Raw genomic sequence first — 110,753 nt, forward strand, 5'->3', positions numbered from 1 at the left:
CCCGACCTGCGCCTCGCCGTCCTCACCGGCGACCCCACCACGGTCGACCGCGTCACCGGCCGCCACCGGCTGGGCCCGGGCTGGGTCAGCCGCATCATCCAGCGGGCGGTGGTCCGCCTCTGGGCGGACGAGGCCCTGGACACCCGGGCGGCGGCGTCCGCCTACGGGCGGCGCCGCGACCTCCTGATCGACGCCCTCGCGCAACGCGGCATCGAGGCCCACGGCCGCTCCGGCCTCAACGTCTGGATCCCTGTCCCCGACGAAACGGCCGCCGTCTCCCGCCTCCTGCACGCCGGCTGGGCGGTCGCCCCCGGCGCCCGCTTCCGCCTGACATCACCCCCCGGCATCCGCATCACCATCGCCACCCTGACCCCGGAGGAGACAACCCCTCTGGCCGAGGCGACAGCCAGCGCCTTGGGCCCGGCACCGAACAGGACCTATGTGTAGGCGGCGTGGGCAACTCCCCTGGGGGCGCGGGGAACTGCGCGACAAGCCACATCACACCCGCACCCGCCCACGCACCCCGACACCCCACCCCCCGTGGGCGCGCCGCGGAACTCAGGCGCGCCGCCGAACCTGCGTGAGCGCCGCCCCCGCCAGAACGACCACCGCCCCCACGGGAGTCGACCACCGCAACGACTCCCCGAGAACGGCAACCCCCGCCGCCGTGGCGATGACGGGAATGAAGTACGTGACCATCTGCGCGGTGGTGGGCCCGACTTCGGCCACCAGCCCGTACTGAATCAGCACGGCGACCCCCGTCCCCAACGCCCCCAGCGCGGCGACCGCCAGCAACGGCACCAGAGAGATGCGCGTCGGCATGGACGTGAACAGCGGTGTCACAAGGGCCAGTTGCACCGTCGCCAGCAGCAACTGGGCCCCGGTCATGGACAGATGCGAGTTCCCGGAGCCGCCGAGCGTCCGCCGGACATAGATCCACCCCACGGGATAACTCAACGACGCCAGCAGCGCCATCGCCGTCCCCCTGGCGTCCAGCCCGCTGAACCCCTCCCACGCGCCGAGCACCGTCAGCACCCCCAGGAACCCGATTCCCAGCCCCGCGACCCGCACCCGCGTGGGCCGGTCCTCCGACAGCGCGACCACGGACAGCGCCATCCCCCACAGCGGCGACGTCGCATTGCAGATCCCCGCAAGCGTGGACGGAATCGTCAGCTCGGAGTACGCGAACAGCGAGAACGGCAGCGCGTTCAGCAGAAACGCGGCCACGGCCAGATGCCCCCACAGCCGCGGCCCGCGCGGCAGCCGCTCCCGCTTCACCGCCATCGCCCCCGCGAGCACCGCCGTGCCGAACACCAGCCGCCCCAGGGTGACCTGGAAGGGCGCGTACCCATCGGTGCCGACCTTGATGAGCAGGAAGCTGAAGCCCCAGATCAGGGAGAGGGCGCCGAAGCGCAGACGCCAGTCGAGGGCGGGACGGTGAACGGGGGCGCGGACGGGGGTCCGCGGCGCGGCAGCGGTGGTCATGCTCGCAACGATGCAGCACACCATCTCGTAGCACAATCGAGACTTCTCGCGAGGTACCTCGTAGCATCACTTACATGTTGAACCTGGAGCGCCTGCGCACCCTCGACGCCCTCGCCCGGCACGGCTCGGTCAGCGGCGCGGCCGACGCGCTGCACGTCACGACGTCGGCCGTCTCCCAGCAGATGGCCAAGCTGGAGCGGGAGGCCGGCCAGCAGCTCCTCGCCAAGCACGGACGGGGCGTGCGGCTCACGGACGCGGGCCGGCTGCTCGCCGAGCACGCGGCACGCATCCTGTCGCAGGTCGAGCTCGCCCAGTCCGACCTGGAGGCGCACCGGGGGCAGGTGGTGGGCGAGCTCAGGCTCTCGGCGTTCCCGACCGCCGCGCGCGGCCTGTTCCCCACCGCGCTCGCCGCCCTGCGCACCGAGCACCCCGCGCTGCGGGTGCGCTCCAGCGAGCTGGAGCCGGAGGCCGGCATCGCCGGGGTGGTCCGCGGCGACCTCGACCTCGCGGTGGTGCTCGACTGGTACAACAAGCCGATGCCGCTGCCCGACGGCCTGGTGAAGGCGCCTCTCCTGGACGACCCCGCGGACGTCGCGATGCCGGCCCGGCACCGGCTCGCAGGGCGCGACGAGGTGGACCTCGGGGAGTTCGCCGAGGACGAGTGGATCACCTGGGGCGAGGGCGAGTTCTGCCACGAGTGGCTGATGTTCACGCTCCGCTCGCGCGGCGTCGAGCCCATCGTCGGCCACCGGGCCGCCGAGACCCACACCCAGATGGGCCTGGTCGCGGCCGGACTCGGGGTGTGCATCGCCCCGCTGCTCGGCCGTCACCCGATTCCCGCCGGTGTCGTCACCGTCCCGCTCCAGCAGCGCGTACGCCGCCACGTGTACGTCGTCTGGCGCGCGGACGCCGACCGCCGCCCGTCGATCAGGGCGGCGGTGCGGGCGCTGCAGGACGCGGCCCGCAAGGTGGGCTGACTCAAACGCCGCCCAGCTTGCGGAAGTCCCAGGACACGATCTTCTCCGGTGTCAGCCGCGCCCAGGCGTGCCGCCCGTCGTGCGGCATCTCCTCCAGGTTGAAGTTCTTCCGGGCGAACAGGGTCTCCGGGACGTCGAGTTCGGCGCACAGCTCGCCGGTGCGCGGCGCTTCGCCCACGAACTCGACGGCTCCGGACAGCTCGACGCCGCGCAGCTCGTCGTACTCCTCGCCGGTGTCGACCACGATCGCGACCCGCTGGTCGCGGCGCAGGTCCGTCCAGCGCTTGCTGCGCACCACGGAGTACAGCCACAGCGAGGTCCCGTCCCAGGCGAACCACAGCGTGCTCACGTGCGGTGCCCCGCTCGCCGAGATGGTGGCGACGCGGCAGGTGCGCTGGGTGGTCAGGAATTCGTCCAGCTCACCAGGCGTCATCATGATCTTCCGGCCCCGGCGCTGAGTGACGGTCATGCGGCCCCCTCTTCTCTCACGTCGTGTCAGAGGAGAGATCCTCTGACATCACGTCAGAAAAGGATGGGTCGTCTTCCGCCCGTACGCAATGACCGTTACGCTCGCCCGCCCCGGACCGCCGTCGACGAGGGGGAACCGTGCCGTCGTACGAACAGCTCAGCGAACTCCTCGCACCGGACTCCACGGTGCTGCTGACCGTCGAATGCCAGCAGGGCGTCGTGGGACCGGAGAGCGCCCTGCCCGAACTCGCCCGTGCGGCACGCTCGTCCGGCGCCCTCGCCAACGTCGCCCGGCTGGTCGCGGCCGCGCACGGGAGCGGGGTCCAGGTGGTGCACGCGATCGCCGAGCGCCGCCCCGACGGCCGCGGCGCGAACCGCAACGCGCGCCTCTTCCGCGCCGCCGAACGCCTCCCCGTCCAGCAGCTGTCCGGCAGCACGGCGGTGCGCGTCGCCGCCCCGATCGAGGTCACCGAGGAGGACCTCGTCGTACGGCGGCTGCACGGGCTGTCCCCGATCCAGGGCACCGACCTGGACGCGCTGCTGCGCAACCTGGGCTGCCGCACCCTGGTCGTCACCGGTGTCTCGGCCAACGTGGCGATCCCGAACACCGTCTTCGACGCGGTGAACCGCGGCTACACCGCCGTGGTGCCGTCCGACGCCATCGCGGGGGTGCCCGCCGACTACACCCCGGCGATGATCCGCAACACCCTCGCGCTGGTCGCCACGGTCGCGACCACGGACGAGGTGCTCGGCTGCCTCAGGAGGCCGCGCGTCAGGAGAGCGTGATCGAGTCCCCGCTGACGGTGACCTTCTCGGTGCTGAGTCCGGTCGTCGCCGGGCCCTTCTTCACACTGCCGTCCTCGACCGAGAACTCACTTCCGTGGCAGGGGCAGTGGATGATGCCGTTGGCGATGCTGCTCACGGCGCACCCCTGGTGGGGGCACTTGGTCGAGAAGGCCTTGAAGGTCCCCGCGGCGGGCTGGGTGACCACGACGCTCTGTTCCTTGAAGATCTTGCCGCCGCCCTCGGGGATGTCGGAGGTCTTGGCCAGGGCCGTGCCGCCCCCGGAGCCGCTGCCCGAGCCGCCGCCGCTCGACGCGTTCGCGCCGGCCTGGGTGTTCGAGGAGTCGGACGAGCCGTTGTCGGTCCCGCACGCGGTCAGCGCGACGGCGAGTCCCGCCGCGCCTGCCGCCGCCATGACGGCCCGGCGGGCAGGTGCCTGGGCGGGGGCAGTTGATTCGCTGGTCATGCTGACGTTCCCTTCCATTCAAGCGTCGTGGATCTGTACAGGGGTACGGCCGGTCGCGGTGGGTTGTTCAGCCGATGCCGAGCTTGGCAAGGTCGCGTCCCAAGGTGGGTAAAGGGACGCTGTCGCTTTGCTGTCGATGTCGGCCCACCGCTCGCCCGGCGCCCGCCGGTGCCCCAGTAACCTGGGGCGATGCTCAAGGAAGTCATCGCGACCCGCTACATCACGCCTCTGCGGGAGGGCGGATCGCTGCCGGGGCTCGTCGAGGCCGACGACTTCGGGACGTACGTCCTGAAGTTCACCGGCGCCGGACAGGGCCGCAAGACGCTGGTCGCCGAGGTCGTCTGCGGTGAGCTCGCCCGCAGGCTCGGCCTGCGGGTGCCGGGCCTGGTGACGATCGGCCTCGACGCGGTGCTGGGACTGGGCGAACCCGAGCAGCAGGTGCAGGACCTGCTGCGTTCCAGCGGCGGCACCAACCTGGGGATGGACTTCCTCTCCGGCGCCCTCGGCTTCGACCCGCTCGCCTTCGAGGTGAGCCCCGAGGAGGCCGGCCGGATCGTCTGGTTCGACGCGCTGGTGGGCAACGTCGACCGCTCCTGGCGCAACCCCAACCTGCTGATGTGGCGGGGCGACCTGTGGCTCATCGACCACGGCGCCACCATGATCTGGCACCACAACTGGCCCGGCGCCGAGGCATCCGCGGCCCGCTCCTACGACGCCTCCGACCACGCCCTCGCCCGCTTCGGCCCCGATCTCGCGGGCGCCGCCGCAGAGCTCGCGCCCCGCGTCGACGAGGAGCTGCTGGCCGAGGTCACCGCCCAGATCCCGGACGCCTGGCTGGCCGGCGAGCCCGGCTTCGACACGCCGGACGACCTGAGACGGGCGTACGCGCGGCCGCTGCTCGCCCGGGCCGCCTCCGTGCACGAGCGCGTCACCGGAATCGAGGAGGGCAAGTGAGCGAGCGCCACATCCACATGGCCGGTTCCGTGGTCGAGCGGCACATCATCCGCGGCGGCCAGGGCGGCGACCGGGACGTCTTCGAGTACGCGCTGCTGCGGGTCGTCCCGCGCGTGGAGCGCGGCGAGTGCATCAACGCCGGCGTGCTCGTCTACTGCCGGGCCAGGGCCTACGTCGGGGCCCGTACCCATCTCGACGAGGCACGGCTGCTCGCCCTCGACCCGGCCGCGGACGTCGCCGGCGTCCGGGCCGCGCTCGGCGCCGTGGAGCGGGTCTGCGGCGGGGGAGAGGCGGCTGGGCAGGCCGCCGGCGAGGACGCCGGACGGCGCTTCCGCTGGCTGATTGCGCCGCGCTCCACGGTCGTGCAGCCCGGACCGGTGCACACTGGGCTCACCGCCGATCCGGCGGCCGAGACGGAGCGGTTGCTCGACCTGCTGGTGAGGTAATGGATCACACCCGCGCCGCGTGCCGTTGACACCGAGTGCCAGGCCTTCTAGCGTCACGTCTGCCGAAGGTACTAAGCGGTCGCTCACCCAGCGGGCGTGGTTCGTAAGGGACGTACTTTCAAGCGGGCGTACTTTCTCGAGGGCGAGGAGAAGCAGCAATGTCCACCACTGAGCAGCGGGTCGCGGTAGTCACCGGCGGAGCGCGCGGCATCGGCGCAGCCACCGCCGTACGGCTGGCCGCCGAGGGCCGCGCGGTCGCCGTGATCGACCTCGACGAGGCCGCTTGCAAGGACACCGTGGAGAAGATCACCGCGGCAGGCGGCAAGGCCCTCGCGGTCGGCGCCGACGTCTCCGACGAGGCGCAGGTCGAGGCCGCGATCGCGCGCGTGGCCGAGGAGCTCGGCGCGCCCACCATCCTGGTCAACAACGCGGGCGTGCTGCGCGACAACCTGCTGTTCAAGATGAGCGTCTCCGACTGGGACACCGTCATGAACGTCCACCTGCGCGGCGCCTTCCTGATGTCCAAGGCCTGCCAGAAGCACATGGTCGACGCGGGCTTCGGCCGGATCGTCAACCTGTCCTCGTCCTCGGCGCTCGGCAACCGCGGCCAGGTCAACTACTCGGCCGCCAAGGCCGGTCTGCAGGGCTTCACCAAGACCCTCGCCAAGGAGCTCGGCAAGTTCGGCGTCACCGCCAACGCCGTCGCCCCCGGCTTCATCGCCACCGAGATGACGAAGGCCACCGCCGACCGCGTCGGCATGGGCTTCGAGGACTTCAAGGCCGCGGCCGCCACCCAGATCCCGGTGGCCCGGGTCGGCGAGCCGGACGACATCGCCAACGCCATCGCCTTCTTCACCGGCGAGGCCGCCGGCTTCGTCTCCGGCCAGGTGCTGTACGTCGCCGGCGGACCGCTCGACTAGGAGAACTCCCAGCCATGACTGAACTGCCCGCACTCTCCGGCAAGGTCGCCCTCGTCACGGGCGCCAGCCGCGGCATCGGCTACGGCGTCGCCGAGGCGCTCGTCGCCCGCGGTGACCGCGTCGCCATCACCGGCCGTAACGAGGACGCACTGAAGGAGGCCGTCGACAAGCTCGGCGCCGAGCGCGTCATCGGCATCGCCGGCAAGGCGCACGACCTGGACCACCAGGCCGAGGCCGTCGAGCGGACGATGGAGGCCTTCGGCCGCCTCGACCACCTCGTCAACAACGCCGGGACCAACCCGGTGTTCGGCCCGATCGCCGACCTCGACCTGAACGTGGCCCGCAAGGTCTTCGAGACCAACGTGATTTCCGCGCTCGGCTTCGCGCAGAAGACCTGGCACGCCTGGCAGAAGGACAACGGCGGCGCCATCGTCAACATCGCCTCCGTCGCGGGCCTCGCGCCCTCGCCCTTCATCGCCGCCTACGGCGTCAGCAAGGCCGCACTGATCAACCTGACCCAGCAGCTGGCGCACGAGTTCGCGCCCAAGGTCCGGGTCAACGCGATCGCCCCGGCCGTGGTGAAGACCAAGTTCGCGCAGGCCCTGTACGAGGGCCGCGAGGAGGAGGCGGCCGCCGCCTACCCGCTGGCTCGGCTCGGCGTGCCGTCCGACATCGGCGGCGCCGCCGCGTTCCTCACCTCCGAGCAGTCCGACTGGATCACCGGCCAGACGCTCGTCGTCGACGGCGGCATCTTCCTGAACGCCGGCGTCGCCTGAGCGACCCGTTGCGACCGTAACGATCAGGCACCCGAGGGCGCCGTTTCCTTGACGGAAACGGCGCCCTTGTCATGGCACAAGGAGAGCACAGCCCCATGACAACGTCGTCATAAACAGCCTGATCAAGGGCCTCGTGCAAAGCGGGTTCAACCACCGGAGTGCTGCGGTATGGTCTGCCGACCCTTGGTACGGCAGATCGAGGAGCAAGCGCGTGTTCAACCGGAACCGAGGCCTGCGGAACATGGCGGCCATCGCGTCCATGTCGTCGCTGGTGGCCGGATGCGGCATCCTCTCGTCGGACTCCTCCGGCGACAAGGGCCCCATCGTCGTCGGGACGACCAGCGCACCCAGCACGCTGGACCCCGCCGCCTCCTGGGACCAGTCCTGGGAGCTCTTCCGCAACATCTACCAGACGCTCCTCAGCTACCCCTCCGGTGCGACCACGCCGCAGCCGGACGCGGCCGACCACTGCGGCTTCTCCGACAGCTCGAACCGGACCTACGAGTGCGAGCTGCGCGCGGGCCTGAGATTCTCCGACGGGCACACGCTCGACGCCCGGGCGGTCAAGTACTCGATCGACCGAATACGGAAGATCAACGTCAACGGCGGCCCCGCCGGCCTGCTCGGCAGCCTCGACCGGGTGCAGGTGACCAGCGACCTGAAGATCGTCTTCCACCTCAACAAGCCCGACGCCACCTTCCCCTTCGTGCTCGCGACGCCCGCCATGTCGATCGTGGACCCCGAGGAGTACCCGGCGGGCTCGCTGCGCAAGGACGACAAGGTCTACGGCTCCGGGCCGTACACGCTGCAGGCCTACGAGGACGGCAAGAAGGCGCAGCTCGCCAAGAACGGCAACTACAAGGGCTACGCCCAGCGCGAGAACAGCGCGGTGACCATCCGCTACTTCCAGGACTCGGCCACCATGGTCGCCGCGCTGAAGGACAAGGACATCGACGTCGCCTTCCGCGGTCTGAACGCCGACGACATCGTCAACCTCCAGAAGCACAACTCCGACGGCAGCCTGCAGATCAACGAGGGCGCCGGCGTCGAGATCAACTACCTGGTGTTCAACCCGAAGGACCCCTGGGCCGCCAAGACCGCGGTCCGCAAGGCGGTCGCCCAGGTCGTCGACCGCGGGGCGATCGCGCACAAGGTCTACAAGGACACCGTGGAGCCGCTGTACTCCATGGTTCCGAAGGGCCTGACCGCGCACACCACCGACTTCTTCGACGACTTCGGCAGCCCGAGCGTCGCCAAGGCCCGCAAGTTCCTCACCGACGCGGGCATCACCCAGCGCGTCCCGCTCACCCTCTGGTACACCACCGACCGCTACGGCTCCTCCACCAAGCTGGAGTTCGCGGAGATCAAGCGCCAGCTGGAGGCGTCCGGGCTGTTCACGATCACGCTCAAGAGCCGCCCCTGGAAGACGTATGTGACGGGTTACCAGAAGGGCGAGTACCCGGTGTTCGGGCGCGGCTGGTTCCCCGACTTCCCCGACCCCGACAACTTCATCGCGCCGTTCGTCGGCAAGCAGAACGCGCTGGGCACGCCGTATCCCGCGCCCGAGATCACCGGTGTGCTGCTGCCCCGCTCCCGTGGTGAGAGCGACCGCGCCAACGTGGTCTCGGACTTCGAGCAGGCCCAGCAGATCCTGGTGAACGACGCCCGGCTGCTGCCGCTGTGGCAGGGCAAGCAGTACGTGGCCGCGAGCGACGACATCTCCGGGTCGGAGCAGGCGCTGGACCCGTCGACGATCATGCTGATGTGGGAACTGCACCGCAAGACCAGCTGGTAGGCGGAGGAGTTCGGGGAGTCGGCGCCGTTGTCAGTGCTCGCCTGTAGGTTCTGAGACCTGAAACGACCGCACGACATAAGGACGTTGACGTGACCGACATCTCCATGCTGCCCGAGTCCTGGCGCGGGGTTCTGGGCGACGAGCTGCAGCAGCCCTACTTCAAGGAGCTGACGGAGTTCGTCGAGGAGGAGCGGGCGCGGGGTCCCGTGCACCCTCCGCGCGAGGAGGTCTTCGCCGCGCTGGACGCCACTCCGTACGAGCGGGTGAAGGTCCTGATCCTCGGCCAGGACCCGTACCACGGCGAGGGGCAGGGGCACGGGCTGTGCTTCTCGGTCCGTCCCGGTGTGAAGACCCCGCCCTCCCTGCGCAACATCTACAAGGAGATGAAGGAGGAGCTCGGCCTGCCCGTCCCGGACAACGGCTATCTGATGCCGTGGGCCGAGCAGGGTGTGCTGCTGCTCAACGCGGTGCTCACGGTGCGCGGCGGCGAGGCCAACTCGCACAAGGGCCGCGGCTGGGAGAAGTTCACCGACGCGGTGATCCGCGCGGTCGCCGACCGCCCCGACCCGGCGGTCTTCGTGCTGTGGGGCAACTACGCCCAGAAGAAGCTCCCGCTGATCGACGAGACCCGGCATGTGGTGGTCAAGGGCGCGCATCCCTCGCCGCTGTCCGCGAAGAAGTTCTTCGGCTCCCGCCCGTTCACGCAGATCAACGAGGCGGTAGCGAGCCAGGGCCACCAGCCGATCGACTGGACGATCCCGAACCTGGGCTGAGGCGGCGGCACCGAGTCGCCGCGTAGCGCAACCTGAGCGCCGCCGGCCGGTTCTCCCGCGAACCGGCCCGGTGCCGCCTGAGCGGGATTGCCGCAGGCTGCGGTTAGCGTCGGTCAGGACAGCCGACCAGCCGGCGAGTGTACGGAGGACGCGGTGGCCCAGGGACAGGAGCAGACGGAAGCTGATGCCGTGATGACACGGATCGGGCAGGTCGTCATGCTGCACCACGCCGGCGACCGCGAGGAGGCCCGGCACCGCTTCCTCGAACTGTGGGCGGAGATCGGCGAGCACGGCGCCCCGCTGCACCGCTGCACCCTGGCCCACTACATGGCCGACACCCAGGACGACCCGGATGACGAACTGGCCTGGGACCTACGGGCGTTGACGGCGGCCGAGGAGCTCACCGGCGACCGCGCCGTGGCACACGAGGGCGCGCCCGCGGTACGCGCGCTCTACCCCTCGCTGCACCTGAACCTGGCGGCCGACTACCTCAAGCTGGGCCGCAACGGCGCCGCCCGCACCCATGTGCGGCGAGCCCGCGGCGCGGCCGGGTCGCTGGGCGACGACGGTTACGGGCAGGGCGTGCGGGCGGCCATCACCCGGTTGGAACTGCGGCTGGCGGAGGAGGGCCCGGACGGCGCCGCGTTCTGGGGGCCGCCGCGCCGGCGCCCCTAGGGCCTGTCGCCTACCACGGCCTCAACTGCCGTAGGTCTGCTCGCAGATGACGGCCTCCGGGCTGCCCTCCTGCCAGCCTCCGTACTGCCGGCCGAGGGCGCACACGTCCACGCCGCCCCGCAGGTCCGGGAGCTCGACGTGGGGCTGCCGGCGGCCCTCCGCGGGCGGATGCGCCGCACGCGGACGGGACGGCTGCCGAGGCGGGTGAGGGGTCGGCGGCCGCTGGGCCGATGCCGCGGCCGGCGGCTCTTCGTGCCGCGCCGGTGCCGTCGGTGCCGCGGACCGGGACGGGCCGATCATCTCCAGCGCCTCGCGGGCCGGCGCCTGCACGATCCGCGGTCCGGCCGCGCCGTCGGGGTGCGGAGCGGACGGCCGGGGCGGTGCCGGGGGCGGGCCGGGCGCGGGCGCGCGCGGGACGGTCACACAGCCGGTGAGGGCCGAGACGGCCACGGTGACCAGGAGTGTTGCAGTGGTCGTCGATCGATGCACCCGCGCAAGAATGTCGGTTCCGGCGGCCCGGAGGACGCCGGACGGCCGGAGGATGCCCCGCACGGGTGATCTCCGTGCCCGTACGGAGGCCGTGCACGCGGCCCGGGTGACGTCAGTCGCCCGTGGCACCGTCGATGCGCTCGCGGAGCAGGTCGGCATGGCCGTTGTGCCGCGCGTACTCCTCGATCATGTGGGTGTAGATCCAGCGCAGGTTGAACTGCTCGCCGGTGCGCCGGTGCCTGCCGACGGAGAGGTCGTCCAGGCCGAAGCGGGCGGCATGGCGGCGCGCGGCCTCGATCTCGGCCTGCCAGGTGGCGGACGCCTCCGCCCAGGTGTCCGTTTCGGTGAGACGGAACTCGCCGTCCGGATCGGCGTCGCTGTAGTAGATCGGCCCGGCCTTCTCGTCCGGCTCGTCCGCCAGGACGCGGCGGAACCAGCTGCGCTCCACCTCCGCCATGTGCCGCACCAGCCCCATGAGCGACAGCGTGGAGGGCTCCACCGAGGGGGTCCGGAGCTGTTCGTCGGTCAGGTCCTGGCACTTCCAGGCCAGGGTCTGGCGGTGGTACTCCAGCCAGCCCTCCAGCATGGTGCGTTCGTCGGCGGTGGTGGCGGGTTCACGGCGCTCGGTGGTCATGACCGCATCCTTTCCCGGCCGGCCTGCCCGCACCAGCGGATTTCACCGGCCGAGCATCCCGTCCAGCAGTTCCTGAAGGCCCGCCCGGACCTCTTGCAGACCTGGCACCTCGGCGCTGAACGACCCGGCCACGCAGGAGAACATCAGCCCGTCGGCCCAGGCCACCAACGACAGCGCGTGCCGGGCCGGATCGGCCGAGCCCATCGCGGTGACCATGCCGCTGAGCTGATCGCGGAAGCGGGCGCCGGCCGCGTCGAAGTAGGTGCGCAGCCCGGGGCGGCGGGTGGCCTCCAGGGCCAGTTCGTAGCGGGCGAGCGTCAGCTCACGGTTGCGGGTCAGGGCGCGGTGCGTGGCGACGGCCAGCGCGTCCACCAGGCCGGACGGCCCGGCCGCCGGGTCGGGCATCTCGTGCGGCGCCAGCACCCGCGCCTCGCGCTCGGCCAGCCGGCGCACCGCCAGCTCCAGCAGCGCCTGCCGGGTCCGTGCCACGTTCGACGTGGAGCCCTGGGGGAGCGCGGCCGCCTCGTCGACCGCCCGGTGGGTGAGCCCGCGCATCCCGCGCTCGGCGAGCAGGGCGAGCGCGGCGTCGGCGACGAGGTCGGCGCGGGAGGCGCCCGAGGTGCCCACGGAGGTGGAGGTCGGCATGGGGGCCAACCTACCCGCCGCACTACGTCTGTAGTACGGTCGAGCCGACGACACACTACATCTGTAGTAATCCCGGGGACGGGACACGAGGAGGAGCCATGGCACGGTCCGGGCGAGCCGTCGTGATCGGCGGCGGCATCGGCGGCCTGACCGCGGCGGCGGCGCTGCACCGGTGCGGCCTGCAGGTCACCGTGCTGGAGCGGGCGGCCTCCCTGGAACCGGTCGGCGCCGGCATCTCGCTGGCCCCCAACGCCCTGCGCGCCCTGGACGTCATCGGGATCGGCGACGAGATCCGCGACCTCGCGGCCTGGCAGGGCGACGGGGGGCTGCGCACCCCCGGCGGACGCTGGCTCTCCCGCTCCAGCGCCGACGCCGCGGCCGAGCGCTTCGGCGGTCCCCTCGTCCTGCTCCACCGGGCCACGCTCGTCGCCAGTCTCACCGCCCGCATCCCGCAGGACGCCATCCGTACGGCGGCCGGAGCGACCCTCGCCGACCCCGGCGACGCCGACCGGCCCGCCCGCGTGCGCACGCCCGACGGCGAGTGGGAGGCCGACCTCGTGGTGGCGGCGGACGGCATCCGTTCCGCCGTACGCCGCACGCTCTTCCCGGAACACCCCGGACCCGCGTACTCCGGCTTCACCACCTGGCGGGTCGTCGTCCCGGTGCCCGGCGCCGAGTTCACCCCGCACGAGACCTGGGGCAGGGGCAGCATCTGGGGCACGCAACCCCTCAAGGACGGCCGGGTCTACGCCTACGCCGCCGCCGTCGCACCGGCAGGCGAGCGGGCCCCGGACGACGAGAAGTCCGAACTGCTGCGCCGCTTCGGCGACTGGCACGACCCGATCCCCGCCGTCCTCGCCGCCACCCGGTCCGAGGACGTCCTGCGCCACGACGTCCACCACCTCGCCGAGCCGCTGCCCGCCTTCCACCGCGGCCGGGTCGCCCTGGTCGGCGACGCCGCGCACGCCATGCCGCCCATGCTCGGACAGGGCGGCAACCAGGCCGTCGAGGACGCCGTCGTCCTCGCCCACCACCACGAGGACCTCGCCGCCTACACGGCGGCCCGGCTGCCCCGCACGACCGCCGTCACACGGCAGTCCGTCAGGGCCGCTCGCCTGAACCTGATGAACGACCGCGCCGCGATCGCCCTCCGGAACACCGCGATCACCGCACTGTCCAAGGCAGTGCCCGGGCTCCTGCTCCGCGGCTTCGAACCGGTCGCCGGCTGGCGGCCGCCGCAGCAGCCGTATGCTTCCGGCATCACACCGGCAGGCAAGCGCTAGAGGAGACCACCCCGTGAAGGTCGGCTGCATCGGACTCGGCGACATCGCGCAGAAGGCCTACCTGCCGGTGCTCGGCGGCCTGGCCGGCGTCGAGCTGCATCTGCAGACCCGCACGCCGGCCACGCTCGACCGTGTCGGCGACAGCCTCCACCTCCCGGCGGACCACCGGCACTCCACGCTGGACGCGCTGCTCGCCCAGGACCTGGACGCCGCCTTCGTGCACGCCCCGACCGCCGTGCACCCGGAGATCGTGACGCGGCTCCTGGAAGCGGGCGTGCCGACCTACGTCGACAAGCCGCTCGCCTACGAACTCGCCGACTCCGAGCGGCTGGTGAGGCTCGCCGAGGAGCGCGGGGTCTCCCTCGCGGTCGGCTTCAACCGGCGTCACGCGCCCGGGTACGCGCAGTGCGCCGACCACCCGCGCGAGCTGATCCTCATGCAGAAGAACCGGATCGGGCTGCCCGAGGAGCCGCGCGCCATGATCCTCGACGACTTCATCCACGTCGTGGACACGCTGCGCTTCCTGGCGCCCGGGCCGGTCGACGACGTGACCGTGCGCGCCCGCGTCGAGGACGGCCTGCTGCACCACGTCGTACTCCAGCTGTCCGGGGACGGGTTCACCGCGCTGGGCGTGATGAACCGGCTCAGCGGTTCGGCGGAGGAGATCCTGGAGGTGTCCGGGCAGGACACCAAGCGCCAGGTGCTCAACCTCGCCGAGGTCGTCGACCACAAGGGCCAGCCGACGGTGCGGCGGCGCGGCGACTGGGTGCCCGTGGCCCGGCAGCGCGGCATCGAGCAGGCGGCGCTGGCCTTCCTCGACGCCGTGCGTGCGGGCAAGGTGCTCAGCGCCCGGGACGCGCTGGCGACTCACGAACTGTGCGAGCGGGTGGTACGCGCGGTTCAGGACCGGGCCGCCTGAACCGGACGGCCCGAGCGCCCTCGCTCGCGCACCACGCGGCGAGCACGAGCAGGGCGGCGTGCACCGGCCAGTCGCCGTAGCGGACGTACGGTGTGACGCCGTGGGCCAGCGGGACGTCGTACAGCTCCGAGCTGCTCGCGCCCGTGCCCAGCCACGAGCCGATCCGCTGCCCGCCGGGTCCGTACACCGCGGAGACGCCGGTCAGCGTCGCGTGCACCATGGGGCGGCCGGTCTCCGCGGCGCGCAGCGCGGCGATCGAGGCGTGCTGCTCCGGGGCCCAGCTGTGCTGGAACGTCGACGTCGCCGACTGCGCTATCAGCACCTCCGCGCCGTCCTGGGCCAGATGGCGGCTCATGTCGGGGAACGCCGACTCGAAGCAGACCATCGGGCCGACGCGCAGTCCGTGCCCGACGTTCATCACGACCTGTTCGGTGCCGCGCCTGCGGTCCTCGCCCGCCGCCTTGCCGACGGAGGTCGCCCAGCCGAGCGCCGAGCGGAACGGGATGTACTCGCCGAACGGCACCAGGCGCATCTTGTCGTAGCGGTCGCCGGTCGGGCCGTCCGGGCCGACGAGCACCGAGCTCTTGTAGATGCCGGGCTTGTCGGAGCGCCGGGCGTCCACGTTGACCAGGATGTCGGCCCCCGTCCTGCGGGAGAGCGCCGCGATCCGCCGCGCCAGGTCGGGCCGGTCCCCGAGGTCGAAGCCGACGCTGCTCTCGCCCCACACGATCAGGTCGACGTTCCGTCCGGTGAGCTCTCGGGTGAGCTGCTCCTCGCGGTCGAAGCGCTTGTCGCCGCTGGCCGTGCCGTCGATGACACCGGGCTGCACCACGGCGATCCGTACCCGGCCGTCCACGTCGGGGCGCGGGGACCACACCCAGGCCGCCGAGGTGGCCGCGGCCGTCGCGACGAGGCCCGCCACGGCCGGCATCCGCGACTCGCGCACCGAGACCAGCACGGCGGCCGAGACGTTGACGGCCACCACCAGGAAGCTGAGCAGCCACACGCCGCCGACCGAGGCGAGCCGCAGCGCGGGCTCCACCTGCCACTGGCTGGAGCCGAGCATGCCCCAGGGGCCGCCCAGGCCCTGCCAGGAGCGGACGAGTTCGACCGCCAGCCACCCCGAGGGCAGCACGACAAGGGCGGCCAGGCCCCGGCCCGGCCCCGGCGTCCCGCCCAGCAGGCGGCGCACCAGCCAGCCCCACGGGGCCCAGAGTGCGCCCAGCAGCACCGCGATCAGGAAGATGAACACGTGCAGGCTCGGCAGCAGCCAGTGGTGCACCGCCAGCAGATAGCCGAAGCCGCCGCACCAGCCGTCGTAGGCCGCCCGTTTCCCGGTCGGCGCCGAGCGGATCAGGACGATCAGGGGGACCAGGGCGACGTAGGCGAACCACCACAGCGACGGGGCGGGAAAAGCGAACACGGGCAGGGCGCCCGCCAGCGCGGCGACCGCCGAGCGGCGCCACGGGGAGGCGAGCCAGTGACCGAAGGACTTCATAGGGAGCCTCCCTACCCCGCAGGTGGCTCCAGTGTGCGTGGTTTCGCTGATCGTGGACAGAGGACCCGGGGTCAGCCGGCCGCGGGCGCCTCCTTCGGCTCCGGGAGGCGGCGCCATTTCTCCTGGACGACGACCTCGGTCAGCCGCCAGCCGTCGTGGGTGCGCAGCAGGGCGAAGGCGTACCGGCCGCCGCACACGAAGTCGGGGGTGGCGGAGCTCGCGCCGTCCGCCGTGAACCGCATCGGATTGACGTAGTCGGCCCGCACGCGCGCGATGTCGCCGGTGTCCTGGTCCAGGGTCTCGAACCGCACCCGGCGGTTGACGATCAGATGCTGCCGCATCGGGAACAGGCGCATGCTCTCGGCGAGCCAGGAGGCCACCTTCCCGGCGCTTCCCTCGATGCCGCCGGCCGATCGGTAGTCGGCCCGCCCCTCGGGCGTGAACAGCTTCCGGTACGCCTCCCAGTCGCCGTCGTCCACGGCCGCCGCGTAGTCGGTGACGACTTCGTCGACGGCCAGCCGGTCCATCACGGTCGCGAGCTCCACGCGCTGGGTCATCGGCTCAGTGTTGGGCATGGGGCGTGCCGGGCCAAGGGGGTGCGCGGCACCAACACAACTTCCGTGCCCGCGCGCCCGACATGGCGAACTCCTGCGGCAGAACGTCGTCATGCCGCTTCGATGACGTCCCTGCGGATCGCGGCCGCCCACTCGACGACCAACAGCTCGTACTCCGCGCGCTCCTGGGCCGACAACGTACCGCCCGCGCGCATCCACAGCGCGCGGATCTGCTCGTTCACCTCGGCAGCCGACCGTAAGCGTACGGAACCAGGGGTGGTCATGGAGTCGGGGGACATGCCGACAAGCGTAGGGGGAAGGACTGACAGTGCGCTACCGGACGGCTACCGAAGCCGTATGTGATGGGTCACGGATTTTTTCCGAACCCGCGGCCTGGATCTCGAACCGGCCCTTTCCGCAAGGGAGTTGAGCGCTCAGTCCGCCGACTCCGCCGCGTGCGGGCTCAGTACGCCGGCCGTGACCAGGGCGATGATGACGACGCCGAGGGCGACGCGGTACCAGACGAAGGGCATGAAGCTCTTGGTCGAGATCCACTTCATGAACCAGGCGATGACGGCGTAGCCGGACGCGAAGGCGATCACCGTCGCGAACAGGGTCGGGCCCCACGAGACATGGTCGCTCTCCATCGCGTCCTTCAGCTCGAACAGGCCGGACGCCAGCACCGCGGGAATGGCGAGCAGGAAGGAGTAACGGGCCGCGGACTCCCGCTTGTAGCCCATGAACAGGCCGCCGCTGATGGTCGCGCCGGAGCGGGAGACGCCGGGGACGAGGGCGGCCGACTGGCACAGGCCGAAGATCAGGCCGTCCTTCACGCCGAGGTTCTCAAGTGCCTTGCGCTGCTTGGGCGCCCGGTGCCGGCCGCCCGTCTCGTCGCGCGCCGCCAGCCGGTCGGCGACGCCGATGACGAGACCGACCACGATCAGCATCGTCGCGGTGATCCGCAGATCGCGGAACGGACCCTCGATCTGGTCCTTGAACAGCAGCCCGAGCACGCCGATCGGGATCGAGCCGACGATCACCAGCCAGCCCGTCTGCGCGTCGTGGTTCTTGCGCATCTCCTTGCTGGTGAGCGAGCGCGCCCACGCCGAGACGATCCGCCCGATGTCCTTGCGGAAGTAGATCAGCACGGCCGACTCGGTGCCGATCTGCGTGATCGCCGTGAAGGCCGCGCCCGGGTCCTTCCAGCCGGAGAAGGCGGCGGTCAGCCGCAGATGCGCGCTGGAGGAGACGGGGAGGAACTCGGTAAGCCCCTGGACGAGTCCGAGGACGAGGGATTCAAACCAAGACATGAAGTTACGGAGTCCAAGTGCTGATCGCGGAAGGGCGCAGGGCGCACCGCACCACCGGGCGCGGTGATCACGGGCAGCGTAGCCTCCCCAAGTGACGTGCCCGGCACAGGGGTTCGGCGGGGGTCAGGCCGCCGTCGGGCCCGTGACCGTCCACCCCTCGGCCTGCGGATGGGCGGTCAGGTCCTCGTGCCGGACCGCCTCGCCGCAGTCCCGGCAGGTGACGACGGGGACGAGTTCATGGCCGCAGACGTGCTCGATCACCATGGGGCGGCCGTCCTCCGCGCGGAGATGCCTGTCGCCCCACTCCATCAGGGTCATCAGGACCGGCTCCAGGTCGAGCCCCGCCCGGGTCGGCCGGTACTCGAAGCGCTGCGGCCGTTCGCTGTAGACGCGCTTGGTCAGGACGCCGGCGTCGACGAGGCGGCGCAGGCGGGTGGCCAGGATGTCGCGCGGGGCGCCGATGTTGCGCACCAGCTGGTCGAAGCGGCCGTTGCCCAGGCACACCTCCCGCAGCACCAGCAGCGAGTACTTCTCGCCGACGAGCGCCAGGGTGTCGGCGATGGAGCAGGGGCGCGGATCTTTCGGGGCGGCCATGAGGCCCAGTCTAGAGGGAGGGTTTGATTTTCCAACCCACAGGGCTATGGTGAGTTTGGATTTCCTACTCACCGGTAGTCGCCCACTGCTCGTCATGGAGGCCCGCACATGCGTGACGCAGTCATCGTCGAAGCCGTACGCACCCCGATAGGCAAGGGCAAGCCTGGCGGCGCCCTCGCGCACGTCCACCCCGTCGAACTCCTCGCCCACACCCTGCGCACCCTGGTGGACCGCTCCGGCGTCGACCCCGCGCTGATCGACGACGTCATCGGCGGCACCGTCGACCAGGTCGGCGAGCAGGCCATGAACACCACCCGCTACGCCCTGCTGTCGGCGGGCTTCCCGGAGACCGTCCCGGCGACCACCGTGGACCGCCAGTGCGGCTCCTCCCAGCAGGCCGTGCACTTCGCGGCGCAGGGGGTCATGTCGGGTGCGTACGACCTGGTCGTGGCCTGTGGCGTGGAGTCGATGAGCCGGGTGCCGATGTGGTCGAACGTGCCGCCCGGCAAGGACCCCTTCGGCCCCGGTGTCGCCGAGCGCTATCCGGAGGGCCTGGTCCCGCAGGGCATCAGCGCCGAGCTCATCGCCGCGAAGTGGTCGATCTCCCGCGAGCAGATGGACACGTTCGCGGTCTCCTCGCACCAGAAGGCCGCCGCGGCCTGGGAGCAGGGCCTCTTCGACGCCGAGGTCGCGCCCCTGGAGGGCGTCACGCGTGACGAGTGCGTACGGCCGGGCAGCACCACCGAGATCCTCGCCGGCCTCCGGCCCGCCTACCACGACCCTGCGTTCGCCGAGCGGTTCCCGCAGATCGAGTGGAACGTCACCGCGGGCAACGCGAGCCCCGTCAACGACGGCGCCTCCGCGGTGCTCATCACCTCGAGCGAGACCGCGGCCCGCCTCGGCCTGCGCCCGCTCGCGCGGCTGCACAGCTTCGCCGTCACCGGCTCCGACCCGCTGCTGATGCTCACGGGCGTCGTGCCGGCGACCGAGAAGGTGCTCCGCAAGGCCCGGCTGAGCCTCGGCGACATCGACCTGTTCGAGGTCAACGAGGCGTTCGCCAGCGTCGTGCTCACCTGGCAGCAGGAGACGGGAGCCGATCTCGCCAAGGTCAACGTGCACGGCGGCGCCATCGCCCTCGGCCATCCGCTCGGGGCCAGCGGCGCGCGTCTGACGACCACCCTCGTGCACGCCATGCGCGCGCGTGGCGCCCGCTACGCCCTGCAGACGATGTGCGAGGCGGGCGGACTGGCCAACGCGATGATCCTGGAGAGCGTGTAGGCGGAGCTTTCCATCCGCACGCGCCCGCCGTACGTGCTCTCCGCCCTACTGCCCGCGCAGATGGTGACGCTTGCGCCAGGCCACCACGGCGGCGATCAGAGCCGGTACGGCGATGAGTGCCATGGCGATCAGGAAGGCGGGGGACGTCGGCGACGAGGCACGGGCGCCGGCGACGGCGTAGGCGGCGGTGTTCGGGACGGAGCCGAGCGCCGTCGCGAGCAGGAAGGGGACCCAGCCCATGCGGGAGACGGCGGCGCAGTAGTTCGCGGCCCAGAACGGCACTCCGGGGAAGAGCCGGACCGCCATCATCGAGCGGAAGCCGTGCCGGCTCAGCTGCCCGTCCGCGGACTTGAGCAGCCGGCCCCGCAGCAGCGGGCGCAGCGCGTCCTGCCCGAGCAGACGGCCCAGGCCGAAGGCGATCCCGGCGCCGAGCACCGTGCCGGTCAGGGCCGCCCCGGTGCCGAGCTGGGAGCCGAAGAGCGCGCCCGCGCCGAGGTTCAGCAGCGGCCGCGGCACGAACGCCACGCTGCACAGTCCGTACGCCGCGGCGAAGATCACGGCCGCCGCGGCCCCGCCGAACTGCGGCGGCCAGCCGTGCGCCAGCAGCCGCTGCGGCTCGTAGAGCAGCACGGTGCTCGCGGCGGCCGCCAGCAGGACGACGAGCAGGGACAACCGCGACCACGGGGAGCGAAGCACGCGCATGACGCGCGTGCTCGGCCCCGGCGGTGCGGGTACGGCGACGGCGAGCTCCGTGGCGGTGGCCCGGGGAGAGGCCGTGGCGGTGCCCCCAGAGCGGGTGGTGGCATCGAGCATCCAGTGACACTAACCGACGAATATCCGTGACCGCCGTATGGTTCGTCTCATGAGCGTCACAGGGGTGGTCGGCGCGCATGTGCCGTCCAGCACACTCGCCGACACCGTGCTGGAGCGGCTCACCGCCACGTACACCGGCGCGGCCGACCCGGAGCGGGCCGGTCCGATGCGCGCGTACATGAAGGACGTGGCCCCCTTCCTCGGCCTCACCACGCCCGCGCGCCGCGCCCTGTCCCGCGCCGTCGTGGCGGGACTGCCCCGCCCCACCGAGGCCGACTGCACGGCGATCGCCCTGCGCTGCTGGCAGTTGCCCGAGCGCGAGTACCACTACTTCGCCGTCGACTACCTGCGCCGCCACGCGCGCGTGTGCACCTCCGGTTTCCTGCCGGTGGCCCGGCACCTCGTCTCGACCGTCTCCTGGTGGGACACGGTCGATCTCCTCGCCGCGCATGTCGTGGGCGCGCTGGTGGCGGCCGATCCGGCCCTGAAGGCGGACATGGACGCCTGGATCGTGGACGACGACCTGTGGGTGGCCCGCACCGCCCTGCTGCATCAGCTGCGCTACAAGGAACGCACCGACACGGAGCGCCTCTTCACCTACTGCCTGCGGCAGTCCGGCCACTCCGACTTCTTCATCCGCAAGGCCATCGGCTGGTGTCTGCGCGAGTACGCCAAGACCGACCCCGAGGCCGTACGCACGTTCCTGGCGCGGGAGCGGGGGCGGTTCGCGCCGCTGTCGGTGCGGGAGGCGCTGAAGAACATCGGGGCCTGAGCGCCGCGCGCCCGAACCGGCGCGGGGTGAAAGGGCAGCAGGGGAAAACCATTAGACGCCCGACCACCGGTCGGCGATGATCGGCGTCATGTTCCGGTACGCCTTCCACCTCGCAGCATCCGCGGTCGCGGATGCCACGAAGGCTGCCGTCTCCCTTCTCGTCGCCGCAGTCGACGGCGCCCGAAGCTGACCCTCTCCGGATCGTCCGGCGGACCCCGCAGGGGGAGGGTCGGCAAGTCCTTGGGGTCCTGATCTCTCCTACGAAGAGGCTTCGAGGTATCGCCATGCCCAAGACGGCATACGTGCGCACCAAACCGCATCTGAACATCGGCACCATGGGCCACGTCGACCACGGCAAGACCACCCTGACCGCCGCCATCACCAAGGTGCTGGCCGAGCGCGGCACCGGCACGTTCGTGCCGTTCGACCGTATCGACCGCGCCCCGGAGGAGGCCGCTCGCGGCATCACCATCAACATCGCGCACGTCGAGTACGAGACGGACACCCGGCACTACGCGCACGTGGACATGCCGGGCCACGCCGACTACGTCAAGAACATGGTCACCGGAGCCGCGCAGCTCGACGGGGCGATCCTCGTCGTCTCCGCCCTCGACGGGATCATGCCGCAGACGGCCGAACACGTCCTGCTCGCCCGGCAGGTGGGCGTGAACCACATCGTCGTCGCGCTCAACAAGGCGGACGCCGGTGACGAGGAGCTCACCGACCTGGTCGAGCTGGAGGTCCGCGAACTGCTCACCGCGCAGGGCTACGGCGGCGACTCCGTACCCGTCGTACGCGTCTCCGGGCTGAAGGCCCTGGAGGGCGACCCGCGCTGGACGGCGTCCATCGAGGCGCTGCTCGACGCCGTGGACACGTATGTGCCCATGCCCGAGCGGTACTTGGACGCGCCGTTCCTGCTGCCGGTGGAGAACGTGCTCACCATCACCGGCCGGGGGACCGTGGTGACGGGCGCCGTCGAGCGGGGTGTCGTCCGCGTGGGCGACCGGGTCGAAGTGCTCGGCGCCGGGCTGGAGAGCGTCGTCACCGGCCTGGAGACCTTCGGCAAGCCCATGGAGGAGGCGCAGGCCGGGGACAACGTGGCGCTGCTGCTGCGCGGCGTGCCGCGGGACGCGGTGCGGCGCGGGCACGTCGTGGCCGCGCCGGGGAGTGTCGTGCCCGGCCGGCGGTTCTCGGCGCAGGTGTACGTCCTGTCCGCGCGCGAAGGCGGTCGTACGACGCCGGTGTCCACCGGCTATCGACCGCAGTTCTACATCCGTACCGCGGACGTGGTCGGCGACGTCGACCTCGGTGCGGCGGCGGTCGTGCGGCCCGGGGAGACGGTCACCATGGCCGTCGAGCTGGGGCGGGCGGTTCCGTTGGAGCCCGGGCTCGGTTTCGCCATCCGTGAGGGCGGGCGGACTGTGGGAGCGGGAACCGTGACCGCCGTGGAGTGAGGTCGAGGTGGGGGACCGCGGGCCGGCTGTGGCCGGTCGCGCGGTCCTCCGCCCCCTTAGGGGCGTGGCGGGATCGGGTGTCCCGAACGGCAGCACAATGGAACCGTGACCGAGCCCATACCTGTGACCAGGAACGTCGACTTCGGCGTTGCCAAGCTCATGCCCGACGTCGACCGCGAGCGTGCCTGGCTGCTCACGGTCGACGGGGCGCCTCAGTCGTACGTGGACCTCGACGCCCCGCAGCACCTGGAGTTCGAGTACGCGCGGCGGCTCGGGCACGTGCTGGACACCGTCGCGGAGCCGGGAAGCCCGCTGGACGTGCTGCACCTCGGCGGGGGCGGGCTCACCCTGCCGCGGTATCTGGCCGCGACCAGGCCCGGCTCACGGCAGGACGTCGTCGAGGCGGACCGCGCCCTGCTGGAGATGGTCGTGGAGCACCTGCCGCTGCCCGGCGGTGCCGGCATCACCCTGCACACCGCCGACGCCCGCGCCTGGCTGGAGGCGGCCCCCGCGGACTGCGCGGACGTGCTCGTCGCCGACGTCTTCGGCGGCTCCCGCGTCCCGGCACACCTCACCTCGGTCGCCTACGCCCGCGCGGCCGAGCGGGTGCTGCGCTACGACGGCGTCTACCTGGCCAACCTCGCCGACGCCGCGCCCTTCGCCTTCCTCCGCTCCCAACTGGCCACCTTCGCCGTGGTGTTCGAGGAGCTGGTGCTGATCGCCGAGCCGGCCGTCCTGCGCGGCCGCCGTTTCGGCAACGCGATCCTCGTCGCCGCCCACCACCCGGTCGACATCCCCGCCCTGGCCCGCCTCATGGCCGCGGACGCCTTCCCCGCGCGCGTCGAACACGGGCCGGGCGTCAAGCACTTCATCGCCGACGCCCGTGCGGTACGGGACGAGGAGGCGGTGCCGTCACCCAACCCGCCCGACGGGGCGTTCGGCGTCGGCTGAGGCGCTGTTCGCGCAGAAGTAGTTGATACAGCCATCGATCTGCTGCATACCAACCGCTCAGTTTGGCCAGAGTCTGGTGCAGGTCCATACCTGCTGGATACTGTGCGCTCGCCCCCCGCTTCCCTTCGGTCCCGTATGGGTCCATGAGTCACATGAGGAGAAACGGGATGTCGGATCCGTTCCCGTACGGGGAGTACCAGGCGCACCGGCCGGGGGCGCCGTACCGCCCCCCGTCCGACTTCTCCTCTTCCGACGTCATGTACGCGTGGCAGCCGCAACAGGGGTACGACGCCGGGACGGCATCGCCTCAGGCGGGGCCCGGCCGCCACAGCGACCTGCGCGTCCTGCGCAGTGCGTACCGCACCCAGCGGCGCGTGGCGACGTTCACGGCGCTCGGATACTTCACGCTCTTTCTGTTGCTGTCGGCGTTCGCACCGTCGCTGATGGCGGGCACCGTCTCGGGCGGCCTGTCCACGGGGCTGCTTCTCGGGCTGCTCCAGGTACCCGTGACCTGCCTGTCGGTCGGGCTGTACGAGCACACGGCGCGCCGCAGGGTCGACCCGATCGTGGACCGCATGCGCAAGCGGGCCGAGCTGGACGCGCAGCGGGGAGCGGCGGCGTGAGCGGCTTCAGCAGTTCCACGCAGGCGATGTCTCTGGTGGCGTTCACGACGATCGCCACGATCATCCTGCTGCTGTGCGTGATGACCGGACCCGACGGTGACGACCTCGACGAGTTCTACACCGGGTACGGGTCGCTGTCGCCGATGCGCAACGGCCTTGCCATCGCCGGGGATTACATTTCCGCGGCGACCGTCCTGTCCACGGGCGGGGTCATCGCGCTCGACGGGTACGACGGCGTCGTCCTGGCGCTGAGCATCGCCCTCTCCCTCATGCTGCTGATGTTCCTGCTGGCCGAACCGTTGCGCAACGCGGGCCGGTTCACCATGGGGGACGTGCTTGCGCGGCGGATGCCCGGACGCAAGGTGCGCATCGCCGCGTGCCTGGCGACGATCGCGGCCCTGCTGCCGATGATGCTCATCCAACTCGCCGGCACCGGTGATCTGCTGGCGTTCATCCTCGGCTTCTCCAGTGACTCGCTGAAGACCGGATGCATCGTCGGAATCGGCGCACTGATGATCAGTTACGCGACGATCGGCGGCATGAAGGGCACGGCCCTCATCCAGGTCCTGAAGATCGTGATGCTGTTCGGCTCCGGCGCGGTCGTGGCCGCGCTGATTCTGCGCCAGTTCGACTGGGACCTGGGCAAGCTGTTCTCCGCCGCGGCAGCGCACAGCGGCGTGGGGTCGGCGTTCCTGCACTCCGGTCTTGAGTTCGCCGGTGGCCCCAGCCCCCGCCTCGACATGATCAGCTCGGAGCTCACCGTCGTCCTCGGGGGCGCCTGCCTGCCGCACGTCACCATGCGCATGTACACCGCGAACAGCGCGCGTCAGGTGCGCCGGTCGATGTCCTGGGCTGTGTCGTGCGTCGCACTCTTCATGCTGATCTGCACGGTCGTCAGCATCGGGGCGACGGCGCTGATCGGGCGCGAGACGATCACCAGCGCCGACCCGACGGGCAGAACCGCGTATCTGCTGGGCTCGCGAGCCGCGTTCGGGGCGAACGTGGCGGCATCCGAGACGTTCCTCTTCACCATGGTCACCACGGCGCTCTTCCTCACCCTGCTCGCATCGGTAGCCAGCATGATCCTGGCCTGTGCCAACACCCTCGCGCACGACCTGCTCGCACAGGGTGGAAAGGAGACGACTCCCCGCCGCGAGATGGCCCTCGCCCGGCTCTCCGCGCTGGTGGTGGGCGCCCTCACCATCCTGCTGGCCACCCTCGTCCAACACCACAATCTGCAGCCGCTGGCCCTGCTGTCGGCCTCCCTCGGCGCATCCGCGCTCGCGCCGGCACTGGTCTACAGCCTCTTCTGGCGCCGCTACACCCGCATGGGTCTGCTGTGGACTCTGATCGGCGGCACGCTCGTCACCCTCGTCCTCATGACCGGCAGCAACCTGGTCTCCGGCTCCCCTTTCTCCGCCTTCCCGCACTCCGATTTCAACTGGTTCCCCTTCACCACCACCGGCCTGGTCTCCATACCCGTGGGCTTCGCGCTCGGCTGGACAGGGACAAAGATCTCCGGGCGACGGAAGGCGGAGGAACAGCGTCGGCAGTACGAGGCGGTCGAAGCGTGGATTCTCGCCGGGGCGGTGCGCCGAGGAAACTGAATCGAGCGGGCCGCAGTTGCGGCCCGCTCACATAGGGGCGCGGCGGGCGGCGGAAGGGGGGTTCGGTCACCTCCGCGCTGTGGTCACCGCCCCGCCTCGCGACAAACCGCTTGCGGGCTGCTGTCCTGGTCAGTGCACGTGCGGTCCGCCCGTCGACTGCGGTTTGCCGCGCGGCACGAGGCCCAGGGCCACGATGGCACTGACACCGGCTGCCACGGCGCACACCGTGAACGCGTCCCCGAAGCCACTTGCCGATCCTCGCTCGAAGCCGGAGGCCGCGACGGTGGAGACGACGGCCACGCCGATCGAACCACCCAGCTCGTGGAAGGTGTTGACGACTCCGGAGGCGAGCCCCGCTTCGCGGTGTTCCACCATGGCCAGGGCGGTCGTGGTGGCCGTGACGAAGACCGCGCCGAGACCGAAAGAGGCGATCACGAAGCCCGGCAGGAGCCCGGCGTACACACTGTCGCTGCCCGACAACCGGGTCAGCGGGATGGTTCCGGCCGCGGCGACGGCCATGCCCGCGACGGCCGTCGGGCGGCTGCCGAGCCGGCCGACGAACCGGGAGCCGAGGTGGGCTCCGATGCCGGTGGCCACGGCGACGGGCAGGAACAGCAGACCGGTCCGCAGCGGGCTGAAGCCGCGGATGTGCTGGAGATAGACGGATCCGAGGAAGAAGAAGCCGATCAGCAGAGCCGTGGCGACGAGCATCAGGAAGGCTCCGGCGAGCACCGGTCGCCGGGTGAACATCCGCAGGTCCATCAGCGGGGCCCGGCCGGCCCGTTCGACCGCCGTGAAGGCGGCGTAGGCGACCACCGCCCCGGCCAGCGGCAGCAGGGTCGACACGTCGGTCCAACCGGCGTCGCCCGCCTTGACCAGACCGTAGATCAGTGCGGCGGTGCCCGTGGTGACGAGCAGTGCGCCGGGAACGTCGAGGCGTGCGGGTTGCGGAGCTCGGGCCGGGACGAGAGCGGGCAGGGCGAGCAGCAGGAGGAGTCCGATGGGCACGTTGATGTAGAACACCCACTGCCAGCCCGGTCCGTCGGTCAGTGCTCCGCCGAGGAGCACGCCGGCCGCGGAGCCGACGCCGCCGATGGCCGCCCAGACGCCGAGCGCCTTGTTGCGTTCGGTGCCGTGGAAGGTCGTGGTGACGATGGACAGCGCGGCCGGGGACAGCAGTGCTGCGCCCACCCCCTGGCCGATCCGGCCACCGAGCAGCATGGGGGCGTTCTGGGCAAGACCCGTGACCAGTGAGGCGGCGGTGAAGACCGCGAGTCCGGCGAGCAGGGTGCGGCGGGCGCCGAGGGCGTCGGCGAGTCGGCCGCCGAGCAGCATCAGCCCGCCGAAGCAGAGGGTGTAGGCGGTGACCACCCAGGTCAGCGTCTCGCGACCGAGGCTGAGGTCGGCCGCCATGTCGGGCAGGGCGACGTTCACGACGGTGACGTCGAGGACCAGCATGAACTGCGCGAGGCAGACCAGCGCGAGGGCTGCCCAGCGGCGCCGATCGGCGGGCGGGTGATGAGCGTGTTCGGCCGTGTGCGGTGCACCGGCCAGGGGGTGGGTCATGACGAGTCCTTCTGGTGTGTGAGTTCGATCCCAAGTATCTGAACCGTACCGTTCAGTTCATATGAACTCAACTGTACAGTTCAGATGATGCTAGGCTCGAGGTCATGAGCGTGGACAGCGTCAAGCAGCCGCCGAGCGGTCCCCGTGCCGAGCTCAAGCGGCAGGCCATCGTGCGGGCCGCCCGCGAGCTGTTCCTGCAGGAGGGCTTCAGCGTGGGAATGGACACGATCGCCGCCGAGGCGGGCGTGTCGAAAGTGACCGTCTACAACCACTTCGGCAGCAAGGAAGCCCTGTTCACGGCCGTCATCACGAGCGCACTCGACGAGCCGCTCGCAGGCGAGTCATCAGCCGCACTGGAAGGTTTGGCCGAGGCCGGGGACCTGCGATCCGCGCTCGTCGAAGCGGCACGCACCTGGGTTCATGCCGTCCGCACCAACGATGAGGTCACCGCCCTGCGCAACCTCGTCGCCGCCGAACTCCACCGCTTCCCCGAGCTCGGCGAGGCCTGGCGGCACCGCGGCGCGGAAAGTCACCACCCGGCGGTCGCCGACGCCCTGCGCACCCTCGCCGAGCAGGGTCGGCTGGTGATCCCCGACCGGCAGGTGGCGGTCATCCAGTTCTACGGCCTCCTGGTCTTTCCCCACATGGTCTTCAGCTCCTACGGCACTCGCATCGACGAGGACCTGACAGACCGTCTCATCACGAGCGGTGTCGACATGTTCCTGGTCCACTACGGCCCCCAGAGCACATAGCGGAGTCCGCCAGGCGGAGGGCGCCATACGGTGCTCCTCGGCCGCACTCGATGACGGCCGCCGCCCTCCCGCAAGTTGCAGAGCACGCGGAGAGGGCCGTCCGCCCCCGGTGTTCGGAGGCCGGACGGCCCTTCGCTGGTTCTCCGGCTCTGAAGGCGTCATCGTCCGCGGCCTTATCGCAGCGACTTCTCCACCTGCCCTACAACTCGGTCTCCAGGGCGTCAGACATTCGCCCGCTCGCCTCCCGTTTCCGAAGCTGCGTCGGTCCGCTGCTCCGCGGCCACGGCCGCCTTGTCGCTCCGCATCACCAGCAAGGTGATCAACCCGCCGGTCGCTGCGATGACGGCGGCCCACACGAACGCGGCACTGAAGCCGTCCGTCAGCGCGGGCAGGTCGCCCAGCCGGCCCGCGCCCTGGGAGGTGGCCACCGCGGTGAGCGCCGCGAGACCGAGTGCGGAGCCAACCTGGTAGGTGGTGTTGACGATGCCGGATGCCAGACCCGCATGCTCCTGCGGGGCGCCGGACATCGCGGCCATCATCGCCGGGATGTACGCGAGTGACATGCCGAGCGCGGCGACCAGCGAGGCGGGCAGGACGTCCACCACGAACGTCCCGGTCGGTTCGACCGCGGACAGCCACAGCAGCCCGGCGGCCAGGACCAGCAGACCGCTGCCGATCAGCGGCTTGGCACCGAACCTCGCCAGCAGCCTGGCCGTGATCGCGGTCATGAAGAGCATCAGCAGGCCGGTCATCGGCAGCAGGGCGGCGCCGGAGGCGAAGGCCCCGTAGCCGAGCACCTGCTGGAGATACAGGTTGAGGAAGTACCACATGGGGATCCATGCGGCACCGAGCAGACTCATCGCCAGGTTGGCCGAGGCCAGCCGGGGAACGCGCCAGATGCTGAGCGGCATGAGCGGCTCGCGCACCGTCTTCTGGATCACGAAGAAGAGCACGAGCAGGGCGGCGGCGCCTATCAGTTGAAGCACCGTGCCGGCGGAGGTCCATCCGATTTCCGGCGCCCGGACGATGGCGTAGACGGCGAGCGCCAGACCCGCGGTGACCGCGACCGCTCCGAGCACGTCGACGGCGCCTCGACGGCTACCGACGGCGGGCAGGAGCTTGGTGGCGGAGAGGGTGGCGATGCCGATCGGGATGTAGATGACGAAGATCCACGGCCAGCTGAGCCACTGCGTGAACACGCCGCCGAGGAACACGCCGGCCGTGCCGCCCGCGGGGGCCGCTGCGCCGTAGAGCGCCAAGGCCTTGCCGAGCTCCTTCGGGTCGTGCGCGAAGAGCATCATCAGCAGAGTCATGGCCGCGGGTGCGATCAGCGCGCCGCCCACCCCCTGAACAGCACGGCCGACGATCTCCATCCAGGCCGTCTGCGCGGCGGCCGCGACGATCGAGCCGGCGATCAGCACGACCCAGCCCGTATTGAAGATCTTGCGCGCACCAAGCAGGTCGGAGAGACGGCCGCCGAGGAGCAGCAAGCCGCCGAAAGCAATGACGTAGGCGTTGAAGACCCACTGCAGCTCGTCCTGCGCGAAGCCGAGGTCTTTCTGTATCTCCGGGAGCGCTACGCCAATGATCGACGTGTCCATGATCACCATGAACTGGGCGGCAGCGAGCACCAATAGGGCCCACCAGCGCCTGCGATTGCCGGTTGACATGGTTCCACCTCTTCCTTCCATACCCCCCAGGGGTACCTGAGAGCGCAACGTAACATACCCCCAAGGGGTATGGAAGGGTGAGGGGTCGGCGAGCGAGGGTTGCGGGGTGAGCCGGGTGGGGCGGCTGCCGCAGGCGCGCAGGGCGCCGACCATGTGCCGCAGATCCTCCGGGGTTTGCACGCTGAGCCGCCGGATCACGGCCCCGGCCGCCGCACCTTGGCCGAGGGCGGAACCGTGCTGTCGGGCGTGATACGCCTCGAAAGGGCGCTGGCGAGCGGCCTGTTCTTCCTGGCCGTCCTCCCGCTGTATCGCCTGCGCGCCGCAACGCTCGCTCTCATCGCCGCCGCCGGCGCACTGATCCGGCCCCAACTCCTCTACGCAATACGGGTATCGATCGAGGACGGCAGTTGGGCGGACATCATCATCCAGACCGACCCCCTGGCCCGGCTCACCGACTCGGACGGCATCATCGAGCTGCTGTACACCGCCACCCCGCCCACGCGGCTCGTCAAGTTGCGCCGGGCAGCAGCGCTCGCAGCACCCCCCGGTCGGCTTGGCCTCACCGAACGAGGGGTGCTGCGCTCTCATGGCGACCGATCGGGCGCGCGGCGCCTGGGGCGATCGGCTCGGGACGCCTCGTCAGGCGCGTCGCCGGCTCCGCCTGTGGAAGCGGCGACCCACGACCAGGACGGCCGCGAGTTTGACCACGATCACCGCCAGGACGGCGCCGACAGCCCAGGACGTCCAGTCCGAGGCGGACAGCAACGCGTCGGCCAGCCTCAGATGCACCGCGCCGATCACGACGACGAGCGCCGCGAGCCCCGCCCACGCGAGGTGGCTGCGGCGCGCGGGTACCGGGCTCGTGCCGGAGGGTGGGGTCGCCCCGGACCGGTCGTCCCACTCCACCCGAAGCCGATCCCGCCTGCCGAATCGGCCCAGGTGCATGGTGAGGAGGTCCTGCAGCCTTCGCAGGTTCTGTTCAGTGTCGGCTTCGACTCGGAGGGTCAATTCGCCCTCTCCAGCTCGGAGTTCGCAGCTTCCCCAGGGCAGGGTGACCGTGCCGTGGCTGTCGGACCACTCGACGGAGATCTGGGAGGGGTCGATGTCGAGCGGTTCGTGACGGGTGGTGGCCCCATCACCTTCGCCGTCGCCGTGGTGGTTGCGTGGGCGGTGCTGAAGGTGGCTGCCCTTGTTGCTGAAGTGCTTGCAGACCTGGACGAGGTAGCGGCTCGGGCGGTCGGTCAGGACGTGGGCTTCGGCGGTCGGCATGTCTCGTCCTCGGGGTCAGGTCCGGGTGAGGGACACGAGCCACGCCTCGACGTGGCCCGGCTCGGTGGTGATGTCGATGGCGGACGGTTCGACGGCGTCGATCCGCCAGCCGTCGGCGAAGGCGGTGTCCAGGTCGTCCCGGGTGACCTTGTGCACGGGACCCCAGCGGCCGCGTTCGCGGTCGCTGATGCAGAGGACGAAGCAGCGGCCGCCCGGACGCAGTACGGCACGGAGGCCGTCGACGTACGCGCTGCGGTCCTCGCCGCCGAAGACGTGGAAGAGCCCGCAGTCCAGCACGGTGTCGAACTCCTCGCTGAGCTGGGCCAGTTCGCGGGCGTCGTGGTTCAGGAACCGTGCCGGGAGCGCGCGTTCACGTGCCTTGCCCTCGGCGGTGCGCAGAGCGCGGGCGGCGAGGTCGACGCCGGTGGCGTCGAGGCCGAGGGCCGCGGCGAGGAGTGTGTGCTCGCCGGTTCCGCAGCCCGCGTCCAGGACGCGGCCCCGGAGAACGCCGGACGCGGCAAGGGCGGCGAACGCCGGCTGGGGGCGGCCGATGTCCCACGGGGGCGGGGTGGCGTAGAGGTCGTCGGGTGTGCGCGGGACGGCGGCGCCCGGGCCGTGCGGTGAGGCGGTCATGCGTTTCCTCCGTCGTGTGATCCCCGAGGTTCCCCTTGTGCCGCCAGATTTATCGATACACAGTGTCTCTGTCAAGACAGAGTGTATTCGGTAGGGCGTCTCGTACACTGCGGCTGTGCCCAAGCTCTGGAACGAGACGATCGAGGAGCACCGTCGCGCGGTGCGGGACGCGGTGCTGGAGGTGACCGCGGCGCTGGTGGCGGAGCACGGGCTGCGCGGGGTGACGATGTCGCGGATCGCGGAGGGGACCGGGATCGGCCGGGCCACGCTGTACAAGTACTTTCCGGACGTCGATTCGATCATGACGGCGTGGCACGAGCGCCAGATCTCCGGGCATCTCCAGGAACTGGCCGCACTGCGAGACCGCCCCGGCAGCCCTGGCGAGCGGCTCACCGCCGTACTCGATGCCTACGCCCGCATCCAGCACCGGCGGCGCGGTCATGACGCGGAGATCGGCGCCCTGTTGCACCGCGGGGAGCACGTGGACCACGCCGAGCGGCACCTGCGCCGGTTCATCGGGGAGCTCCTCGCCGAGGGTGTGGCCTCCGGCGAGGTGCGGGACGACGTGACGCCGGACGAACTCGCCGCCTACTGCCTGCACGCACTCGCCGCGGCGGGTGGGCTGGAGTCCGAGCAGGCGGTGCACCGGCTCGTCCGGGTCACGGCGGACGGTCTGCGCCCGGCGCACTGAGGCCGGCGACGGGGGCCGATGCCGCCACCGGCCCCCGCGCGCAGTCGTCAGCTCTTGCCGAGCATCTTGTTCATCTCGGTGATCTCGGCGTTCTGCGTGGTGACGATGCCGCCGGCCATGGAGGTGGCGGCGCCGTACGTGCCCTTGCTCTTCTCCATGTTGGCCATCGTGACGGCGCCCTTGTGGTGCTCGACCATCATGGTCAGGAACATGGAGTCGAAGCCCTTGCCGGACATCTTCTTCAGGTGGTCCATGTCCTTGGCGTTCATCATTCCGGGCATGCTGCTCGAGCCCATGCCGGGCATGGAGGACATGGAGCCGTCGGACGCCGGAACATCCTCGCCCCAGGACTTGAGCCAGCCGGTCATGGTCGTGATCTCCGGGCCCTGCGCCTTCTCGATACGCGCGGCAAGGTCCTTGACCTGGGCGGAGGAGGCCCGCCCGGCAGCGAGTTCGGCCATCTGAACGGCCTGCTGGTGGTGCGGGATCATGCCCTGCGCGAAGGCGACGTCCTGGGCGTTGTGCGCGCCGGCCGCGACGTCGGCACCCGTGGAGGAAGCTGCGGATGCCCGGCCGGAATCGCTGCTGCTGTCTGCGCTGCTGCCACCGCAGGCGCTGAGGACGAGTGCGGCGGTCGCGGTCGCCGCGATCAGTGCGGCGCGGCGGGTCAGGGTACGGGGACTGATGGTCATGCTGGAACTCCTGTGTGCGAAAGAGGGAGATGGGGCATGCGTGAGCACCGCACCGGTTCATGGCGCGGCGTCTGAACAGCCTCTAGATCCGCAGGATTTGGAGTTCCGGCAAGGAGGGCGACGCACGCGTGCCGCCCGGAGCCACGGCCGCACGGGACCACGCGGCATCGGCGTGTGCGGCATCGGCCGCCGGACCGGGGGTGAGCGTCGGCCGATCCGGCCCGCCACCGACCGCCCCCGACATGCAGGTCGAGTCGGCGTGCTGCACAAGGCATCCGCCGCAGTGGCCGCCACCGCAGTCTTCGTCGGCCGGCGCCACGACGGTTGCCGCGAGACGGTGATGGGCGTGACCCGGGGTGAGGCCGCCGGGGGCCAGGGCGTGCATGCCCAGCAGCCCCGCGAGCAGTCCGAGCACGAGCAGCCCTCGCCACCGCGGCATGCGCGGCCCGGCAAGCTGCGGCTCGGGACTGGTCATCGGCTCTTCCTCGGTGGGTGGAAACGGCTCGTGATGCATACGGGGGCGGGCTTGCCCGCGTTCAACGTGTGACTGTCGTCGCCCCTGACCGGCTTCGGTGCTGCGGTTCCGCACAGCTCCGGTGACGAGTGCCCAGCTCCCGTACCTCGGCGCCGACATGGGGTGCGGTGGCCCAGGACCGCAGACGGCGACGGCCGGCTGGGCGGCCGGATTCATCGCCGCGATCGGCATGTACTTCCAGACCCGCGAGGCCCGCGCCGCCGACCGCCGACTGGTACAGGCCGGACTCGCCCCGGCGCGCCTCGTCGCCGCCCGCATGACCACGGGCTCACCCTCGCCCTGATCGCGGCGGCGGCCGCCCTGGTGGCGCCGGCCGGGCGCTCGGGCCTGGGCGACGAGCCGGGCCGGGCGGTGGCCGGCACCCTGATGTACGCCCTGATCCACCTGGCCATCGGCGCCCTGACCGGCGCTCTGGTCACCAGTCCTGTGAACGGCACCGTGCCGGTGCTGTTCGTATGGATCCTGGCCGTGTTCTTCGGACCCGTCATGGGTGCCGCAGACCGCCCTGCCACTCGGGTGCTGCCCACGCACTTCGTCACGCTCTGGATGGTCGACCTGCCCTCGCAGCACAGCGGCCGGGTCGGCGACCTCGGCTGGGCCCCCATCTGGGTCGCCGCCGCGCTGATCACCGCCCACCCCCGATGAGACGACCACGATGAGCGTGCGTGAGAACGGCGTCACGGTGCTGCGGAGGTTCTGGCTGCCCGATGTCCACGGCGGCACAATGGCCCCGATCGCGATCGCCTCGCTGGCCGCGCTGGCCGGCCTGTTCACCGTCCTCGACGCCCGCACCGGCGACCGCGGCCTGGTCCTTTCCGGCTTCCGCCCACTGCCGCTCCTGCTCACACGCATGACCGTTCTGCTCGGTGCCCTGGCCGCCACGGCCGCGTCGCTGGCGGTGACGGCCACCGTGTTCGACGCCCCCCAATGGGGCTGGTACACGCCCCGCCCACCTGGGCCCACGGCCTCCCCGGCTACGGCGCCGGCCACGTCCTGACCGACGCGGCCCTCACCCGCGGTTTCGACGAGACCACTGCTCTGTTGATCGCGTTCGGCTGGGTCGCCGGACTCGCCCTGGCGGTACTGCTGCTGTTCCGCTCCACCATGCGCCCGGCCGGTGCGCGGCGCCGTACCGTCGGCGTATCGGGTCGGGAGGGGGCCGGCTTTTCCCCGCCGCACGCAACCGTGCCGTCAGGCGACCAGCGACGTTAGCCGCGAAGGAGGACGTATGACCACGACCGGCCGCAAGGAGCTGCAACATCCGCGCTTCGCCCGCCAGTATCTGAAGACGGCCGCCGAGTCCGATCGGCGGGGCGGCGACGCACATCGCGACCGGCTGCTCGCCGGGCTGACCGGACGTGTCCTGGAGGTCGGCGCCGGGCAAGGCCGCAACTTCCGGCACTACCCGGACACCGTGACCGAGGTGGTCGCCGTCGAACCCGACGACACCCTGCGTACCGCCGCCGAGCAGGCCGCCACCTCAAGCGAGCTGCGCGTCACGGTTGTTCCCGGTGAGGCGGCCGAACTACCCGCCGAAAACGGCGAGTTCGATGCCGTCGTCGTCTCGCTCGTGCTGTGCTCGGTCACCGACGTGCCCGGTGCGCTGGCAGAGGCCACCCGTGTTCTGCGGCCCCGCGGCCAGCTGCGCTTCTACGAGCACGTACGCTCCCCGCACTGGTGGGCGGGACTCCTGGAGGACGCTATCACCCCGCTGTGGAGCCGGGCGGGCGGCGGCTGTCACCCCAACCGGGACACCGAAGCCGCCATCCGGGCCGCCGGCTTCACCGTCTCCGAGATCGACCGGTTCGGCTTCGCCTTCTCACCGTTCGTGCCGAATACGCTGCACGTCATCGGAACCGCCGTACGGCCGTGATCAATCGCCCTGCTCGTCGCCCTCTGGGGCTTCCGGAGGCGCTGAACACACCCTCACCGCTTCGTGATCCTGTGTAGTCGATCGATTACGGTGTGCGTGTGATTCGTGTGATGGTCAGGAGCTGCGCCCTGCGTCGCCCTGCACCGTCCGCCCTGTTCATCGGGCTGATCGTGCTCGTGGCGTCCCACTTGGTGGGTGCCCTGCACGGGCCGGGCTTCGTCGGCCCTCACAAGGTCATCACCGCGAGCGCCGCGCCATCAACGGTGCTCGCGGAACCGGTGGCCCACCGGTCACGTCACGGGCACGGTCACGACGTCTTCGATGACAGTCTCGAGCACGCCGTCGACCGGGTGCGGGTCAATGCCGACCTCCCCGCCCGCGCTCCTCAGCCCGTCGGGCCGATGGTCGCCCACCGGCCCGCCACGAGTCCGTCCCTCGAGCGCGCAGCCCCGGCAGACGGTGCTTCCGCACCAGCACACGGCCGATCCGCATGTGCCCAGCACTGCGTCTGGCGGCAGTAGGCACGCCCGCACGCCCTGATCAGGCCCGCGCCAAGGCGAGGGGCCGCGGTTCGGCGTGCCCACGTGCCCCCTGCACCGCCAGCACCGCGCCCGCCCGACCGGCGGGACGCGAAGGAGCCGTACATCCATGGATCTCTCCATGCTCGAATCCCCCGTTTCCGTCGGGGCCGTCGCCCCCGCCCCCCTGATCGCCCGCCATCCCGCCCACCTGGTCGGCAACACCCCGGTCCTGTGGATCGACGAGCCGTTCGCCCCGCCTGGCCGCGGCTTCCACGCCAAGCTGGAAGGCACCAACCCGGGCGGCATCAAGGACCGACCCGGCCTGCACATGGTCCGCGAGGCACGGCGCCGCGGGGACCTCACCCCCGGCGCAGCGATCGTCGAGTCCTCCAGCGGCACCCTCGGTCTCGGCCTCGCCCTGGCCGGGCTGACGTACGGCCATCCCGTCACCGTCGTCACCGACCCCGGCATGGAGCCGTCCATGGTCCGGCTGCTCACCGCACTCGGTGCGCGCGTCGACCAGGTGGCCATCCCGCATCCCGAGGGCGGGTGGCAGCAGTCTCGCCGCGAGCGTGTCGCCCACCACCTCACCGAAGCCCCGGGCGCCTGGTGCCCGGACCAGTACCACAACCCCGACAACGTCGCCGCCTACCGCCCGCTGGCCGCCGAACTCGTCGCCCAACTCGGCCGTATCGACGTCCTGGTGGCATCAGTGGGCACCGGCGGCCACTCGGCCGGCGTCGCGGCGGGACTGCGCGAGTCCTTCCCCGAGCTGCGGCTCATCGGCGTGGACGCGACCGGCTCGACGATCTTCGGGCAGCCCGCCCGGCCGCGTCTCATGCGCGGACTGGGCTCCAGCATCCATCCGTCCAACGTCGACTACGGCGCCTTCACCGAGGTCCACTGGGTGGCCCCGGCCGAGGCGGTGTGGACATGCCGCCAACTCGCCCGGCGCCACTACGCCTCCGGGGGCTGGAGCGTGGGCGCGGTGACACTGGTGGCCGGGTGGGTGGCGCGGACGTACCCCGCCGGCACGCGGATCGCCGCGATCTTCCCCGACGGCCCGCACCGCTATCTGGAGACCGTCTACAACGACGCATGGTGCCGTGAGCACCGACTCCTCGACCAGGAACCGCCCATGGAGCCGGACGAGATCGCCGAGCCGGACGAGTGCGTGGTGACCAGCTGGACCCGTTGCAGCCGGGTGCGGGATCCGCTGCGGCGGGAGACGGCGGCGAAGGCGGGTGCGCGATGAGGCGGCTGTGGGCCCAGGTGGCCTCCTTCGACCGGCCGGCCCGGCTGCTGATGGTGAACCAGTTCGCCATCAACCTCGGCTTCTACATGCTGATGCCCTACCTCGCCGACCATCTCGCCCACGGGCTCGGCCTGGCGGCCTGGGCGGTCGGCCTGGTGCTGGGCGTACGCAACCTCTCCCAGCAGGGCATGTTCCTCGTCGGCGGCACTCTCGCCGACCGCTACGGCTGCAAGCCGATGATCCTGGCCGGGTGTGCTCTGCGCACGGTCGCCTTCGGGCTGCTCGCGGTGGCGGGCAGCCTGCCGGTCCTGATCGTGGCCTCGGCGCTGACCGGCCTGGCGGGTGCGCTGTTCAACCCGGCCGTACGGGCCTACCTGGCGGCGGAGGCCGGTGAGGACCGGCGCGTGGAGGCGTTCGCCGCCTTCAACGTCTTCTACCAGGCGGGCATCCTCATCGGCCCGCTGGTCGGACTCGCCCTGCTGGCCTGGGACTTCGGCGTGGTCTGCGCGGTCGCCGCAGTCATCTTCGGCGCGCTTGCCGTCCTCCAGGCCCGCGCACTTCCCGTCCGTCCACCGGCAGGACGGGGCACCGAGCCCGCCTGGCGTGCGGTGGCCGCAGACTGGCGCGCCATCGCCGCCAACCGGCCCTTCCTCCTCTTCGCCGCCGCGATGAGCGGCTCCTATCTCCTCGCCTTCCAGGTCTACCTCGCGCTCCCGCTCCGCGCCCGCGAACTCTTCGGCGCGCAGACCGGGGTGGTGACCGGAGCGGTCTTCGCCGTCTCGGCGCTGGCCGCGCTCTCGGGCCAGCTCAAGCTGACCGCGTGGGCGAAGGAGAACCTGTCCGGACCGCGAGCGATCATGTACGGGCTGGTGGCGATGGGGGTGGCCTTCACGCCACTGCTCCCGGAGTCGTACAACGCCGTCGTCGGCGTGGGCGCCCTGACACTCTGCGCGGCCCTGCTCGCCTGGGGCGGGGCACTGCTCTACCCCTTCGAGATGGACACCGTCGTTCGGCTCTCCGGCGACCGGCTGGTCGCCACGTACTACGGCGCCTACAACACCGCCTCGGGCATCGCGATCTCCCTCGGAAACCTCGCGGTCGGCGCGCTGTTCGACAGCGGGGTGCGCTGGCTGCCGTGGGCGGTGCTGGCCGCCACGGGATTCCTGTGCGCGGGGATGGTGGCGCGGCTGCACCGTGCCGGGTATCTGACGCCGAGTCCGACCGCCGTGGCGGTGCCAGGGTAGGACGCGGCGGGCCCCGGCCACCATGGCCGGGGCCTCGGTCATTGCCCGGTGGGCGAACTTCCGGGCTGCGGGAGGCAGGGGGTTCGGTCACCTCCGCGCCGTGGTCACCGGCCCCGCCTCGCGACAAACCGATTCAGCGGACGCTCGTACGCCCGGGTCCGTCACCCGCCGGTCGGTTCGCCGGACAGTCGTACGGTGCTCAAGATCTTCATGATCGTCGCGTCCGGGACCTCTCCCTTGACGCCGGTTGCGCCGTAGAGGTTCCAGGCCACGTAGTCACCGGCGGAGTTCTTGAAGCCGAACGTGATCGCCTTGCCGTCGCTCGCGCACTTGGACTTGCCGATCTGCGGGCTGTTGTGGGACCTGGCCCAGGCGTACTTGCCGGTGATGCCGGAGGCCGTCTTGAACGTCTTGGCCTTCTTGTCGAAGGTGAGGCTCTTCTTGTCCGGCTGTGTGTAACCGCCGAAGACCCACCACGGCACCTGGTTCACGGCGACCTCGTCGGTGCTCTTCGCGCCGTCCGCACCCTTGGTGCCCACGGCGGCCAGCGCCGTGTTGTCCGAGTGCCCGTCCTTGTTGTCGTCGGAGGTGCACCACTTGGACTTGTAGTAGGCCGGTGCCGACATGACGATGAGCGGCTTGCCGCTCGGGTCCTTGTCGTCCTCGAAGCCGATCGACATGCCGGGGGAGTCGACCTCCCAGTCCGCCGGCACGTCGAAGGCGGTGCCCCACTTGGGATTCACCACGACCTTCCAGCCGGGGATGGTCGCCTTGGCGCCGTCGCCACCCCGAGGATTGTCGTCGGACCCGGATGCGGACGCGCTCGGATCGGCCGACGCGGTGGGCGATTCCCTGACCTTCTTGCCCTTGGAGCTGTCGGCCTTGTTGTCGTCCTTGCCGCCGAGCACCAGGAAGCCGGTGACGCCCGCCGCCACGACCACGGCCGTGGCCGCCACGATCGCCACCAGCTTCGTCCGGTTGCCGCCGCCGCCACCGCCGCCGGTCGGCGGCTGAGGCGTCCCAGGCGCTCCCGGCGCCCCCCACTGCGGCTGCTGCGCATAGGGGTTGGGCTGCTGGTACCCGCCCTGCTGACTGCCCTGCTGATACGGATTCGGCTGCTGGTACCCCGGCTGCTGGTACGGGTTGTTCTGCGCTTGAGGGTTCTGCCCCTGCGCATTCTGCTCGCCCCCGGGCGGCTGCTGTCCTGGCCACATGAAGAGCCACACTAGTGCTGTCCGGGACACGATTCGGTCACTGTGACTCGTCGGGGCCGTAGCAATGCGGGGGCGTCAGGATTCCCCGGGCGGTGTGTAGAGACGGACGGTGCCGAGGATCTTCCTGACCGTGGAGTCCGGGACCTCCTCGCCGACCCCCCTGGCGCCGACGAACGACCAGGACGCGAAATCGCCGTCGGCGTTCTTGAAGGCGAAGGTCGTCGCCTTGCCGTCGGAGCCGCACTTGTGCCGCTTCGTCACCCCGGACGACCGCGACGTGGCGACACTGCCGGTGAGCCCCGAGGCGGTGGTGAAGGGCGCGGCCGGGCCGGTGGCGACCTTCTTGTGGTCGGGCTGGGTGTAGGTGCCGTAGACCCAGGCGGCCGAGTCGGAGCGGGCCGCCTGCGCGGTGCTCCGGGCCCCGTTGTTCTTCCTGGTGCCCACGCTGGCCAGCGGGGTGTAGTCGACCTTGCCGTCCTTGTCGTCGTCGGACGCGCACCACTTCTCCTTGAGCAGCGCGGGAGCCTTCATGGCGACCAGGGGCTTGTCGTCGGGATCGTCGTTCTCCGCCACGTAGGACACCCAACCCGGCGACTGAAGGACCCAGTTGGCCGGTACGTCGAAGGCGATGCCGGCGTCGGCGTTCACCACGACCTGCCAGCCGGCGACGGTGGGCTTCTGCTTTCCGGCGGCGCGTGGATCTGCCGTGGCGGTCGGCGATGCCGAGGAAGACGCCGGGTCCGGACCGACCTTGTCGTCGCTGCCGCCGCCCAGCACTACGGCTCCGGTCACCGCTGCGGCCACCACGACGGCCGCGGCAGCTGTGACAGCAATCACCTTCGTACGGCGGCCTCCGCTCGGAGGCCCGGACGACCCGCCGCCGGTCGGCGGCTGCCCTCGGTACGGAGTCGGCCGTCCTCCGTACGGAGTCGGCGGTTCTCCGTGTGAAGTCGGCTGCCCCGCATAGGGGTTGGGCTGCTGATACCCGGGCTGCTGGTACGGATTGTCCTGTGCCGGCCACTGCTGCGGTTCCTGACCGCCCCCCGGCTGCTGCTGTCCTGGCCACATGAGCCGTAACGATACGGCGATCACCGTACGAGTCTGGTCAGGCATCGCTACTCGTGGGTAACATCCACCTCATGAGCGCAGACCAGATGTCGATCGGCGAGATGCTCGCCGCGACGGTGCCGATGGCCCGGACCCTGAATCTCGAGTTCCTCGAGACCACGGCCGAGAAGGCCGTGGTGGCACTGCCGGACCAGAGTGAGTACCACAACCACGTGGGCGGGCCGCATGCCGGTGCGATGTTCACGCTCGGCGAGTCCGCGAGCGGGGCGATCGTGCTGGCCGCGTTCGGGGAGCAGCTCGCGCGGGCCGTGCCGCTCGCCGTGAGTGCCGAGATCGCCTACCGGAAGCTGGCGATGGGTGCCGTCACCGCCACCGCGACCCTCGGCCGGCCCGCCGCCGACGTCGTGGCGGAGCTGGACGCCGGCGAGCGGCCCGAGTTCCCGGTGTCGATCGAGATCCGGCGCGCGGACGGAGCGGTCACCGGTGAGATGACCGTGGTGTGGACCCTGCGTCCCAACGGCTGAGTGACGATGGTGAATTGAGGCCCGGGGGCGAGCCGTTCCCGGGCCTTCGGTGCGCCGTCAGGCCGCGAGCCGGCGGCCCTTCGCCGCCGTGCCGCCCTCCAGGCCGGCCACGAACTCCCTGAGCCAGGCGACGAATTCGGGGCCCAGGTCGTCCCGGTCGCAGGCCAGCCGGACCACGGTGCGCAGGTAGTCGGCCTTGTCGCCGGTGTCGTAGCGCAGCCCGTCGAAGACGACGCCGTGCACCGTGCCGCCCGCGGCCAGTTCCTGGAGGGCGTCGGTGAGTTGGATCTCGCCGCCGCGACCGGGCGGGGTGCGCTCCAGGGTGTCGAAGACGACCGGGTCGAGGACGTAGCGGCCGATCACCGCGTACCTGCTCGGCGCGTCCTGCAGCGACGGCTTCTCCACCAGGCCGGTGACGCGGACGACGTCCTTCTCGCCGGTCGGTTCCACGGCCGCGCAGCCGTAGAGATGGACCTGCTCGGGCGGGACCTCCATCAGCGCGACGACGCTTCCCGCGTGCCGGTCGCGGACGTCGAGCATCCTGCTGAGCAGCGTCTCGCGCGGGTCGATCAGGTCGTCGCCGAGCAGCACCGCGAAAGGCTGGTCGCCGACGTGACGGCGGGCGCACAGCACGGCGTGCCCGAGGCCGAGCGGCTCGCCCTGGCGGATGTGATGGATGCTGGCCAGCCGGGCCGGGTCGCGTACGGCGTCCAGGCGTACGGCGTCCCCCTTGGCCGTGAGCGCCTGTTCCAGTTCGAAGGCGTTGTCGAAGTGGTCCTCGATGGCCCGCTTGTGCCGGCCGGTGACCATGAGGACGTCGTCCAGCCCGGCCGCGGCCGCCTCCTCGACGACGTACTGGATGGCCGGCTTGTCGACGACCGGCAGCATCTCCTTCGGCGTGGCCTTGGTCGCGGGCAGGAACCGCGTGCCGAGTCCGGCCGCCGGGACGACGGCCTTGCGCACGGTGCGGGCGGTGCCGGCGCTGCGGTCGGGGGCGCAGGAAGCGTGGGGGGCGATCATGCGGCCCATGCTGGCGGAGGCGGATGAGAGCCGGCCGAGAGAAACCTCGGAACCCGCTGTGGGTCCGCGGGCAGTGGAGATTTCGTGTGCCGGCCGCCCTGCGGCGCACACAACTGGTGGACCGCTCAACGACTATATCGAATACGGGTACGGGTACCGCCGGTAACTCATTTGGGGTTTCGGCATTTCAGGCCGGAGCTGTTCGAACTCCTTGTTTCCTGTACGTCAATTGTGCGAAAGTGAGCGGCCCTATAGCGGTCCCAGAACTCGACGCGGTATAGGTACGCACCAATCGGGTGCCTGATTTCCGTTGGATGCGATTCCCCCCCACCGTCCCGCGGCCTGGAAGGAAATGGTTCCATGCCATCCCCCCACCCCCCACGCCCGCCCTTTCCGCCCCGTCCCGGACCGGGCACGCCCGAGTCCGACCGCAACCTTCTCGCACAGCTGGGCCAGGGCCCCGAGTGCGCCCGCGCGACCGCGTTGCTGCTGGCCCGGCACTGGCGCGCGACCTTCGACTACGCGGTCATCTGCCTGGCCTCCGGGGAGGATACGGCGGCCATGGCCACGGCCGCCGCGTTCCAGCGAGTCCTGGCCCGGCCGGCCGACGGCGCCCTGCGACCGCACCTCCTGACCGCCGTACGGGACACGGTCAAGGGGTGGGCGGCAGATGGCGGTATTTCCGTTCTTCTGCCGGAACTCCGCAAACCGACCGGCGGGCGCGGACTGCGCGCCGCGCGGCCCGTGACACCGGAAAGGCGGCGCCTTGCGGAGCGGGCATTTCAGGCGCTTCCGGGAGCTTCGCAATGCCTCCTGTGGCACACCGAGGTCGAGGCCGAGCCCATATCCGTACCGGCTGGTCTGTTGGGGGTGGATCCGGGCACCGCGGCGGCCGCGCTGGAGCAGGCGCGCGAGCAATTCAGAGCGGGCTGTGTGCGCGCCCACCGGGAACTCGCGCCCGGCAAGGAATGCCGCTTCTACAACCGTCTCCTCGATGTCCCGATACGCCGGGGCGGTGCCCTGCTCCCGGATGTCCAGCAGCATCTGATGGCCTGCCGGTACTGCCGTCACGCCGCCGAACAGCTCAGTCATTTCGAGGGGGGCCTCGAGGAACTGCTCGCCGAAACCGTGCTCGGCTGGGGCGCCCGGCGCTATCTCGACTCCCGCCCCCGGCGCGGCGGGGGACTTGCTCCGAGGCCCGGGCGCGGGCCCCTTCCTCCGGGGGGCGACGGGCGCCACCGCCCTCTCCCGCCGCGCAGGCACACCATGGCGCTCGCCGTGGGCATCGGCGTGGCGGCCTTCGCCCTGCTCGCCACCGTTCTCGTCGCCAAGGGCTGGACCGACGACAACGGTGTCCCCGGCCCGCAGGCCACCTGGGGCGCGGAGAGCAGCAGCACCCTGCACCCGTCGCGGTCCGCGGAGGTCACCCCGTCGGACGGCACTCGGCCCGCCTCCGCGGGGCAGCCCGTTGAGATCGGACGCGGCAGGCTCCGCAGTGCCGCGTCCGGCCTCTGCCTCGACGCCGACGGCGGCCGGGTCGCGTCCGGTGCCGCGGCCGTACTGGCGGCCTGCTCCTCCAGTGGCTCGCAGCAGTGGTCGTACCAGGGCGACGGACTGCTGCGCAGTGCCCTGGACCCCGCCCTGTGCCTCGTCTCCGACGCCGGCGGGCGCTCGGTGGCGCTGGCCGGGTGCCTCGTGCACCGCGGCGAGATCCGCTACGACCTCACGGTCCGCGGCGAGCTCCTGCTGCGCGACGGCAAGGGTCTGCTCGTCGCGCCGGGCAGGGGGACGTCGGTCGTGGTCACGGCGCGGGACGGTGCGGCCGGGCAGCGGTGGGTGCTCGATGCGGCCAGTGCCGGAAGTAGCCGCACGGACAAGGGGGTTGAGCCCACGAACGGCTCTCCCGGGACGGACTCTCCCGGGACGGGCTCACCCGGGAACGACGCTCCCGGCAGCACGCCGAAGCCGTCCGAGGAGAAGTCCCCGCCGCGCAAGTCCGAGGATCAGCAGTACGAGGAGCGGTTCGCCCAGGCCGACAGCGACTCCGTCACGACGGCCGTCCCTCACCTGGTGGGCGCGGTCAAGGCGCGGCTCGAGCCGGTCACGTCCCCGCCCGGGCCCGCGCTGAACCTCGCCCTTCACCCCTAGGGTCACCCGGGGCCGCCCCAACGGGCGGCCCCGTCTTCGTTTCTTGTCGGCACCGGAGCGTTTCTTGTTCGCTTCATTGACACGAGTCACTGCCGGTCATAGTTTTCCCGCCGCGCCCCTCGTGGCCGACGGAGTGTCAAGTCGGCTGCGCCGCATGGTGCGTTCACCGTCCGAACGCACTTCGTCGTGTTCGCGCACCGAAGGAGTGACGGCCCATGACCGACACTGTCTCCCGGAGATCCGCACTGCGCCTGCTGGGTGGCGCGATCGCCGTCGCCGCGGCGGCCACCGGCGGACTCACACCCCCCGCACACGCGCTGGACAGACCCGACGCGGGGGCCGGACCCCGCGTGGAAGGCCTGATCGGCAAGCTCACCCTCGACGAGAAGATCTCCCTCCTGCACGGCGCCACCGACCCGGACTCGCCCGGCCAGGCCGGCTACGTCCCCGGGGTGCCGCGCCTCGGCATTCCGCCCCTGCGGCTGACCGACGGCCCGGCCGGCGTCCGCGTCACCCGGCACGCCACCGCCCTGCCCGCGCCCGTCCTGCTCGCCTCCGCCTTCGACCCGTCCCTCGCCCGCCGCTACGGCCAGGTCGTCGGCCGCGAGGGCCGCGCCCTCGGCCAGGACGTCCTGCTCTCCCCGATGGTCAACCTCATCCGCACCCCGTACGCGGGCCGCAACTTCGAGACGCTCAGCGAGGATCCGCTGCTCGCCTCCGACCTGGTCGCCGCGGAGATCGCCGGCATCCAGGGCGAGCACCTCGTCGCGACCGTCAAGCACTACGCGATGAACAACCAGGAGCAGGACCGCATGTCCATCGACGTGCGGGTGGACGAGCAGACCATGCACGAGCTCGAACTGCGCGGTTTCGAGGCCGCGGTGAACGCCGGCACCGGCGCGGTGATGGGCGCCTACAACAAGGTCAACGGCACCTTCGCCTGCGAGAACGGGACGCTGCTCACCGGCATCCTGCGCGAGCAATGGGGCTTCGGGGGCTGGGTGATGACCGACTGGTTCGCCGCGCACAGCACCGCCGCGGCGATCACCGCCGGACTCGACATGGAGATGCCCGACGGTGCCTACTTCGGCATCGCGCTGAAGTCGGCCGTGCAGAACGGCAGCGTGCCCGAGCGGTACGTCGACCGTGCCGTGCGCCGCATCCTCGGTGTGATGGAACGCTTCGGGCTGCTCGACGGCAGTGTCCCGCCGCGCCCGGACCGCGACGCACCGGCGGGCGCGGCCGTGGCCCTGGAGGTCGCCGAGGCGGGCGCCACCCTGCTGCGCAACGAGCACGGCACGCTGCCCCTGAAGGCCGGTGGCAGCGTCGCGGTGATCGGTCCCACCGGCAGCGTGCCCTTCGTCAGCGGCGGCGGCAGCGCCCACGTCGTTCCCGACCATGCCGACAGCCCCCTGGACGCCGTCAAGTCCCGTGCGGGCAAGGTGACTTACGCGCTCGGTGAGGACCTCTTCGGCAAGGCGATCCCGGCATCCGCGCTCAACCCCGCCTTCGACAGCGAGGGGCAGCAGGTCGCCGCGGGCGCGATCTGGACGTACGACGGGACGCTCACCGCCGCCGAGACCGACGAGTGGACCTTCGTCCTGCACTTCTCCTCGGCGCCCACGGCCCGCCCCAAAGTCCTCCTCGACGGCACCGAACTCTTCCCGCAGGCCCCCGGATACGGCGAGTTCTTCACGGGCGGCCTCGTCTCGGCCGCCCCCGACGGGCTGTCCGTGCGCCGCAGGACCCTCACCCTCGCCAAGGGCGCCCACACGCTGCGGATCACCGCGCAAGGGGGCGCCGGCGGGCTGACGTTCCGGCTGCGCGGGAGCACCGGCGCGACACGGGCGCAGGACGTCGCCGAGGCCGTCGCCGCCGCCCAAGTCGCGCGGGACGTGGTGCTGTTCGCCTACGAGGACGCCACCGAGGGCCTGGACCGCACCACGATCGCCCTGCCCGGCCACCAGGAGCAGCTGATCGAGGCCGTCACGGCGGCCAACCCGCGCACCACGGTCGTCCTCAACACCTCGTCCTCGACGTCGATGCCGTGGCTGCGGCGCACCGGCGCCGTGCTCCAGATGTACTACCCGGGCCAGGAGGGCGCGGCCGCCACCGCCGCCGTTCTGTACGGCGCATGCGACCCCGGCGGCCGGCTCACCCAGTCCTTCCCGGCCGACGACGACCACCATCCCGTCGCCGGTGACCCCCGCCGCTACCCGGGCGTGGACGGCACCGAGGAGTACTCGGAGGGCATCCACGCCGGCTACCGGTGGTACGACGCCGAGGGTGTACGGCCGCTGTTCCCCTTCGGGCACGGGCTGTCGTACACCTCCTTCTCCTACGAGGACCTGCGGGCCCGGCGGACGCGACGCGGCCTGGAGGTGTCCTTCACCGTCCGCAACACCGGCCGCCGGGACGGCGTCGCCGTGCCGCAGGTCTACGTCGGGCCCTCGCCGCACCTGCGACTCGACCAGGCGGTACGGGTGCTGGGCGGTTACCGGCGGCTGACCCTGCGCGCGGGGGAGCGGCGGCGCGTCACCGTGGACGTCGCCGCGCGCACCCTGTCCTCCTGGGACACCGGGCGGCACGGCTGGGTGCTCGGCACCGGCCGCCGTGCCGTGTGGGTGGGGGCGTCCTCGGGTGATCTCCGTTTGCGTACGAACGTGGAGGTGAGCAGATGATCCGGCGCATCGTCATCGGCCTGACGGCCCTCGCGGCGGCGCTCGTCGCGCCCGGGCCGGCGGCGCAGGCCGCACCGACGGGCGGGAGCCCCGTCGTCCGCACCGAAGCGGGCCTCGTGCGCGGCGAAACCACCGCCGAGGGACGGCAGTTCCTCGGCATCCCGTACGCCGAGCCACCGGTCGGCGGCCTTCGCTGGCGCGCCCCGCACGCCGTGCGGCCCTGGCAAGGGGTGCGCTCCGCACGGGACTTCGGCAACAAGTGTGTGCAGAAGTCGAGTTGGGACCCGGGCTACGAGCATCCCTCGTACACCGAGGACTGCCTGGACCTCAATGTGTATGTGCCCGAGGGGTCCGCACGGCGGCCGGTCCTCGTCTGGTTCCACGGCGGCGGACTGACCGCGGGCGCGGGTCAGGACGTCGTCCCCGGCGTGTTCGCACGGCAGACCGGCACGGTCGTGGTGACCGTCAACTACCGCCTCGGCGCGATGGGTTTCCTCGCCACGGCCGGTCTCGACGGCGAGACGCGCGACGGGGTCTCCGGCAACTTCGGCATGCTGGACCAGCAGGCGGCGCTGCGCTGGGTGCGCGCCGACATCGGCCGCTTCGGGGGCGATCCGGGCCGTGTCACCATCGCCGGCGAGTCGGCCGGCGGCCGCTCGGTCTGCACCCAGCTGGCCTCCCCGACGGCCCGCGGCCTGTTCCGCGCGGGCGTCATCGAGAGCGGCGCCTACGACGACTGCCGCGCACGGACGCATCCGGACGCGGTGACGCAGGGAGCCTCCTTCGCCCGGAAGCTCGGCTGCTCGACCGTCGCGTGTCTGCGCGGCAGGTCCGCCCGCGAGGTGCTCGAGGCCCAGGGCGACTTCGACTGGGGCCCGGTGACCGGTGGCGCCTTCCTGCCGGTGCAGCCCGAACAGGCCGTCGCGAACGGGACCGCCTCCCGGGTGCCGGTGATCAACGGCTCGAACAAGGACGAGGGACGGCTCTTCGCCTTCTCCTCCTTCGACCTGAACGGCACGCCCCTCACCGCCGAGCAGTACCCGGGGGTCATGCGGGACACCTTCGGCGACGAGGCCCTCGCGCGTTACCCGCTCGCGGACTACCCGACGCCGACCATCGGCTTCGCCACCGCGCTCGGCGACACCCTGTTCAGCTGCCCGGCGCTGCGGCTCGACGGCCTGCTCGCCACCCGCGGCCCCGTCTACTCGTACGAGTTCGCCGACCGCACCTCCCCGCCCTTCGCCTCCCTGCGCAATCTGCACACCGACTTCGACTTCGGCGCGACCCATGTGAACGAGATCCAGTACCTCTTCAAGCACTTCGGGCTGGACTCCCCGCTGAACGCCGAGCAGAGGGCGCTGTCGCGGCAGATGGTGCAGTACTGGGGGTCCTTCGTACGCACCGGAGTGCCCCGTGCCGAGGGGCAGCCGACGATGCCCGCAGGCCCCGGGACCGTGCTCTCCCTGAAGACGGCGTCCAAGGGCGGGAACACCCTGAGCACCTCTGTCCACCAGGAACACCAGTGCGATCTGTGGGACGGCGCCTCGAACGGCTGACCCGGTAGGCTTCCCGGTGTGCGCCCCCGCGCGGGCGCGCGCCGGGAACGCAGGAGCAGAGGGTCACAACCGGGAGGACCGGCGTTGCACGTCCAGGAATGGCTCGACACGGTGCCCGCGGGTGCCGTCTACGCCGTGGTGGCGCTGGTCATCGGAGTGGAGAGCCTCGGCATCCCGCTGCCCGGCGAGATCGTCCTGGTCTCCGCCGCCCTCCTGTCCTCCCAGCACTCGGGGATCAACCCGGTCGTGCTCGGCCTGTGCGCGACCGCGGGTGCCGTCGTGGGCGACTCCATCGGCTACGCGATCGGCCGCAAGGGCGGACGGCCGCTGCTGGCCTGGCTGGGCGGGAAGTTCCCGAGACACTTCAGCGAGGGGCACGTCGCCACCGCCGAGCGGTCCTTCGAGAAGTGGGGCATGTGGGCCGTCTTCTTCGGCCGTTTCATCGCCCTCCTGCGCATCTTCGCGGGCCCGCTCGCGGGCGTGCTGCACATGCCGTACTGGAAGTTCCTGATCGCCAACGTCCTGGGCGGCATCTGCTGGGCGGGCGGCACGACGGCCGTCATCTACTACGTGGGCATCGTCGCCGAGGACTGGCTGAAGAGGTTCTCCTACCTCGGGCTGGTGGCCGCGGTGCTGATCGGCCTGACGTCCATGCTGGTCCTCAGGCGCAAGGCGAAGAAGGCGGCCACCGCCCGGGAGCGGGAAGCGGCCGAGGCGGAGGCCGTCCCGGCCGTCGACTGAGCGCCGGCCCGCCCGTTCCGCTACGGCTGTTCGTGCACCTCGTGGTGCGCCTTCGCCAGCTCCGCGTACAGCGTGCCGTTGAGGGTGACGCCCTCGCGCTCCTCCGGCGTCAGCTCCCGCTTCACCTTCGCCGGCACACCCGCCACCAGCGATCCCGGCGGCACCTGCATGCCCTGCGGCACCAGCGCCTGCGCGGCGACGAGCGACCCGGCGCCGATCACCGCGCCGTTGAGGACCGTCGCCCCCATGCCGATCAGGCAGTCGTCCCCGACGGTCGCCCCGTGCACCACCGCGTTGTGCCCGACGGACACCCGCTCGCCGATGCTCACGGGGAAGCCCGGGTCGGCGTGGAGCGTGCAGTTGTCCTGGATGTTCGCCTGAGCCCCCACGGAGATCCGCTCGACGTCGCCGCGCAGAACGGCGCCGTACCAGACGCTCGTCCCGGACTCCAGCGTCACATCGCCGATCACCGACGCCGTGGGTGCCACGAAGGCGCCCTCGTCGATCTTCGGTTCCCTGCCGCCGATCCCCGTGATCAACGCCTTGTGCGTCATCGCCTCTCCTCGTCCTCGGTTCACAACGCACCGTAAGTGATGAGCTCCCCGGCCGGCCTGCCGGGGCCGCGCGTCACCCGCCGTGGGCGAGCGGGGAAGCCCGTGCGGGTCACCTGCCGTGGGTGATGCCCGCCGGGCAGCGGCGTCGGACCGTGGTGCCATGGAACCCACGACGCCGCGTCAGCGCTGGTTGGCACGGGCGTCACTGGCGGCCGCCGTGGCGTCGGTGATCGTCCTCGCCGTGTTCGCGGGGCTGAAGACGTTCGCCCTGCTGGCCGTCGGACTGGTCGGCACGGTGGTGACCGTCGCGGCCCTGTGGTGGATCTTCACCCGCCGGGGCCCGTCCCGCCTGCTGGCGGCGCTGCTGGCCGTCGCCGCGCCGGTCTGGATGCTCGTGGCCTACACCGGCGCCCATCTGCTCTGGGTCGTGCTCGTGGCCTGGGCGCTGTGGCTGCTCGCGCTCACGGCCGGCCGGGGCGCCCTCGTGCGGGCGGACCGGTCCGTCGCACCGGCCGAGGGGCCCGCGCCGCCCGTCGAGCGCGCCGTGCTGATCATGAACCCGCGGTCGGGCGGCGGCAAGGTCGAGCGGTTCGGGCTGCGCGAGAAGGCCGAGGCGCTGGGGGCCCAGGTGCTGCTCCTGGAGGGCCCGGGGGAGATCGACGTCTCCGAGCTCGCCCGCAAGGCCGCGGCGGAAGGCGCCGACCTGCTCGGTGTCGCGGGCGGGGACGGCACCCAGGCGCTGGTCGCCGACGTCGCCGCGGCGCTCGACCTTCCGTTCCTGGTGATCCCCGCGGGCACCCGCAACCACTTCGCGCTCGACCTGGGCCTGGACCGCGAGGACCCCTCGAAGGCTCTGGACGCGCTGCGCGACGGAGTGGAGCTGCGCGTCGACCTCGGCCGGGCGGGCGGGCGCCCCTTCGTCAACAACGTCTCCTTCGGCGCCTACGCCGAGGTGGTGCAGAGCTCGGCGTACCGCGACGGCAAGACCCGGACCACCCTGGAGCTCCTGCCCGACCTGCTCCTGGGGGAGAAGGGCGCCACCCTGACGGCCCACGCGGGCGGCACCCTGTTCACCTCGCCGCAGGCCCTGCTGGTCAGCAACAACCCGTACGGCACCGGCGACATCGCGGGTCTCGGGCGCAGGGCACGCCTGGACGGCGGGGTGCTGGGCGCGGTCGGCGTGGACGTGAACAACGCCGCCCAGGCCGCCGGGCTCCTGCGCGGGCGCCGTGCCGCCGGCCTCACGCGGGCGACGGCGGCCGAGGTGGTCGTCGACGCGGACCGGCCCTCGATCCCGGCCGGCGTCGACGGTGAGGCGCTGGTCCTGCCCGTGCCCGTGCACTGCGTCGTACGGCCGCGCGCGCTGCGCGTGCTGGTGCCGCGGCACCGCCCGGGCATGCGGGCGGCGCGGCCCCGGCTGGAATGGCGCCGGCTGGCCCGGATGGGCCTCCCGGCCGTGCGGGGACCGCGCCGCTGAGGACACACACTCCGGTTACATCGGCGCACCGTAGGCCTTGTGCGCCTCGGCGTGTCCGTAGGTGGCGAGGGACCAGATCACCAGCACGTCGAGCCCGATGATGATGGCCGACCACACCGCGTAGTACGGCGCGAAGAAGAAGTTCTCCAGCATGCTCAGTGAGGCGACGACGATGCCGACGACCCTGGCCCACGTCTTGCCGGAGAAGAGCGTGAAGGCGGCCGCGAGGACGACGACGCCGGAGCCCAGGTGCAGCCAGCCCCACGCCGTGACGTTGAAGTCGTACGGATAGTCGCGCACGTTCTTGTAGAAGTTGTCGTCGATGATCGCGGCCAGGCCTACGACCGCGTGGTAAAGGCCGATGATGGCCATCATGCACACGGCGAACACCACGCCGCCGAGCTTCAGCGGGGTGATTTTCGGCTCCGGGTCGGGAGGGCCGTACTGGGTCCGCCCCGCCGATGTCTGCTCCGCCATGTCGGGCACCTCCTCTTGGGAGACTGGAGCATCCCGCGCCGGGCCCGCCCGAAGGCTCACCCGTACGGGATGACTCCCGGCGGTCGGGGTGCCGTCGCCGCCGTCACCCCGGCCGTGTGATGTGCCGTGCCGTGGAGACACGAGATGCTGACCGAACCCCGGGTCGCGGCAGCGGAGGTGACTCCCATGGGCACGGCAGACGATCGTGGATCTGCACGGGACGTATCACGTGCCGGCGGCGACTTCGAGATCCGGATCAAGGGCAGGGTCGGCCAGGCATTCCGGTCCGCCTTCGAGGAGTTGACGGTGACCGTCAACCCGCCGGAGACGGTCCTGCACGGCGCCGGTCTCGACCAGGCAGCCCTGTACGGCATCCTGGACCGCATCCAGGCCCTCGGACTCGAACTGGTGGAAGTACGGCGACTGCCTCCCGGGGACGGCGGAAACGCCGCACCCGGACTCGGCACGCCGGACTAGCCGCCCTCGTCCGCCGGGACCAGATTTCCTCCGTCGTGAGGAAAGGGCCGTAAGGTCCCTTTCGTCACGACGGTCCTGCCTGCACCGTTGGCATGAACCACCTATTGCCGAGGAGGTGAGGCACATGCCCTCGGTGCTTGGCAGCGAGACCCGACGGAAGGAAGTGAACTTCTGCGGCACCGACATCCGCCGGGCGGCCGAGCTGCAAGGGCGGTTGCTTGCCCTTGGCCGGGACGCTCCCGGGGCGGACACCGCGGTGGCGACCTGCCTGGTGTGGGTCGCGGACACCCTGGCGGACATCGCGGTCGGACTGCGCGATCCGCGCAGCGCGGGCGTGCTGATGGACGAGGCGTCGGCGGTGCTCGCCGCCGTGCCCCGCGACGGCCGGGGCCACCTGTACCCCGTCGTGCCGGCCGAGCACCTGACAGAACGTGAGCACGGCGTCCTCGTACGGCTTCAACAGGACGTGCCGCTCCGGCAGATCGGGCTGGATCTCTTCATCTCGCACAACACGGTGAAGAGCCACGCGCGTGCGGTGTACCGCAAGCTCGGTGTCTCCTCGCGCTCGGAGGCCCTCGACCGGGCGAGGGAGCTGGGAATCCTGTAACCGTCAGGAATCCGGGAAGGGGACCCCTCACAGCAGCTCCAGCTCACGGGCTCGCCGGACCGCGGCCGACCGCCGGGTCACGGCGAGCTTGCGGTAGACGCCCTTGAGGTGCGTCTTGACCGTGTTGACCGACAGATACAGGTCGGCGGCGATCTCCTCGGTCGTCATCATCTGTGCGAGCCGGCTCAGCACGTCGTGCTCCCGCGCGCTCAACGACTCGACCGGCGGGCACTCTTCGGGCGTCGGGCCATTCGGCAGGGCGGCCCGCTGGACGGTACGCGGCGTCCGCAGCGTGTGGACGCGTGCGGCGGAGACCGAGGCCGCGCACGCCTGTCCCACCGGCCTGTGCAGCTCCTGCGCGAGCCAGTCGGCGCAGTCCGGCAGGGCGGCCACGGCCTCGGGGGACGGCGGCGCCCCGCTCTCCATCGCGCCCACCAGCCGGCCCACGAGGGAGCCGACGCCCGCGACGAACGGGTCGGGCGTCACGTGCAGTTCGCTGCGGGCGCGGGCCAGTTCGCTGCGCGCCCGAGCGCACTCGTACCGCGTGAGCCCCACCCAGGCCCGGACGACATGCAGGGACGGCGGGGAAGGAGCCTCGGGCGTGGAGGCCGGCAGCGGCGGCCGCAGGGCGTGCCCGGCGAGCTCGTCCGCGACCCGGAAGCGCCCGTGGAGCACGGCGAGCAGCGCGAGTTCGGCGAGGCAGTCCCGGCGCAGCACGCCGTTGCCGGCGACCCCCGCGGCCTTCAGTGCCGCGGTCAGGGAGCCCTCGGCCGCCTTCAGCCCGCCGTCGCGCAGTTCGGCGCGCCCGCGGATGAACAGGGCGAGGGCCCGCAGTTCGGGGTGGTCCGCCAGCAGGCTGTGCGGCACCTGCGCGAAGAGGTGCTCGGCGTCTGCCGCGGCTTGCCGCGCGGCCTGCGGGTCGCGGCACCGGTCCTTCGCCATGCGGACGACGGCGTGTGTCAGCCGGCACCGGGCGATGCGGTCGGCCTCCTCCGCGGGCACCTCCGCGAGCAGCTTGTCGGCGATCTTCAGGTCCTCGGCGCAGGCCGACTCCTCACCGTGCCGGAGCGCGGCCGCCGCGGCGACGAGGGCGGACTCCGCGTCGGGCGGCTGCCCGGGACGTCCCAGGACGTCGGCGGGCGGCCCCTGCACCAGCTCGCCCGGCAGCCGGACGTCGGTCAGGGCGAGCACCCCTCCGATGGCCAGCTGATGGACGACGAGACGGCCGGCGTAGCCCCGGTCGCCCGCGGACAGCGCGTGGCGTACGGCCTCGGCGACGAGTCCGTGCTCACCCAGCCAGGCCGCGGCCCGGCGGTGCAGCCCGGGCTCCAGGTCCGGTGCCTCGTGGCGCAGCCGTACGCGCAGGACGTCGGTGAACATGCGGTGGCACCGGTACCAGCCGCGCCCGGCGTACTGGAGGAAGGAGTTCCGCTCGACGAGGGCGGGGAACTGCGCTCCGGCCTCCCTGCCCGCGAGCTCGGTGGCCAGCTCGGCGTTCAGATGCTCCAGGACGCTGGTGGTCACCAGGAGCCTGCGCATCTCGGGGCTCTGGCCGTCCAGAACCTCCTCCACGAGGTAGCTGACGACGGCTTCGTCGTCGCCCGCGAACTGAGCCACGAACCGTTCCGGCTGGGGATGTTCCGCCATGGACATCGCGGCCAGGCGCAGGCCCGCCGCCCAGCCGTCCGCCCGCTTGCGCAGCGTGCTGACAGCCGGCCGGGACACCTCCACGCCGTGCTGGGCCAGCAGGGCCGACGTCTCCCGGTCGTCGAACGCGAGGTCGGCGGTGCGCAGTTCGGTCAGCTCACCGGCCAGCCGGTGCCGGTGCAGATGCAGGGGAGGGTCCCGGCGGGAGAGCACGACCAGCCGCAGCATCGGTCCCGCGTGCCGCAGCAGCCGGGCCGTCCCGCGGGCGACGGGGGAGCCGGCCTCCGGCTGGAAGTCGTCCAGCACGAGAACGACGGGCTCCTTCCGCGCGGCGAGCGCGGCGGCCAGCGAGGCGACCAGGACGGGCCGTTCGGCCGCGACGTCGGGATGGACGCTCCCGTCCTCGGCCGTCAGCCCGTCCCGTACGACCGCCTCGGGCAGCTCGGTCTCCGGCTGGAGCAGGTCCGGGAACGGCGGCAGTTCGACCCCCGCCTCACGCAGTGCGGTCGGCACCCGCGACCAGAAGACGTCGGGCTCCTCCTCCGCGCCGTCGCAGGTGACCCAGGCCACCGGGCCGGGCGCGCTGCGGGTGTGGGCCCACTCCACGGCCAGCGCGGACTTCCCCGCACCGACGGGTCCCACCACCACGGTCAGCGGTCCGAGCACTCCTCTGGAGAGCCGGTCCGTCAACCGGGGGCGCGGCACGAGCCAGGCCGGCAGTGGTGGCACCCCGACCTGGCTCGGCAGGGCGGCCGCCGGGGACGCGTTGCCCGCGTCCGGCGGCCGCCTCCGTCCCGTCCACTCGTCCATCGCCGGTCACCTCGCTCTCGGAGCTGGCTGGCGTACCTGGGACGAGTCTGGTCCGGCCCGTGGGGGAGGCACATGCCCCGGAGCCCATCTCACCCGGGTGAATTTCGTTCAACTCTCAGTGGTCCGACGGTGCGTTGTGACTGGTGATTCACCCGTGGAGTGCCGCGACGAGTTCCTCCTCACGCTCCTTGGTGAGGTTGGTGCGCAGCACGGTGGGCTCGAAGGGACGCAGCGCCTCGCGGACCCGGTCGGGCGTGGAGTGGCGGACGAGCGCGAAGACCGCGGCCCGGCCGGGCTCCAGCTGGTTCGCGACCTCCTTGACGAACTGGTCGTTGACCCCGACGTCCGTGAGCTTGCCCGCGACGGCGCCGGTGGCCGCGCCGACCGCCGCGCCGAACACCGGCATCAGGAACAGCAGGCCGAACAGCGACCCCCACAGGGCGCCGCCCGCGGCACCGGCCGCGGTGGGGCTGAAGGACTGGTGCACATGGATCTTGCCGTCCTTGGTCCGCCAGGCAACCGCGGCGTCCTCCAGGTCGAGGAGCTCCTGCTTGGAGAGCTCCTTCGACAGGCGCATCACGGCTTCGGCCTTCTCCCGGTCGGAGAAGCCGAGCACGACGAGATCGGTCATCACAACCTCCTGGTCTCACGGCCGGACGCCCGGCCTTCTTGGCGGTGCTCCGCTGCGGCCCGGTCCAGCCGCTCCACGGTGGTGGCGAGTTCGGCGACCACCGTCTCCAGGGACTCCTCGGTCAGGAAGCCCTCCGCCAGAGGCATCCCGCCCGTGTCACGGATCGCCTCCCGCAGGTGCCGGGCCCACTTGTGCTCCAGCAGCACGAACCCGGCCGCGGTGCCGGGGTCCAGCTCGCGGGCGAGCTCCCGGATCTGCTCGATGCTGAGTCCGAAGGCGTTGCTCTGGGTGAGGGAGGGGAAGACGGCCTCCGCCTCCCGCAGCGTCTTCTTCGATATGCCGAGCAGCGCGGCCACGGTCTCGCCCATGCCCTCGGCCTGGTAGTCGGCGGAGACGAGGTCGCCGTCCAACTCCTTCTGCACGAACAGCAGGTCGAGCACGCGGATCTGGCCGCGGTCCTCCAGCGACATCAGTTCCTCGACGATCCGGCCCTCGAACTTCGCGTCGGGCCCGAACCCGACGGCCAGCAGTTGTACCGGCCCGATACCGGCCATGGCCGCTCCCTTCGATGTGGTCGAGGTCCATACAGCCGCGATCCGCGCCGGTCCGCGTCACCCGCCGCAGGTGAGGAACCGGACCGGGGCCGGGCCACGCCCAGGCGGTCCCGGCCCGGCCTGCGCGTCGTCGCGTTCGTCCCCGCCGGACCGCGAACAGGCCGTTTCCCCTGCGGAGTTGCCTCACCCGCGGCGGGTGAGGTGGCCGCCAGGGGGCCCGCAGAGACTGGCGGCGACCGACAGCCGGCGGCAGGGGGTGGGGGGAATGAGCGCACGGAAGAAGGGCGAGCGCATCGGTCCCGAGGGCGACGAGTCGGGGCGCATGCGGTTGTGGGGACCGTATCTGAGTGAGCGTCAGTGGGGCACGGTCCGGGAGGACTACAGCGACGGGGGCGACGCGTGGTCCTACTTCCCGCACGACCACGCACGCTCGCGTGCCTACCGCTGGGGCGAGGACGGCCTCGGCGGCATCTGTGACGAGAAGCAGCGGCTGTGCCTGGCCCTCGCCGTGTGGAACGGGCGCGACCCGATCCTCAAGGAGCGCGCCTTCGGCCTCACCAACAGCGAGGGAAACCACGGCGAGGACGTCAAGGAGTACTACTTCTACCTCGACAGCACACCCAGCCACTCGTACATGAAATGGCACTACAAGTACCCGCAGGCCGAGTTCCCCTACAACGACCTCGTGAGCGTCAACCGCGCCCGCACCCGGCAGGACTACGAGTACGAGCTGCTCGACACCGGGATCTTCGACGACGACCGCTACTTCGACGTGACCATGGAGTACGCCAAGGCCGCCGCCGACGACGTACTCGTGCGCATCACCGTCGCCAACCGGGGCCCCGACGCGGCGGTCCTGCACGTGCTGCCCACGCTGTGGTTCCGCAACACGTGGTCCTGGCACGAGGGCGCCGCCAAGCCGCGGATGAGTGCCCTCGAGGGCCCCGGCGGCACCGCGACGATCCGTGCCGAGCACCCCGAACTGGGCGACTACGACTGCCGGTTCGCCGCCCAGGTCCCGCTGCTGTTCACGGAGAACGAGACGAACAGCGAGCGTCTCTTCGGCACGCCCAACGCCTCCCCGTACGTCAAGGACGGCATCGGCCGGCACGTCGTCGACGGCGAGAGCGAGGCGGTGAACCCGGCCCAGGAGGGCACCAAGGCGGCCGCCCACCACGTGCTCACCGTCCCGGCCGGCGGCTCCGAGACGCTGCGGCTGCGGCTCGCGCCCGCCGGGTCCAAGCTGTCCCTCGCGCGGGGCTTCGACTCGGTGTTCAAGGACCGCATCGCCGAAGCCGACGCCTTCTACGGCGGGTTGACGCCCAAGGGCGCGAGCGAGGACGAGGCGCGGGTGCTGCGGCAGTCGCTCGCCGGGATGCTCTGGACCAAGCAGTACTACCTCTTCGACCTGGAGGCGTGGCTGAACGAGCACGGCCTGGGCCCGTGGAGCCTGCCCCGCAACGGGGTGCGCAACCGTGAGTGGTTCCACATGGTCAGCGACGACATCGTCTCCATGCCCGACAAGTGGGAGTACCCCTGGTTCGCCGCCTGGGACCTGGCGTTCCACACCGTCGCCCTGTCGGCCGTGGACATCGGCTTCGCCAAGGAACAGCTCGAACTGCTCCTGAAGGACTCGTACTTGCATCCCAACGGCCAGATCCCGGCGTACGAGTGGAACTTCGCGGACGTCAACCCGCCCGTGCACGCCTGGGCGGCGTACTTCGTCTACCTCATGGAGGAGCGCACCACCGGCCACGCCGACCACGCCTTCCTCGAGCGCGCCTTCCAGAAGCTGCTGACGAACTTCACCTGGTGGGTCAACCGCAAGGACCCCAGCGGCCGCAACGTCTTCCAGGGCGGCTTCCTCGGCCTGGACAACATCGGCGTCTTCGACCGCAGCGCCCCGCTGCCCACCGGCGGCACCCTCGAACAGGCCGACGGCACGGCCTGGATGGCCCTGTACTGCCAGTCGATGCTGCAGATCGCCCTCGAACTCGTCGAGCACAACCCCTCGTACGAGGACCTGGTCATGAAGTTCGTCGAGCACTACCTGTGGATCGCCGCCTCCATGGACCGCGTCGGCGACCTCGGCGACGAACTGTGGGACGAGGAGGACGGGTTCTTCTACGACGTCCTGCGACTGCCCGACGGCGAGGCCGTCCGCCTGAAGGTCCGCTCCCTGGTGGGCCTGCTGCCGCTGTGCGCGGCCACCGTCTTCCGGCCGGAGCAGCTGGCCCGGGTGGAGGGGCTGGGGGAGCGGCTGCGCCGGTTCGCGAGCCGGCACCCCTCGCTCTCCGTCACGCTCGCCTCGGCCCAGGCGGGCGGAGCGGGCGGACCCCGGCTGCTGTCCGTGGTCGACGAGAAGAAGCTGGTCAGGGTGCTGGGGCATCTCCTCTCCGAGGACGAGTTCCTCAGCCCGTACGGCATCCGCTCCCTCTCCCGCGTCCACGCCGAACACCCCTACAGCTTCTGGGTGCACGGCGAGGAGTACCGGGTCGGCTATCTGCCCGCCGAGTCGGACACCGGGATGTTCGGCGGCAACTCCAACTGGCGGGGCCCCGTCTGGTTCCCCATGAACGCCCTCGTCGTCCGCGCCCTGCTCAACCTCTACGGCTTCTACGGCGACGACCTCACCGTCGAGTGCCCGACCGGCTCCGGCACCCGGATGACCCTGTTCGAGGTGGCCAAGGAGATCTCCGAGCGGCTCACCCGGCTCTTCCTGCGCGACGAGAACGGGCACCGGCCCGTCTACGGCGGCCAGTCGAAGTTCCAGGACGACCCGCACTGGCGGGACCTGATCTCCTTCCACGAGTACTTCCACGGCGACAACGGCGCCGGCATCGGGGCCGCCCACCAGACCGGCTGGACCGGCCTGGTCGCCCCCCTGATGAAGATCTTCGGCACCCTCACCCCCGGCGACTTCCTCGCCGAAGGCTTCGGAAGGGCGCGGCCATGACCGGTGAGCTGCCCGCCCAGCCCGTGATCCACGAGGTGAACACCCGCGTCTGGCTGCGCGAGATCGCCGCCCGCACCGGCCGCGGCACGGGCCTCGGCGACGTACCGAAGGACGCCTGGGACGAGATCACCCCGCACGGCGTCGACGCGGTCTGGCTGATGGGCGTGTGGGAGCGCAGCCCCGAGGGACGGGCCATCGCCCTGCGCGATCCGCAACTGCGCGCGGCCTTCAGTCGCGCCGTCCCCGGCATCCACGACGAGGAGATCGCCGGATCCCCGTACTGCATCCGCCGCTACGAGGTCGACGCGAGCCTCGGGGGAGCCGCGGGACTGGCCGGGGCGCGCGCCGAACTCGACCGGCGGGGAGTCGGGTTGCTGCTCGACCACGTCCCCAACCACGTCGCGCCCGACAGCCCCTGGGCCACGGAGCACCCCGAGTACTTCGTGCGGGGCGGGGCCGCCGACGTTCGCCGCGAGCCGGACGCCTATCTGAGCGTGGGCGGCAACGTGCTGGCCCGCGGCCGCGACCCCTTCTTCCCGCCCTGGCCCGACGTCGTGCAGCTCAACGCCTTCGCACCCGAACTGCGCGCGGCCACCACCGACGTGCTGAGCCGTATCGGCGACCTGTGCGACGGGGTGCGCTGCGACATGGCGATGCTGCTGACCAACGACGTCTTCGAACGGACCTGGTCGGGTCTGGCCGGGCCACGGCCCCGCGAGGAGTTCTGGCCCGCAGTCCTTTCCGGTGTCCGCGGCCGGCACCCCGGGATGACCTTCGTCGCCGAGGCGTACTGGGACCTCGAATGGGCCCTGCAGCACCAGGGGTTCGACTTCTGCTACGACAAGCGGCTCTACGACCGGGTGCTGAACGAGAGCCCCGAGGCGGTCCGGCAGCACCTGCTGGCCGACGAGGGCTACCAGCGCGGGCTCGTACGGTTCCTGGAGAACCACGACGAGCCGCGGGCCGCGCACACCATGGGCGCGGCGAAGGAGCGTGCGGCGGCCGTGCTGATCGCCACCCTGCCCGGGGCCACCCTGTGGCACGAAGGGCAGTTCACCGGCCGCCGTACCCAGCTGCCCGTCTTCCTCGACCGCCGTCCGGACGAACCCGCGGACCACGAACTGCGAGCGTTCCACGAGCAGTTGCTCGCCGCCGTGCACCGCAGCGGCATGCGGACCGGGCGGTGGCGGCTGCTGGACTGCGCGGGCTGGCCGGACAACGACACCCACCGCAATCTGCTCGCCTGGTGCTGGCAGGGCCCGACCGGCCGCTTCGTGACGGCGGTCAACCTCTCCGGCGCCCCGGCCCAGGGGCGGGTGCGCCTGCCCTGGCCCGAAGCCGGGTCCGGCACCTGGGCGTTGACCGGCCTGTTCGACGGCACCCGGTACGAGCGCGACGCCGAGGAGCTGACCGGGCCCGGGCTCTACATCGCCCTGGACGGCTGGGGCACGCACGTGCTCACGGTCAATCCGGCCTAGCCGGCCGGCGGTTTGTCGAGGGCGGCCTCCGCCGGGGGCCGCCCGTCCGCGGCCGGTGTCCACTCCGCGCCGGTCTGGGCGCGGTACGCGGCGACGGCCGCCTCCAAGGTCGGGAAGAAGTGGGCCGGGTCGAGGGTGCGGGTCAGCTCGTAGAGCTCGATCTTGCGCCGCACCGGGTCCTTGAGCTCGGCGAACACCAGGCTCACGCCCTGCGCGTTGAGCGCCTCGTCGAGCTCCTCCAGCTCGTCCGCCGCGGTGGTGTCCACGTCCGTCACGGGCTCGGCGGCCAGCAGCACCCACACCGGCTTCGGGTCCCTGCGGGTCAGCCGCATGATCTCGTGCCGGAAGGCCTTGGCGTTGGCGAAGAACAGCGGCCCGTCGAAGCGGTGGATCACCAGGCCCGGCAACTGCTCGGCATCGGGGTAGGAGCGGACGTCGTGGTAGCCGGGCATCCCCGGCACCCGTCCCAGCACGGTGTTGTACGGCCACCAGGCCCGCCGGAAGACGTTCAGGATCGACAGCCCGACCGCGACCGCGATGCCCGGCAGCACCCCGAGCAGCGCGACGCCGAGGAACGCCGCGATGGACAGCGAGAACTCCGTCCTGCGCTGGTGCCACAGCCGCCGGGTCCCCGCCAGGTCGGCCAGCGACAGGGAGGCGGTGATGACGACGGCGGCGAGTGCGGGCTGCGGCAGGTTGCGGAACAGACCGGGCAGCAGGACGAGCATCAGCACGATCAGGGTCGCGCCGAGCACTCCCGTCAACTGGCTTCTGGCGCCCGCCCGTTCGGCCACCGCCGTGCGAGAACCGCTGGTGCTGACGGGAAACCCCTGGAAGAGCCCGGCCGCCAGGTTGGCCGCGCCGATCGCCGTCATCTCCTCGTTGCCGCGCACCTCCTGTCCGGTGCGGGCGGCGAACGCCGAGGCGTTGGAGATGGTGTCGGCGAGAGAGACCAGGGCGATGCCCAGCGCTCCGGCGCACAGCGGGCCGAGGTCGCCCCAGTCGACCTGCGGAAGGGTCAACGGCGGGAATCCCTTGGGGAGTTCTCCGACCAGGCTCACGCCGTGCGCGCCCAGGTCGAAGACGGTCGTCGCGGCGATCGCCAGCACCACCATGACGAGCACCGCCGGCACCTTGGGCAGCCATCGCTGGAGCACCAGGATCAGCACGATCCCCCCGAGGCCCACCGCGACCGCCGCGGTGACCGTCTTGCCGTCGGCCACGCCCCGCACGAAGGCGCGCGTCTCGTCGATGAGCCCGTCCGCGTCCGTCTTGAAGCCGAACAGCTTCGGCAGCTGCCCGATCAGGATGGTCAGCGCCAGACCGTTCATGTAACCGATCATGGTGGGCTTGGAGATCAGGTCGGCGATGAAGCCCAGCTTGCACACCCCGGCCAGGACCGTGATGGCACCGACCATCAGGGCGAGCATCGAGGCGAGCGCCACCGCACGCTTGCTGTCGCCCCCGGAGGCGATCAGCGGCAGGATCGTCGCCGCGATCATCGGGCCCAGCGAGGAGTCCGGCCCGAGCACCAGGATGCGCGACGGCCCGAAGACGGCGTACGCCAGCAGGCACACCACCGACGTGTACAGCCCGGTGATCGCAGGGAGGCCCGCCAGTTCCGCGTACGCCATGCCCTGCGGGACGAGCAGCGTGGTGAGGACGACTCCCGCGACGGCGTCCTTCACCAGCCACTCGCGCCGGTAGGCCAGGAGCGTGCGCAGCCCCGGCGGGACCCAGCGCCGGCCTCTCCTGTCGTCCTCTGCCATCGCGGACCTCCGTCAGCCCACGACGACCTGCCGGGCGGCGGCCTGGCGGGCCGCCGGGGAGGAACTGCCGCGACCGCGGGCGACGGACTTGCCGGCCTCCCACAGCCCCAGCAGCGCGAGCGCCGGCAGCAGCGCCCAGCCGAACTGCCCGATGGTGAGCGGGGTGGTGCCGAGCAGCCGGTTGAAGACGTCCGTCTGGGTCGCCAGGACGGCGAGCACGAACTCGCCGAACATCGCCCAGTTCATCTGCCTGCTGTCGAAGGTGTCCACCGTCAGCGCGGTCTCCGTCTCGCTGCGGCACTCGACGGCCGCCACGATCAGGCAGAGCGCGAACGAGGTGAACGCGATGGAGTTGCCGATCGCGGTGCTGTGGAAGCGCGCCTCGCCCAGCTTGATCAGCGACAGCAGCCCGATCGTGATCGCCAGCCCGGCGAGCCCGACCGTCCACATCAGGCTCCTCGTCATCACCGGCTCACCGCGGGGCCGCGGTTTGCGTGCCATCAGCCCCGGACTGACCCGGTCGAAGCCCAGCGCGAAGCCGAACGCCGCGTTGACGAAGAAGTGGATCCACAGCACCTGGGCCGGCGAGAACGGCTCCCCGCCGGCGATGTTGAACAGGGACGCGCCGAGGAAGGTCAGCACGAACACGACCAGCAGCACCAGCACGAAGCGGATGTACTTGGTGAGGTTGTCGTAGATCTTGCGGCCCTGCTCCACCGCGAAGACGATCGTGGCGAAGTTGTCGTCGGACAGGATCAGCCGCCCGGCGTTCTTGGCCACCTCGGTGCCGGAGCCCATGGCGATGCCGATGTCCGCCGCCTTGATGGCGGGGGCGTCGTTGACGCCGTCTCCGGTCATGGCCACCACGTCGCCCTTCTTCTTCAGGGTGTCGGCGAGCAGCACCTTGTGCTCGGGGGCGACCCGGCCGATCACACCGATGTCGTCGATGCGGGCCAGCCGTTCCTCCTCGCTGAGGGCGGCGAAGTCGGAGCCGAGGACGGCCTCGCCCTCGATGCCGACCTGTTCGGCGATGGCCGCGCCCGTGACGACGTCGTCGCCGGTCACCATCCGCACCCGGATGTTGGCCGCCTGCGCTCCGGCCACCGCCTGCTTGGACTCCTCGCGCGGTGGGTCCTCCATCCCGACCAGGCTGGCTATTTGGAGTCGGGTGACATGGGCGAGCAGGTCGTCGTCGGCCGCGAAGTCTGCCGCGTCGATCTCACGGGTGGCGGCGGCCATCACCCGCCGGCCCGCCCGCTCCATCCGCTCCATCTGCTCGTGCGCCCGCTTGTCGAGCTCGGCGTCCCAGGGGATGCCCGCACCGTCGGACAGGGCCGTCGCCGCCCGCCGCATCACCGCGGGCGCCGCCCCCTTCACGAAGCATCGGACCACCGGCCGGCCCTGGGCGTCGGTGTCCTGGTGGAAGGTGGCCATCAGCTTGTACGAGGGATCGAAGGGGAGGGTGGCCAGCCGGGGGAACCTCTCCCGCGTGGCCTCGATGTCCAGGCCGGCCTTGTGGCCGAGCACCAGCAGGGCGCCTTCGGTGGGGTCACCCACCACCTTGCCGCCCACGAGCTTCGCGTCGCTCGCCACCAGATACGGCAGGATCGCGTCCTCGAGGTCGGACGAGCGGCCGGCGGCGTGGTGGATACGGCCCTCCAGCTCGTACCCGGAGCCGGAGACGGTGTAGCGGTCGAAGGCGTCGACGACCTCGACCGCCGTCATCTGGTTCAGCGTCAGCGTGCCGGTCTTGTCGGAGTTGATCGCGGAGGTGAAGCCCAGCGTCTCCACCGACGGCAGGTCCTTCACGATCGCGTGCTGCTTGGCCAGGTCCAGGCTGCCCATCGACAGGATCGTCTGCGTCACCGTCGGCAGGGCCTCGGGGATGGCCGCGATCGCCAGCGACACCGCCGCGATGAACAGCTGGTCCCACGCGTCGCCGCGCGAGCGGCCCAGCACGAACATCACGATCATGGTCAGCCCGGCCGCGCTCGCGATCCACAGGGTCAGCCGGTCGAGTTCCCTGGTCAGCGGTGATTCCTCGCGCGGGGTGGCCGAGAGCATCCCGGAGATCTTGCCCAGTTCGGTGGCGGAGCCCGTCTCGGTGACGAGCATGACGCCGCTGCCGTGCGTGACGGGGGTGTTCATGAACGCCGAGTTGATCCGGTCCCCGGGACTCAGGTTCTCGCCCCGCACGATGTCGGTGCCCTTGCCGGCCGGCGTGCTCTCGCCGGTCAGCGCGGACTCGTCGATCTGCAGGGCGCTCGCGGTGACGATCCGCCCGTCGGCCGGCACGTCGTCCCCGGCGGTGATCAGCACGACGTCCCCGACGACGACTTCCTCCGCGGGTATCTCGGTCTCCGTGCCGTCCCGCCGCACCCGCGCGGTCGCCTTCATCATCGACTTGAGGGCGTTCATCGCGCTCTCGGCCTTGCCCTCCTGACGCATGCCGATGACCGCGTTGACCACCGTCAGCGCCAGCAGCAGCACCGCGGTGCCCCACTCCTGGATGGCCAGCGACACGATCGCCGCGGCGATCAGGATGAGCTGCATGTAGCTGCGGTACTGGTCGAGATACCGGCGCCAGCCCGGCCGGGTCTGCTCCTCCGGCAGGGAGTTCGGGCCGTCCCGGCCGAGCCGTTCGGCCGCCTGCGCGCCGCTGAGACCGACGGCCGGGTCCACGCCGAGGACGTCCGCCACGGCCTGCGGCGGCTGTGCGTACCAGGGTTCGGCCGCGGCCGCGCGGCCCTGTTCTCTCTCCGCCGGGGAGGTCATCGTCCGTGCCTCCGCTTCCGGTTGTCGGCGACCGACGCGGCGTACGGATCGGCCGGCGCGCCGGCCGGGGCCTCCGCCTCGAGGTCCTGCTTCACCAGCCCCAGCTCGTGCCGGGCCTTCTCGCCGACCTCCGGGTACTGGGGGTCGAGGTCGATCAGGGTGTGCGCGAGCACCGCGGCGGCGCAGATCCGGGCGTACCACTTGTGGTCAGCGGGCACGACGTACCACGGCGCCCACTCGGTGCTGGTGGCGGACAGCATGCGGGAGAACGCCAGCTGGTAGTCGTCCCACCAGGCGCGTTCCCGCACGTCGGAGGCGGAGAACTTCCAGTTGCGCTCCGGTACGTCGATGCGCTTGAGGAAGCGGGTGCGCTGCTCCTCCTTGGAGAGGTTCAGGAACAGCTTCACCACCCGGAAGCCGTTGTCGTGCAGATACCGCTCCCAGTCGTTGATCTCCCGGTAGCGCCGCCGCCACTTGCCCTTGCGCTTCGCCTCCTCCGGCAGCCGCTGGCGGTCGAGGAGCTCGGAGTGCACCCGTACCACCAGCACCTCCTCGTAGTGCGAGCGGTTGAAGATGCCGATCTCACCGCGCCGGGGCAGCCGGCAGGCGTAGCGCCACAGGAAGTCGTGGTCGAGTTCCTCGTTGGAGGGAACCTTGAAGTTCGACACATGGACGCCCTGCGGGTTCACGCCGGTCATCACGTGCCGGATCGTGCCGTCCTTGCCGCCGGCGTCCAGGGCCTGCAGGCACAGCAGCACGCCGTTCCTGCCCTCGGCGGCCAGCCGCCGCTGGTAGTCGGCCAGCATCGCGACACCGGTCTCCAGCAGTTCCTTGCCGTCCTTCTTCTTGCGGATCCCGGTCTTGTCGCCGGGGTCGAAGTCGGTGGACAGGTCCACCTTCGACCCCGGCTCCACCCGCAGGGGGGCGATGAACTCGGCGATCCGCTCGGCGCGTTCGTCCTTCATCAGCGCGGCCCCCGATCGTCAGTAGGTCTCGTCCGGCTGCACCACGCACAGCGCCCAGATGATGAAGCCGTACAGCGCGATCAGGGTGACGGACCAGAACGGCTGGTACGGGATGTCGAGGAAGTTGGCGATGATCAGCAGCGCCGCGACGCCCACGCCCATGACCCGCGCCCAGGTCGCCTTCATGACGAGGCCGATGCCGACGGCCATGGCGACGACTCCGAGACCCAGATGGATCCAGCCCCAGCTCGTCAGGTCGAACTGGAAGACGTAGTTGCGGGTGTTGATGAAGACCTCGTCGTCCGCGATCGCCATGATGCCGCGGAAGATGTCGAGCATGCCGCACATGACGAGCATCACTGCGGCGAACGCCGTCAGCCCGCCCGCGACCGCCAGGGTTCCCTCGGAACGCCGGTGATGCGTGGTGGTGGTCATGGCAGGACCTCCGTCCTCGGGTCGGCCGCGTGAAGCGGCATCGTCTCCACTCCTACTCCGGCGCCTGTGTCCCGGCGTCACCTCGGAAGGGTGAGGACGGAGCCGGAAGTGGTGGTGGGGCGCGGTTCAGAAGCGGTGGTAGTGCACGGCGCTGGCCACGGCGACGTCCTGGACCGAGGCGTGGCGCCGGCTGAAGGGGATCCAGAACAGGCCCACGGGCAGGGCGACGCACAGGACGGCCCGCAGCAGTGCGCGGGTGATGCCGAGCAGCCGTCCGGTGCGGCAGGTGACGCGCAGCCCCAGCAGCCAGTCGCCGAGGGTGCCGCCGGTCGTGGCCCAGGCCGTGCCGAGGTAGAGCACGGCGATGGCCCAGCCGAGCACGCCGGTCAGCCAGAGGGAGAGGTCGGGCATGTGGAACGGCGGCCCGGTGACGATCAGCCGCAGCCCGCCGAACGCGAGCTGCCCGGCCAGCCCGATGCAGGCCACCACGATCGCGTCGACCACGGCCGCGAGGCAGCGTGACACGACCCCCGCCGTGCCGCCCTGCGCCTCCCCGCGCTCCGGCAGTGTCACGGTGTCTGCCCCTGCGGCGGTGCGAGCCCGTCGACGCGGTCCGGGGGCATGCCGGGTCTGTGCAGCAGCCGGTCGGCGACCCGGTTGACCATCCGGTCGGCCCGCATGCTCCGCAGCCGCAGCGCGTCGACCGTCTCCTCGGCCATCCCGCCGCTGGTGTCGCGGACGATCCGGCCCAGGTCGATCTCCTCCAGCACGGCCCTGGTGAGCGCGGCCAGGTCGACCCGGTCGATCACGGCGTCCACGTCCAGGCGGGCGGCGATCCGGTCGACGTCGATGCCCGCCGCGATCCGGTCGATGTCGAGACGCGCCACGATCCGCTCGAGGTCGATGCGTTCGGCGACCTGGTCCACGTCGAGCCGGGAGGCGACCGCGTCCACGTCCACCCGGGCCGCCACCCGGTCCACGTCGACCTGGTCGGCGAGGTCGTCGACGTCCACCCGGCGGGCCACGCGCATCACGTCCACCCGGTCGGCGATCCGGTTGACGTCGAGTCGGGCGGCCACGTCGTCCAGATCCAGCCGGTCCAGGACGGCGGCCGTCACCGCGGGCACCACCTGGTCGGCGATCCATCCCGCGGTCCCCAGCGCGTACCGCGCCACGCGTCCGGCGAGGTCGAAGGGGTTCACGAGGCCGATCCTGGTCATCTCTGCACGGCACCACAGGTCCGCCGCGGCCGCCTCATCCTCTACGGGTGATCCGCGTCCCGGGCGACGCATGCTCGCGGTGGGACGGCTCCCGGTGGGGTGAAGATCACAGGGCGCCGACCTCATCGGCGTACCTCGCGCTGAGTACGGTGTGCGGGTGCCGAAGCGCAAGAACACGTTCTCATCCTGGCGGCGGAGCCTCACGCAGCGCGCCGTCCACGCGGGCTGGGCCTGGGTGCAGCGCACCGGCTCGGTCACCGCGGAGCGTCCGGGACGCTTCCGCTTCGGCGCGCTGGGTGCCCACACCCGGCTGGCCTTCCCGCTCGGCACGGTCTTCGGCGAGCCCTGGATCCACATCGGCTCCCACTGCATCGTCGCCGAGCAGGTCACGCTGACCGCCGGCCTCATGCCCGACCTGGACCTCGGCACGGAGCCGATTCTGCGCATCGGGGACGGCGTCGTCCTCGGCCGCGGCAGCCACGTCATCGCCGACACGTCGGTCACCATCGGCAGCGACTGCTACTTCGGTCCGTACGTCTACGTGACGTCCACGAACCATTCCTACGACGATCCGCACGAGCCCATCGGCAAGCAGTGGCCGCGGATGGAGCCGGTGGAGATGGGGCCCGGCTGCTGGATCGGCACCGGCGCCGTGATCCTGCCCGGCGCGCGGATCGGGCGGAACGTGGTGGTGGCCGCGGGCGCGGTGGTCCGGGGCGTCGTACCCGACCACGCCGTGGTGGCCGGGGCGCCGGCCCGCGTCGTACGCCGCTGGACCGCCGCGGAGGGCTGGCAGCCACCGCTCAGGACTCCGGCGCCGGTCCCCATACCGGACGGAGTCACCCCCGAACAGCTCCTGGCCCTCTCGGAGTTGGACGAGGAGACGGTGGCGAGGCTGGCGGAACTGGACGAGGACGCGGCGACGGGGCTGGCCGAACTGGACACCCCCTAGTCCGTGGCCGGCAGCGGCGCCCAGGGCCTGTTGCGAAAGTCCCGTCGTCCGCCCGCCGGGCAGGCGGGACTTTCGCAACAGGCCCTAGCCCGTCGCCAGCAGCAGTGTGCCGACCAGGGCGAGGCCCGCACCCGCCGCCTGGATGCCGAGCAGGCGTTCGCGGAGGAAGCCGCGGGCGGCGAGGGCGGTCACCACCGGGTAGAGCGAGGCGAGCACGGCCGCCACCATGACGGGGCCGTGCTGGGCGGCGACCGAGTACGTGCCGTTCGCCGCGACGTCCGCGAGGCCGACGAAGCCGAGTGCGGGCAGCGAGGCCCAGGGGAAGCCGCCCGCGGGGAGAGCCTCGGCGCCCCGCCGGACGGAGGCGAACAGGGCGATGCCACCCGCGGCCACGTTCGTCACACGCTGCACGAAGAGCGCGAGGAACAGGCCGGAGACGGTCGTGGAGGCCTCCGCGATCAGAGCGAACACCGTGCCGAAACCGAGCGCCGCGACGAGCGTGAGCAGGATGGTCTGCCGCTGTACGGAGGCGCCCCCGAGCCGGGGACCGCCCGCGAGCACCACGCCGGTGACGGCGACGGCGATCCCGGCGACCTGCGTCAGGCCGGGCCGCTCGCCGAGGAAGAGGCCCACACTCACCGGGACGGCCACACTCAGCGTGGCGAGCGGTGAGACCACGCCCATCGGGCCCAGGGCGAGCGCCTTGTAGAAGGCGATCATCGCCACCGGCCCCACCAGACCGGCCGCGAAGGCGAACCACAGCCGCGGCCCCGCCTCGCTCCAGCCGCCCGTGGCCACCACGATCGCGCCGAGCACCGCCGCAGCGATCGTCTGCGAGACGACGACCACGGTGAGGGCCGGGCTGCGCCGGGTCAGCAGTCCGCCGCCGAAGTCGGCCAGCCCCCACAGCAGGCTGGTGGCCAGGGCGAAGAGTGCTGTCACGGGGTGCCTCGCAGTACAGTTCGGTGAACGATCGGGTGCAGCACAGGGTAGTGCAGTGAAGTGAACTTAGTCATCCAAAATACTGGCCTCACGTACTCGCCCCCACGCACACCTCGCACCACCTTCCTGGATACGGACATTGGACGGAACGTGTCGGACCTCGACCTGCTGACCCAGTCCCTGGCGCGCAACGTCAAGCGGTGGCGCAACGACCGCGGCTTCACCCTGGAAGCGCTCGCCGCCCGCGCCGGGGTCAGCCGCGGCATGCTCATCCAGATCGAGCAGGCCCGCACCAACCCGAGCATCGGCACGGTCGTCAAGATCGGCGACGCGCTCGGCGTCAGCATCACCACGCTGCTCGACTACGAGCAGGGCCCCCAGGTCCGTATCGTCCCCGCCGATCAGGCGGTCCGGCTGTGGAGCACCGACGCCGGCAGCTTCAACCGGCTGCTCGCGGGCACCGAGGCCCCCGGCCCGCTGGAGATGTGGGACTGGCGGCTCATGCCCGGCGACAGCAGCCCGTCCGACCCGCACCCCACCGGCACGGTCGAGCTCGTGCACGTCCTCGCGGGTGAACTGACGCTCACCGTCGACGGCGTGAAGCACCGCATCCCGGCCGGGGCGAGCGCCTCCTTCGAGGCGGACACCCCGCACACCTACGGCAACGAGGGCGGCGAACCGATGGAGATGGTCATGGCGGTCTCCGTACCGCCGGTGCGCTGAGGCGGCCTTCGGGCGTCCTGTTAGCGTGCGGCCATGCGCGCACCCATCGGACACTTCGACATCGCCGTCCCCGCCCCCGACGCCCTCGACGACCTGACGGGCCCGGTCGCCGAGGCCGTGCGCGACTGGAGCGGCAGCGTCCCCGCCGACCGGATCGTCTACGTCGACACCGACCCGCAGTGGGCCGACACCGCCGTCTTCGTCGAGCACTACGGGCAGGAACTGCTCGAGCAGTCGGCGAACTGTGTGGTGGTGGCCGGCAAGCGGGGCGGCGAGACGACTCTGGCCGCGTGCATCGTGCTCTCCACCACGCGTGTCGACGTCAACGGCGTGGTCCGCCGCCAACTCGGCGCCCGCAAGGCCTCGTTCGCGTCCATGGACCTGGCGACGGGCGAGACCGGCATGGAGTACGGCGGCATCACCCCGATCGGCCTCCCGTCCGGCTGGCCCGTCCTGGTCGACTCGGCGGTCGTCGACCTCTCCTACGTCCTGGTGGGCAGCGGCCGCCGCCGCGGCAAACTCCTGGTCCCGGGCAAGGCGTTCGCGGAACTGCCGGGCGCGGTGGTGCTGGAGGGGCTGGGCGCCTAGGGCCTTGATCGGGGGTCCGCCGTCGGCTCTGACAGGGCGTGCGGCGGTGTGGCCACGCTGTCAGGCCGACGGCACGGCTCCCAGGCCCGGAGGGCGGCCTCCCGTGTGGTGCGCCAGCGCCAGATGCGGGTCCTCCTGTCCCGGCACCGGGGCGGGGTCGGCGTGTACCAGGGCCGCCGTGAGTTTCGGGATCGCGTGCAGCAGGGCGTGTTCGGACTGGACGGCGATCGCGTGGGCGGCCCGTACGGTCGCGTCGCCGTCCACCACCACCGCGACCTCGGCCCGCAGCCGGTGCCCGATCCAGCGCAGCCGCAGCTCGCCGACCCCGCGCACGCCCGGGACCTCGTGCAGCGCCCGCTCGGCCCGGTCCACGAGGGCCGGGTCGACGGCGTCCATGACGCGCCGGAACACCTCGCGCGCCGCGTCCCGCAGCACCAGCGCGATCGCCGCGGTGATCGCCAACCCCACGAGCGGGTCCGCGAGTTGCCACCCCAGCGCGGAACCGCCGGCCCCCACCAGCACGGCCAGCGAGGTGAATCCGTCGGTGCGGGCGTGCAGCCCGTCGGCGACCAGCGCGGCCGAACCGATGTCCCGGCCCACCCGGATCCGGTACCGGGCCACCCACTCGTTCCCGGCGAAGCCGACCAGCGCCGCCACGGCCACGGCCGGTACGTGCGTCACGGGCCGCGGGTCGAGCAGCCGCTCCACCGCCGCCCAGGCCGCGAACGCCGCCGACGCGGCGATCGTCAGCACGATCGCGATCCCCGCGAGGTCCTCCGCCCGCCCGTAGCCGTAGGTGAACCGCCGCGTGGCCGCCCGCCGCCCCAGCACGAAGGCGATGCCCAGCGGCACGGCGGTCAGCGCGTCCGCGGCGTTGTGCACGGTGTCGCCGAGCAGCGCCACCGAACCGGACACGGCGACCACCGCGGCCTGCGCCAGTGCCGTCACGCCGAGGACGGCGAGGGACACCCACAGCGCGCGCATCCCACGCGCCGAGGACTCCAGGGCCGAGTCCAGCTTGTCGGCGCTCTCGTGGGAATGCGGGCCGAGGAGGTGGCCGAGGCGGTGCAGGATGCCGGGGGAGCCGTGGGTGTGCCGGTGCGGGTGTGCGTGGTGCTCGTGGTGGTGGTGCCGGTCGCTCACGGGGGGTCCCCTTCCAGGCCGCGGGAGTGGACGTGTCGGGCCCACGAGGCCATTATGTGCGTATGAGCGCACGCATGCACCTGTCACCTGCGCACGATGCGCATCCGCGCACCCCGGGCGAGGAGCAGTTCGCCCTCGCCGCCGAGCTGCTCGCCCTCCTCGGCGATCGCACCCGGCTCGCCCTGCTGCACGCCCTGACCAGGGAAGAGGCCGACGTCACGACGCTCACGGAGTCCTGCGGCGCGGCCCGCCCTGCGGTCAGCCAGCATCTGGCGCGGCTGCGGCTCGCGGGTCTGGTGAACACCCGCAAGGAAGGGCGCAGGGTCGTCTACTCGCTGCGCGACGGGCATCTGCGGCGACTCGTGGACGAGGCGCTGAAGGTCGCCGACCACCGGCTGAGCGACCGCCCGCCGCACGACTGAGCCACCCCTGGGGCGGTCAGGACGCGGAGCTCTTGCCGAGGTACTGCTCCGCGAACGACGCCGCCGCCGCGGGCGATTCGAAGAGGCGCCGCAGCCGGGCCAGCGTCGTGCCCGCCCGGTACGCGTCGCCCGACGACGCGCCGTGGTACACGTCCGACAGCCACTGCGAGAACTCCTGGTAGTCCCACACGCGGTCGAGGCAGGCCGCCGAGTAGTTCTCCAGGCCGGCGCTCTCGCCCTTGGTGAGGTGGGCGACGAGTCCGTCGCCGAGCAGGAAGGCGTCGTGCAGGGCCAGGTTCATGCCCTTCGCGGCGATGGGCGCGGTGAGATGGGCGGCGTCCCCGGCGAGGAAGAGCCGCCCGAACACCATGGGTTCGACGACGTAGTTGTGCATGTCGAGGACGCGCTTCTCGATCAGCCGCCCCTCCGTGAGCGGCGGCCGGTCGTCCGCGCCGAGCCGCTCCTGCAACTCGGCCCAGACCCGGTCGTGCGACCAGCTGTCCGGGTCGTCGCCGGGCGGGCACTCCAGGTAGTAGCGGGTGACCTCGGGGCTGCGCGGCATGTGCCCGGCGAAGCCGCGCGGATGGATGCCGAACACCACGCAGTCGCTGGACGGCGGCGCCTCGGCGAGCAGCGCCAGCCAGCCGACACCGTAGTCCTGCCGGGCGATCCGGGCGTGCTGCGGCAGCGCGGCCCGGGTCACGCCGCGGGCCCCGTCGCAGCCGATGACGAACTCGCAGTGCAGGAGCTCCCGTCGACCGCTCTGCGGGTCGGTGTACGACACCGTCGGCCGGTCCGATTCCAGGCCGTGCAGCTGCACGTCCCGCACGCCGAACCGGATCGCCCCGCCGCGTACGTCCGCGTACTCGCGCACGAGATCCGTCACCAGCAGCGGCTGCGGATAGACGAAGTGGTGATGCCCCGTCAACTCGGTGTAGGAGAACCGGTGCCGCTCCCCGTCGACCCGGAACTCGCACTGGGTGTGCAGCTCCGCGCGCTCCAGCAGGTTGTCCGCCAGCCCGCGCTCCTGGAGCCCGCGCACGACCCGCTCCTCGATGACGCCGGCCCGGGGCCGTCGCTCGATGAACTCGCGCGTCTCGATCTCCAGGACCAGGCACTCGACGGACGCGGCCCGCAGGATGTTGCCGATGGTGAGACCGGCAGGGCCCGCGCCCACGATCACCACCGGAAAACGGTGCGCGGAAAGGGAGTTGGGCTGAGAGGTGGTCGACGTCACGCGAGCATTATGACGGTGGCCCGTCAGCCACGGCAGGGGAGCCATGGCCGACGGGCCGTGCCCGGGAGGGCGGGTCAGTGCGCGGGCGCGTCCGTGACCACGACCTCGTCGATGCTGCGCTCGATCTCCTCGGGCCGGGAGGCGGTCTCACGGGCCCAGTAGTAGATGGCCAGCGAGAAGGCCGCGACGACGAGGATGTCCCACCACAGGGCGATGTGTCCGGCGCCGCCGAACTGGCCCTGCGCGGAGATGACGCCCATGCCCAGCAGGTAGACCGGCAGCCACTGGGCGGCCTTGAAGTCCATCCGCGGCGCGTCGGGCTGGTGCGTGGCGTTGGCCCACCATGCGTATCCGCCGAGGAGCAGATAGCCGAGGACGACCGCGATGCCGAGCCGCCACAGGGTGTCCCAGCCGGACCAGTAGATGATGAGGTTGGCCACCACGAAGGACAGCGGGGCGACGACGTTGCCGGCGGGCAGCCGGTACGGGCGCTCGTGGTTCGGCAGGTTCCGGGCGAAGACGCCGTACGCCAGCGGGGCGCCCGCGTACATCAGGACGCTCGCCGAGGTGATGAAGCCGACCAGCTCCTGCCAGCTGGGGAAGGGCAGGAAGCAGACCACGCCGGTCACGAAGGAGACGATCAGGCCGAACCACGGCACGCCGCGGCGGTCGGTGCGGGCGAGGATCTTCGGCGCGTAGCCGTTCTTGGCGAGGCCGTAGGAGACGCGCGAGGTGGCCGTGGTGTAGATCAGGCCGGTGCCGCCGGGGGAGATCACGGCGTCCGCGTAGAGGATGAAGGCGAGCCAGCCCAGGCCGACCACGGTGGCCAGGCCCGCCCAGGGACCGCTGATGCCCGGGTAGTCGAGGTGCGCCCAGCCCTTGGCGAAGGTGCTGTGCGGCAGCGCGGCGATGAAGACGACCTGGAGCGCGACGTAGATGACCGCGCCGATCGCGACCGAGCCGAGGGTCGCCCGGGGCAGGTCCCGCTTCGGGTTGCGGCTCTCACCGGCGAGCTGAATGGCCTGCTCGAAGCCCAGCAGGGCGAAGATGATGCCGCTGCCGCTGATCGCGCTCAGCACGCCCTTGGCGCCGAACGGCGCGAAGCCCTCGGAGCTGAAGTTGGCCGGGTGGAAGTTGCCGATGGCGATGACGAAGATCGCGCCCAGCGGGACGGCGATCTTCCACCAGGTGGCGGCGCTGTTGGTGTGCGCCAGGGCCCGGACGCCGAAGAAGTTGACCGCGACGAAGACGGCCATGAGGACGACGGCGGTGACGAAACCCGCCGGCGTCAGCGTCTGGTCCGCGTGCTGGAGGCCCTGCGCCCAGCTCCAGTGACCGGCGTATCCGATCATGGCCTCGACCTCGATCGGCGCCACGGTCGCCGCCTGGAGCCAGGAGAACCAGCCGAAGGACAGGCCGGCCAGGCCGCCGAAGGCGTAGTGCGGATAGCGTGCCGTGCCGCCCGCGACCGGGAACATGCCGCCGAGTTCGGCGTGCACGAGGGCCAGCAGGACGATGGCCACTGCGCCGATCACCCACGAGATGATCGCCGCGGGACCGGCGGCCACGACCGCCTTCTCTGCGCCGTAGAGCCAGCCGGAGCCGATGATCGAACCCACCGAGGCCCACATCAGGCCGATCAGTCCGACGTCTCGCCTGAGGCCGCTGGGACCTCTGGCCTCCTCCACGGAGGTCTGCTCGATGCTCACCATATTTTCAGCGACCTCTCACATTCTGAATAAGTGCTTTCAGTCAGTGCGACGTCGCAGATTAGGAATCAGCGGGGGCCGAGCAGAAGACCCGTTGTGAAGTTTTGACCAATGCCTGGGACGTTCCTGTACAGGCTTTCAGGGGCTCTGTACGAAGTGGAGACCCACCTGTGACGACTAGCGCATGAGCGGTAGCTCGATCGCGGGGCAGCGGTCCATCACCATGTCGAGACCCGCCGCGCGCGTGCGGTCGTAGGCCGCCTCGTCGATCACGTCGAGCTGGAACCAGACCGCCTTGGCGCCCTTCGCCACCGCCTCGTCGGCGACCGGCCCGGCGAGTTCGCTGTTGACGAAGACGTCGACGACGTCCACGTCGAAGGGGATGTCGGCGAGGGAGGCGTACCCCTGCTCGCCGTGCACCGTCTCCGCCTTGGGGTGGACGGGCACGATCCGCTTCCCGTAGCGCTGGAGCACCTGGGCGACGCCGTACGCGGCGCGCCGCCGGTTCGCCGACAGGCCCACCACGGCCCAGGTGTCGCCGGACTCGGTGAGGATCTTGCGGATCGTTGCCTCGTCGCCGTACACCCTCGGCCTCCCTGCGCCTCGTGGACCTGCTGCCGTGTTCGATGAACGGCTCGCGGCGCACGATGATTCCCCGGCCACGGCGCGCCCTTGACGCCTGTTCGAGGGGCCGGTGGCGCAGTACCTTCTGGGCAGTCCGCACGCAGGGGGTCCCCGATGCCCGTGCACGACATGCCCGCCGCACGCCTGACCATCCACCTCGACGCGGCCGTCGTCTGGCACCACCGGCCCGCCTACGCCGAACTCGTACACCGGGCGCACCGCGAGGGCCTCGTCGGCGCGAGCGTCTTCCGCGGGATCCCCGGGCTCGACGGCGATCACGGGCGGCATCACCTCGGACCCGCGGGCCCGTGTGCCGTGGTCATCGTCGACGACGAACCCCGTCTGCGGGACTTCCTGCCGCACGTGGCGGACGTCCTCGGAGAGACGGCGGCGGTCGCGGTGCTCGACCGGGTACGCGTCCACGCGCCACGCGCGCGTGCCTGACACCGCCGTACTCCTCGTTCTGGCGTTGAATCCCGCCACCATGTCGTGATTTCGGTCCGGATGCCTGCGTACACGCGCGCGCACGCCTACGCTCGCTGCGTGCTGCGCATCATCGACGCCCGAACCGGCGATTCCGTCGACCCCGCCCCGGCCCGCCGAGGGCTGACCCGGGTCGAGGCCCATGTCCCGGGTTCCGGAACCGGATCCCTGCGGGTACTGCTGGTCGCCGACGTCCTCGTGCGTGCCCTGGAACTCGGCGGCACCCCGGTGTGGGGGGTGCTGAACGCCGGCGGCGAGCACGCCGAGCTGCGGTCCGGGGCGGCGGCCCTCGGCATCCGGCCCTTCGAGGACCGGCGGGACGTGGGTCCGGGACTGGGCGAGGCACAGGTCCTCCACGTCGTGGGGGAGGGCGACGCGCCGCCCGAAGGTGTCCGGATCGCCGTCGCTCCCGTGCGCGCCGGGGAACCCGGCGCCCCGGAGGCCGGCGACCCGGCCGTCCTGCGCCTGGCCCTGCTCTCCCGGCGGCACAGCGAGCCGGTGACCCTCGACGCCGCCGCCCTCGCGGCGGCCCGGGAGACCCTCGTACGCTGGCGCCGCGCGGTCGCCGCCTGGGCGCAGCAGCCGTCGCGGCCTATCCCCGACGAGGCGCGCACGCGTCTTCGCGGCGCCTGGGAGGACGACTTGGACGTGCCCGCCGTGCTCCAGGTGCTGACCTGGGTCGAAACGGAGTCCGAACTGCCCGACGGCGCCCGCTTCGAGACGTACGCCTACGCCGACCGGCTGCTCGGCCTCGACCTCACCCGCGACCTCGGGTCCCCGGCGTGATCGCGCGCGCGGCACCCGGCCCGCTGCGCCGCCTCGTGGTGCTCCGGCACGCCAAGTCGTCCTGGCCGGACGGCGTCGCCGACCACGAGCGCCCGCTCGCGCCCCGCGGCCTGCGGGACGCACCGGCCGCGGGGCGGGCCCTCGCCGAGGCCGACTGCCTGCCGGACCTCGCGCTGTGCTCCACCGCCCTGCGCGCGCGGCAGACCTGGGAGCTGGCCTCCGCCCAGTGGGGCACGCCGCCACCGGTACGCCATGACCCGCGGCTGTACGGCGCCGTCGCCACCGAGCTGCTGGGCGTCGTGCACGAGGTGTCCGCCGAGGTCGAGACGCTGCTCCTGGTCGGGCACAACCCCGGCCTCGAGGAACTCGTCCTCGCCCTGGCCGGGGACGACCTCGACGACGCGCTGGACGAGGTGCGGGCGAAGTTCCCGACCTCGGCGATCGCGGTACTGGCCTGGCACGGGCCCGAATGGGACGCGCTCGTCCCGGGCACCGCGCTGCTGACGAGCGTGCTCGTGCCGCGGGGCAGGAAGGGCGACGGGAAGAAGTAGGGCGGGCGCCGCATAGGCTGGCCGGATGCAGGACGAGTACCGCACGGTGGCCCACGCGGGCGTGCACGAGACCGAGGTCAACCGCTCCCGCTTCCTGTGCGCCCTGGCGCCGGCGGCGACCGAGCAGGAGGCCCAGGACTTCGTCGCCGGCGTGCGCAAGGAGCACGCGGACGCCACCCACAACTGCTGGGCCTACGTCATCGGCGCCGACGCCTCGGTGCAGAAGGCGAGCGACGACGGCGAACCCGGCGGCACCGCGGGCGTCCCCATGCTCCAGATGCTGCTGCGCCGCGACATGCGGTACGTCGTCGCCGTCGTCACCCGCTACTACGGCGGGGTCAAGCTCGGCGCGGGCGGCCTCATCCGGGCCTACGGCGGCGCGGTCGGCGAGGCCCTGGACGCGGTCGGCACCCTCACCCGCCGCCGGTTCCGGCTGGCCACGGTGACGGTCGACCACCAGCGCGCCGGCAAGGTGGAGAACGACCTGCGCTCGACCGGGCGCGAGGTGCGCGAGGTGCGCTACGGCGAGGCGGTCACCCTCGAGATCGCCCTGCCGGACGCCGACGTGGACACCTTCCGCTCCTGGCTCGCGGACGCGACCGCCGGGACGGCCGGTTTCGAACTGGGCGGCGAAGCCTACGGAGATGTGTGACGTTCCGTATGAAACGGGCGTAACGGACCGGTATGAGACGGCTCATGACGGGCCGATACGGGAGTAACCGCCCGGGCTGTCGGACCCGGCCGTTAGGGTCGGGGATCATGAGGCTGCTGCACACTTCCGACTGGCATCTCGGCCGGGCGTTCCACCGGGTGAACATGCTCGACGCCCAGGCCGGGTTCATCGGCCACCTCGTCACGACCGTGCGCGAGCGCGGCGTGGACGCGGTGGTTGTGTCGGGGGACGTGTACGACCGCGCGGTCCCGCCCCTCGCCGCGGTCGAGCTGTACGACGACGCGCTGCACCGGCTCGCCGGCCTGGGCGTGCCGACGGTGATGATCTCCGGGAACCACGACTCGGCCCGCAGGCTCGGCGTCGGCGCCGGCCTCATCGGACGGGCGGGCATCCATCTGCGGACCGAGCCGGCGGCGTGCGGGACGCCGGTGGTGCTGTCCGACACCCATGGCGACGTGGCCTTCTACGGCCTGCCGTACCTCGAACCCGCCCTGGTCAAGGACGAGTTCGGGGTGGAGAAGGCGGGCCACGAGGCGGTGCTCGCCGCCGCCATGGACCGGGTCCGCGCCGACCTCGCCACCCGTGCGCAGGGCACCCGCTCCGTCGTCCTCGCGCACGCCTTCGTCACCGGCGGCGAGGCCAGCGACAGCGAGCGGGACATCACCGTCGGCGGGGTCGCCTCCGTGCCCGCCGGGGTCTTCGACGGGGTGGACTACGCGGCACTCGGCCACCTGCACGGCTGCCAGACCATCACCGAGCGGGTGCGCTACTCCGGCTCCCCGCTGCCGTACTCCTTCTCGGAGACCGGCCACCGCAAGACCATGTGGCTCGTCGACCTCGACGCGGACGGCTCCGTCACCGCCGAGCGCGTCGACTGCCCGGTGCCGCGCGCGCTGGCACGCATCCGCGGGCCCCTGGAGGAGCTGCTGGCCGATCCGCAGCTGACCCGGCACGAGGAGGCATGGGTCGAGGCCACGCTCACCGACCCGGTCCGCCCGGCCGACCCCATGGCCCGGCTCGCCGAGCGGTTCCCGCACACCCTCAGCCTCGTCTTCGACCCCGAGCGGGCTCCGGACGACCCCGACGTGTCGTACGCCGGGCGGCTCGCGGACCGCAGCGACCAGGAGATCGCCGAGGACTTCGTCGCCCACGTGCGCGGCGCCGGACCCGACGAGCACGAACAGGCCGTACTGCGGGACGCCTTCGACGCGGTGCGCGCCGACGAGGCCGTGCGGGAGGTCGCGCGATGAGGCTGCACCGGCTGGACATCACGGCCTTCGGGCCCTTCGGCGGATCCCAGAGCGTCGACTTCGGCGAGCTGTCGGCGGCCGGGCTCTTCCTGCTCCACGGACCGACCGGCGCCGGCAAGACGTCCGTCCTGGACGCCGTGTGCTTCGCGCTCTACGGCTCCGTCCCCGGCGCCCGCCAGAGCGGCCAGGGCCTGGCCCTGCGCAGCGACCACGCCGCGGCCGGCACGCGCACGGAAGTGGTCCTCGAACTGACCGTCGCCGGGCGCCGGCTGGAGATCACCCGGCAGCCGCCCTGGGAGCGCCCCAAGAAGCGCGGCTCGGGCACCACCACGGAGAAGGCACAGAGCTGGCTGCGCGAGTACGACGCGACGGCCGCCGCCTGGAAGGACCTCAGCCGCTCGCACCAGGAGATCGGCGAGGAGATCACCCAGCTGCTCGGCATGAGCCGCGAGCAGTTCTGCCAGGTCGTGCTGCTGCCCCAGGGCGACTTCGCGCGCTTCCTGCGTGCCGATGCCGAGGCACGCGGCAAGCTCCTCGGCCGCCTCTTCGACACCCACCGCTTCGCCGAGGTCGAGAAGCGCCTGGCCGAGCGCCGGCGCGCCGCCGAGGCCGAGGTCCGCGAGGGGGACGCCGCGCTGCTCGCCGACGCGCACCGTATGCAGCAGGCGGCCGACGGCGCCCTGGACCTGCCGGAGCTGGCACCGGGGGAGCCGGGGCTCGCCGAGGCCGTCATCGCCGCCGCGGCCGTCGCCCGCAGCACCGCCCGCGAGCAGCTGACCATCGCCCACTGCCGGCTCGCCGCCACCGAGTCCGAGCAGGCGGCGGCCGAGCGGGCGCTGGACGACGTACGCGAAACGGCCCGGCTGCAGCGGCGGTTCGCGGAGGCGCGGGAGCGCGCCACCCGGCTTGAGGATCGGGCCGAGGCCCACCGGGACGCACAGGCCCGCATGGAGCGATCGCGCAAGGCCGAGGCGGTCGCGCCCGCCCTGGAGCTGAGGGAGGCCGCGGAAGCCGAACACCGGCGGGCCGCTGCCGCCGAGGCACGCGCGCGTGCGCTGCTGCCCGACACCTACGCCGACGCCGGCGCCGCCGGGCTCGCGACCGCGGCACGCCGGACCGCCGAGGAGCTGGGCGGCCTGGAGTCCGCCCGCCGCGCCGAACAGCGGCTGACCCAGCTCGTCGCGGAGCGCGCCGACCTGGACCGGCAGGAGCGCGCCGACGAGGACGTGCTGCAGGAGGCCGAGGCGTGGCTCGGGGACTGGGACGCGACCCGTTCCGGACTCCAGAGCCGTGTCGAATCCGCTCAGGAGGCCGCGACCCGGGCCGAACAGCTCGGCGTGCAGCGCGAGCCCGCGCAGCGCAGGCTCGGCGCGGCCCGCCAGCGCGACGCGTTCGCCCGCGACACCGAGGACGCCCACGCGCGCGTGCAAACTGCCCGCGAACGGGCCACCGAAGCCCGTGCCCACTGGCTCGACCTCAAGGAACAGCGGCTCACCGGCATCGCGGCCGAACTCGCCGCGAACCTCGCCGACGGCGAGCCGTGCGCGGTCTGCGGAGCCACCGAGCACCCCGCGCCCGCGCGCAAGGTCGCCGGGCACGTCGACCGCGAGGCGGAGGACCGCGCCCTCGCCGCCTACCAGCGCGCCGACGAACAGCGCGCCGAGGAGGAACGCCGCCTCGGCGTCGTACGCGAGGCCCTGGCCGCCGCCACCGCCGAGGCGGGCGACACCCCCACGGCCCGGCTCGCCGAAGAGGTCGAGGAGCTGGAGCGCCTGTACGGCCGGGCGCGGGCCGGTGCCGGTGCCCTGCACGCGGCGCACGAGGAGCTGCGGCAGGCGGAACAGGAGCACGAGCGGCGCACCACGGTCCGGCAGCAGGCGGCGGTCCGGGCCGCCTCCCGCGTGGGGCACCGTGACCGGCTCGATCGTGAACGGGCGGGCCTGGAAGAGGAGTTGGCGCAGGCCCGCGGCGCGGCGGTCAGCGTCACCGCGCGGGCCACGCAGCTGGAGCGGCAGGCCGCGCTGCTCACCGACGGCGCCGACACCGCGCGGGCCGCCGAGGACACCGCCCAGCGTCTGAAGGACGCCGACTCCCGGCTCTCCGACGCCGCCTTCCGCGCCGGCTTCGAGACTCCGCAGGCCGCGGCCGCCGCACTTCTCGACGCCGCCGCCCACCGGGAGCTGCAGCACCGCCTGGACGCCTGGCAGTCCGAGGAGGCCGCCGTGCGTGGCGTCCTCGCCGAGGCCGACACCGCGGCCGCCGCCCAGCAGCCGCCCGCCGACCTCGCCTCGGCGGAACGGACCGCCATCGCCGCGGCCCGGCGGTTGCGCGAGGCCGCCTCCGCGCGCGACGCGGCCGACCGCCGGTGCAGCGAACTCGACCGGCTCTCGGCCCGGTCGGCCGCGGGAGTACGGCGCCTGGCGCCGCTGCGCGAGGAGTACGACCGGGTGACCCGGCTGGCCACGCTCGCCGCGGGCACCTCGGCGGAGAACGAGCGCAAGATGCGCCTGGAGTCGTACGTCCTGGCGGCCCGCCTGGAGCAGGTGGCCGCCGCGGCGACCGTGCGGCTGCAGCGGATGTCGTCCGGCCGGTACACCCTCGTCCACTCCGACGACCGGGCCGGACGCGGCCGCAGCGGTCTCGGGCTGCACGTCGTCGACGCGTGGACCGGGCGGGAGCGGGACACGGCGACCCTGTCGGGCGGCGAGACGTTCTTCGCCTCGCTGGCGCTCGCGCTCGGCCTCGCGGACGTCGTCACCGACGAGGCCGGCGGGGTGCGCCTGGACACGCTCTTCATCGACGAGGGCTTCGGCAGCCTCGACGAGCAGACCCTCGACGAGGTCCTCGACGTGCTCGACTCCCTGCGCGAGCGGGACCGCAGCGTCGGGATCGTCAGCCACGTGGCGGACCTCAGACGCCGTATCCACGCCCAACTGGAGGTCGTGAAGGGCAGATCCGGGTCCGTGCTGCGGCAGCGGGGTGCTCGGTAGGACTGCCGCACTGCGCCCGCGTCAGTGGCCGAGCGGCCGCCGGGGCAGCGGGGACGAGTAGACGACGCTCGTCGTCACCGAGCCCAGCGCGCCGATCCGGCCGGCCACCTCCTCCAGATGGTGCATCGAGCGCGCGGCGACCTTGATGACGAAGCAGTCGTCGCCCGTCACATGGTGCGCCTCGAGGATCTCGGGCGTCACGGCGACGAGGTCGTGGAAGGGCTTGTAGTTGCCGTTCGGATACCGCAGCCGCACGAACGCCAGGATCGGCAGGCCCAGCCGGTCGGGGTCGACGACGGCGGCGTACCCCTGGATGACGCCCGCCTCCTCCAGGCGGCGCACCCGTTCGGTCACCGCGCTCGGCGACATGGACACGGCACGGGCCAGCTCGGCGAAGCTGGCGCGGCCCTCGCGCTGGAGGACGTCGAGGATGCGCCAGTCGGTGGCGTCCGGGGAAAACGTGGTCATCCCGGATGGATAGCAGGGAAATCCCCGGCCGATCAAGGGCAGGCCCGGGGATCGCCGCTTCAGGCGGCCCCGAGACCGGCATAGATTCATGAGCATGATCGCTGACACCGTGAATCCCGTACTGCGCACGGCCCCCGCCGCTCCGGCCGAGGCCGCCGCCTACTTCCGCGCGAGCCTCGTCTTCCACGCCGATGTGTCCGACGTCGCCGCAGCGCTCGCGGCCGGCGGTGACCCCGGGTTCGTCGTCCTGGACTCCCGCTCGACCGAGGCATGGGACCAAGGCCATGTCCCCGGGGCGGTCCATCTGCCGACCGCGCTCATCCCCGAGCAGGCCGCGCGACTCCTCGACAGGTCCGTGCCGGTGGTCACGTACTGCTGGGGCCCCGGCTGCAACGGCGCGACCCGGGCGGCCCTCGCCCTCGCCGAACTCGGCTACCAGGTCAAGGAGATGCTCGGCGGCTTCGAGTACTGGGTGCGCGAGGGCTTCGAGTTCGAGACCTGGGAGGGGCACGAGCGGCGCACCCCGGACCCGTTGACGGCACCGGCGGCCGGGGACGACTGCGGCTGCTGAGACGAAAGCGGAGTCGCGAGTTCCTGCTGCGTGTACCGTTCCGCACCATGGTGCGATACGCGGAAGCCGGTGCGATGGAGTGGGTCGAGTCGGGCGGCGGGCCGCTCATCGCGGTGCCGGAGACGGTGCTGCCGTTCTGGGCGGGCGCCGACGGCGAGGAGAACGCCTCCGACTACGACCGGGCCTGCGAGGTCGACGGCTTCGTGGGACTGCTCCCGGTCGGCGACTCGGCCGCCCTGGTCCTGGGCGACGAACCCGCCTCCACCGCCTTCCTGCCGGAACACGGCACCTTCGTACGGTGGTGGGCCGCGAACTCCGAGGGCGAACTCCTCGCCGGTGTACCGGCCGCCCTCGCCGCGGCGGACTGGGGGCACGAGGTGCAGTGGGAAGTACCGGGACCGGTCCTGCTGTTCGACTCGGCCTGGCCCGGCAACGAGACGGAACGCACCGACAGCCTCCGGGTCGAGCTGGCGCCGGGCCGGTACGCGGTGCGCGCGGCCAACGTCCAGCCGGGACCGGAGACCTGGCTGGGGCTCGTACAACTGCGGCCCTTGTCCTAGGACTCGGCCCATGGACGGACGGCACGGACGGCCGGGGCGACAAGCCGGTCCCGTACGGATATTCATGTGCGGGGCCCGGCGATGATCCCCATCATGGTCGTCCATGCCCCTTCTGCCGCATCCCGCCCCCGAAGACCTGCGCCGTGACCCGCTGCCGCTGCGCGGCCGTACCGCCCTGGTGACCGGGGCGAGCAGACGCGCCGGCATCGGACATGCCGTGGCCCGGCGGCTCGCCGCGTACGGGGCCGGCGTCTATCTGCACCATCACGTGCCGCACGACACCGCCATGCCCTGGGGCGGCGACCGCACCGAGGACGTGACCGCCTCCGTCCGTGCGGCACTCGGCGACCCCGCAGCCCAAGTCGTGGCGGGGCCGGGCGACTTGAGCGATCCGACCGCGCCCGCGGAGCTGATCGCCACGGCCGCCTCGGCGCTCGGCGGCCGGCTCGACATCCTCGTCGCCAACCACGCCCTCAGCGGAAGCGACGGCACCCTCGACACGATCGACGCCGCGATGCTCGACGCGCACTGGGCCGTCGACACCCGCTCGGTGCTGCTCCTCGTCCAGGCCTACGCCCGGCATCGCGCCGCACTGCCCCCGCTCACCCCCGGCGGGCGCGTCGTGATGATGACCTCGGGCCAGGACATCGCGGGCGGCATGCCGGGCGAGATCGCCTACGCCCTCCAGAAGGGCGCCCTCGCATCGATCACCCGCTCCCTTTCGGCCACCCTCGCCGAACAGGCGATCACGGTGAACACCGTCAACCCGGGCCCCGTGGACACCGGTTACGCCACCGGGGAGACGTACGAGGCAGTCGCCGCCCTCTTCCCCGCGGGCCGCTGGGGCAGGCCCGACGACCCGGCCCGCCTCATCGCGTGGCTCGCCACGGACGAGGCGGACTGGATCACGGGTCAGGTGATCGACTCGGAGGGCGGATTCCGCCGTTGAGCCGGCCTGGTCTCAGAGCTGGGCGAGCTCGTCCACCAGGTCGTCCAGGCCGAGCGAGCCCTGGGAGAGGGCCGCCATGTGCCAGGCCTTGAGGTCGAACGCGTCGCCGTGCCGCTCGCGGGCCTTCTCACGGCCCAGCAGCCAGGCCCGCTCGCCGAGCTTGTAGCCGATCGCCTGGCCGGGGATGGTGAGGTAGCGGGTCAGCTCGCTCTCCACGAAGTCCGCCGGGCGGCTGCTGTGCGCACCGAAGAACTCCTGGGCGAGCTCAGGGGTCCAGCGCTCGCTGGGGTGGAAGGGCGAGTCCGCCGGGATCTCCAGTTCCAGGTGCATGCCGATGTCGACGATGACCCGGGCGGCCCGCATCATCTGCGCGTCGAGGTAGCCGAGCCGCTGCTCCGCGTCCGTGAGGTAGCCGAGCTCGTCCATCAGCCGCTCCGCGTACAGCGCCCAGCCCTCGGCGTTGGCGCTGACCCCGCCGATGGTGGCCTGGTAGCGGGAGAGGTTCCCGGCGACGTGCGTCCACTGCGCGAGCTGGAGGTGATGGCCCGGGACGCCCTCGTGGTACCAGGTCGAGACGAGGTCGTAGACCGGGAAACGGGTCTGCCCCATCGTCGGCAGCCAGGTGCGGCCCGGACGCGAGAAGTCCTCCGACGGCGCCGTGTAGTACGGGGCTGCCGCGCCGCCGGGCGGGGCGATGCACGACTCCACCTTCCGCACCCGCTCGGCGAGTTCGAAGTGCGTGCCGTCCAGCTCGTCGATCGCCTGGTCCATCAGGCCCTGCAGCCAGTCGCGGACCTCGTCGACACCCTCGATGTGCTTGCCGTGCTCGTCGAGATGGGCGAGCGCCACCCACGGCGTCGCGGCGCCCGGCAGGATCTTCTCGGCCTCCTGCCTCATCTCGCCGAGCAGACGGTGGTACTCGGACCAGCCGTACGCGTACGCCTCGTCCAGGTCGAGGTCCGTGCCGTTGAAGTAGCGCGCCCAGCGCGCGTACCGCTCGCGGCCCACCGTGTTCGGGGCGCCCTCGACGGCCGGCGCGTACACGTCGCGCATCCAGTCGCGCAGTTCCACCAGGGCCGCGGTGGCCGTACGGGCCGCCTCGTCCAGCTCCGCCCGCAGCGCCTCGGGGCCCGCCGCGGCGAAGTCCTCGAACCAGCCGCGGCCCTCGCCGTCCGTGTCCGACCACTCGGTGAGCTGCCCGACGAACGTGGCCGTCGGACGCGGAGCGGCGTACAGCTTGCGCTCCAGGCCGAGCGAGAGGGACTCGCGGTAGCCCGCCAGCGCCGCGGGCACCGCACGCAGCCGCTCGGCGATCGCCGCCCAGTCCTCGTCGGACTGGTTCGGCGTCACGGTGAAGACGTCGCGCACCGAGTGCGCGGGAGTCGCCATGTTGCCGACCGCGCGCAGGCCCTCCTCGGCCTCGTGCACGGCGAGTTCGGCGGTCAGGCGCTCGCGCAGCAGCCGGCCGCACCGGCGCTCGATGTCACTGTCGGCGCCGGGCTGCCGCTCGGCCTCGTCGAGCCGCGCCAGCGTCCGCCGCGCCAGCTCCGCCAGCGCCTCCTGGCCTGCGGGCGACAGATCGGGCAGTCTGCTCGAACTCTCCTTCACTCCGAGGTAGGTACCGGTCACCGGGTCGAGGGCGATGAGCTCGTCGACGTAGGCGTCGGCGACCTCTCGGGGCAGCGGGTGCGTGGTCTGTGACATGCGGTCCATCCTCGTACGAGGGGCCGCCGCGCGTCACGTGGATTGTGCCGAGGGCGAAGGCGGGAGCAGCGGTCCGCACTCCCACTGCTGGAAGATCAACCGGGTTTCCACGCGCGCCACTTCGGGCCGCGACGTGAACCCGTCCAGGACCAGCCGCTGCAGATCCGCCATGTCGGCCACCGCGACATGCACGAGGTAGTCGTCGGGGCCGGTGAGATGGAAGACCGTACGGGACTCCGGCAGCGCCCGGATCCGGTCCACGAACGGCCCCACCAGCTCCCGCCGGTGCGGCCTGACCTGCACCGAGAGCAGGGCCTCCAGACCCCGGCCGAGCTTGGCCGGATCGAGCCTGAGCTGATGCCCGAGGATCACGCCCGCGCGGCGCAGCCGCGTCACGCGGTCGAGGCAGGTCGACGCCGCCACGCCGACCTGCGCGGCGAGGTCGCGGTAGGTGCTTCGGGCGTCGTTCTGCAGCAGCCGCAGCAGATGGAGATCCACCGGATCCAGTACGACAGATTCAGCCATCGGCCGAACGTAGCACGGAGGCCGGTCACAGTGACCCGGTGGTTGTTCATTCTCCGTCCATGGACTCCACGAGAGCACTGCCCGGCTCGCCGAGAGCACTGGCCACCGAAGCCGTCCACGCCGGCCGCGACGACCTCGCCCGGCAGGGACTGCACGCTCCGCCCATCGACCTGTCGACGACCTATCCCTCGTACGACAGCCGGGGCGAGGCCGCCCGCATCGACGCCTTCGCCACCACCGGTGCCGAGCCCGAGGGCCCGCCCGTCTACGGGCGCCTCGGCAATCCGACGGTCGCCCGCTTCGAGACCGCGCTGGCCCGGCTGGAGGGCACCGGGTCCGCGGTGGCGTTCGCCAGCGGCATGGCCGCGCTGACCGCCGTCCTGCTGGTGCGCGCCTCGGCGGGCCTGCGCCACGTCGTCGCCGTACGTCCCCTCTACGGTTGCAGCGACCACCTGCTGACCGCGGGCCTGCTCGGCTCCGAGGTGACCTGGACCGACCCAGCCGGGATCACCGACGCGCTGCGCCCCGACACCGGCCTGGTGCTCGTCGAGTCCCCGGCCAACCCGACCCTGGCCGAACTCGACCTGCGGGCCGTCGCCCACGCCTGCGGCACGGTCCCGCTGCTCGCCGACAACACCTTCGCCACACCGGTGCTGCAGCGCCCGGCCGAACAGGGCGCACGGCTGGTGCTGCACAGCGCCACCAAGTACCTCGGCGGACACGGGGACGTGATGGCGGGCGTGGTGGCCTGCGACGAGGAGTTCGCCGGGCAGTTGCGGCAGGTCCGGTTCGCCACCGGCGGCGTCCTGCACCCGCTCGCCGGCTACCTGCTGCTGCGCGGCCTCGCGACCCTTCCGGTGCGGGTGCGCGCGGCCTCCGCGAACGCCGCCGAACTTGCCCGCCGCCTCGCCGTCGACCCCCGTGTCTCACGCGTCCACTACCCGCGCATCGGCGGCGCGATGGTCGCCTTCGAGGTGACCGGCGACCCGCACGAGGTCATCGCCGCCGTCCGCCTGATCACCCCGGCGGTGAGCCTGGGCAGCGTCGACACCCTCATCCAGCACCCGGCCTCCATCAGCCACCGCATCGTGGACGCGGACGACCGCCGAGGCGCGGGTGTCAGCGACCGGCTCCTGCGGCTGTCGGTGGGCCTGGAGGACGTGGAAGACCTCTGGACGGACCTGGACGGGGCGTTGGGGAGCGCGAGCGCCCCCGCAGGGGCGCGGGGGACTGCGCGACAGGCCACAGCGAACCTGTAGCCCGCCCAACGACCCCAGCCTCTACGGCGCTTCGGACCGCCCGAACTCACCCGCACCGGACAGCTCTCCCCGCGAAGCGCCCTCGTCCAGCCGGGCCGTGATCACCAGGGTGCCCTCCTCGATCTGATAGTCGAGGGGGAGCCCCAGGCCCCGCATCGCCCCGACCATGCCGGTGTTGGACGCCTGCGTCACGGCGTACACGCTCTCGCAGCGCGCCTCGACCGCCATCGACACCAGCCGCTCCAGCAGTTCACCCCCGATGCCGCGGCGCTGCCACTTGTCCTCGACCAGCAGCGCGACCTCGGTCTCGTCCCCGTCCCACAGCAGGTGGCCGAGGCCGACGATGCGCCCCGACGCGGTCTGCACCGCCAGGGTGCGGCCGAAGCGCGGGCTGAGCAGGTGGTTGAGGTAGCGCTCCGCGTCGCCTACCGGCCCGTGGTAGCGCAGGCCGAGCGTCCGCGAGGAGCACCGCTCGTGCATCGCCTTCGCGGCCTCCAGGTCGCGCTCGTCGGCCCGGCGCACGGTGATCTCGTTGCCCTCGGGCAGCGTGAGCACGTCCTGGCCGTGCGGCAGGCGCGGTCCGAGCCGGGCGTCCAGCTCCACCAGCGCCCGCGCCCGGGCGAACTCGGTGGGTGTGAAGGTCAGATACGGACGCTCCACGCTGATCACTCCGCCGTCCGGCGCCCGCAGCCGCATGACGGTGTCCTCCAGCGCTCCCTCGACCGGTACGCTCTGTGCCGCCCGGCCGCCGCCGACCGGCACCGCCGGCAGCTGGCGGATGGTGCAGCGGCCCAGCAACTGCCGCAGCGCGAGCGGCAGTTCCGCCGAGTCCAGGGCGGTACGCGCCGCGAGGCCCAGGACCCTCGTGGGCGCGTCCACCAGGTCGTGGGCGTCGGCCCGTTCGAGCCAGGTATCGGCGCCCCCGGCCAGCGACACCACCTGGGTCAGCTCGGACGCCATGAGCTCACCGGGAGCCCGCAGCAGGAACTCGTCCACCGTGCCCGCCGCCAGCGGATGCGTCTGCAGGCTCAGGATGTCGACCCGCCGCCCGGCCAGCGCCGTGCACAGCGTGGCCAGTGACCCCGGTTCGTCCTTCACCGTCGTCCGCATCCGCCACAGCGAATTCTCCACGGACGGCCCGGCCTGCTGCTCCAGTGGCAGCGGCCGGGCGCCGGTATCGCTCGACGGCGGTGCGTGATCGTGGCGGCGTGTCCACCACGTCCGGAACCCTTCCTTGGCGGCCCGCACCGCCGTCCGTACCGAACCACCCTGCTGTGCACGCGTCACGTCAGACATGTATCGACTCATGGAACCACTGTGAAGGAAGGGTGTTGCGTGATCACGAACGCTTTGTGACCGATGGGTAAAGCATGTCTATGCGCCTTTTGTGGAATTTTTGACTGTTGCGCCGCGCGACCGGACGCGCCCACTCTGCGCCCGCGCACGGGATCAGGCGGCCAACTCCGGCGCCAGCGCGCTGCGCAGCCGGCGGGCCTGCGACACCAGCCGGGACGAGCCACGACGCTGCGCCGTCTGTGCCAGGTGCGGCAGTTCGCCCCGCGCTCCGGAACGCTCTGCGCACTCCGCGGCCACCGCCAGCAGCTCACCGAGGCCGCGAGCCGACGCTCCCGTGCCGCCCACCGCGAGCTCGGCCAGCAGCATGGGCAGGGTGTGCCGCAGCATCCCCCAGATCGTGGCGTTCGCCCCCGTGGCCGCCGCCGTCCGGGACGACTCCGCGAGCCGGAGCGGCTTGACCGCCCCGCGTCGTATCAACTGGCCGAGATCCGCGCCCAGTCGGGCCCCGTCGAGCTGCCCGCGCGCCGCCAGTGTCAGCAGCGCGTCCACCGCGGCGAGCCGGTCCTCCGGCTGCCGGGCACCGAGACCGTACGCCAGGCACAGGTGGACGGCCTCGCCCGCCTCACCGCCGGACTCGGCCAGCAGGGGCAGGAAGGCGGCGGCGCCCCGCACGTCGTCCACGGCCGCGGTGGACACGTCGCGCAGCATGCGCATCGCCACCAGCTCACGTCGCTCGGGCAGCAGCGCCAGCCAGTGGCCGCGCATGTCCGGGCCCCAGTGGTAGCAGTACCAGCGCTCCCTGAAGACGCTCACCGGTGCGTCCAGCGGCCGGAACTCCGCCGGGAAGTCCTCCTGAATCTCCCGGAGTTCACCGCATTCGAGCAGGATGCGGGCACCCGGCGTCCGCCGCCGGTCCGCCGGCAGGCCGGGGCCCTCGTGGGTCAGCCACCGGCCGAGCCGCGCACCCTCCTTCGTACCGAGCGCCGCCGCGCGCCCGGCGGCCGTCGCGGCCGCGGCCCGGTCCGCGCGGCGCACCCGCAGCAGCGCCTGCGCGAAGTCCGCCGCCGAGACCCGCGCGCCCAGGCGCCGGTACTCGTCGAGGCGGCCCACCAGCTCGTCCGGCTCCAGCAGACCCGTGCTCCAGGTGGGCGTCGACAGCAGGAACGGCAGCGGCTCCGTACGCAGCCGGTACGCCACCTCCCACAGGCGGGCGTCGAAGGCCCGGGAGAGCGGGCTGTGTACGCAGGCTTCGGCCGCGGTCCCGTGCTGGACCGACGCCAGAAGCGTCGCGGTGCGCAGGCGTCCTTGAAGAGTGGCGAGCAGGAGGTCGAGTCCGTCCGCGGGGTTGTGGACGCGGTTGGCCCGACCGAAGTGGTCGTCCGGGTGCAGGACGTACCCGGGGTCCGCGCTGTGCCACCAGCGGCGGGCGACCACCGGTGTCAGCGCCTCGAGAAGGGTGTCCCGATCCCGGTGCGCGTGCCGCACCAGACCGTCCAGTGCCCGCTCGAACGTGGCCACGTCCCCCTGCGTGGCCATCAGCGCACCGATCTCCTCGGCGAGCTCCGCCGCCGACTCCGGCGCGGGTGCCAGCCGCACCGGCCGTGGGGCCGGAGGCAGCACCTCCTCGTACGCCGGAGGCTCGGGTGCCGCCCGGTCGGCGCCGAGCGTCGAGACCGCCCGCACGCGCAGCGCCGGGAGCAACTGGTCCGCGGCGGTCGCCAGTTCGGCCCGAACCTCCGCCGATCCCACCTTCTTCAGATGGCGTTCCACCAGCTTGAGCGCCCGCTCCTGCACATCGGAGTCCTCGTGTCCGAAGGCCTGCGCGAGGGCGGGCAGCAGCGTCTCGGCACTGGAGGCGTCCCGGGTGAGGACCTTGCCGAGCAGGACGAGCTGGGTGCGCACCAGCTTCCTCTCGGGGCGGAACAGCACCGCGTCGGACATCTCCGCGAGCCGGCGCGGTGGCAGCTCGCCCTCGACGGCGAGGGCACCGAGCACCGACTGGGCGTACGAGGCGACCGGGGAGGCCGCGTCGGAGGCGAGGGCGAGCCAGTCCGCGGTCCGCTCCCGCTGCTCGCCGGGCGTCAGGGACAGGTCCTTCAACAGGCGCAGGAACGCGCGCTGATCGGCGGCGGAACCGCCGCGCAGCAGACGGGCCACACACGCGCCGACCATCGCCCCGCGGTCCAGGGTGCCCTCGTCGGCGAGCTGCGCCAGCGCGCCGTACCAGCTGTTCGGGCCCTCCCCGGCCAGCCATCCGAAGAAGCCGCCGACGTCCTCGGTCTCGAAGAGCGCGGCCACGAGCTGCGGCAGGTACGGGTCCTGCCGGAGCCGGTTCAGCACCGTCTCCTCGCGCTGCCAGGTCCCGGCGACGTGGCCCAGCCAGCCCCGCACGTACGCATCCGTCGTCGGCACCGGGCAGCCCGACAGGCGCACCAGCCCCGCCATCAGCTCGTACGGCACCCCGGCGCTCTCGGGACGCTGCGCCAGCCGGTGTGTCAGGTCGGCGAGCCACTTCGGGTCGCGGTCGCCCAGGATGCGCAGCAGCAGCGCCGGTGACGTCCGGGACCAGCGCATGTCGGCGGCCGCGATCCAGGTGGCGACGGCCGCCGCGCCGGTCTGGCACGCCACCCCGGCCACGTACAGCGGCGGATAGGCGCGCCGGGATTCGGCGTCCCAAGGGGCTGCCCGCAGCTCCTTGCGCACCGTCTTCAACTCACCGAAGACCGACCGTCGTTCGGCATCCGTCATCTCGTCGAGCAGGCTCACCACCTCGGCCGTCCGACCCGCCCGTACCGCATCCGTCAGCACACTCATCGCACACCCCCGTCGACCCGAGTCCTGCCCTGCTCCACCGCGGCACCGCCCCGCCGCACCATCCGCACCGCCAGCGCGTGCTTGCACGGTCCGCGCCCGCCGCGGTACTTCGCCCACCACAGACAGCTGCAGCTGAGCACCCCCGCCTCGTCCCGCACCCGGTGCACATGACCGTCCTGCGCGGTCACCGTCCCGAGGGCACCGTCCAGTGCGACCGCGCCCGCGTCCACCAGCCCCCGGGCCGCACGCAGGCGCGGGTTGTGACGCTCCACGCGCTCGGCGTCGTACGGCAGTTCACGGTGGAAGTAGGCCGCCTCCGCCGTGTCGTAGCCGACGCGTCCCGAGGTGCCGAGGCGGATCAGGGCCGCACGGACCCGCTCCGCCGTCAGGCCCGAGGAGGAGGCCAGGTCGGCGACGTCGATCCGCGGCTCCCAGGCGAGGAGCACGGAGATCAGCTCCGCGTCCTCGGCCGCCTCGTCGGTGGCAAGTGCGTCGAGGACGCCGCCCTCTCCGGAGAACCCGCGCGAGGCGTCCGGCGACAGCGTGAGCGTCAGCCGCATCCCGGGCAGCACGGCCTCCCAGGCACTGGCCGCGGAGGCGGCGCCGGCGGCCGCGGGACCGTAGACCCGCAGGGCGGTGGCGTGGCGCAGCACGCGCTGCAGGGCGATCAGCCGCTCCGGTCCCGGCAGGCACACCGCGCCGGGCACGGGCCGGGTGGTCGGCCGCAGGGTGCGGCCCGCGGGCACCACCCATCGCGGGCCCACAAAGGCGCCGCGGCCACCGCCGCGCGGGAGTGCGCGCAGGAACCGCACGGCCTCCGCCGCGGGCAGTTCCGCCCGCAGGTCGAAGCCGGCCGCGATCACCTGGGCCTCCGCGAAGCCGCGCAGCCACCGGTCCGGAAGCGGCACCTTCTTCTCCACGACCGGTCCGTCCAGCGTCGTCACGGCCAGCTCGTCCGGTCCGACGCGCAGATGGAGCGGATCGTCCGAGCCGATCCGCGAAAGGGCCTCGCGCAGCGGGTTGTTGACGTCGACGTTGGTCGTGCCGTGCCCCACCTCGCCGCAGTCGAGGCCCGGCTCCAGCACGTCCAGGCGGGCGTACACCCCGCAGCAGCCGGAGAAGGACTCGAAGCGCAGCCGGTCGCCGTTGCCCGTCACCACCGGGTCGAGGGAGGCGCGCAGTTGCTGCTGGTAGTAGCGCGCGGCGGCCACGTCCGCCACCGCGAGCAGCCCGGCGGAGGCCACCTGAGGCGACGTCAGGAAGCCCGCGAAGAATCGCGGATGGTCCTCGACACCCCTCGGCGTCGCACCCTGGGAGGTCTCCAGTCCCAGGTGTCGTTCACCCGCCGAGGACTCCAGCACGGAGGGTCGGCGATAGGCCACGGCCTGCAAAGATCGCGTCATGGAAAAACCGTAGAGGCGACCACTGACAATCGGCTTCGACCTGCGAATACGCCTGTGCGGCGGGTGAGTTCGGGGGGACGCGAGGGCCGCGCACCGGGAGATGACGCCGGTGCGCGGCCCAACCGAAAGGTACCGGAGTTACTGGCCCACGCGACCGGGCTGAAGCGTCTTGGTGAACAGCACGGAGCCGTCGTACTCGCGCAGCCGCACCGTCAGCTCGCCGCTGGAGCCGTCGATGTCGACCTCGCCGAAGAACTGGTAGCCCTCGGCCGGCGAGACGTTCGAGGCCGTCGGCGCCTTCACGAACACCCGGTCCGGGCCGAAGGTGGCGTCGAGTGCGCTGGCCGGGAAGGCGCCCGCGTTGAGCGGACCCGAGACGAACTCCCAGAACGGCTCGAAGTCCTTGAACGACGCCCGCGACGGGTCGTAGTGCTGGGCCGAGGTGTGGTGCACGTCCGCCGTCAGCCACACTGTGCCGGTGATCCGGCGGTGCTTGATGTGGCGCAGCAGTTCCGCGATCTGCAGCTCGCGGCCCAGCGGCGCGCCCGGATCACCCTGGGCGACGGCCTCGAAGTCGGCCTTGCCCTCGACCCCGTCGGGCACGACGAGCCCGAGCGGCATGTCGGCGGCGATGACCTTCCACACCGCACGCGACCGGGACAGCTCGCGCTTGAGCCACTCCAGTTGCTCGGCGCCGAGGATGCCCTGCGGGTCGGTCGTCTGGTCGTCGGGCGAGTTCGCGTTGCGGTACGTCCGCATGTCGAGCACGAAGACGTCGAGGAGCGGACCGTGGTGGTGGACGCGGTAGATCCGCCCGTCCGGCCGGCCGCTGATCGTGGAGATGGGGAAGTACTCGGAGAACGCGCGCCGGGAGCGCAGCGCCAGATCGTCGAGCTTGGTGCCGGCCGGGTACGGGGTCCCGGAGCCGATGACCTCGCCCGGGTACCAGTTGTTGCGGACCTCGTGGTCGTCCCACTGGACGACGTTCGGGACCTGGGCGTTGAACCGGCGCAGCGCCTGGTCCAGCAGGTTGTAGCGGAAGTTGCCGCGGAAGTCGTCGAGGGTGACCGCGACGTGCGCCTTCTCCTCGGTGGTGACGTTGCGGTACAGGCTGCCGTCGGGCAGCGCCTGGGTCGCCGAAATGGCGCCGTCGGCGTAGATGTTGTCGCCGCTGCACAGGAAGAAGTCCGGGTCCAGCTTCGCCATGGCGTCGAAGATCCGGTAGCCGCCGATGGACTCGTTGATGCCCCAGCCCTGGCCGGCCAGGTCGCCGGACCACACGAACCTGACGTCCTGGCGCCGCTTGGCGGGCGCCGTGCGGAACGTCCCGGTCACCGGCTCACCGGTACGGCGGGGGTCGTCCGGGTCGGCGAGCAGCACGCGGTAGTGGACCTGCTCGCCCGCCGGGAGCCCGTGCAGCCGGGTCGTGCCGGTGAAGTCGGAGTCCGCGCCGAGCAGCGGGCCGTGCCATCGGCGCGCCGCGCGGAAGGAAGCCGTCGGGGAGGTCTCGACGACCATCCGGGCAGGGCGGTCGGAGCGCACCCATACCAGCCCGGAGTCGGCGGTCACGTCTCCCGCCTGAACACCCCAACCCGCCTTGGGGCGCCCCGAGAGGGCGAGAGCCGGGGCCGCGCCGAGCGCGGTGGGCAGGGTCAGCGCCGCCGACGCGGCGAGGGTGCCGCGCAGCACGCTACGGCGGCCCGGGAACGGACTGTGGGACATGGATGCGCCTCCAGGGACGGGATCCGGCCAGTGTGCGATGCCACACCTACTGGTGCGCCGCAGCGCGCACGGAAACCGCAAGTGAACAACTGACCGCAGGGGCGGGGGAGGACGCGGGCGCCCTCATGCCTTCGCGGCCCGGGCCATCAGCCGTACGCCCGCCCGGATCCGCGCGGGCGCGAGGTGCGCGTACCCGAGCACCAGCCGCACGGCTCCTGCCTCGTCGTGCCCGGCACGCGCGTGTGTGTAGTCCGACAGCGGGCGTACGGCGACGCCGGACGCGGCCACGCGCGCGAGGAAGTCCTGCTGCGGGCCGTAGCGCCGCGGCAGCGCGGCGATGACGTGCAGTCCCGCGGCGATCCCGGCGACCTCCGCGCCGGGGAAGTGCTCTTTGAGCGCGGCCACGAGCACGTCGCGCCGCTCGCGGTACGCGCGCTGGCAGCGGCGCAGCTGGCGGTCGTAGTCGCCGTGCTCGACGAAGCGGGCGAACAGCGCCTGGTCGAGGGTGGGATGTCCGAGGTCCATGGTGCGCTTGCGCTCGACCACCTCGTCGGCCAGCGACTCCGGTACGAGCAGCCAGCCGAGCCGCAGCCCCGGGGCGAGCGACTTGCTGACCGAGCCGGTGTAGGCCACGTGCTCCGGGTCGAGGCCCTGCAGCGCGCCCACGGGCGCGCGGTCGTAGCGGAAGTCGCCGTCGTAGTCGTCCTCCAGGACGAGTCCGTCCACCGACCGTGCCCAGTCGAGCAGTTCGGTGCGGCGGCGCGCGGAGTAGGCGATACCGGTGGGGAACTGGTGGGAAGGCGTTGTCACGACGGCCCGCACGCCCGAGTCCCGCAGCGGGCCGGGGACGATCCCCTCCTCGTCCAGCGGCAGCGGCACGGTCCTGACGCCGGCCGAGGCGTACAGGGCGTCGTGCTGCGGGCTCCCGGGGTCCTCCACGCCGACCGTGCGCAACCCGCGCGCGTGCAGCGCGAAACCGAGCAGGGTCGTCGCCTGTGCCACCCCGGACACGACGACGATGCGCTCGGGGTCGGCGACCACGCCCCGGCGGCGCGCCAGCAGTTCGGCCAGCGCGGTGCGCAGCTGCGGCAGCCCGCGCGGGTCGGGGTAGCCGAGGTCCTGGTGCGGCAGCTCTGCCAGGACCGCGCGCTGCGCCGCGGCCCACGCGGAGCGCGGGAACAGCGACAGATCCGGTGTGCCCGCCACGAAGTCGGCGTGCACACCGGGGGAGCGCGGGGCGAGATCACGCGCGCGTGGCGGCGCGGCGCGCACGGCATCGCCCACCCAGGTGCCGGCCCCTCGCCCACTGCGCAGATAGCCCTCCGCCGTCAACTGCTCGTACGCCTCGGTGACCAGCCCCCGCGACACCCCGAGGTCGGCGGCGAGGTCCCGGCTCGACGGCAGCCGGGTGCCCGGCGCCAGCCTCCCCGTGCGCACCGCCTCACGCAGTGCCGCCTGGAGCGAGCGCCCACGCGTGCGTGCCGGAGCGGAGGCTGCGGGCAGGAGCAGCTCCCAGGCGGGGGAGCCCGGCCGGACGGGCCGCGCGGTCGCGGCCGGATCGGGGGTCCCGCTCCGATTGGTCTCCGATGACGTCATGGAAATGGACCTTAAACCGGACCGCCGGGCCGCCTAGCGTCGCCGCCATGAACGCCACCACCACGCGCGGTGCGCTCCTGGCCGCGCTCGCCTGTGTCCTCGTCGGCGGGTCCTTCACCGCGAACAGCGTCCTGGGCCACTACCCGTACGCGGGCGGGCAGTTCCTGCGCTACGGCCTCGCCTGCCTGCTGCTCCTGCCGCTGGCCGGCAAGAAGGCGACGGCACGGCTGCGCGAGCTCGCGCCCCGCCAGTGGCTGCGTCTCGCGCTGCTCGCCGCCGTCGGCATGGTCGGCTTCAACCTGGCCGTGATCGCCGCGGAGCCCGCGGTGCCGGGCGTCTTCGTGGGATGCGCGCCCGTCGTGGTCGCCGTGGTGGTGCCGCTTCTGGACGGCCGCCGGCCCCAACGCACGGTCCTGTACGGGGCGTTGCTGGTCGCCTGCGGTGCCCTCACCGTGCAGGGATGGGGGCGCACGGACGGCACGGGGATCGCCTTCTCCGCCTGCGCGCTGGCCGGGGAGGTCGGGTTCGCCGTACTCGCGGTGCCCGTTCTGCGGCCCCTGGGCCCCCGGCTGCTGTCCGCCACGGTGTGCGGCATCGCCGCGGCCGAGTCCGCGGCGGCCGGGCTGCTCACGGACGGCACGGCGTGGCTGCGGTGCCCCGACGCCACCGAGACCGCCGCGCTGCTGTGGCAGGCGGCCATCGTCACCGTCGTCGGCTTCGTGTGCTGGTACATGGGCATGCAGCGGCTCGGCGCCGAGCGCGCGACGCTGTTCTCCGGTCTCATCCCGGTCGCCGCCGCCTGCACGGCCCCACTCGTCGGAACGGGCTCCTACGGGGCCGCCCAGGCCCTCGGCAGCGCCCTGGTGGGTGCCGGGGTCGCCCTGGGATCCGGTGCGCCGGCCCGCGGGCGCACCGCCTCAGCGGCTGCGCTCGGGAACGCGGCTGCCGTCGAGGATGACGCGGGCGACCAGCGCCGGGTCGTCGTTCATCGGGCAGTGCCCGCAGCCGGGCAGCCGCACCAGCCGGGCCCGGGGGATGATCCGCTTGGCGCGCACCCCCTGACGGCGCACGAGCAGCATGTCCCTGCTGCCCCAGCCCACGGTGACCGGAATGCCGGGGAGGTCGTCGGTGAACTGGACGGTGCTGCCCGCCCGGAGGGTCGCGTCGAACCCGGTCGCCTGCGCCAGGGCCAGCGTCTCGGCGACCACGGCCTCGGGTGAACGGCGGGCCGGGCGGGCGTAGATCGTGCTCGTCAGCATCGTCCGGCCGGCCGCCGAACGCGACAGCTGCTGCACCAGGGGCAGCGGCAGCCGCCGCGCTATCCGCCGCATGGCCATCAGCACGCCGAACGCGTAGCGCCGCTCGCTCTCGGTCCAGAACCCGGCCGGGGACAGGGCGGTCACGGACCGCACGAGCTTCTCGCGGCCCAGCTCGAGGCCGATCAGACCGCCCAGCGAGTTGCCCGCCACATGCGGGCGGTCGAGCTCCAGGGCCGCGCAGAAGGCGCCGAACACGGCCGACGTCGTGGGCAGGTCGTAGGCGAGTTCGTCCGGCAGACCGGGGGAGGCCCCGAAGCCGGGCAGGTCCACGGCGATCACGTCGCGCTCGGTGGCGAGGATGTCCACCACCGGGTCCCAGACCTGCCGGTGGTGACCGATGCCGTGGAGCAGGAGCAGCGGTTCGCCGCTGCCCGCGCGCGCGTAGGAGACGGTCACGGGCTGCGGTCCGCGTGGGGAGGGGACCTTGAAGGAGACGGTGGCGGACATGGGGGTGCTCCTCGTCTGGGGCTCGCTGACGGACGCGCTGTAGACAGCTTGTCAGCAATTGCTACCGACGGGTAGCCCCTGGCGGCGGGCAACCGCGCCCGCATCAACGACCGCGGTGGAACTCCATGTTGAAGTGCGTCATCCCCAGGGTGCGCATGAGATCCAGCCACAGCGGCATGAACATCTCGACGCCGCGCGAGGCCGCGATGCCGCCGAGGTCGAGCACCCGGTGCTCGGGCCAGCCGAACTCGCCGAGCATGCGGATGACCTGCTCCTTGGCGTCCGCGTCCTGCCCGCACACGAAAATCTGGTGGTCGCCGGGCACCAGCGAGGGCTCCACCATCACGTCACAGTTGACGGTGTTGAGCGTCTTCACCACGCGCGCGTGCGGAAACGCCCGCTGCACCTGTTCGCCCACGCTGTCCGACCCGACCGGGTCCAGCCGTACCTGCCCGTCCTCGAAGGCGATGGCGTTGGAGACGTCGACGAGGATCTTCCCGTCCAGGTTCGCCGCCCCGGCCGCCTCCAGCGCGGCAAGGGTCACACGGCCCCCGACGGCGGAGACGACGACCTCCGCGGACGAGGCGGCCTCCTCGAAGGTGCCGGCCCGCGCCCCCGCGCCGGTCCCGCGCGCCCATTCCAGGGCGGCCGGATTGTCCTTGGCGCGTGAACCGAGCGTCACCTCGTGGCCGAGCTCCACCAGCTTGCCGCCGAGCGTCCGCCCCACCATGCCCGTTCCCAGAACCGCGTACCGCATGGTCGCCTCCGCAACGTTGCCGCCGACCGTCGGCGGCCCGCGGGCCATTCTGCTCCGGGACACGCGGAATTCTCCTGGACATGTCCGGGCGCGTCGCATGGGATGGAGTGGTGACCACCGACACCGAGACCGACGTCTTCGAAGAGCACCGCCCCGTCCTGATGGGGGTCGCCTACCGCATGCTCGGGCGGGTGGCCGACGCGGAGGACGTGGTCCAGGAGGCCTGGCTGCGCTGGTCCGGCGCCGACCGCGGGGACGTGCGCGAACCGCGCGCCTACCTGGTGCGCATCACCACGCGCCTCGCCATCGACCGCCTGCGCCAGGTGAAGGCCCGCAACGAGGCGTACGTCGGCCCGTGGCTTCCCGAGCCCTACCTGACCGACTTCGGGGACGGCGTCCCGGACACCGCCGAGCGCGCCGTGCTCGCCGACTCCGTCTCACTGGCCGTCCTCGTCGTCCTGGAGTCGCTGTCGCCGCTGGAGCGAGCCGTGTTCGTGCTCCGGGAGGCCTTCGGCTACCCGTACGCGGACATCGCCGCCATGCTCGACCGCGGCGAGGCGGCGGTGCGCCAGCTCGCAGGGCGGGCCCGCAAGCATGTCGACGAGCGGCGGCCGCGCTACGAGGTCGATCCCGCCCGGCGCCGTGAGCTGACCGAGCGGTTCCTCGCCGCCGCGGGCGGCGGCGACCTGGAGGGGCTCATGGCGCTGCTCGCGCCCGACGTGCGGCTCGTGGGCGACAGCGGCGGCAAGTCCCGTGCCCCGCTGCGCGTCCTGGAGACCTCCGACAAGGTGGGCCGCTTCCTCATCGGCGCCGCCCAGAAGGGCGTGCCGGACGTGTCCTTCCAGTTCATGGAACTCAACGGCGGCATCGCGGTCGTCGTCCTGTCCGCCGGCAAGCCCGACAGCGTCTTCCAGGTGGACATCTACGAGGGCCGCATCCAGTCGGTCTACATCATGCGCAACCCGGACAAGCTGCTCTCCCTGGTCGTCTCCTAGAGCGGAGGGGGAAGCTCCGTTACGAACGCCGTGTGAACACTGCGCGGCGGGCGCCCCGTGCCGTGCCCACCGGGATCGAGGATTGGTCTTGACCAAGGGTTTGGGCCGCCCTATGGTCGCAGATAAGTGCAACAACCTTTAATAAACAAGGGCGCTAAAACGCCGCCGGATCACGGCGATTGCGGAGGACAGGGTGGGGACCACGCAGTTGGAGACGGTGCCGGAACCGAAGTACTGGCATCTCAAGACCGTGCTCAGCGAGGCATTGGATTCCGAGTTCTCCGTGGGCGAGATCCTGCCCAACGAACGCGACCTGGCGGCCCGCTTCGGCGTCGCCAGGGCCACGCTCCGCCAGGCCCTGGAGCAGCTCGAACTGGAGGGCCGGCTGCAGCGCCGCCGCGGTGTCGGCACGACCGTCGCCCCGCCGCGCGTGGGTGTCGCGGTCGGCACGGAGCAGCACGCGTGGCCGGGAGCCGCCGACGACGTCTGGCAGGCCGTCGACAGCGCGCACACGGCCGCGCCCGCGGCCGTCGCCGCTGCACTGGAGATCGCCCCGGACGAGGCCGTCCACACGGTGCGCCGCTCCCGTACGTCCCACGGCCAGACCGTCGCCGCGGAGCTGCTCTACATCCCGGCGTCCTCGGTGCCCGACCTGTCGGCCATAGACGCGCCGTCCGGACCGGCACGCGCGCGTGCGGTGCTGCGCGAGCTCCAGCGGCTCGAGCTGGAACGCCGGGACAGCTCGGTGGAGCTGGGCTCCGCGCGCGCGGACGACGCCAAGGAACTGGACCGGCTCCCGGGCGCGCCCGTCCTCGTCGTCACCACGCGCTTCCTCGCCGAGGGCCGCACCGCGGCGCTCTCCGTGGCCACGTACCGCGCGGACACCTGCCGTCTGACCTTCGGCGACTCGGGCGGCGTGGAGATCCACCAGGGACCCGAACGCCAGGCGTCCTGACCGTCGAGTCCACCCGCTGTGCCCCGGAGCCACTCCGGGGCACAGCGCTGTGCGCCGCTGCTCAACGGCGCGCCGTCACCGTGCCCTCCACCGCGAACAGCTGCTCCTCCACGTGGTCCAGGGCGAGCCTCAGCGCGCCGGTCGCCACAGCGGCCTCCCCGAGGAGCGACAGGGCCACCTTCGGCGGGCGCAGGCAGTAGCGCGCCAACTCGCGGCGCAGCGGATCCAGTACGCCGTCCAGACCGGACGCCCAGCCGCCGACGACGACCAGCTCCGGATCGAGGGCGAGGACGAGGGCGGCCACGTCGTGGACGAGCCGCTGGATGAAGCGCTCGACGGCCGCGCGGGCCCGCTGGTCGCCCTCGCGGGCCTGCGCGAAGACCTCGGCGACGGCCTGCTCGTCGAGCGGGTGCAGGGGCTCGTCCGTGGTGGACAGCAGCGTCTCGGGTGTCACCTCGCGGCCCAGCAGATGCAGCGCGCCGATCTCGCCGGCCGCCCCGCCGTATCCGCGGTGCAGCTGCCCGCCGATCAGCGAACCGGCCCCCGGGCTCAGCCCGGCGAGCACGAAGACGATGTCGTCGGACTCGGTGGCCACGCCCTTCCAGTGCTCCGCGACCGCCGCGGCGTTGGCGTCGTTCTCCACCAGCACCGGGCACTTGAAAGACCGGCTCAGCCGCTCGCCGAGGGCCAGTCCCGTCCACTCCGGCAGCGCCGCGCACAGCCGCACGGTGCCGTCCGCCTCGACGATCCCGGGCGAGGCGACGCCCACGGCCCGCAGCGAGCCGCGCGAGACCCCGGCCCGGCGCAGCAGCTCCGCCACCGTCGTGCGCGCCCGATCCAGGCGCTCTTCGGCGGGAGCCGACTCGTCGACGTCCTTGCTCGCCGAGCCGAGCACCCGGCCGTCCAGGTCCGCCAGAAGCGCGGCGACACGGTGGGAGCCGATGTCCAGGCCCAGCAGATGTCCGGCCTCGGCGCGGAACCTGAAGCGCCGGGCGGGCCTTCCCTGCCGCCGTACGAGGCTCTCGTCAGCCGCCTTCTCGACGACGTAGCCCGCCTCGATGAGACCCTCGACGACACCCTCGACGGTCGGCCGGGACAGTCCCGTCACCCGGGTGATCTCGGTCAGAGTGGCCGCGTCCGTGGCACGCAGCGCGTGCAGCACCACCGCGGAGTTGATCCTTCGCAGCAGTGAGGGATCCCCGCCGGTCAGCTGCCCCAAGGTCCCGTCCTCCCAGCTCGTGCGCGTGTTGGCCGGATGGTACTCGGCACGGGGGACCCCGGCGAGTGCCAGGGGTGACCGACACACCGGCCGGTCCGTACGCGTGGGTGGCCGCCGGGTGAGCCGGGTGCCGCGAACCGGGACGTCTGACGCGCCGCCAATTGTCAGTGCCGGGCGGAATACTGGATCACATGGACATCGCGAAGTGCCTCGACCTCGTCGACGAGTTGTGGGACCGGGACGTGGGCGGGGCCGCTCCCGGCATAGTCGAGTTAGCGGTGAGCGGCAGTGAGTGTCCGGGGGGCCGCCTGACGGCGGAGGACGTCTATGCCCTGGAAGGGGCCCTCACCGAGCAGTTGACCACCCGGCGAGGAGCGGCGGCCCGCTGGGGGACCGGGACGCTCCAGGAGCGCATGAGCCGCGGCGGGGAGATACCCGAGCCCTGGGCGGGACTCGCTCTCCAGGCGGTGGAGCTGCGGGCCTGGAAGAACGCCCGCGGCCGCTGGCTCATCATCACCGTGGCAGACGCCGACCCCGAGTCCGAGGTACGGCTGCTCCTCGCCGTTTCGGACGTCGTACCGGACTGACGGGTCAGGCCTCCGCCGCCACCCGCAACCGCCCGAACTCCTCCGCCATCGTCGCCGCCGTCCAGTGCGCGTTCAGACCGCTCGGATTCGGCAGCACCCACACCCGCGAGTCCCCGATCATCCGCTCCTGGGGCCCCACCTGCGCCTTGCGGTCGCCGAACGCCGCCCGGTAGGCGGTGACCCCGACCACGGCCAGCCAACGCGGCCGTATCCGCGCCACCTTGAGCGCCAGCTGCCGTCCGCCCTCGCGGTACTCCTCGGCCGTCAGCTCGTCGGCCCGCGCGGTCGCCCGCGCCACGACGTTCGTGATCCCCAGCCCGTACGACAGCAACTCCCGCTGCTCGGACGGCTTCAGCAGCCTCGGGGTGAACCCGGACAGGTGCAGCACCGGCCAGAACCGGTTGCCCGGCCGGGCGAAGTGGTGACCCGTCGCGGCCGTCATCAGGCCCGGGTTGATGCCGCAGAAGAGCACGTGAAGGCCGTCCGCGACCACGTCAGGGACGAGACGGTCGCGAGCGGCCTCCAGTTCCGCCTGGGTGAAGCGGGTCAGAGGATCGCCCCCGGCGTGTAGCCCGCGGCCTCCGGGTGCTGCTTGACGATCTCCTCGATACGGCCGACGAGGACACCGACCTGGTCGGCGGCCGCGCCCGTGAAGGACAGCTTGTCGGCCATCAGCGCCGCCAGCTGCTCGCGGTCCAGCGGCAGCCGCTCGTCGGCGGCCAGCTTGTCGAGCAGGTCGTTGCGCTCGGCGCCCCGCTCGCGCATCGCGAGCGCCGTGGCGACGGCGTTCTCCTTGATCGCCTCGTGGGCGACCTCGCGGCCGACACCCGAGCGCACCGCACCCATCAGCACCTTCGTGGTGGCGAGGAACGGCAGGTAGCGGTCCAGCTCGCGCGCGATCACCGCGGGGAAGGCGCCGAACTCGTCCAGCACGGTCAGGAAGGTCTCCAGCAGACCGTCCAGCGCGAAGAACGCGTCGGGCAGGGCCACCCGCCGCACCACCGAGCAGGACACGTCGCCCTCGTTCCACTGGTCGCCCGCCAGCTCACCGGTCATCGACGCGTAGCCGCGCAGGATCACCATCAGGCCGTTGACGCGCTCGCAGGACCGCGTGTTCATCTTGTGCGGCATCGCGGAGGAGCCGACCTGGCCCGGCTTGAAGCCCTCGGTCACCAGCTCGTGCCCCGCCATCAGCCGGATCGTCTTGGCCAGCGACGACGGCGCCGCCGCGACCTGCACCAGCGCGGTGACGACCTCGTAGTCCAGCGAGCGCGGGTAGACCTGGCCGACCGAGGTGAACGCCTGCGAGAAGCCCAGGTGCCGGGCGATCCGGTCCTCCAGATCGGCGAGCTTCGAGGCGTCCCCGCCCAGCAGGTCCAGCATGTCCTGCGCCGTGCCCACCGGGCCCTTGATGCCGCGCAGCGGGTAACGGCCGAGCAGTTCCTCGACCCGGCCGTGCGCGACGAGCAGCTCGTCGGCGGCGGTCGCGAACCGCTTGCCGAGCGTCGTGGCCTGCGCGGCGACGTTGTGCGAGCGGCCGGCCATGACCAGCTCGGCGTACTCGCCCGCCAGCTTGCCGAGCCGCGCCAGCACCGCCACCGTGCGGTCCCGCATCAGCTCCAGCGAGAGCCTGATCTGCAGCTGCTCGACGTTCTCGGTGAGGTCGCGGGAGGTCATGCCCTTGTGCACGTGCTCGTGCCCGGCGAGATCGTTGAACTCCTCGATCCGGGCCTTGACGTCATGCCGCGTGACCTTCTCGCGCTCGGCGATGGAGGCCAGGTCGACGGTGTCGAGGACACGCTCGTAGTCGGCGATCGCCTCGTCCGGCACCTCGATGCCGAGGTCCTTCTGGGACCGCAGCACGGCGAGCCAGAGCTGCCGCTCCAGCTTCACCTTCTGCTCGGGCGACCAGAGCGTGGCGAGCTCGGCGGAGGCGTAGCGTCCGGCGAGGACGTTCGGGATGCGGGGCTTGGCGGGCGCAGAAGTCACGTAGACGGATTCTACTGGCGATTCGTGCAGGCCAGCGCCGCGCCCCCCTTCGTCGGAAGCTACGAGATCTGCGTCACCACGGCTGGGACTCGGCCGGCTCCGCCAGTACGCAGGTGATGGCGATGTACCGGACTCATCTGCTGGAGCGCCCCGAACTGCTGGAACTGCTCCCGGACCTGCGCGGGCGGACTCCGGCCTGCTGGTGCGCGCCCGAGCCGTGCCACCGGGAGCGGCGGCCGACGTAGACGATCCCGGCGGGGGCGGGTTCGAGGCGGGACCCCATTCGTGGATGCGGCCCCGGACGTTGGTCACCCGGGTGGTCACGGCCGGACGCTACGCCGCCGGGCCCTCGTAGGGCAGGAGTTCGGGGCGCTTGGGCGGCAGTCCGTCGCCGGAGGAGCGGCCCGTGAGGCGGCGGCCGATCCAGGGCAGGAGGTGCCGGCGGGCGAAGCGGACGTCCGCCACGCGCCGGCTGGCCCACCCGGGAGGCGGTGTGATCGCCATCGGTGTGTGCCACTCGGCGTCCTCGGGGGAGTAGCCGAGCTTCTGCCACACCGCTTCAGCGACCCTGCGGTGGCCCTCGGCCGTGAGGTGCAGCCGGTCGACGTCCCACAGGCGGGGGTCGCCGAGCGAGGGTGCTCCGTAGAGGTCGACGACCACCGCGCCGTGGCGGGCGCCGAGCTCGTCGACGGTGTCGAACAGTTCCTCCATGCGCGGCCGGAAGCGCTCCAGGACCGGTCCGCGGCGGCCCGGGCTGCGCATCAGCACCAGCTGCTCGCAGGCCGGGGCGAGCCGCTCCACGGCCTCGGTCAGCAGGCCCCTCACGCGCCCCATGTCGCACTTGGGCCGCAGGGTGTCGTTGAGGCCGCCCACCAGGGTGATCACGTCGGGCCGCATGGTCACGGCCACGTCGACCTGCTCGTCGACGATCTGCTGGATCAGCTTGCCGCGGACCGCGAGGTTGGCGTACCGGAAGCCGGGGGTGACGGCCGCCATCCGGCCGGCGAGGAGGTCGGCCCAGCCGCGGTAGGAACCGTCCGGCAGCAGGTCCGACATGCCCTCGGTGAAGGAGTCGCCGACCGCGACCAGGCTGGTGTGAGTGGGGTTCTTCTGCATGGCGAGAGCGATGGTAACCCGGTTCCATACCCGCCGGTCGGTCGGCCCGGAAGCCCTCGCCGTCACGCTCAGGCCCGCTGGCCGAACAGCTCCCGCAGTACGTCCTCCATGGTCACCAGGCCGGCCATCCTGCCGTCGTCGCCGAGGACGGCCGCCAGGTGCGTGCGGCTGCGGCGCATGGCCGTGAGCACGTCGTCCAGGGGCGTGCCCGCGCGGACGCGTGCGATGGGCCGCATGTCGTCCACGGGGAACGGCACGTCCCTGCCGAAGGCGTCGAGCGCGTCCTTGACGTGCAGGTAGCCGACGATGCGGCGCCCCTCGTCCACCACGGGGAAGCGGGAGAAGCCCGAGCGGGCGGACAGCCGTTCCAGTTCGTCCGGTGTGACGCCCACGCGCGCGTGGACGACGCCTTCCAGGGGGAGGACCACGTCGCGCACCGGGCGGCGGCCCAGCTCCAGTGCGTCGTGCAGCCGCTCCCGGGCGCGCTCGTCGATCAGGCCCGCCTCGCCGGAGTCCCGTACGATCCGGGCCAGCTCGGCGTCCGAGAAGGTCGCAGCGACCTCGTCCCTGGTCTCCACCCGCAGCAGTTTCAGCAGTGCGTTCGCGAAGGCGTTGATCGTGAAGATCACGGGGCGCAGGGCGCGGGAGAGGGCGACCAGCGGCGGGCCGAGCAGCAGCGCGGTGCGCACCGGTTCGGCGAGGGCGACGTTCTTGGGCACCATCTCCCCGAGCAGCATGTGCAGATAGGTCGCCAGGGTCAGCGCGATCACGAAGGACACCACGTGCCCCGCGCTCGCGGGCACGCCGACGGCGTGGAAGACCGGCTCCAGCAGATGCGCGATGGCCGGCTCGGCGACCACGCCGAGGACCAGGGTGCACAGCGTGATGCCGAGCTGCGCGGCCGCGAGCAGTGCGGACACGTGCTGGAGGCCCCACAGGACGCTCCTGGCCCGCCGGTCGCCGTCCTCCGCGTGCGGTTCGATCTGCGAGCGGCGTACGGAGATCAGCGCGAACTCGGCGCCGACGAAGAAGGCGTTGACGACGAGGGTGGCAAGACCGATCAGCAGCTGTACGGCGGTCATCGGGCATCCCCCTGCCCGTCCTTGGCCCGGGCTTCGTCGTCGAACGGCGCGTGCAGCAGGACCCGTGCGGCCCGGCGCCCCGAGGCGTCCACGACGTCGAGCCGCCATCCGGCGACCTCCACGCGGTCGCCCACGGCCGGGATCCGGCCCAGCTCGGCCGCGACGAGGCCGGCCAGGGTCTCGTACGGGCCCTCCGGGGCCCTGAGCCCGACGCGCGCGAGCTGGTCCACGCGCGCCGAGCCGTCGGCCGAGTACAGCGCGTGGCCCTCGTCGTCGCTGCCCGCCGGAGCCAGGTCGGGCGTCTCGTGCGGGTCGTGCTCGTCCCGCACCTCGCCGACGACCTCCTCGACGATGTCCTCCAACGTGGCCACACCCGCGGTGCCGCCGTACTCGTCGATGACGACGGCCATCGTGCGCTTGCCGGAGAGCCGGTCGAGGAGCCGGTCGACGGTGAGGGTCTCCGGGACCAGGAGCGGTTCGCGCATCAGCTCGGCGACGAGGGTGCGGGTGCGGCGCTCGGCGGGTATCGCGAGGATGTCCTTGATGTGGGCGGTGCCCACGACGGCGTCGAGCGTGCTGCGGTAGACCGGGAAGCGGGACAGACCGGTGGCCCGGGTCGCGTTCGCCACGTCCTCGCAGGTGGCCTGGACGTCGAGGGCGATGACCTGCACGCGCGGCGTCATCACGTTCTCCGCGGTGAGGTCGGCGAGGTTGAGCGTGCGGACGAACAGCTCGGCGGTGTCGGGCTCCAGGGCGCCCTCCTTGGCGGAGTGCCGGGCCAGTGCCGCCAGTTCCTTGGGGCCGCGCGCGGAGGCCAGCTCCTCGGTCGGCTCCAGGCCGAAGCGGCGCACCACGTGGTTCGCGGTGTTGTTGAGGTGGGAGATGAAGGGGCGGAAGGCGGCGCTGAACCAGCGCTGGGCGTTGCCCACCCGCTTCGCCACCGGCAGCGGTGAGGAGATCGCCCAGTTCTTGGGCACCAGCTCGCCGACCACCATCAGGAACACGCTGGACAGCGCGGTGCCGAGGACCAGGGCGAGGGAGCTCGCCGCCGAGGAGGAGATGCCGAGGGCTTCCAGCGGGCCCGCGATCAGCTTGGCGATCGACGGTTCGGCGAGCATGCCGACGACCAGGTTGGTGACAGTGATGCCGAGCTGGGCGCCGGAGAGCTGGAAGGTCAGGTTGCGGACGGCCTTCAGGGCGCCGGACGCGCCCCGCTCACCGCGCTCCGCGGCTCGTTCGAGCTCGCCGCGATCGACCGTGGTCAGCGAGAACTCGGCCGCGACGAAGGCGCCACAGGCGAGCGAGAGCAGGATCGCCACCAGCAGGAGGAGCACTTCGGTCATCGGGTCACCTCCGTCCCATCGTCGGACAGGGGAGAGAGGAACGCGCGACGTCGTGCGGTGCGCGGACTACTGGGGGGTTCGCCCATGGGCGGACGCTCACACCTTTCATGCAGGACCGGGTGATCCTCGCGGGGAGGACCGGAAGGTCCTCCAATGGTAAAGGATGAGCAAAGTAGGTCAGCAGGTGAGTGGCTTCACCCAGCGCCGCCAGTGCTCCTCGGGCGCGTACCCCGCCGCGCGCCAGGCATGATGCGCGGCCTCGTTGCGCACCAGTACCATCGCGTCCCCGCGCCGTCCGCCGAGTCGTACGAGCCGTTCCTCCGCGGCCGCCAGCAGCGCCGACGCGATCCCCTGTCGCCGCCGCTGCGGGTGGACCGCCAGCCGGTACAGATGGCAGCGCCAGCCGTCGAAGCCGGCGATCACCGTGCCGACGAGCTCGCCGTCCCGCTCGGCGAGGACGAGGGCCTCCGGATCGCGGTCGACCAGGCGCTCCACGCCGTCCCGGTCGTCGCTGATGCTGGTGCCCTCGGCGGCCGTCTTCCAGAAGGCGAGGACGGTGTCGAGGTCGGCGGGCGTG

At 72.1% G+C, this 110,753-nt stretch carries 108 protein-coding genes and 1 pseudogene (2 of these 109 cut by a window edge); 55 read left to right on the forward strand and 54 right to left on the reverse strand.

The genetic code is table 11. The features are described from left to right. Window positions 1–447, forward strand: the 3' portion of a protein-coding gene (locus ACIBN2_RS00265) for an aminotransferase class I/II-fold pyridoxal phosphate-dependent enzyme (RefSeq protein ID WP_399131756.1). It extends 885 nt beyond the left edge of the window; the window shows 447 of its 1,332 coding nt (coding positions 886–1,332); its start codon lies beyond the left edge, outside the window; the stop codon is at window positions 445–447. A 111-nt stretch (window positions 448–558) separates the two neighbouring features. Here the strand turns inward: ACIBN2_RS00265 and ACIBN2_RS00270 are convergent, their stop codons facing one another. Beyond that, a complete protein-coding gene (locus tag ACIBN2_RS00270; RefSeq protein WP_399131757.1) occupies window positions 559–1,485 on the reverse strand; it encodes a DMT family transporter in 927 nt (308 codons plus the stop codon). 74 nt (window positions 1,486–1,559) lie between these two features. Here ACIBN2_RS00270 and ACIBN2_RS00275 point away from each other — a divergent pair, with 74 nt between their 5' ends. Next, a complete protein-coding gene (locus tag ACIBN2_RS00275; RefSeq protein ID WP_399131758.1) occupies window positions 1,560–2,462 on the forward strand; it encodes a LysR family transcriptional regulator in 903 nt (300 codons plus the stop codon). A 1-nt stretch (window position 2,463) separates the two neighbouring features. On the opposite strand, the gene ACIBN2_RS00280 is transcribed toward ACIBN2_RS00275, so the two are convergent. Then, the gene (locus ACIBN2_RS00280) at window positions 2,464–2,931 is read right to left on the reverse strand and encodes a pyridoxamine 5'-phosphate oxidase family protein (protein ID WP_399131759.1); all 468 of its coding nucleotides are present in this window, start codon (window positions 2,929–2,931) and stop codon (window positions 2,464–2,466) included. Between the two features lie 137 nt (window positions 2,932–3,068). Here ACIBN2_RS00280 and ACIBN2_RS00285 point away from each other — a divergent pair, with 137 nt between their 5' ends. Further along, window positions 3,069–3,716, forward strand: coding sequence for a cysteine hydrolase (locus ACIBN2_RS00285; protein WP_399131760.1), 648 nt, complete (start codon window positions 3,069–3,071; stop codon window positions 3,714–3,716). Here the strand turns inward: ACIBN2_RS00285 and ACIBN2_RS00290 are convergent. Then, window positions 3,703–4,179, reverse strand: coding sequence for a Rieske (2Fe-2S) protein (locus ACIBN2_RS00290; RefSeq protein ID WP_399131761.1), 477 nt, complete (start codon window positions 4,177–4,179; stop codon window positions 3,703–3,705). The two genes, ACIBN2_RS00285 and ACIBN2_RS00290, sit on opposite strands and share 14 nt — an antisense overlap. 189 nt (window positions 4,180–4,368) lie before the next feature. Between ACIBN2_RS00290 and ACIBN2_RS00295 the strand changes: the two genes are divergently transcribed. From ACIBN2_RS00295 to ACIBN2_RS00325, 7 genes are all read left to right on the forward strand, one after another. After that, entirely contained in the window at window positions 4,369–5,133 is a 765-nt protein-coding gene (locus tag ACIBN2_RS00295) for a HipA family kinase (RefSeq protein ID WP_399131762.1), read from the forward strand. Further along, window positions 5,130–5,579, forward strand: coding sequence for a DUF3037 domain-containing protein (locus ACIBN2_RS00300; protein ID WP_399131763.1), 450 nt, complete (start codon window positions 5,130–5,132; stop codon window positions 5,577–5,579). The genes ACIBN2_RS00295 and ACIBN2_RS00300 overlap by 4 nt, the downstream gene beginning before the upstream one ends. Before the next feature lie 158 nt (window positions 5,580–5,737). Beyond that, window positions 5,738–6,499, forward strand: coding sequence for a 3-oxoacyl-ACP reductase FabG (gene fabG, locus ACIBN2_RS00305; protein WP_399131764.1), 762 nt, complete (start codon window positions 5,738–5,740; stop codon window positions 6,497–6,499). A 14-nt stretch (window positions 6,500–6,513) separates the two neighbouring features. Continuing rightward, window positions 6,514–7,275, forward strand: a complete 762-nt coding sequence (locus ACIBN2_RS00310; RefSeq protein ID WP_399131765.1) for an SDR family oxidoreductase — start codon at window positions 6,514–6,516, stop codon at window positions 7,273–7,275. Window positions 7,276–7,486: 211 nt separating this feature from the next. After that, complete coding sequence (locus ACIBN2_RS00315) at window positions 7,487–9,070, forward strand: ABC transporter substrate-binding protein (RefSeq protein ID WP_399131767.1); 1,584 nt, start codon at window positions 7,487–7,489, stop codon at window positions 9,068–9,070. An 89-nt stretch (window positions 9,071–9,159) separates the two neighbouring features. Further along, window positions 9,160–9,843, forward strand: coding sequence for a uracil-DNA glycosylase (locus ACIBN2_RS00320; RefSeq protein ID WP_399131768.1), 684 nt, complete (start codon window positions 9,160–9,162; stop codon window positions 9,841–9,843). 153 nt (window positions 9,844–9,996) lie between these two features. After that, entirely contained in the window at window positions 9,997–10,518 is a 522-nt protein-coding gene (locus tag ACIBN2_RS00325; protein ID WP_399131769.1) for a hypothetical protein, read from the forward strand. A gap of 21 nt (window positions 10,519–10,539) precedes the next feature. Here ACIBN2_RS00325 and ACIBN2_RS00330 read toward each other — a convergent pair whose 3' ends face one another. The 3 genes from ACIBN2_RS00330 to ACIBN2_RS00340 all read right to left on the reverse strand — a co-directional run bounded on the left by ACIBN2_RS00330 (window position 10,540) and on the right by ACIBN2_RS00340 (window position 12,286). Next, window positions 10,540–11,007, reverse strand: coding sequence for a hypothetical protein (locus ACIBN2_RS00330; RefSeq protein WP_399131770.1), 468 nt, complete (start codon window positions 11,005–11,007; stop codon window positions 10,540–10,542). Window positions 11,008–11,119: 112 nt separating this feature from the next. Further along, window positions 11,120–11,641, reverse strand: a complete 522-nt coding sequence (locus ACIBN2_RS00335; RefSeq protein WP_399131772.1) for a DinB family protein — start codon at window positions 11,639–11,641, stop codon at window positions 11,120–11,122. Window positions 11,642–11,683: 42 nt separating this feature from the next. After that, window positions 11,684–12,286 carry a TetR/AcrR family transcriptional regulator gene (locus ACIBN2_RS00340; RefSeq protein ID WP_399131773.1) on the reverse strand — a complete coding sequence of 201 codons (603 nt, stop codon included), beginning with the start codon at window positions 12,284–12,286 and terminating at the stop codon, window positions 11,684–11,686. Window positions 12,287–12,384: 98 nt separating this feature from the next. Between ACIBN2_RS00340 and ACIBN2_RS00345 the strand changes: the two genes are divergently transcribed. Beyond that, complete coding sequence (locus tag ACIBN2_RS00345) at window positions 12,385–13,569, forward strand: FAD-dependent monooxygenase (RefSeq protein ID WP_399131774.1); 1,185 nt, start codon at window positions 12,385–12,387, stop codon at window positions 13,567–13,569. Window positions 13,570–13,582: 13 nt separating this feature from the next. Beyond that, on the forward strand, window positions 13,583–14,488 hold the full coding sequence (locus ACIBN2_RS00350; RefSeq protein WP_399131775.1) for a Gfo/Idh/MocA family protein: 906 nt from the start codon (window positions 13,583–13,585) through the stop codon (window positions 14,486–14,488). On the opposite strand, the gene lnt is transcribed toward ACIBN2_RS00350, so the two are convergent. The 5 genes from lnt to ACIBN2_RS00375 all read right to left on the reverse strand — a co-directional run bounded on the left by lnt (window position 14,412) and on the right by ACIBN2_RS00375 (window position 18,444). After that, window positions 14,412–15,986 (reverse strand): apolipoprotein N-acyltransferase, encoded by a 1,575-nt coding sequence (lnt, locus tag ACIBN2_RS00355; RefSeq protein WP_399131776.1) that lies wholly within the window; start codon window positions 15,984–15,986, stop codon window positions 14,412–14,414. The genes ACIBN2_RS00350 and lnt overlap by 77 nt on opposite strands. Window positions 15,987–16,057: 71 nt before the next feature. Next, window positions 16,058–16,543: a nuclear transport factor 2 family protein gene (locus tag ACIBN2_RS00360; RefSeq protein WP_399131777.1), complete on the reverse strand. Its 486-nt coding sequence runs from the start codon at window positions 16,541–16,543 to the stop codon at window positions 16,058–16,060. Between the two features lie 107 nt (window positions 16,544–16,650). Next, complete coding sequence (locus tag ACIBN2_RS00365; protein WP_399131778.1) at window positions 16,651–16,839, reverse strand: hypothetical protein; 189 nt, start codon at window positions 16,837–16,839, stop codon at window positions 16,651–16,653. Between the two features lie 135 nt (window positions 16,840–16,974). Beyond that, complete coding sequence (locus ACIBN2_RS00370) at window positions 16,975–17,850, reverse strand: undecaprenyl-diphosphate phosphatase (protein WP_399131779.1); 876 nt, start codon at window positions 17,848–17,850, stop codon at window positions 16,975–16,977. Window positions 17,851–17,973: 123 nt separating this feature from the next. Then, window positions 17,974–18,444: a winged helix-turn-helix transcriptional regulator gene (locus ACIBN2_RS00375; protein ID WP_399131780.1), complete on the reverse strand. Its 471-nt coding sequence runs from the start codon at window positions 18,442–18,444 to the stop codon at window positions 17,974–17,976. Window positions 18,445–18,552: 108 nt separating this feature from the next. On the opposite strand from ACIBN2_RS00375, the gene ACIBN2_RS00380 reads away from it, so the two are divergent. Then, a complete protein-coding gene (locus tag ACIBN2_RS00380) occupies window positions 18,553–19,722 on the forward strand; it encodes a thiolase family protein (RefSeq protein WP_399131781.1) in 1,170 nt (389 codons plus the stop codon). Between the two features lie 45 nt (window positions 19,723–19,767). Here the strand turns inward: ACIBN2_RS00380 and ACIBN2_RS00385 are convergent, their stop codons facing one another. Then, window positions 19,768–20,535 carry a TVP38/TMEM64 family protein gene (locus ACIBN2_RS00385; protein WP_399131782.1) on the reverse strand — a complete coding sequence of 256 codons (768 nt, stop codon included), beginning with the start codon at window positions 20,533–20,535 and terminating at the stop codon, window positions 19,768–19,770. A 49-nt stretch (window positions 20,536–20,584) separates the two neighbouring features. Here ACIBN2_RS00385 and ACIBN2_RS00390 point away from each other — a divergent pair, with 49 nt between their 5' ends. The 5 genes from ACIBN2_RS00390 to ACIBN2_RS00410 all read left to right on the forward strand — a co-directional run bounded on the left by ACIBN2_RS00390 (window position 20,585) and on the right by ACIBN2_RS00410 (window position 25,942). Continuing rightward, window positions 20,585–21,307 carry a DNA alkylation repair protein gene (locus ACIBN2_RS00390; RefSeq protein ID WP_399131783.1) on the forward strand — a complete coding sequence of 241 codons (723 nt, stop codon included), beginning with the start codon at window positions 20,585–20,587 and terminating at the stop codon, window positions 21,305–21,307. A gap of 284 nt (window positions 21,308–21,591) precedes the next feature. Continuing rightward, entirely contained in the window at window positions 21,592–22,761 is a 1,170-nt protein-coding gene (tuf, locus tag ACIBN2_RS00395) for an elongation factor Tu (protein ID WP_399131784.1), read from the forward strand. A gap of 159 nt (window positions 22,762–22,920) precedes the next feature. After that, the gene (locus ACIBN2_RS00400; protein ID WP_399132848.1) at window positions 22,921–23,712 is read left to right on the forward strand and encodes a spermidine synthase; all 792 of its coding nucleotides are present in this window, start codon (window positions 22,921–22,923) and stop codon (window positions 23,710–23,712) included. Window positions 23,713–23,879: 167 nt separating this feature from the next. Further along, entirely contained in the window at window positions 23,880–24,335 is a 456-nt protein-coding gene (locus ACIBN2_RS00405; RefSeq protein WP_399131785.1) for a DUF485 domain-containing protein, read from the forward strand. A gap of 26 nt (window positions 24,336–24,361) precedes the next feature. Beyond that, window positions 24,362–25,942, forward strand: coding sequence for a cation acetate symporter (locus ACIBN2_RS00410; protein ID WP_399132849.1), 1,581 nt, complete (start codon window positions 24,362–24,364; stop codon window positions 25,940–25,942). Window positions 25,943–26,071: 129 nt separating this feature from the next. On the opposite strand, the gene ACIBN2_RS00415 is transcribed toward ACIBN2_RS00410, so the two are convergent. Then, a complete protein-coding gene (locus tag ACIBN2_RS00415) occupies window positions 26,072–27,508 on the reverse strand; it encodes an MFS transporter (protein ID WP_399131786.1) in 1,437 nt (478 codons plus the stop codon). 104 nt (window positions 27,509–27,612) lie between these two features. Between ACIBN2_RS00415 and ACIBN2_RS00420 the strand changes: the two genes are divergently transcribed. Further along, entirely contained in the window at window positions 27,613–28,260 is a 648-nt protein-coding gene (locus ACIBN2_RS00420) for a TetR/AcrR family transcriptional regulator (protein ID WP_399131787.1), read from the forward strand. A 221-nt stretch (window positions 28,261–28,481) separates the two neighbouring features. On the opposite strand, the gene ACIBN2_RS00425 is transcribed toward ACIBN2_RS00420, so the two are convergent. The 3 genes from ACIBN2_RS00425 to ACIBN2_RS00435 all read right to left on the reverse strand — a co-directional run bounded on the left by ACIBN2_RS00425 (window position 28,482) and on the right by ACIBN2_RS00435 (window position 31,832). Beyond that, window positions 28,482–29,930, reverse strand: a complete 1,449-nt coding sequence (locus ACIBN2_RS00425) for an MFS transporter (RefSeq protein WP_399132850.1) — start codon at window positions 29,928–29,930, stop codon at window positions 28,482–28,484. A 639-nt stretch (window positions 29,931–30,569) separates the two neighbouring features. Then, window positions 30,570–31,199 carry a DUF2218 domain-containing protein gene (locus ACIBN2_RS00430; protein ID WP_399131788.1) on the reverse strand — a complete coding sequence of 210 codons (630 nt, stop codon included), beginning with the start codon at window positions 31,197–31,199 and terminating at the stop codon, window positions 30,570–30,572. A gap of 15 nt (window positions 31,200–31,214) precedes the next feature. Next, window positions 31,215–31,832: a class I SAM-dependent methyltransferase gene (locus ACIBN2_RS00435; protein ID WP_399131789.1), complete on the reverse strand. Its 618-nt coding sequence runs from the start codon at window positions 31,830–31,832 to the stop codon at window positions 31,215–31,217. A 115-nt stretch (window positions 31,833–31,947) separates the two neighbouring features. Here ACIBN2_RS00435 and ACIBN2_RS00440 point away from each other — a divergent pair, with 115 nt between their 5' ends. Beyond that, window positions 31,948–32,523, forward strand: a complete 576-nt coding sequence (locus tag ACIBN2_RS00440) for a TetR/AcrR family transcriptional regulator (protein WP_399131790.1) — start codon at window positions 31,948–31,950, stop codon at window positions 32,521–32,523. A gap of 47 nt (window positions 32,524–32,570) precedes the next feature. Here the strand turns inward: ACIBN2_RS00440 and ACIBN2_RS00445 are convergent, their stop codons facing one another. Together ACIBN2_RS00445 and ACIBN2_RS00450 are read right to left on the reverse strand one after the other, a co-directional pair. Beyond that, entirely contained in the window at window positions 32,571–33,215 is a 645-nt protein-coding gene (locus ACIBN2_RS00445; protein ID WP_399131791.1) for a DUF305 domain-containing protein, read from the reverse strand. A gap of 82 nt (window positions 33,216–33,297) precedes the next feature. Beyond that, window positions 33,298–33,690 (reverse strand): DUF6153 family protein, encoded by a 393-nt coding sequence (locus tag ACIBN2_RS00450; protein ID WP_399131792.1) that lies wholly within the window; start codon window positions 33,688–33,690, stop codon window positions 33,298–33,300. A gap of 121 nt (window positions 33,691–33,811) precedes the next feature. Here ACIBN2_RS00450 and ACIBN2_RS00455 point away from each other — a divergent pair, with 121 nt between their 5' ends. From ACIBN2_RS00455 to ACIBN2_RS00480, 6 genes are all read left to right on the forward strand, one after another. Continuing rightward, window positions 33,812–34,033 (forward strand): hypothetical protein, encoded by a 222-nt coding sequence (locus ACIBN2_RS00455; protein WP_399131793.1) that lies wholly within the window; start codon window positions 33,812–33,814, stop codon window positions 34,031–34,033. A gap of 20 nt (window positions 34,034–34,053) precedes the next feature. After that, a complete protein-coding gene (locus tag ACIBN2_RS00460; RefSeq protein ID WP_399131795.1) occupies window positions 34,054–34,395 on the forward strand; it encodes a hypothetical protein in 342 nt (113 codons plus the stop codon). A gap of 10 nt (window positions 34,396–34,405) precedes the next feature. Further along, entirely contained in the window at window positions 34,406–34,747 is a 342-nt protein-coding gene (locus ACIBN2_RS00465) for a hypothetical protein (RefSeq protein ID WP_399131796.1), read from the forward strand. A 231-nt stretch (window positions 34,748–34,978) separates the two neighbouring features. Beyond that, on the forward strand, window positions 34,979–35,623 hold the full coding sequence (locus ACIBN2_RS00470; RefSeq protein WP_399131797.1) for a class I SAM-dependent methyltransferase: 645 nt from the start codon (window positions 34,979–34,981) through the stop codon (window positions 35,621–35,623). Between the two features lie 660 nt (window positions 35,624–36,283). Further along, window positions 36,284–37,399, forward strand: coding sequence for a PLP-dependent cysteine synthase family protein (locus tag ACIBN2_RS00475; protein WP_399132851.1), 1,116 nt, complete (start codon window positions 36,284–36,286; stop codon window positions 37,397–37,399). Next, a complete protein-coding gene (locus tag ACIBN2_RS00480) occupies window positions 37,396–38,643 on the forward strand; it encodes an MFS transporter (protein ID WP_399131798.1) in 1,248 nt (415 codons plus the stop codon). Before ACIBN2_RS00475 ends, ACIBN2_RS00480 begins: the two co-directional genes overlap by 4 nt. Before the next feature lie 161 nt (window positions 38,644–38,804). Here ACIBN2_RS00480 and ACIBN2_RS00485 read toward each other — a convergent pair whose 3' ends face one another. Both ACIBN2_RS00485 and ACIBN2_RS00490 read right to left on the reverse strand, forming a co-directional pair. Beyond that, window positions 38,805–39,857, reverse strand: a complete 1,053-nt coding sequence (locus ACIBN2_RS00485) for a hypothetical protein (protein ID WP_399131799.1) — start codon at window positions 39,855–39,857, stop codon at window positions 38,805–38,807. Window positions 39,858–39,932: 75 nt separating this feature from the next. Continuing rightward, window positions 39,933–40,925 (reverse strand): hypothetical protein, encoded by a 993-nt coding sequence (locus ACIBN2_RS00490; protein ID WP_399131801.1) that lies wholly within the window; start codon window positions 40,923–40,925, stop codon window positions 39,933–39,935. Window positions 40,926–40,996: 71 nt separating this feature from the next. Between ACIBN2_RS00490 and ACIBN2_RS00495 the strand changes: the two genes are divergently transcribed. Next, window positions 40,997–41,449 carry a DUF4442 domain-containing protein gene (locus ACIBN2_RS00495; protein ID WP_399131802.1) on the forward strand — a complete coding sequence of 151 codons (453 nt, stop codon included), beginning with the start codon at window positions 40,997–40,999 and terminating at the stop codon, window positions 41,447–41,449. Between the two features lie 57 nt (window positions 41,450–41,506). Here ACIBN2_RS00495 and galU read toward each other — a convergent pair whose 3' ends face one another. Continuing rightward, window positions 41,507–42,469, reverse strand: coding sequence for a UTP--glucose-1-phosphate uridylyltransferase GalU (galU, locus tag ACIBN2_RS00500; RefSeq protein ID WP_399131804.1), 963 nt, complete (start codon window positions 42,467–42,469; stop codon window positions 41,507–41,509). Window positions 42,470–42,829: 360 nt separating this feature from the next. Between galU and ACIBN2_RS00505 the strand changes: the two genes are divergently transcribed. From ACIBN2_RS00505 to ACIBN2_RS00520, 4 genes are all read left to right on the forward strand, one after another. Beyond that, a complete protein-coding gene (locus ACIBN2_RS00505) occupies window positions 42,830–44,617 on the forward strand; it encodes an RICIN domain-containing protein (protein WP_399131805.1) in 1,788 nt (595 codons plus the stop codon). Window positions 44,618–44,832: 215 nt separating this feature from the next. Then, window positions 44,833–47,298, forward strand: a complete 2,466-nt coding sequence (locus tag ACIBN2_RS00510; protein ID WP_399131806.1) for a beta-glucosidase — start codon at window positions 44,833–44,835, stop codon at window positions 47,296–47,298. After that, complete coding sequence (locus ACIBN2_RS00515) at window positions 47,295–48,854, forward strand: carboxylesterase/lipase family protein (RefSeq protein ID WP_399131807.1); 1,560 nt, start codon at window positions 47,295–47,297, stop codon at window positions 48,852–48,854. Before ACIBN2_RS00510 ends, ACIBN2_RS00515 begins: the two co-directional genes overlap by 4 nt. A gap of 84 nt (window positions 48,855–48,938) precedes the next feature. Beyond that, window positions 48,939–49,595, forward strand: a complete 657-nt coding sequence (locus ACIBN2_RS00520) for a DedA family protein (RefSeq protein ID WP_399131809.1) — start codon at window positions 48,939–48,941, stop codon at window positions 49,593–49,595. 20 nt (window positions 49,596–49,615) lie between these two features. Here the strand turns inward: ACIBN2_RS00520 and ACIBN2_RS00525 are convergent, their stop codons facing one another. Next, a complete protein-coding gene (locus ACIBN2_RS00525; protein WP_399131811.1) occupies window positions 49,616–50,149 on the reverse strand; it encodes a gamma carbonic anhydrase family protein in 534 nt (177 codons plus the stop codon). 160 nt (window positions 50,150–50,309) lie between these two features. On the opposite strand from ACIBN2_RS00525, the gene ACIBN2_RS00530 reads away from it, so the two are divergent. Further along, window positions 50,310–51,626 carry a diacylglycerol/lipid kinase family protein gene (locus ACIBN2_RS00530; RefSeq protein ID WP_399131813.1) on the forward strand — a complete coding sequence of 439 codons (1,317 nt, stop codon included), beginning with the start codon at window positions 50,310–50,312 and terminating at the stop codon, window positions 51,624–51,626. A 15-nt stretch (window positions 51,627–51,641) separates the two neighbouring features. On the opposite strand, the gene ACIBN2_RS00535 is transcribed toward ACIBN2_RS00530, so the two are convergent. Next, window positions 51,642–52,103 carry a hypothetical protein gene (locus tag ACIBN2_RS00535; RefSeq protein WP_399131814.1) on the reverse strand — a complete coding sequence of 154 codons (462 nt, stop codon included), beginning with the start codon at window positions 52,101–52,103 and terminating at the stop codon, window positions 51,642–51,644. 186 nt (window positions 52,104–52,289) lie between these two features. Between ACIBN2_RS00535 and ACIBN2_RS00540 the strand changes: the two genes are divergently transcribed. Together ACIBN2_RS00540 and ACIBN2_RS00545 are read left to right on the forward strand one after the other, a co-directional pair. Continuing rightward, window positions 52,290–52,580 carry a hypothetical protein gene (locus ACIBN2_RS00540; protein WP_399131815.1) on the forward strand — a complete coding sequence of 97 codons (291 nt, stop codon included), beginning with the start codon at window positions 52,290–52,292 and terminating at the stop codon, window positions 52,578–52,580. Window positions 52,581–52,704: 124 nt separating this feature from the next. After that, entirely contained in the window at window positions 52,705–53,187 is a 483-nt protein-coding gene (locus ACIBN2_RS00545; protein WP_399131817.1) for a LuxR C-terminal-related transcriptional regulator, read from the forward strand. Window positions 53,188–53,214: 27 nt separating this feature from the next. Here the strand turns inward: ACIBN2_RS00545 and ACIBN2_RS00550 are convergent, their stop codons facing one another. The 3 genes from ACIBN2_RS00550 to ACIBN2_RS00560 form a co-directional block, all read right to left on the reverse strand. Further along, a complete protein-coding gene (locus ACIBN2_RS00550) occupies window positions 53,215–55,644 on the reverse strand; it encodes a LuxR C-terminal-related transcriptional regulator (protein ID WP_399131818.1) in 2,430 nt (809 codons plus the stop codon). A gap of 148 nt (window positions 55,645–55,792) precedes the next feature. Beyond that, on the reverse strand, window positions 55,793–56,275 hold the full coding sequence (locus tag ACIBN2_RS00555) for a DUF1269 domain-containing protein (protein ID WP_399131820.1): 483 nt from the start codon (window positions 56,273–56,275) through the stop codon (window positions 55,793–55,795). Next, the gene (locus ACIBN2_RS00560; RefSeq protein ID WP_399131822.1) at window positions 56,275–56,829 is read right to left on the reverse strand and encodes a DUF1269 domain-containing protein; all 555 of its coding nucleotides are present in this window, start codon (window positions 56,827–56,829) and stop codon (window positions 56,275–56,277) included. The genes ACIBN2_RS00555 and ACIBN2_RS00560 overlap by 1 nt, the downstream gene beginning before the upstream one ends. Window positions 56,830–57,094: 265 nt before the next feature. Between ACIBN2_RS00560 and ACIBN2_RS00565 the strand changes: the two genes are divergently transcribed. Next, window positions 57,095–59,785 carry an MGH1-like glycoside hydrolase domain-containing protein gene (locus tag ACIBN2_RS00565; protein WP_399131824.1) on the forward strand — a complete coding sequence of 897 codons (2,691 nt, stop codon included), beginning with the start codon at window positions 57,095–57,097 and terminating at the stop codon, window positions 59,783–59,785. After that, window positions 59,782–61,263 (forward strand): alpha-amylase, encoded by a 1,482-nt coding sequence (locus ACIBN2_RS00570; protein WP_399131825.1) that lies wholly within the window; start codon window positions 59,782–59,784, stop codon window positions 61,261–61,263. The genes ACIBN2_RS00565 and ACIBN2_RS00570 overlap by 4 nt, the downstream gene beginning before the upstream one ends. Here the strand turns inward: ACIBN2_RS00570 and ACIBN2_RS00575 are convergent. The 6 genes from ACIBN2_RS00575 to ACIBN2_RS00600 form a co-directional block, all read right to left on the reverse strand. Continuing rightward, window positions 61,260–63,032: a SulP family inorganic anion transporter gene (locus ACIBN2_RS00575; protein WP_399131826.1), complete on the reverse strand. Its 1,773-nt coding sequence runs from the start codon at window positions 63,030–63,032 to the stop codon at window positions 61,260–61,262. The two genes, ACIBN2_RS00570 and ACIBN2_RS00575, sit on opposite strands and share 4 nt — an antisense overlap. Window positions 63,033–63,044: 12 nt before the next feature. Beyond that, complete coding sequence (locus tag ACIBN2_RS00580) at window positions 63,045–65,807, reverse strand: cation-translocating P-type ATPase (RefSeq protein ID WP_399131827.1); 2,763 nt, start codon at window positions 65,805–65,807, stop codon at window positions 63,045–63,047. Next, on the reverse strand, window positions 65,804–66,772 hold the full coding sequence (locus ACIBN2_RS00585; protein WP_399131829.1) for a polyphosphate kinase 2 family protein: 969 nt from the start codon (window positions 66,770–66,772) through the stop codon (window positions 65,804–65,806). The genes ACIBN2_RS00580 and ACIBN2_RS00585 overlap by 4 nt, the downstream gene beginning before the upstream one ends. Window positions 66,773–66,790: 18 nt before the next feature. Then, the gene (locus ACIBN2_RS00590) at window positions 66,791–67,207 is read right to left on the reverse strand and encodes a hypothetical protein (protein WP_399131831.1); all 417 of its coding nucleotides are present in this window, start codon (window positions 67,205–67,207) and stop codon (window positions 66,791–66,793) included. 126 nt (window positions 67,208–67,333) lie between these two features. Continuing rightward, a complete protein-coding gene (locus ACIBN2_RS00595) occupies window positions 67,334–67,780 on the reverse strand; it encodes an RDD family protein (RefSeq protein WP_399131833.1) in 447 nt (148 codons plus the stop codon). Further along, a complete protein-coding gene (locus tag ACIBN2_RS00600; RefSeq protein WP_399131834.1) occupies window positions 67,777–68,427 on the reverse strand; it encodes a hypothetical protein in 651 nt (216 codons plus the stop codon). The genes ACIBN2_RS00595 and ACIBN2_RS00600 overlap by 4 nt, the downstream gene beginning before the upstream one ends. 157 nt (window positions 68,428–68,584) lie before the next feature. Here ACIBN2_RS00600 and ACIBN2_RS00605 point away from each other — a divergent pair, with 157 nt between their 5' ends. Next, window positions 68,585–69,379 carry an acyltransferase gene (locus ACIBN2_RS00605; RefSeq protein WP_399131836.1) on the forward strand — a complete coding sequence of 265 codons (795 nt, stop codon included), beginning with the start codon at window positions 68,585–68,587 and terminating at the stop codon, window positions 69,377–69,379. Between the two features lie 84 nt (window positions 69,380–69,463). Here the strand turns inward: ACIBN2_RS00605 and ACIBN2_RS00610 are convergent, their stop codons facing one another. Further along, on the reverse strand, window positions 69,464–70,321 hold the full coding sequence (locus tag ACIBN2_RS00610) for a DMT family transporter (protein WP_399131838.1): 858 nt from the start codon (window positions 70,319–70,321) through the stop codon (window positions 69,464–69,466). Between the two features lie 150 nt (window positions 70,322–70,471). Between ACIBN2_RS00610 and ACIBN2_RS00615 the strand changes: the two genes are divergently transcribed. Continuing rightward, a complete protein-coding gene (locus tag ACIBN2_RS00615; RefSeq protein ID WP_399131839.1) occupies window positions 70,472–71,044 on the forward strand; it encodes a helix-turn-helix domain-containing protein in 573 nt (190 codons plus the stop codon). 33 nt (window positions 71,045–71,077) lie between these two features. Then, complete coding sequence (locus tag ACIBN2_RS00620) at window positions 71,078–71,632, forward strand: YbaK/EbsC family protein (protein WP_399131840.1); 555 nt, start codon at window positions 71,078–71,080, stop codon at window positions 71,630–71,632. A 60-nt stretch (window positions 71,633–71,692) separates the two neighbouring features. Here the strand turns inward: ACIBN2_RS00620 and ACIBN2_RS00625 are convergent, their stop codons facing one another. Continuing rightward, window positions 71,693–72,775, reverse strand: a complete 1,083-nt coding sequence (locus ACIBN2_RS00625) for a cation diffusion facilitator family transporter (protein WP_399131842.1) — start codon at window positions 72,773–72,775, stop codon at window positions 71,693–71,695. A 62-nt stretch (window positions 72,776–72,837) separates the two neighbouring features. On the opposite strand from ACIBN2_RS00625, the gene ACIBN2_RS00630 reads away from it, so the two are divergent. Next, the gene (locus ACIBN2_RS00630; protein WP_399131843.1) at window positions 72,838–73,197 is read left to right on the forward strand and encodes an ArsR/SmtB family transcription factor; all 360 of its coding nucleotides are present in this window, start codon (window positions 72,838–72,840) and stop codon (window positions 73,195–73,197) included. Window positions 73,198–73,213: 16 nt separating this feature from the next. On the opposite strand, the gene ACIBN2_RS00635 is transcribed toward ACIBN2_RS00630, so the two are convergent. The 3 genes from ACIBN2_RS00635 to ACIBN2_RS00645 all read right to left on the reverse strand — a co-directional run bounded on the left by ACIBN2_RS00635 (window position 73,214) and on the right by ACIBN2_RS00645 (window position 76,728). Beyond that, window positions 73,214–74,434 carry a 4-hydroxybenzoate 3-monooxygenase gene (locus ACIBN2_RS00635; protein ID WP_399131845.1) on the reverse strand — a complete coding sequence of 407 codons (1,221 nt, stop codon included), beginning with the start codon at window positions 74,432–74,434 and terminating at the stop codon, window positions 73,214–73,216. A gap of 74 nt (window positions 74,435–74,508) precedes the next feature. Further along, entirely contained in the window at window positions 74,509–76,146 is a 1,638-nt protein-coding gene (locus tag ACIBN2_RS00640; RefSeq protein ID WP_399131846.1) for an APC family permease, read from the reverse strand. A gap of 174 nt (window positions 76,147–76,320) precedes the next feature. Continuing rightward, on the reverse strand, window positions 76,321–76,728 hold the full coding sequence (locus ACIBN2_RS00645) for a CoA-binding protein (protein WP_399131848.1): 408 nt from the start codon (window positions 76,726–76,728) through the stop codon (window positions 76,321–76,323). 153 nt (window positions 76,729–76,881) lie between these two features. Here ACIBN2_RS00645 and ACIBN2_RS00650 point away from each other — a divergent pair, with 153 nt between their 5' ends. The 6 genes from ACIBN2_RS00650 to ACIBN2_RS00675 all read left to right on the forward strand — a co-directional run bounded on the left by ACIBN2_RS00650 (window position 76,882) and on the right by ACIBN2_RS00675 (window position 83,500). After that, a complete protein-coding gene (locus ACIBN2_RS00650; protein WP_399131849.1) occupies window positions 76,882–77,211 on the forward strand; it encodes a DUF190 domain-containing protein in 330 nt (109 codons plus the stop codon). Window positions 77,212–77,271: 60 nt separating this feature from the next. Then, the gene (locus ACIBN2_RS00655) at window positions 77,272–78,036 is read left to right on the forward strand and encodes a hypothetical protein (RefSeq protein WP_399131850.1); all 765 of its coding nucleotides are present in this window, start codon (window positions 77,272–77,274) and stop codon (window positions 78,034–78,036) included. Continuing rightward, entirely contained in the window at window positions 78,033–78,587 is a 555-nt protein-coding gene (locus tag ACIBN2_RS00660) for a SixA phosphatase family protein (RefSeq protein WP_399131852.1), read from the forward strand. The genes ACIBN2_RS00655 and ACIBN2_RS00660 overlap by 4 nt, the downstream gene beginning before the upstream one ends. A 25-nt stretch (window positions 78,588–78,612) precedes the next feature. Beyond that, complete coding sequence (locus tag ACIBN2_RS00665) at window positions 78,613–79,239, forward strand: YigZ family protein (protein ID WP_399131853.1); 627 nt, start codon at window positions 78,613–78,615, stop codon at window positions 79,237–79,239. A gap of 107 nt (window positions 79,240–79,346) precedes the next feature. Then, a complete protein-coding gene (locus ACIBN2_RS00670) occupies window positions 79,347–80,510 on the forward strand; it encodes an exonuclease SbcCD subunit D (RefSeq protein ID WP_399131854.1) in 1,164 nt (387 codons plus the stop codon). Beyond that, entirely contained in the window at window positions 80,507–83,500 is a 2,994-nt protein-coding gene (locus ACIBN2_RS00675) for an AAA family ATPase (RefSeq protein WP_399131855.1), read from the forward strand. Before ACIBN2_RS00670 ends, ACIBN2_RS00675 begins: the two co-directional genes overlap by 4 nt. Before the next feature lie 21 nt (window positions 83,501–83,521). On the opposite strand, the gene ACIBN2_RS00680 is transcribed toward ACIBN2_RS00675, so the two are convergent. Further along, window positions 83,522–83,968 (reverse strand): Lrp/AsnC family transcriptional regulator, encoded by a 447-nt coding sequence (locus ACIBN2_RS00680; RefSeq protein ID WP_399131857.1) that lies wholly within the window; start codon window positions 83,966–83,968, stop codon window positions 83,522–83,524. A gap of 94 nt (window positions 83,969–84,062) precedes the next feature. Between ACIBN2_RS00680 and ACIBN2_RS00685 the strand changes: the two genes are divergently transcribed. The 3 genes from ACIBN2_RS00685 to ACIBN2_RS00695 all read left to right on the forward strand — a co-directional run bounded on the left by ACIBN2_RS00685 (window position 84,063) and on the right by ACIBN2_RS00695 (window position 86,048). After that, complete coding sequence (locus ACIBN2_RS00685) at window positions 84,063–84,539, forward strand: rhodanese-like domain-containing protein (RefSeq protein WP_399131858.1); 477 nt, start codon at window positions 84,063–84,065, stop codon at window positions 84,537–84,539. Between the two features lie 47 nt (window positions 84,540–84,586). Continuing rightward, complete coding sequence (locus ACIBN2_RS00690) at window positions 84,587–85,099, forward strand: immunity 21 family protein (protein WP_399131860.1); 513 nt, start codon at window positions 84,587–84,589, stop codon at window positions 85,097–85,099. A 103-nt stretch (window positions 85,100–85,202) separates the two neighbouring features. Next, on the forward strand, window positions 85,203–86,048 hold the full coding sequence (locus ACIBN2_RS00695; RefSeq protein ID WP_399131861.1) for an SDR family oxidoreductase: 846 nt from the start codon (window positions 85,203–85,205) through the stop codon (window positions 86,046–86,048). A 12-nt stretch (window positions 86,049–86,060) separates the two neighbouring features. On the opposite strand, the gene ACIBN2_RS00700 is transcribed toward ACIBN2_RS00695, so the two are convergent. Both ACIBN2_RS00700 and ACIBN2_RS00705 read right to left on the reverse strand, forming a co-directional pair. After that, window positions 86,061–87,752 carry a DUF885 domain-containing protein gene (locus ACIBN2_RS00700; RefSeq protein ID WP_399131863.1) on the reverse strand — a complete coding sequence of 564 codons (1,692 nt, stop codon included), beginning with the start codon at window positions 87,750–87,752 and terminating at the stop codon, window positions 86,061–86,063. Between the two features lie 33 nt (window positions 87,753–87,785). Next, entirely contained in the window at window positions 87,786–88,277 is a 492-nt protein-coding gene (locus ACIBN2_RS00705; RefSeq protein ID WP_399131864.1) for an Lrp/AsnC family transcriptional regulator, read from the reverse strand. Between the two features lie 59 nt (window positions 88,278–88,336). Here ACIBN2_RS00705 and ACIBN2_RS00710 point away from each other — a divergent pair, with 59 nt between their 5' ends. Continuing rightward, window positions 88,337–89,536, forward strand: coding sequence for a trans-sulfuration enzyme family protein (locus ACIBN2_RS00710; protein WP_399131865.1), 1,200 nt, complete (start codon window positions 88,337–88,339; stop codon window positions 89,534–89,536). Between the two features lie 21 nt (window positions 89,537–89,557). Here ACIBN2_RS00710 and ACIBN2_RS00715 read toward each other — a convergent pair whose 3' ends face one another. From ACIBN2_RS00715 to ACIBN2_RS00735, 5 genes are all read right to left on the reverse strand, one after another. Continuing rightward, the gene (locus tag ACIBN2_RS00715) at window positions 89,558–90,832 is read right to left on the reverse strand and encodes a GNAT family N-acetyltransferase (RefSeq protein ID WP_399131866.1); all 1,275 of its coding nucleotides are present in this window, start codon (window positions 90,830–90,832) and stop codon (window positions 89,558–89,560) included. A gap of 153 nt (window positions 90,833–90,985) precedes the next feature. Then, complete coding sequence (locus tag ACIBN2_RS00720) at window positions 90,986–93,646, reverse strand: DUF6493 family protein (protein WP_399131867.1); 2,661 nt, start codon at window positions 93,644–93,646, stop codon at window positions 90,986–90,988. Beyond that, window positions 93,643–95,049 (reverse strand): SWIM zinc finger family protein, encoded by a 1,407-nt coding sequence (locus ACIBN2_RS00725; RefSeq protein WP_399131868.1) that lies wholly within the window; start codon window positions 95,047–95,049, stop codon window positions 93,643–93,645. The genes ACIBN2_RS00720 and ACIBN2_RS00725 overlap by 4 nt, the downstream gene beginning before the upstream one ends. A gap of 138 nt (window positions 95,050–95,187) precedes the next feature. After that, a complete protein-coding gene (locus ACIBN2_RS00730) occupies window positions 95,188–96,771 on the reverse strand; it encodes an alkaline phosphatase D family protein (protein ID WP_399131869.1) in 1,584 nt (527 codons plus the stop codon). A gap of 123 nt (window positions 96,772–96,894) precedes the next feature. Beyond that, window positions 96,895–98,367, reverse strand: coding sequence for a PLP-dependent aminotransferase family protein (locus ACIBN2_RS00735; RefSeq protein WP_399131871.1), 1,473 nt, complete (start codon window positions 98,365–98,367; stop codon window positions 96,895–96,897). A 47-nt stretch (window positions 98,368–98,414) separates the two neighbouring features. Here ACIBN2_RS00735 and ACIBN2_RS00740 point away from each other — a divergent pair. After that, window positions 98,415–99,239: pseudogene (locus ACIBN2_RS00740) on the forward strand (EamA family transporter); the annotation flags it as partial. Window positions 99,240–99,284: 45 nt separating this feature from the next. Here ACIBN2_RS00740 and ACIBN2_RS00745 read toward each other — a convergent pair. Then, complete coding sequence (locus tag ACIBN2_RS00745) at window positions 99,285–100,133, reverse strand: alpha/beta fold hydrolase (RefSeq protein ID WP_399131873.1); 849 nt, start codon at window positions 100,131–100,133, stop codon at window positions 99,285–99,287. 103 nt (window positions 100,134–100,236) lie between these two features. Beyond that, a complete protein-coding gene (locus ACIBN2_RS00750; RefSeq protein WP_399132852.1) occupies window positions 100,237–100,890 on the reverse strand; it encodes an NADPH-dependent F420 reductase in 654 nt (217 codons plus the stop codon). A 110-nt stretch (window positions 100,891–101,000) separates the two neighbouring features. Here ACIBN2_RS00750 and ACIBN2_RS00755 point away from each other — a divergent pair, with 110 nt between their 5' ends. After that, window positions 101,001–101,885, forward strand: a complete 885-nt coding sequence (locus ACIBN2_RS00755; RefSeq protein ID WP_399131874.1) for an RNA polymerase sigma-70 factor — start codon at window positions 101,001–101,003, stop codon at window positions 101,883–101,885. Between the two features lie 193 nt (window positions 101,886–102,078). Next, window positions 102,079–102,840, forward strand: a complete 762-nt coding sequence (locus ACIBN2_RS00760; protein ID WP_399131876.1) for a GntR family transcriptional regulator — start codon at window positions 102,079–102,081, stop codon at window positions 102,838–102,840. Window positions 102,841–102,901: 61 nt separating this feature from the next. On the opposite strand, the gene ACIBN2_RS00765 is transcribed toward ACIBN2_RS00760, so the two are convergent. Then, complete coding sequence (locus ACIBN2_RS00765) at window positions 102,902–104,059, reverse strand: ROK family transcriptional regulator (protein WP_399131877.1); 1,158 nt, start codon at window positions 104,057–104,059, stop codon at window positions 102,902–102,904. 191 nt (window positions 104,060–104,250) lie between these two features. Between ACIBN2_RS00765 and ACIBN2_RS00770 the strand changes: the two genes are divergently transcribed. Continuing rightward, window positions 104,251–104,646 carry a hypothetical protein gene (locus ACIBN2_RS00770; protein ID WP_399131878.1) on the forward strand — a complete coding sequence of 132 codons (396 nt, stop codon included), beginning with the start codon at window positions 104,251–104,253 and terminating at the stop codon, window positions 104,644–104,646. 4 nt (window positions 104,647–104,650) lie between these two features. Here ACIBN2_RS00770 and mug read toward each other — a convergent pair whose 3' ends face one another. Both mug and purB read right to left on the reverse strand, forming a co-directional pair. After that, on the reverse strand, window positions 104,651–105,196 hold the full coding sequence (gene mug / locus ACIBN2_RS00775) for a G/U mismatch-specific DNA glycosylase (protein WP_399132853.1): 546 nt from the start codon (window positions 105,194–105,196) through the stop codon (window positions 104,651–104,653). Beyond that, entirely contained in the window at window positions 105,193–106,635 is a 1,443-nt protein-coding gene (gene purB, locus ACIBN2_RS00780) for an adenylosuccinate lyase (RefSeq protein ID WP_399131879.1), read from the reverse strand. Before purB ends, mug begins: the two co-directional genes overlap by 4 nt. Window positions 106,636–106,703: 68 nt before the next feature. Between purB and ACIBN2_RS00785 the strand changes: the two genes are divergently transcribed. After that, window positions 106,704–106,880: a DUF4326 domain-containing protein gene (locus ACIBN2_RS00785; protein ID WP_399132855.1), complete on the forward strand. Its 177-nt coding sequence runs from the start codon at window positions 106,704–106,706 to the stop codon at window positions 106,878–106,880. An 88-nt stretch (window positions 106,881–106,968) separates the two neighbouring features. Here ACIBN2_RS00785 and ACIBN2_RS00790 read toward each other — a convergent pair whose 3' ends face one another. The 4 genes from ACIBN2_RS00790 to ACIBN2_RS00805 form a co-directional block, all read right to left on the reverse strand. After that, on the reverse strand, window positions 106,969–107,751 hold the full coding sequence (locus ACIBN2_RS00790; RefSeq protein ID WP_399131881.1) for an SGNH/GDSL hydrolase family protein: 783 nt from the start codon (window positions 107,749–107,751) through the stop codon (window positions 106,969–106,971). A 68-nt stretch (window positions 107,752–107,819) separates the two neighbouring features. Next, on the reverse strand, window positions 107,820–108,833 hold the full coding sequence (locus ACIBN2_RS00795; RefSeq protein ID WP_399131882.1) for a hemolysin family protein: 1,014 nt from the start codon (window positions 108,831–108,833) through the stop codon (window positions 107,820–107,822). Then, window positions 108,830–110,176, reverse strand: coding sequence for a hemolysin family protein (locus tag ACIBN2_RS00800; RefSeq protein WP_399131883.1), 1,347 nt, complete (start codon window positions 110,174–110,176; stop codon window positions 108,830–108,832). Before ACIBN2_RS00800 ends, ACIBN2_RS00795 begins: the two co-directional genes overlap by 4 nt. A 177-nt stretch (window positions 110,177–110,353) precedes the next feature. Further along, a protein-coding gene (locus tag ACIBN2_RS00805) for a GNAT family N-acetyltransferase (RefSeq protein ID WP_399131884.1) crosses the window boundary here: on the reverse strand, window positions 110,354–110,753 show its 3' portion. 26 nt of this gene lie beyond the right edge of the window; 400 of the gene's 426 nt are visible here — the last part of the coding sequence; its start codon lies beyond the right edge, outside the window; the stop codon is at window positions 110,354–110,356.

It is taken from the genome of Streptomyces sp. NPDC050534 (assembly GCF_044457745.1).
GTDB lineage: Bacteria > Actinomycetota > Actinomycetes > Streptomycetales > Streptomycetaceae > Streptomyces.

Coding starts and splice junctions, on each gene's coding strand:
- ACIBN2_RS00690 (WP_399131860.1), top strand. CDS start 84,587: ATGGTGCGATACGCGGAAGCCGGTGCGATGGAGTGGGTCGAGTCGGGC.
- ACIBN2_RS00475 (WP_399132851.1), top strand. CDS start 36,284: ATGCTCGAATCCCCCGTTTCCGTCGGGGCCGTCGCCCCCGCCCCCCTG.
- ACIBN2_RS00675 (WP_399131855.1), top strand. CDS start 80,507: ATGAGGCTGCACCGGCTGGACATCACGGCCTTCGGGCCCTTCGGCGGA.
- ACIBN2_RS00445 (WP_399131791.1), bottom strand. CDS start 33,215: ATGACCATCAGTCCCCGTACCCTGACCCGCCGCGCCGCACTGATCGCG.
- ACIBN2_RS00535 (WP_399131814.1), bottom strand. CDS start 52,103: ATGGCGGAGCAGACATCGGCGGGGCGGACCCAGTACGGCCCTCCCGAC.
- ACIBN2_RS00545 (WP_399131817.1), top strand. CDS start 52,705: ATGCCCTCGGTGCTTGGCAGCGAGACCCGACGGAAGGAAGTGAACTTC.
- ACIBN2_RS00480 (WP_399131798.1), top strand. CDS start 37,396: ATGAGGCGGCTGTGGGCCCAGGTGGCCTCCTTCGACCGGCCGGCCCGG.
- ACIBN2_RS00580 (WP_399131827.1), bottom strand. CDS start 65,807: ATGACCTCCCCGGCGGAGAGAGAACAGGGCCGCGCGGCCGCGGCCGAA.
- ACIBN2_RS00725 (WP_399131868.1), bottom strand. CDS start 95,049: ATGACGCGATCTTTGCAGGCCGTGGCCTATCGCCGACCCTCCGTGCTG.
- ACIBN2_RS00790 (WP_399131881.1), bottom strand. CDS start 107,751: ATGCAGAAGAACCCCACTCACACCAGCCTGGTCGCGGTCGGCGACTCC.
- ACIBN2_RS00365 (WP_399131778.1), bottom strand. CDS start 16,839: ATGTCCCCCGACTCCATGACCACCCCTGGTTCCGTACGCTTACGGTCG.
- ACIBN2_RS00270 (WP_399131757.1), bottom strand. CDS start 1,485: ATGACCACCGCTGCCGCGCCGCGGACCCCCGTCCGCGCCCCCGTTCAC.
- ACIBN2_RS00795 (WP_399131882.1), bottom strand. CDS start 108,833: ATGACCGCCGTACAGCTGCTGATCGGTCTTGCCACCCTCGTCGTCAAC.
- ACIBN2_RS00290 (WP_399131761.1), bottom strand. CDS start 4,179: ATGACCAGCGAATCAACTGCCCCCGCCCAGGCACCTGCCCGCCGGGCC.
- ACIBN2_RS00600 (WP_399131834.1), bottom strand. CDS start 68,427: ATGACCAGGATCGGCCTCGTGAACCCCTTCGACCTCGCCGGACGCGTG.
- ACIBN2_RS00405 (WP_399131785.1), top strand. CDS start 23,880: ATGTCGGATCCGTTCCCGTACGGGGAGTACCAGGCGCACCGGCCGGGG.
- ACIBN2_RS00515 (WP_399131807.1), top strand. CDS start 47,295: ATGATCCGGCGCATCGTCATCGGCCTGACGGCCCTCGCGGCGGCGCTC.
- ACIBN2_RS00430 (WP_399131788.1), bottom strand. CDS start 31,199: ATGCCGACCGCCGAAGCCCACGTCCTGACCGACCGCCCGAGCCGCTAC.
- ACIBN2_RS00450 (WP_399131792.1), bottom strand. CDS start 33,690: ATGACCAGTCCCGAGCCGCAGCTTGCCGGGCCGCGCATGCCGCGGTGG.
- ACIBN2_RS00620 (WP_399131840.1), top strand. CDS start 71,078: ATGCGCGCACCCATCGGACACTTCGACATCGCCGTCCCCGCCCCCGAC.
- ACIBN2_RS00485 (WP_399131799.1), bottom strand. CDS start 39,857: ATGTGGCCAGGACAGCAGCCGCCCGGGGGCGAGCAGAATGCGCAGGGG.
- ACIBN2_RS00295 (WP_399131762.1), top strand. CDS start 4,369: ATGCTCAAGGAAGTCATCGCGACCCGCTACATCACGCCTCTGCGGGAG.
- ACIBN2_RS00385 (WP_399131782.1), bottom strand. CDS start 20,535: ATGCTCGATGCCACCACCCGCTCTGGGGGCACCGCCACGGCCTCTCCC.
- ACIBN2_RS00720 (WP_399131867.1), bottom strand. CDS start 93,646: ATGAGTGTGCTGACGGATGCGGTACGGGCGGGTCGGACGGCCGAGGTG.
- ACIBN2_RS00505 (WP_399131805.1), top strand. CDS start 42,830: ATGCCATCCCCCCACCCCCCACGCCCGCCCTTTCCGCCCCGTCCCGGA.
- ACIBN2_RS00650 (WP_399131849.1), top strand. CDS start 76,882: ATGCCCGTGCACGACATGCCCGCCGCACGCCTGACCATCCACCTCGAC.
- ACIBN2_RS00465 (WP_399131796.1), top strand. CDS start 34,406: ATGAGCGTGCGTGAGAACGGCGTCACGGTGCTGCGGAGGTTCTGGCTG.
- ACIBN2_RS00470 (WP_399131797.1), top strand. CDS start 34,979: ATGACCACGACCGGCCGCAAGGAGCTGCAACATCCGCGCTTCGCCCGC.
- ACIBN2_RS00495 (WP_399131802.1), top strand. CDS start 40,997: ATGAGCGCAGACCAGATGTCGATCGGCGAGATGCTCGCCGCGACGGTG.
- ACIBN2_RS00800 (WP_399131883.1), bottom strand. CDS start 110,176: ATGACCGAAGTGCTCCTCCTGCTGGTGGCGATCCTGCTCTCGCTCGCC.
- ACIBN2_RS00510 (WP_399131806.1), top strand. CDS start 44,833: ATGACCGACACTGTCTCCCGGAGATCCGCACTGCGCCTGCTGGGTGGC.
- ACIBN2_RS00540 (WP_399131815.1), top strand. CDS start 52,290: ATGGGCACGGCAGACGATCGTGGATCTGCACGGGACGTATCACGTGCC.
- ACIBN2_RS00530 (WP_399131813.1), top strand. CDS start 50,310: ATGGAACCCACGACGCCGCGTCAGCGCTGGTTGGCACGGGCGTCACTG.
- ACIBN2_RS00420 (WP_399131787.1), top strand. CDS start 27,613: ATGAGCGTGGACAGCGTCAAGCAGCCGCCGAGCGGTCCCCGTGCCGAG.
- fabG (WP_399131764.1), top strand. CDS start 5,738: ATGTCCACCACTGAGCAGCGGGTCGCGGTAGTCACCGGCGGAGCGCGC.
- ACIBN2_RS00280 (WP_399131759.1), bottom strand. CDS start 2,931: ATGACCGTCACTCAGCGCCGGGGCCGGAAGATCATGATGACGCCTGGT.
- ACIBN2_RS00705 (WP_399131864.1), bottom strand. CDS start 88,277: ATGGCTGAATCTGTCGTACTGGATCCGGTGGATCTCCATCTGCTGCGG.
- ACIBN2_RS00275 (WP_399131758.1), top strand. CDS start 1,560: ATGTTGAACCTGGAGCGCCTGCGCACCCTCGACGCCCTCGCCCGGCAC.
- ACIBN2_RS00710 (WP_399131865.1), top strand. CDS start 88,337: ATGGACTCCACGAGAGCACTGCCCGGCTCGCCGAGAGCACTGGCCACC.
- lnt (WP_399131776.1), bottom strand. CDS start 15,986: ATGAAGTCCTTCGGTCACTGGCTCGCCTCCCCGTGGCGCCGCTCGGCG.
- tuf (WP_399131784.1), top strand. CDS start 21,592: ATGCCCAAGACGGCATACGTGCGCACCAAACCGCATCTGAACATCGGC.
- ACIBN2_RS00665 (WP_399131853.1), top strand. CDS start 78,613: ATGCAGGACGAGTACCGCACGGTGGCCCACGCGGGCGTGCACGAGACC.
- ACIBN2_RS00345 (WP_399131774.1), top strand. CDS start 12,385: ATGGCACGGTCCGGGCGAGCCGTCGTGATCGGCGGCGGCATCGGCGGC.
- ACIBN2_RS00380 (WP_399131781.1), top strand. CDS start 18,553: ATGCGTGACGCAGTCATCGTCGAAGCCGTACGCACCCCGATAGGCAAG.
- ACIBN2_RS00490 (WP_399131801.1), bottom strand. CDS start 40,925: ATGTGGCCAGGACAGCAGCAGCCGGGGGGCGGTCAGGAACCGCAGCAG.
- ACIBN2_RS00715 (WP_399131866.1), bottom strand. CDS start 90,832: ATGTCTGACGTGACGCGTGCACAGCAGGGTGGTTCGGTACGGACGGCG.
- ACIBN2_RS00390 (WP_399131783.1), top strand. CDS start 20,585: ATGAGCGTCACAGGGGTGGTCGGCGCGCATGTGCCGTCCAGCACACTC.
- ACIBN2_RS00590 (WP_399131831.1), bottom strand. CDS start 67,207: ATGACCACCACCACGCATCACCGGCGTTCCGAGGGAACCCTGGCGGTC.
- ACIBN2_RS00410 (WP_399132849.1), top strand. CDS start 24,362: ATGTCTCTGGTGGCGTTCACGACGATCGCCACGATCATCCTGCTGCTG.
- ACIBN2_RS00425 (WP_399132850.1), bottom strand. CDS start 29,930: ATGTCAACCGGCAATCGCAGGCGCTGGTGGGCCCTATTGGTGCTCGCT.
- ACIBN2_RS00340 (WP_399131773.1), bottom strand. CDS start 12,286: ATGCCGACCTCCACCTCCGTGGGCACCTCGGGCGCCTCCCGCGCCGAC.
- ACIBN2_RS00745 (WP_399131873.1), bottom strand. CDS start 100,133: ATGTCCGCCACCGTCTCCTTCAAGGTCCCCTCCCCACGCGGACCGCAG.
- ACIBN2_RS00680 (WP_399131857.1), bottom strand. CDS start 83,968: ATGACCACGTTTTCCCCGGACGCCACCGACTGGCGCATCCTCGACGTC.
- ACIBN2_RS00750 (WP_399132852.1), bottom strand. CDS start 100,890: ATGCGGTACGCGGTTCTGGGAACGGGCATGGTGGGGCGGACGCTCGGC.
- ACIBN2_RS00670 (WP_399131854.1), top strand. CDS start 79,347: ATGAGGCTGCTGCACACTTCCGACTGGCATCTCGGCCGGGCGTTCCAC.
- ACIBN2_RS00310 (WP_399131765.1), top strand. CDS start 6,514: ATGACTGAACTGCCCGCACTCTCCGGCAAGGTCGCCCTCGTCACGGGC.
- ACIBN2_RS00335 (WP_399131772.1), bottom strand. CDS start 11,641: ATGACCACCGAGCGCCGTGAACCCGCCACCACCGCCGACGAACGCACC.
- ACIBN2_RS00435 (WP_399131789.1), bottom strand. CDS start 31,832: ATGACCGCCTCACCGCACGGCCCGGGCGCCGCCGTCCCGCGCACACCC.
- ACIBN2_RS00525 (WP_399131811.1), bottom strand. CDS start 50,149: ATGACGCACAAGGCGTTGATCACGGGGATCGGCGGCAGGGAACCGAAG.
- ACIBN2_RS00415 (WP_399131786.1), bottom strand. CDS start 27,508: ATGACCCACCCCCTGGCCGGTGCACCGCACACGGCCGAACACGCTCAT.
- ACIBN2_RS00640 (WP_399131846.1), bottom strand. CDS start 76,146: ATGGTGAGCATCGAGCAGACCTCCGTGGAGGAGGCCAGAGGTCCCAGC.
- ACIBN2_RS00570 (WP_399131825.1), top strand. CDS start 59,782: ATGACCGGTGAGCTGCCCGCCCAGCCCGTGATCCACGAGGTGAACACC.
- ACIBN2_RS00630 (WP_399131843.1), top strand. CDS start 72,838: ATGAGCGCACGCATGCACCTGTCACCTGCGCACGATGCGCATCCGCGC.
- ACIBN2_RS00575 (WP_399131826.1), bottom strand. CDS start 63,032: ATGGCAGAGGACGACAGGAGAGGCCGGCGCTGGGTCCCGCCGGGGCTG.
- ACIBN2_RS00565 (WP_399131824.1), top strand. CDS start 57,095: ATGAGCGCACGGAAGAAGGGCGAGCGCATCGGTCCCGAGGGCGACGAG.
- ACIBN2_RS00360 (WP_399131777.1), bottom strand. CDS start 16,543: ATGACCCAGCGCGTGGAGCTCGCGACCGTGATGGACCGGCTGGCCGTC.
- ACIBN2_RS00700 (WP_399131863.1), bottom strand. CDS start 87,752: ATGTCACAGACCACGCACCCGCTGCCCCGAGAGGTCGCCGACGCCTAC.
- ACIBN2_RS00730 (WP_399131869.1), bottom strand. CDS start 96,771: ATGTCCCACAGTCCGTTCCCGGGCCGCCGTAGCGTGCTGCGCGGCACC.
- ACIBN2_RS00685 (WP_399131858.1), top strand. CDS start 84,063: ATGATCGCTGACACCGTGAATCCCGTACTGCGCACGGCCCCCGCCGCT.
- ACIBN2_RS00400 (WP_399132848.1), top strand. CDS start 22,921: ATGCCCGACGTCGACCGCGAGCGTGCCTGGCTGCTCACGGTCGACGGG.
- ACIBN2_RS00695 (WP_399131861.1), top strand. CDS start 85,203: ATGCCCCTTCTGCCGCATCCCGCCCCCGAAGACCTGCGCCGTGACCCG.
- ACIBN2_RS00585 (WP_399131829.1), bottom strand. CDS start 66,772: ATGAAGGACGAACGCGCCGAGCGGATCGCCGAGTTCATCGCCCCCCTG.
- ACIBN2_RS00555 (WP_399131820.1), bottom strand. CDS start 56,275: ATGACCGATCTCGTCGTGCTCGGCTTCTCCGACCGGGAGAAGGCCGAA.
- ACIBN2_RS00550 (WP_399131818.1), bottom strand. CDS start 55,644: ATGGACGAGTGGACGGGACGGAGGCGGCCGCCGGACGCGGGCAACGCG.
- ACIBN2_RS00770 (WP_399131878.1), top strand. CDS start 104,251: ATGGACATCGCGAAGTGCCTCGACCTCGTCGACGAGTTGTGGGACCGG.
- ACIBN2_RS00735 (WP_399131871.1), bottom strand. CDS start 98,367: ATGACGTCATCGGAGACCAATCGGAGCGGGACCCCCGATCCGGCCGCG.
- ACIBN2_RS00375 (WP_399131780.1), bottom strand. CDS start 18,444: ATGGCCGCCCCGAAAGATCCGCGCCCCTGCTCCATCGCCGACACCCTG.
- ACIBN2_RS00370 (WP_399131779.1), bottom strand. CDS start 17,850: ATGTCTTGGTTTGAATCCCTCGTCCTCGGACTCGTCCAGGGGCTTACC.
- ACIBN2_RS00655 (WP_399131850.1), top strand. CDS start 77,272: ATGCCTGCGTACACGCGCGCGCACGCCTACGCTCGCTGCGTGCTGCGC.
- galU (WP_399131804.1), bottom strand. CDS start 42,469: ATGATCGCCCCCCACGCTTCCTGCGCCCCCGACCGCAGCGCCGGCACC.
- ACIBN2_RS00560 (WP_399131822.1), bottom strand. CDS start 56,829: ATGGCCGGTATCGGGCCGGTACAACTGCTGGCCGTCGGGTTCGGGCCC.